93 protein-coding genes (2 of these 93 only partly in view) are annotated in these 115,343 nt (G+C 68.5%); 34 read left to right on the top strand and 59 right to left on the bottom strand.

Features of this window, described 5'->3' with window-relative positions:
• The 3 genes from IEY60_RS20555 to IEY60_RS20545 form a co-directional block, all read right to left on the bottom strand.
• On the bottom strand, positions 1–931 hold the 5' portion of the coding sequence (locus tag IEY60_RS20555; RefSeq protein ID WP_189030690.1) for an alpha/beta fold hydrolase. It extends 143 nt beyond the left edge of the window; the window shows 931 of its 1,074 coding nt (coding positions 1–931); it begins with the start codon at positions 929–931; the stop codon falls past the left edge of the window.
• Positions 928–2,064 carry an alanine racemase gene (gene alr, locus IEY60_RS20550; protein WP_373291743.1) on the bottom strand — a complete coding sequence of 379 codons (1,137 nt, stop codon included), beginning with the start codon at positions 2,062–2,064 and terminating at the stop codon, positions 928–930. Before alr ends, IEY60_RS20555 begins: the two co-directional genes overlap by 4 nt.
• Positions 2,065–2,140: 76 nt before the next feature.
• Positions 2,141–3,580: an NAD(P)H-hydrate dehydratase gene (locus tag IEY60_RS20545; protein ID WP_189030688.1), complete on the bottom strand. Its 1,440-nt coding sequence runs from the start codon at positions 3,578–3,580 to the stop codon at positions 2,141–2,143.
• Positions 3,581–3,648: 68 nt separating this feature from the next.
• Here IEY60_RS20545 and IEY60_RS20540 point away from each other — a divergent pair, with 68 nt between their 5' ends.
• Entirely contained in the window at positions 3,649–4,074 is a 426-nt protein-coding gene (locus IEY60_RS20540) for a cupredoxin domain-containing protein (RefSeq protein WP_189030686.1), read from the top strand.
• A 37-nt stretch (positions 4,075–4,111) separates the two neighbouring features.
• Here IEY60_RS20540 and glmS read toward each other — a convergent pair whose 3' ends face one another.
• Entirely contained in the window at positions 4,112–5,992 is a 1,881-nt protein-coding gene (glmS, locus tag IEY60_RS20535; RefSeq protein WP_189030684.1) for a glutamine--fructose-6-phosphate transaminase (isomerizing), read from the bottom strand.
• A gap of 36 nt (positions 5,993–6,028) precedes the next feature.
• On the opposite strand from glmS, the gene IEY60_RS20530 reads away from it, so the two are divergent.
• The 9 genes from IEY60_RS20530 to IEY60_RS20490 all read left to right on the top strand — a co-directional run bounded on the left by IEY60_RS20530 (position 6,029) and on the right by IEY60_RS20490 (position 14,263).
• Positions 6,029–6,886 (top strand): alpha/beta hydrolase, encoded by an 858-nt coding sequence (locus IEY60_RS20530; protein WP_189030682.1) that lies wholly within the window; start codon positions 6,029–6,031, stop codon positions 6,884–6,886.
• 169 nt (positions 6,887–7,055) lie between these two features.
• Positions 7,056–8,537, top strand: a complete 1,482-nt coding sequence (locus tag IEY60_RS20525; RefSeq protein ID WP_189030680.1) for a serine/threonine-protein kinase — start codon at positions 7,056–7,058, stop codon at positions 8,535–8,537.
• Positions 8,538–8,722: 185 nt separating this feature from the next.
• Entirely contained in the window at positions 8,723–9,040 is a 318-nt protein-coding gene (locus IEY60_RS20520) for a type VII secretion target (protein ID WP_189030678.1), read from the top strand.
• On the top strand, positions 9,037–10,623 hold the full coding sequence (locus IEY60_RS20515; RefSeq protein WP_189030676.1) for a WXG100 family type VII secretion target: 1,587 nt from the start codon (positions 9,037–9,039) through the stop codon (positions 10,621–10,623). Before IEY60_RS20520 ends, IEY60_RS20515 begins: the two co-directional genes overlap by 4 nt.
• The gene (locus tag IEY60_RS20510) at positions 10,620–11,144 is read left to right on the top strand and encodes a hypothetical protein (protein WP_189030674.1); all 525 of its coding nucleotides are present in this window, start codon (positions 10,620–10,622) and stop codon (positions 11,142–11,144) included. The genes IEY60_RS20515 and IEY60_RS20510 overlap by 4 nt, the downstream gene beginning before the upstream one ends.
• A 117-nt stretch (positions 11,145–11,261) precedes the next feature.
• Positions 11,262–11,822 carry a DUF3558 domain-containing protein gene (locus IEY60_RS20505; protein ID WP_189030672.1) on the top strand — a complete coding sequence of 187 codons (561 nt, stop codon included), beginning with the start codon at positions 11,262–11,264 and terminating at the stop codon, positions 11,820–11,822.
• Between the two features lie 26 nt (positions 11,823–11,848).
• A complete protein-coding gene (locus IEY60_RS20500; protein ID WP_189030670.1) occupies positions 11,849–12,310 on the top strand; it encodes a hypothetical protein in 462 nt (153 codons plus the stop codon).
• Positions 12,310–13,503 carry a WXG100 family type VII secretion target gene (locus IEY60_RS20495; RefSeq protein WP_189030668.1) on the top strand — a complete coding sequence of 398 codons (1,194 nt, stop codon included), beginning with the start codon at positions 12,310–12,312 and terminating at the stop codon, positions 13,501–13,503. The genes IEY60_RS20500 and IEY60_RS20495 overlap by 1 nt, the downstream gene beginning before the upstream one ends.
• The gene (locus IEY60_RS20490) at positions 13,496–14,263 is read left to right on the top strand and encodes an ESX secretion-associated protein EspG (protein WP_189030665.1); all 768 of its coding nucleotides are present in this window, start codon (positions 13,496–13,498) and stop codon (positions 14,261–14,263) included. The genes IEY60_RS20495 and IEY60_RS20490 overlap by 8 nt, the downstream gene beginning before the upstream one ends.
• 54 nt (positions 14,264–14,317) lie before the next feature.
• Here IEY60_RS20490 and IEY60_RS20485 read toward each other — a convergent pair whose 3' ends face one another.
• From IEY60_RS20485 to IEY60_RS20465, 5 genes are all read right to left on the bottom strand, one after another.
• Positions 14,318–14,764, bottom strand: coding sequence for a hypothetical protein (locus IEY60_RS20485; RefSeq protein WP_189030663.1), 447 nt, complete (start codon positions 14,762–14,764; stop codon positions 14,318–14,320).
• 50 nt (positions 14,765–14,814) lie between these two features.
• Positions 14,815–16,548 (bottom strand): hypothetical protein, encoded by a 1,734-nt coding sequence (locus tag IEY60_RS20480; RefSeq protein WP_189030661.1) that lies wholly within the window; start codon positions 16,546–16,548, stop codon positions 14,815–14,817.
• A gap of 28 nt (positions 16,549–16,576) precedes the next feature.
• On the bottom strand, positions 16,577–16,918 hold the full coding sequence (locus tag IEY60_RS20475; RefSeq protein WP_189030659.1) for a hypothetical protein: 342 nt from the start codon (positions 16,916–16,918) through the stop codon (positions 16,577–16,579).
• 91 nt (positions 16,919–17,009) lie between these two features.
• On the bottom strand, positions 17,010–17,318 hold the full coding sequence (locus IEY60_RS20470; RefSeq protein ID WP_189030657.1) for a DUF6802 family protein: 309 nt from the start codon (positions 17,316–17,318) through the stop codon (positions 17,010–17,012).
• A 94-nt stretch (positions 17,319–17,412) separates the two neighbouring features.
• Complete coding sequence (locus tag IEY60_RS20465) at positions 17,413–17,604, bottom strand: PspC domain-containing protein (protein WP_019045152.1); 192 nt, start codon at positions 17,602–17,604, stop codon at positions 17,413–17,415.
• A gap of 145 nt (positions 17,605–17,749) precedes the next feature.
• Between IEY60_RS20465 and IEY60_RS20460 the strand changes: the two genes are divergently transcribed.
• Both IEY60_RS20460 and IEY60_RS20455 read left to right on the top strand, forming a co-directional pair.
• The gene (locus tag IEY60_RS20460; protein ID WP_189030655.1) at positions 17,750–19,390 is read left to right on the top strand and encodes an ABC-F family ATP-binding cassette domain-containing protein; all 1,641 of its coding nucleotides are present in this window, start codon (positions 17,750–17,752) and stop codon (positions 19,388–19,390) included.
• An 8-nt stretch (positions 19,391–19,398) separates the two neighbouring features.
• Positions 19,399–19,830, top strand: a complete 432-nt coding sequence (locus IEY60_RS20455; RefSeq protein ID WP_189030653.1) for a hypothetical protein — start codon at positions 19,399–19,401, stop codon at positions 19,828–19,830.
• Position 19,831: 1 nt separating this feature from the next.
• On the opposite strand, the gene IEY60_RS20450 is transcribed toward IEY60_RS20455, so the two are convergent.
• The 6 genes from IEY60_RS20450 to IEY60_RS20425 form a co-directional block, all read right to left on the bottom strand.
• A complete protein-coding gene (locus IEY60_RS20450) occupies positions 19,832–20,254 on the bottom strand; it encodes a hypothetical protein (protein WP_189030651.1) in 423 nt (140 codons plus the stop codon).
• A gap of 75 nt (positions 20,255–20,329) precedes the next feature.
• Positions 20,330–21,667, bottom strand: a complete 1,338-nt coding sequence (gene glmM / locus IEY60_RS20445) for a phosphoglucosamine mutase (RefSeq protein WP_189030649.1) — start codon at positions 21,665–21,667, stop codon at positions 20,330–20,332.
• Positions 21,668–21,831: 164 nt separating this feature from the next.
• Positions 21,832–22,347 carry a 30S ribosomal protein S9 gene (gene rpsI, locus IEY60_RS20440; RefSeq protein WP_229739989.1) on the bottom strand — a complete coding sequence of 172 codons (516 nt, stop codon included), beginning with the start codon at positions 22,345–22,347 and terminating at the stop codon, positions 21,832–21,834.
• Entirely contained in the window at positions 22,344–22,787 is a 444-nt protein-coding gene (rplM, locus tag IEY60_RS20435; RefSeq protein WP_022567307.1) for a 50S ribosomal protein L13, read from the bottom strand. Before rplM ends, rpsI begins: the two co-directional genes overlap by 4 nt.
• Positions 22,788–22,963: 176 nt before the next feature.
• Positions 22,964–24,298, bottom strand: a complete 1,335-nt coding sequence (locus tag IEY60_RS20430; protein ID WP_229739988.1) for a hypothetical protein — start codon at positions 24,296–24,298, stop codon at positions 22,964–22,966.
• Between the two features lie 148 nt (positions 24,299–24,446).
• Positions 24,447–26,966, bottom strand: coding sequence for an FHA domain-containing protein (locus IEY60_RS20425; RefSeq protein ID WP_189030647.1), 2,520 nt, complete (start codon positions 26,964–26,966; stop codon positions 24,447–24,449).
• A 99-nt stretch (positions 26,967–27,065) separates the two neighbouring features.
• Here IEY60_RS20425 and IEY60_RS20420 point away from each other — a divergent pair, with 99 nt between their 5' ends.
• On the top strand, positions 27,066–28,508 hold the full coding sequence (locus tag IEY60_RS20420; protein ID WP_189030639.1) for a neutral zinc metallopeptidase: 1,443 nt from the start codon (positions 27,066–27,068) through the stop codon (positions 28,506–28,508).
• A gap of 21 nt (positions 28,509–28,529) precedes the next feature.
• Here IEY60_RS20420 and IEY60_RS20415 read toward each other — a convergent pair whose 3' ends face one another.
• The gene (locus IEY60_RS20415) at positions 28,530–29,849 is read right to left on the bottom strand and encodes an FHA domain-containing protein (protein WP_229739987.1); all 1,320 of its coding nucleotides are present in this window, start codon (positions 29,847–29,849) and stop codon (positions 28,530–28,532) included.
• A 168-nt stretch (positions 29,850–30,017) separates the two neighbouring features.
• Here IEY60_RS20415 and IEY60_RS20410 point away from each other — a divergent pair, with 168 nt between their 5' ends.
• The 10 genes from IEY60_RS20410 (at position 30,018) to IEY60_RS20365 (ending at position 43,264) form a co-directional block, all read left to right on the top strand.
• The gene (locus tag IEY60_RS20410; RefSeq protein WP_189030635.1) at positions 30,018–31,223 is read left to right on the top strand and encodes a DUF7373 family lipoprotein; all 1,206 of its coding nucleotides are present in this window, start codon (positions 30,018–30,020) and stop codon (positions 31,221–31,223) included.
• A 161-nt stretch (positions 31,224–31,384) separates the two neighbouring features.
• Positions 31,385–32,491, top strand: coding sequence for a DUF7373 family lipoprotein (locus tag IEY60_RS20405; protein WP_229739986.1), 1,107 nt, complete (start codon positions 31,385–31,387; stop codon positions 32,489–32,491).
• Positions 32,488–33,732 carry a DUF7373 family lipoprotein gene (locus tag IEY60_RS20400; protein WP_189030633.1) on the top strand — a complete coding sequence of 415 codons (1,245 nt, stop codon included), beginning with the start codon at positions 32,488–32,490 and terminating at the stop codon, positions 33,730–33,732. Before IEY60_RS20405 ends, IEY60_RS20400 begins: the two co-directional genes overlap by 4 nt.
• A gap of 33 nt (positions 33,733–33,765) precedes the next feature.
• Positions 33,766–35,304: a serine/threonine-protein kinase gene (locus IEY60_RS20395; protein WP_189030631.1), complete on the top strand. Its 1,539-nt coding sequence runs from the start codon at positions 33,766–33,768 to the stop codon at positions 35,302–35,304.
• Between the two features lie 248 nt (positions 35,305–35,552).
• A complete protein-coding gene (locus IEY60_RS20390; RefSeq protein ID WP_189030629.1) occupies positions 35,553–36,725 on the top strand; it encodes a DUF7373 family lipoprotein in 1,173 nt (390 codons plus the stop codon).
• Positions 36,726–36,736: 11 nt separating this feature from the next.
• Positions 36,737–37,960, top strand: coding sequence for a DUF7373 family lipoprotein (locus IEY60_RS20385; RefSeq protein WP_189030627.1), 1,224 nt, complete (start codon positions 36,737–36,739; stop codon positions 37,958–37,960).
• Positions 37,961–37,993: 33 nt separating this feature from the next.
• Complete coding sequence (locus tag IEY60_RS20380; protein WP_189030625.1) at positions 37,994–39,178, top strand: DUF7373 family lipoprotein; 1,185 nt, start codon at positions 37,994–37,996, stop codon at positions 39,176–39,178.
• Between the two features lie 92 nt (positions 39,179–39,270).
• Positions 39,271–40,857 carry a serine/threonine protein kinase gene (locus IEY60_RS20375; protein WP_189030623.1) on the top strand — a complete coding sequence of 529 codons (1,587 nt, stop codon included), beginning with the start codon at positions 39,271–39,273 and terminating at the stop codon, positions 40,855–40,857.
• Positions 40,854–42,080 (top strand): DUF7373 family lipoprotein, encoded by a 1,227-nt coding sequence (locus IEY60_RS20370; protein ID WP_189030621.1) that lies wholly within the window; start codon positions 40,854–40,856, stop codon positions 42,078–42,080. The genes IEY60_RS20375 and IEY60_RS20370 overlap by 4 nt, the downstream gene beginning before the upstream one ends.
• Positions 42,080–43,264, top strand: coding sequence for a DUF7373 family lipoprotein (locus tag IEY60_RS20365; protein WP_444543803.1), 1,185 nt, complete (start codon positions 42,080–42,082; stop codon positions 43,262–43,264). Before IEY60_RS20370 ends, IEY60_RS20365 begins: the two co-directional genes overlap by 1 nt.
• Positions 43,265–43,664: 400 nt before the next feature.
• Here IEY60_RS20365 and IEY60_RS20360 read toward each other — a convergent pair whose 3' ends face one another.
• From IEY60_RS20360 to eccCa (IEY60_RS20345), 4 genes are all read right to left on the bottom strand, one after another.
• The gene (locus IEY60_RS20360) at positions 43,665–43,967 is read right to left on the bottom strand and encodes a WXG100 family type VII secretion target (RefSeq protein WP_189030618.1); all 303 of its coding nucleotides are present in this window, start codon (positions 43,965–43,967) and stop codon (positions 43,665–43,667) included.
• Positions 43,968–44,002: 35 nt separating this feature from the next.
• Positions 44,003–44,341, bottom strand: a complete 339-nt coding sequence (locus IEY60_RS20355; RefSeq protein WP_189030616.1) for a WXG100 family type VII secretion target — start codon at positions 44,339–44,341, stop codon at positions 44,003–44,005.
• Between the two features lie 124 nt (positions 44,342–44,465).
• Complete coding sequence (locus IEY60_RS20350) at positions 44,466–45,935, bottom strand: type VII secretion-associated protein (protein ID WP_189030607.1); 1,470 nt, start codon at positions 45,933–45,935, stop codon at positions 44,466–44,468.
• A complete protein-coding gene (eccCa, locus tag IEY60_RS20345; protein WP_189030605.1) occupies positions 45,932–49,966 on the bottom strand; it encodes a type VII secretion protein EccCa in 4,035 nt (1,344 codons plus the stop codon). The genes IEY60_RS20350 and eccCa (IEY60_RS20345) overlap by 4 nt, the downstream gene beginning before the upstream one ends.
• 185 nt (positions 49,967–50,151) lie before the next feature.
• On the opposite strand from eccCa (IEY60_RS20345), the gene eccD (IEY60_RS20340) reads away from it, so the two are divergent.
• The 3 genes from eccD (IEY60_RS20340) to IEY60_RS20330 are packed head-to-tail and all read left to right on the top strand — an operon-like array spanning position 50,152 to position 53,827.
• Complete coding sequence (eccD, locus tag IEY60_RS20340; protein WP_189030603.1) at positions 50,152–51,618, top strand: type VII secretion integral membrane protein EccD; 1,467 nt, start codon at positions 50,152–50,154, stop codon at positions 51,616–51,618.
• Positions 51,615–53,015, top strand: coding sequence for a type VII secretion-associated serine protease mycosin (mycP, locus tag IEY60_RS20335; protein ID WP_229739985.1), 1,401 nt, complete (start codon positions 51,615–51,617; stop codon positions 53,013–53,015). Before eccD (IEY60_RS20340) ends, mycP (IEY60_RS20335) begins: the two co-directional genes overlap by 4 nt.
• A gap of 53 nt (positions 53,016–53,068) precedes the next feature.
• A complete protein-coding gene (locus IEY60_RS20330; RefSeq protein ID WP_189030601.1) occupies positions 53,069–53,827 on the top strand; it encodes a potassium channel family protein in 759 nt (252 codons plus the stop codon).
• On the opposite strand, the gene eccB (IEY60_RS20325) is transcribed toward IEY60_RS20330, so the two are convergent.
• Complete coding sequence (gene eccB, locus IEY60_RS20325; RefSeq protein WP_189030599.1) at positions 53,824–55,314, bottom strand: type VII secretion protein EccB; 1,491 nt, start codon at positions 55,312–55,314, stop codon at positions 53,824–53,826. The genes IEY60_RS20330 and eccB (IEY60_RS20325) overlap by 4 nt on opposite strands.
• Positions 55,315–55,397: 83 nt before the next feature.
• Between eccB (IEY60_RS20325) and eccE (IEY60_RS20320) the strand changes: the two genes are divergently transcribed.
• Complete coding sequence (gene eccE, locus IEY60_RS20320; RefSeq protein ID WP_189030597.1) at positions 55,398–57,041, top strand: type VII secretion protein EccE; 1,644 nt, start codon at positions 55,398–55,400, stop codon at positions 57,039–57,041.
• Between the two features lie 4 nt (positions 57,042–57,045).
• Here the strand turns inward: eccE (IEY60_RS20320) and IEY60_RS20315 are convergent, their stop codons facing one another.
• A complete protein-coding gene (locus tag IEY60_RS20315; protein ID WP_189030595.1) occupies positions 57,046–57,606 on the bottom strand; it encodes an NADPH-dependent FMN reductase in 561 nt (186 codons plus the stop codon).
• 87 nt (positions 57,607–57,693) lie between these two features.
• Here IEY60_RS20315 and IEY60_RS20310 point away from each other — a divergent pair, with 87 nt between their 5' ends.
• Positions 57,694–58,677, top strand: coding sequence for a GAF domain-containing protein (locus IEY60_RS20310; protein WP_189030593.1), 984 nt, complete (start codon positions 57,694–57,696; stop codon positions 58,675–58,677).
• On the opposite strand, the gene IEY60_RS20305 is transcribed toward IEY60_RS20310, so the two are convergent.
• Complete coding sequence (locus IEY60_RS20305) at positions 58,678–59,487, bottom strand: S-methyl-5'-thioadenosine phosphorylase (protein WP_189030591.1); 810 nt, start codon at positions 59,485–59,487, stop codon at positions 58,678–58,680.
• 144 nt (positions 59,488–59,631) lie between these two features.
• Here IEY60_RS20305 and IEY60_RS20300 point away from each other — a divergent pair, with 144 nt between their 5' ends.
• A complete protein-coding gene (locus IEY60_RS20300) occupies positions 59,632–59,970 on the top strand; it encodes a metal-sensitive transcriptional regulator (RefSeq protein ID WP_189030589.1) in 339 nt (112 codons plus the stop codon).
• Positions 59,971–60,021: 51 nt separating this feature from the next.
• Here the strand turns inward: IEY60_RS20300 and IEY60_RS20295 are convergent, their stop codons facing one another.
• The 13 genes from IEY60_RS20295 to infA form a co-directional block, all read right to left on the bottom strand.
• Positions 60,022–60,960: a nitrilase-related carbon-nitrogen hydrolase gene (locus IEY60_RS20295; protein WP_268241483.1), complete on the bottom strand. Its 939-nt coding sequence runs from the start codon at positions 60,958–60,960 to the stop codon at positions 60,022–60,024.
• A gap of 299 nt (positions 60,961–61,259) precedes the next feature.
• Positions 61,260–62,255, bottom strand: coding sequence for an AraC-like ligand-binding domain-containing protein (locus tag IEY60_RS20290; protein ID WP_189030586.1), 996 nt, complete (start codon positions 62,253–62,255; stop codon positions 61,260–61,262).
• A gap of 61 nt (positions 62,256–62,316) precedes the next feature.
• Positions 62,317–63,321 carry an AraC-like ligand-binding domain-containing protein gene (locus IEY60_RS20285; protein ID WP_189030584.1) on the bottom strand — a complete coding sequence of 335 codons (1,005 nt, stop codon included), beginning with the start codon at positions 63,319–63,321 and terminating at the stop codon, positions 62,317–62,319.
• A gap of 251 nt (positions 63,322–63,572) precedes the next feature.
• The gene (locus IEY60_RS20280; RefSeq protein WP_189030582.1) at positions 63,573–64,550 is read right to left on the bottom strand and encodes a helix-turn-helix domain-containing protein; all 978 of its coding nucleotides are present in this window, start codon (positions 64,548–64,550) and stop codon (positions 63,573–63,575) included.
• 215 nt (positions 64,551–64,765) lie between these two features.
• A complete protein-coding gene (locus tag IEY60_RS20275; RefSeq protein ID WP_189030580.1) occupies positions 64,766–65,992 on the bottom strand; it encodes a hypothetical protein in 1,227 nt (408 codons plus the stop codon).
• 78 nt (positions 65,993–66,070) lie between these two features.
• Complete coding sequence (gene truA / locus IEY60_RS20270; RefSeq protein ID WP_189031320.1) at positions 66,071–66,880, bottom strand: tRNA pseudouridine(38-40) synthase TruA; 810 nt, start codon at positions 66,878–66,880, stop codon at positions 66,071–66,073.
• A 114-nt stretch (positions 66,881–66,994) separates the two neighbouring features.
• The gene (rplQ, locus tag IEY60_RS20265; protein WP_189030578.1) at positions 66,995–67,495 is read right to left on the bottom strand and encodes a 50S ribosomal protein L17; all 501 of its coding nucleotides are present in this window, start codon (positions 67,493–67,495) and stop codon (positions 66,995–66,997) included.
• A gap of 44 nt (positions 67,496–67,539) precedes the next feature.
• Positions 67,540–68,598 carry a DNA-directed RNA polymerase subunit alpha gene (locus IEY60_RS20260; protein WP_022567324.1) on the bottom strand — a complete coding sequence of 353 codons (1,059 nt, stop codon included), beginning with the start codon at positions 68,596–68,598 and terminating at the stop codon, positions 67,540–67,542.
• 135 nt (positions 68,599–68,733) lie between these two features.
• Positions 68,734–69,339 (bottom strand): 30S ribosomal protein S4, encoded by a 606-nt coding sequence (gene rpsD, locus IEY60_RS20255; protein ID WP_189030576.1) that lies wholly within the window; start codon positions 69,337–69,339, stop codon positions 68,734–68,736.
• A gap of 22 nt (positions 69,340–69,361) precedes the next feature.
• The gene (rpsK, locus tag IEY60_RS20250; RefSeq protein ID WP_019045110.1) at positions 69,362–69,775 is read right to left on the bottom strand and encodes a 30S ribosomal protein S11; all 414 of its coding nucleotides are present in this window, start codon (positions 69,773–69,775) and stop codon (positions 69,362–69,364) included.
• A 9-nt stretch (positions 69,776–69,784) separates the two neighbouring features.
• The gene (rpsM, locus tag IEY60_RS20245; RefSeq protein ID WP_189030566.1) at positions 69,785–70,156 is read right to left on the bottom strand and encodes a 30S ribosomal protein S13; all 372 of its coding nucleotides are present in this window, start codon (positions 70,154–70,156) and stop codon (positions 69,785–69,787) included.
• Positions 70,157–70,334: 178 nt separating this feature from the next.
• The gene (gene rpmJ / locus IEY60_RS20240; RefSeq protein ID WP_011207363.1) at positions 70,335–70,448 is read right to left on the bottom strand and encodes a 50S ribosomal protein L36; all 114 of its coding nucleotides are present in this window, start codon (positions 70,446–70,448) and stop codon (positions 70,335–70,337) included.
• Positions 70,449–70,596: 148 nt separating this feature from the next.
• A complete protein-coding gene (gene infA, locus IEY60_RS20235; RefSeq protein WP_003418601.1) occupies positions 70,597–70,818 on the bottom strand; it encodes a translation initiation factor IF-1 in 222 nt (73 codons plus the stop codon).
• Positions 70,819–71,115: 297 nt separating this feature from the next.
• On the opposite strand from infA, the gene IEY60_RS36570 reads away from it, so the two are divergent.
• Positions 71,116–74,667, top strand: coding sequence for a MinD/ParA family ATP-binding protein (locus IEY60_RS36570; RefSeq protein WP_373291738.1), 3,552 nt, complete (start codon positions 71,116–71,118; stop codon positions 74,665–74,667).
• Between the two features lie 12 nt (positions 74,668–74,679).
• On the opposite strand, the gene IEY60_RS20225 is transcribed toward IEY60_RS36570, so the two are convergent.
• The gene (locus IEY60_RS20225; RefSeq protein WP_189030564.1) at positions 74,680–75,072 is read right to left on the bottom strand and encodes a DUF4254 domain-containing protein; all 393 of its coding nucleotides are present in this window, start codon (positions 75,070–75,072) and stop codon (positions 74,680–74,682) included.
• Positions 75,073–75,353: 281 nt separating this feature from the next.
• On the opposite strand from IEY60_RS20225, the gene IEY60_RS20220 reads away from it, so the two are divergent.
• Both IEY60_RS20220 and IEY60_RS20215 read left to right on the top strand, forming a co-directional pair.
• Positions 75,354–76,163, top strand: a complete 810-nt coding sequence (locus tag IEY60_RS20220; protein ID WP_229739983.1) for a GntR family transcriptional regulator — start codon at positions 75,354–75,356, stop codon at positions 76,161–76,163.
• Positions 76,160–76,747, top strand: coding sequence for a GNAT family N-acetyltransferase (locus tag IEY60_RS20215; protein ID WP_189030560.1), 588 nt, complete (start codon positions 76,160–76,162; stop codon positions 76,745–76,747). The genes IEY60_RS20220 and IEY60_RS20215 overlap by 4 nt, the downstream gene beginning before the upstream one ends.
• A gap of 1 nt (position 76,748) precedes the next feature.
• Here the strand turns inward: IEY60_RS20215 and eccCa (IEY60_RS20210) are convergent, their stop codons facing one another.
• Genes eccCa (IEY60_RS20210) through eccD (IEY60_RS20200) form a run of 3 tightly spaced genes read right to left on the bottom strand, consistent with a single transcriptional unit; the run spans position 76,749 to position 83,683 of the window.
• Complete coding sequence (eccCa, locus tag IEY60_RS20210) at positions 76,749–80,807, bottom strand: type VII secretion protein EccCa (RefSeq protein WP_189030558.1); 4,059 nt, start codon at positions 80,805–80,807, stop codon at positions 76,749–76,751.
• A gap of 9 nt (positions 80,808–80,816) precedes the next feature.
• A complete protein-coding gene (gene mycP / locus IEY60_RS20205; protein WP_189030556.1) occupies positions 80,817–82,226 on the bottom strand; it encodes a type VII secretion-associated serine protease mycosin in 1,410 nt (469 codons plus the stop codon).
• Positions 82,223–83,683: a type VII secretion integral membrane protein EccD gene (eccD, locus tag IEY60_RS20200; RefSeq protein ID WP_268241482.1), complete on the bottom strand. Its 1,461-nt coding sequence runs from the start codon at positions 83,681–83,683 to the stop codon at positions 82,223–82,225. The genes mycP (IEY60_RS20205) and eccD (IEY60_RS20200) overlap by 4 nt, the downstream gene beginning before the upstream one ends.
• A 158-nt stretch (positions 83,684–83,841) precedes the next feature.
• Between eccD (IEY60_RS20200) and eccA the strand changes: the two genes are divergently transcribed.
• A complete protein-coding gene (eccA, locus tag IEY60_RS20195) occupies positions 83,842–85,677 on the top strand; it encodes a type VII secretion AAA-ATPase EccA (protein ID WP_189030554.1) in 1,836 nt (611 codons plus the stop codon).
• A 44-nt stretch (positions 85,678–85,721) separates the two neighbouring features.
• On the opposite strand, the gene eccB (IEY60_RS20190) is transcribed toward eccA, so the two are convergent.
• On the bottom strand, positions 85,722–87,221 hold the full coding sequence (gene eccB, locus IEY60_RS20190) for a type VII secretion protein EccB (protein ID WP_189030552.1): 1,500 nt from the start codon (positions 87,219–87,221) through the stop codon (positions 85,722–85,724).
• Between the two features lie 117 nt (positions 87,222–87,338).
• On the opposite strand from eccB (IEY60_RS20190), the gene eccE (IEY60_RS20185) reads away from it, so the two are divergent.
• Positions 87,339–89,075 (top strand): type VII secretion protein EccE, encoded by a 1,737-nt coding sequence (gene eccE / locus IEY60_RS20185; RefSeq protein WP_189030550.1) that lies wholly within the window; start codon positions 87,339–87,341, stop codon positions 89,073–89,075.
• 57 nt (positions 89,076–89,132) lie between these two features.
• Here the strand turns inward: eccE (IEY60_RS20185) and IEY60_RS20180 are convergent, their stop codons facing one another.
• From IEY60_RS20180 to IEY60_RS20095, 18 genes are all read right to left on the bottom strand, one after another.
• Complete coding sequence (locus tag IEY60_RS20180; protein ID WP_229739981.1) at positions 89,133–89,435, bottom strand: WXG100 family type VII secretion target; 303 nt, start codon at positions 89,433–89,435, stop codon at positions 89,133–89,135.
• Positions 89,436–89,466: 31 nt separating this feature from the next.
• Positions 89,467–89,796: a WXG100 family type VII secretion target gene (locus tag IEY60_RS20175; protein WP_189030548.1), complete on the bottom strand. Its 330-nt coding sequence runs from the start codon at positions 89,794–89,796 to the stop codon at positions 89,467–89,469.
• 43 nt (positions 89,797–89,839) lie between these two features.
• Positions 89,840–90,628: an ESX secretion-associated protein EspG gene (locus IEY60_RS20170; protein ID WP_189030546.1), complete on the bottom strand. Its 789-nt coding sequence runs from the start codon at positions 90,626–90,628 to the stop codon at positions 89,840–89,842.
• Positions 90,625–91,608, bottom strand: a complete 984-nt coding sequence (locus IEY60_RS20165) for a PPE domain-containing protein (protein ID WP_189030544.1) — start codon at positions 91,606–91,608, stop codon at positions 90,625–90,627. The genes IEY60_RS20170 and IEY60_RS20165 overlap by 4 nt, the downstream gene beginning before the upstream one ends.
• Complete coding sequence (locus IEY60_RS20160) at positions 91,608–91,910, bottom strand: PE family protein (protein WP_189030535.1); 303 nt, start codon at positions 91,908–91,910, stop codon at positions 91,608–91,610. Before IEY60_RS20160 ends, IEY60_RS20165 begins: the two co-directional genes overlap by 1 nt.
• 28 nt (positions 91,911–91,938) lie before the next feature.
• Positions 91,939–93,261, bottom strand: coding sequence for a hypothetical protein (locus IEY60_RS20155; protein ID WP_189030533.1), 1,323 nt, complete (start codon positions 93,259–93,261; stop codon positions 91,939–91,941).
• Between the two features lie 2 nt (positions 93,262–93,263).
• Positions 93,264–93,575 (bottom strand): type VII secretion target, encoded by a 312-nt coding sequence (locus tag IEY60_RS20150; protein WP_189030531.1) that lies wholly within the window; start codon positions 93,573–93,575, stop codon positions 93,264–93,266.
• A gap of 100 nt (positions 93,576–93,675) precedes the next feature.
• Positions 93,676–93,972 (bottom strand): YbaB/EbfC family nucleoid-associated protein, encoded by a 297-nt coding sequence (locus IEY60_RS20145; protein WP_189030529.1) that lies wholly within the window; start codon positions 93,970–93,972, stop codon positions 93,676–93,678.
• Between the two features lie 24 nt (positions 93,973–93,996).
• Complete coding sequence (locus IEY60_RS20140; protein WP_189030527.1) at positions 93,997–94,329, bottom strand: hypothetical protein; 333 nt, start codon at positions 94,327–94,329, stop codon at positions 93,997–93,999.
• A gap of 9 nt (positions 94,330–94,338) precedes the next feature.
• Entirely contained in the window at positions 94,339–95,118 is a 780-nt protein-coding gene (locus tag IEY60_RS20135; RefSeq protein WP_189030525.1) for an ESX secretion-associated protein EspG, read from the bottom strand.
• Entirely contained in the window at positions 95,115–96,911 is a 1,797-nt protein-coding gene (locus IEY60_RS20130; RefSeq protein WP_189030523.1) for a hypothetical protein, read from the bottom strand. The genes IEY60_RS20135 and IEY60_RS20130 overlap by 4 nt, the downstream gene beginning before the upstream one ends.
• Before the next feature lie 167 nt (positions 96,912–97,078).
• Positions 97,079–97,846: a toxin-antitoxin system YwqK family antitoxin gene (locus IEY60_RS35885; RefSeq protein WP_229739980.1), complete on the bottom strand. Its 768-nt coding sequence runs from the start codon at positions 97,844–97,846 to the stop codon at positions 97,079–97,081.
• A complete protein-coding gene (locus IEY60_RS20120) occupies positions 97,843–99,033 on the bottom strand; it encodes a hypothetical protein (RefSeq protein WP_189030521.1) in 1,191 nt (396 codons plus the stop codon). The genes IEY60_RS35885 and IEY60_RS20120 overlap by 4 nt, the downstream gene beginning before the upstream one ends.
• Positions 99,026–100,600: an antitoxin YezG family protein gene (locus IEY60_RS20115; protein WP_229739979.1), complete on the bottom strand. Its 1,575-nt coding sequence runs from the start codon at positions 100,598–100,600 to the stop codon at positions 99,026–99,028. The genes IEY60_RS20120 and IEY60_RS20115 overlap by 8 nt, the downstream gene beginning before the upstream one ends.
• A gap of 22 nt (positions 100,601–100,622) precedes the next feature.
• Positions 100,623–101,063, bottom strand: coding sequence for a TY-Chap domain-containing protein (locus IEY60_RS20110; RefSeq protein WP_189030519.1), 441 nt, complete (start codon positions 101,061–101,063; stop codon positions 100,623–100,625).
• Positions 101,060–101,554 carry a DUF6301 family protein gene (locus IEY60_RS20105; RefSeq protein WP_189030517.1) on the bottom strand — a complete coding sequence of 165 codons (495 nt, stop codon included), beginning with the start codon at positions 101,552–101,554 and terminating at the stop codon, positions 101,060–101,062. The genes IEY60_RS20110 and IEY60_RS20105 overlap by 4 nt, the downstream gene beginning before the upstream one ends.
• Positions 101,551–101,832, bottom strand: a complete 282-nt coding sequence (locus IEY60_RS20100; protein WP_189030515.1) for a hypothetical protein — start codon at positions 101,830–101,832, stop codon at positions 101,551–101,553. Before IEY60_RS20100 ends, IEY60_RS20105 begins: the two co-directional genes overlap by 4 nt.
• 42 nt (positions 101,833–101,874) lie before the next feature.
• On the bottom strand, positions 101,875–115,343 hold the 3' portion of the coding sequence (locus tag IEY60_RS20095; RefSeq protein WP_189030513.1) for a WXG100-like domain-containing protein. It continues 7,528 nt past the right edge of the window; 13,469 of the gene's 20,997 nt are visible here — the last part of the coding sequence; its start codon lies beyond the right edge, outside the window; its stop codon occupies positions 101,875–101,877.

Below are 115,343 nucleotides of genomic sequence, written 5' to 3'. Positions count from 1 at the left end.
GCGCTTCGGCCAGCACGTGCGAGTTGCGGAACGGGATCACCAGGTCGTGCGCGCCGGACAGGACCAGCACCGGCACGTTGGCCAGCACCGGCAGCGCGGCCGACTCGTCGTGCAGCTCAATCGCTTTCAGGAATTTCTCGATGGTGCCGACCGGCGTGCGATCGATCATCATGGTGGTGAACCGCGACAGCGTCGGGCTGACATGTCCGTGGAACGAGCTGACGTGCAGGATCGGCGCGACCAGTTGCTTGCTCGCGGTCCGGCTCACCTGGACCAGCGCGGGCGCGGTCCGCACCGCCATCCGGAATCCGCCGATCGCGGGATGGCGCAGCAGCTGCGGCAATCCGGTCGCGGTCACCTCGGCGGCCGCGGTGCTGAACAGACCGACCGCGACCACCCGCGACGCGATCAGCTCCGGGAACTGCGCCGCCGCCGCGAGCACGGCCATCCCGCCGAGCGAATGTCCGACCAGCACCACCGGTCCGGCGGGCGCGCACTCGCGCATCACGGCGGCGACATCGTGGCCGAGCTGTGCCACCGTGCAGCTCTGCGTGCTCGGAGTCCCGGAGCGGCCGTGTCCGCGCTGGTCGAAGAAGACCATCCGGACCCGATCGCCCCACTGCCTGGCCAGATCACGGCGCTGGAAGTGGAACGACTCCATGCTGTTGCAGAAGCCGTGCACGAAGATGATCGTCAGCTCGGCGGAGTCGTCGCCGTAGGTGCGGGTGGCCAGCGGCACACCGTCGTCGGCGATCACGACGCCGGGTTCGTCCTCATCGATCAGGGCGAAGTTCTCGTCGCGGTACTCGTCGCGTTCGGCGGGCCACCGCACTCGCGCACCGATCCGGCGCAGGGTGTGCGCGACGGCGAGCGCGCCGAGCAGGCCCGCGGTCGCCAGCCCGCCGCGCAGGATCACGGTGCCGCGGCTCATCGGCCGGTCCCCACATACCGGCGGACGGCTCTGCCGCGCGGTGAGCACACGATCTCGTAGTCGATCGTGTCGAGCAGTCTGGCCCAGTCGAGCGCATGCGGGTGGCCGGCGCCGCCGCCGAACAGCACCGCCCGATCGCCTGCCCGCACGCCGCCCGCGTTGTCGCCGAGGTCGACCATGAACTGGTCCATGCACACCCGCCCGACATTACGGTGCCGGGAGCCGCCGAGCCACACCTCGAAACGTCCACTCAGCGAGCGGAATACACCGTCGGCATATCCGGCGGGCACCAGCGCCACCGTTGTATCGCGTGGCGCGGTCCAGCGATGCCCGTACGACACGCCCTCCCCCGCGGCCACCCGCTTCACCAGGGTGACCTCGGCCTGCAGCGTCATCGCCGGGCGCAGTCCGAAGTCGCCGAGCTCCGGGATCGGGGACAGTCCGTAGACCGCGATGCCGGGGCGAACGAGGTCGAAGTGCAGGTCGGGCCTGGTCAGCGTCGCCGCGGAGTTCGCCAGATGGACCTGCTCGGGTTCTAGCCCCTGCTCCTTGGCCTCGGCGATCGCCTCCACGAAACGCTCCCGCTGGCGGTCCAGCATGGGATGCTCCGGCTCGTCGGCGTGCGCGAGATGGGAGAAGATCGCGCGGAACCGGACGACCTGCTCGTCGACGAGCGCGCGCAGAGCCTGCAGGACCTGCGGATACTCGGCGACCGACACCCCGTTGCGATTGAGGCCGGTATCGACCTTGAGCGAAACCGTCGCGGTGCGACCGGTCGCCCTGGCAGCCTGCTCGACGGCCCGCAACTGCGTGAGCGAGGACACCCCGATCTCGATATCGAAGGCGATCGCGGCAGCGTAGTCGGCGTCGATGGTGTTCAGCCAGCACAGGATCGGCGCGGTGATCCCCGCGGCACGCAATGTCAGCGCCTCGGCGACGGTGGTAACCCCCAGCTCGGCGGCCCCCGCCCCCAATGCCGCCCGCGCCACCTCGACTGCGCCGTGGTTGTAACCGTCAGCCTTGACCACCACCATCACCGCGGCGCCCTGCGCGAACTCACGCAGCACACGCACGTTGTGGGCAATGGCATCCAGGTCGATGACAGTTTCCACTTGCGCATTCACAGCCCCGATCCTGCCAGGACCCGCAGGATTCGCAGCACCGGGGGCGGCACCCGTCCTGGGAATCCGCACCGGGGACACCTCCTGCTCAGACGCCGGCGAGTTCGCGCAATACCCGAATCGCCGGGCGTATGTGATGCAGCAGCGGCGAGGCCGAGATCGGCGCGGCAGCCGGTTGGTCGTCATACGCGGCGAGGTTGGCCGCCAGCGCGTGCACGCGCGCGGCCGCGGCAGCCGACCAGCCCGGCGCCCTACCTGCCGCGAGCAACGCCCCGAGAATGCCGGACAGCACGTCTCCCGACCCCGCGGTCGCCGCCCACGAACCGCCCGCATCGTTGACCAGCGTCGCCTCCCCCGGCGAGGCGATGATCGTCGCCCGCCCCTTGAGCAACACCGTCACCTGCCACTCGTCGGCGAGCGCACGAACCGCAGCCACCCGGTCCGGCCCGAGCTCCGCACCCGTGAGCCGGGCAAACTCACCCGCGTGGGGTGTCAGCACCGTCGGTGCTGACCGACCACGGACCAGCTCAGGTTCGGCGGCCAGCAAGGTAAGCCCGTCAGCGTCGACGATGACCGGCAGATCAGTCGCCAGCACCTCCGCGAGCCGATCCCTGGCCCCCGCATCGGTACCCGCACCGGGACCGAAGACCCAGGCCTGCACCCGCCCCGTCTCCGAAATCGTCCCACTGGCAACCACTTCGGGAAAATTCTCCAGCACCTCGGTGTCGTCACCGGCATAACGCACCATCCCCGACGTCGCCGCCACCGCCGCACCGGTACTCAGCACCCCCGCCCCGGGGTACGTCGAACTACCCGCACATACCCCCGTCACACCCTGCGTGTACTTGTCGTCCGTCGCCCGCGGCACCGGCCACTCCGCCCCGATCGCGGCCGGATCAAGCTGCGCGAGCCCCGGTTCCGGCAGCCGTAAACCGATCGGCACCAGCACGATTCGCCCACAATGCGACGTCGCGAGCGCATGCACCGGCTTGTACGCACCGAACGCCACCGTCACCGCCGCACGCACCGCGGGCCCGTCGATCGCCCCCGTATCCGGATCCACCCCACTGGGCAGATCGGTGGCGACGATCGGAACATCCAGTGCCGCAACCATCTCCGCGGCGGCAGGCCGCAACGGCCCACGACCGGAGATCCCCACGATCCCGTCGATCACCAGATCCACCGCACCGAGCCGATCCACCCGCCGCCCACCGGCCGCCCGCAGCGCCGCGAGCCCTTCCCGGTGCGCGCGTTCCGGATTCAGCAGCACCGCAGTCACCGCCACCCCACGCCGCGCCAGCATGGACCCCGCCCACAGCGCGTCCCCACCGTTGTCGCCCGACCCGACCAGCAACCCCACCGCCCGGCCGACCACACCACCGGTCTCGGAACGCAATTCGTCGGCAACCACCGTCGCCAGCCCATAGGCGGCCCGCCGCATCGGCATCCCCGCAGGCACACGCGTGAACAGCTCCGCCTCGGCCGCCCGCACCTCGTCGGCGGTGAAGTAGCCACGCCGATCCGACATCGTCGCCTCCCGGTCCCGGCGCGGGCCACGGCCGGTCCGCGATCGTTCGCAGACTACGCTCCACACCCATGTCGATGGTTCGTCACCGCGCCGCATCCGCCCGGGTTGTCGCCGGATTCGCCGTGGCCGCCACCCTGTTGTCCGCCGGTTGTTCCGGCGACGGCGAGAACGCCGCCTCCACCACCACCCGCAAGCCGCGCCCGGTCACCACCACGACCACGCAGACCGAGCACAAGCCGACCGACCTGACGATCGACGTCAGCGGCATGAAGTACTCCCCCGCCGACGTCACCATCAAGGTCGGCGAGACCGTCACCTGGAAGTTCTCCGACAAGGCCCCGCACAACGTCCAGGGCATCGGCGACAAGGCGATGGGCATCAACAGCCCCATCATCGACAAGGGCGAATGGTCCTACACCTTCACCCAGCCCGGCACCTACCGCTACCTGTGCAGCCTGCACCCGGACATGCGCGGCTCGATCACGGTCGAGTGATCGCGGCGGCCGGCCCCGAAGGCCGGCCGCTCACGTCCTATTCGACGGTGACCGACTTGGCCAGGTTGCGCGGCTTGTCGACGTCGTAGCCGCGAGCCTGCGCCACCTCGGCGGCGAAGATCTGCAGCGGAATGGTCGACAGCAGCGGCTGGTACAACGTCGGCGCGGCCGGGATCTCGATCAGGTCGTCCGCGAACGGCCGCACCGTGTCATCGCCCTCCTCGGCGATCACGATGGTCCGCGCGCCCCGCGCCTGGATCTCGCGGATATTGCTCAGCAGCTTCGAGTGCAGCACCGGACGGCCCTTCGGCGACGGCATCACCACGATCACCGGCAGACCGTCTTCGATCAGCGCGATCGGCCCGTGCTTGAGCTCACCGGCGGCGAAGCCCTCGGCGTGCATGTACGCGAGCTCCTTGAGCTTGAGCGCACCCTCCAGCGCCACCGGGTAGCCGACGTGGCGACCGAGGAACAGCACCGTCGGCACGTGCGCCAGCTCGCGCGCGATGGCCCGCACCTGCGAACCGGTCTCCAGCACCCGCGCGATCTGCTTCGGCATGGCCTCGAGCTCGGCGAACTCACGGGCGACCTCGTCGGGGTACTTGACCCCGCGTGCCTGCGCCAGCGCCAGGCCGACCAGATAGTTGGCCGCCACCTGCGCGAGGAACGCCTTGGTCGAGGCGACACCGATCTCGGGCCCGGTCCTGGTGTAGATGACCGCGTCGGACTCACGCGGAATCTGCGCGCCGTTGGTGTTGCAGATCGCGAGCACGCGTGCCTTCTGCTCCTTGGCGTGGCGCACCGCTTCGAGCGTGTCGGCGGTCTCGCCGGACTGCGAGATCGCCACCACCAGCGTCGACCGGTCCAGCACCGGGTCGCGGTAGCGGAACTCGCTGGCGAGCTCGACCTCCACCGGCACCCGGGTCCAGTGCTCGATCGCGTACTTGGCCAGCAGGCCTGCGTGGTAGGAGCTGCCACACGCGACGACGAACACCTTGTCGAACTCGCGCAGTTCCTGATCGGCGAGACGCTGCTCATCCAGGACGATCCGGCCGCCGTTCTCGTCGACGACGAAATGCCCCATCAGGGTGTCGGCGACCGCGGTCGGCTGCTCCTCGATCTCCTTGAGCATGAAGTAGTCGTGGCCGCCCTTCTCGGCGGCGGCCAGATCCCAGTCGATGGTGAACGGCCTGGTGACCACGCCCTCGGCGTTCCCGGCGAAGTCGGTGACGGTGTAGCCGTCGGCGGTGATCACCACGGCCTGGTTCTGCCCGAGCTCGACCGCCTCGCGGGTGTGCTCGATGAACGCGGTGACATCGGAGGCGATGAACATCTCACCCTGTCCGACGCCGACGACCAGCGGCGTCGACTGCCGGGCCGCGACGATCGTGCCGGGATGATCGGCATGGGTGAAGACCAGCGTGAACGCGCCCTCGAGACGCTGCAGCACGGCCAGCGCGCTCGCGGTGAAGTCGCCGGCGGTGGGGCCCTCCGCGTAGGCGCGCGCGACCAGATGCACCGCGACCTCGGTGTCGGTGTCGCTGAGCAGCTCGACCCCGGCGTTCTCGAGCTCGCGGCGCAGCGGCGCGAAGTTCTCGATGATCCCGTTGTGGACGACGGCCAGCTTGCCGGAGTCATCGCGATGCGGGTGCGCGTTGCGGTCGGTCGGGGCGCCATGGGTCGCCCATCGGGTGTGCCCCATGCCGCTGGTGCCCGCGAACTGCGCCGCACCCGCGGCCTCCAGCTCGGCCTCCAGATTGGCCAGCTTGCCAGCTTTGCGTTCGACCGCGATCGACCCGTTTCCGTCGAGGATCGCGACCCCCGCCGAGTCGTATCCGCGATACTCCATGCGTCGCAACGCGTCGACGACAACGCCGAGCGCGTCCCGGTACCCGACGTAGCCCACGATTCCGCACATGGTTCTCCACCCTACTGATCGGCTAACCTTCTCGCCGTGTCGGTCTCTGTGAAATCGCTCCTGAGCACCCTGTCCGCGCGCGGCCCTCACCGGGTGCTGCGCGGCAATCTGGGGATCGCGGGCCAGCCGGGTGTGGTGTACACGCCCGAGTCCGGGCTGAACCTGCCCGCTGTCGCGTTCGCGCACGGCTGGCTGACCAGCTCCGACAACTACAAGAGCCTGCTCGAGCACGTCGCGTCGTGGGGCTTCGTCGTCGCCGCGCCCGACACCGAACGCGGCCCGATCCCGTCACATCTGGACCTGGGCACCGACCTGCTCACCACGCTCGACATCGTCAGCAAGGTCCGCCTCGGCGACGGCACCATCAGCGTGCACCCCGATCGCCTCGCCCTGGCAGGCCACGGCATGGGCGCCGGCGCCGCTGTCATCGCCGCAGCTCAGCGCCGCGTCGCCGCCGTCGCCGCCCTGTTCCCCGCCCCCACCTCCCCCACCGCGGAGAACATCGCCCCCGAACTCGACACGCCCGGCCTGATCCTGGCAGGCGCGCTGGACCTCGACTCCGTCAGCTCCAACGCCCGCGCCCTCGCCACCGCCTGGTCCGGCCCCTCGATCCTGCGCACCGTCGACGGCGCCTCCCACAACGGCATCGTCGAAGGCCGCCGCCTCTTCGCCGCCCTCGGCGCGGGCCGCTACGAACACAAAACCGAGAAGACCACCCGAGCCCTCCTCACCGGCTACCTCCTCAACACCCTCCTCGGCGACAAGACCTACGCCCCCTTCGCCGACCCCGAAGCTGCCATCCCCCACACTCACGTGGTCGACCCTCACGCCCCGGTCGAAGAGGAAACCCCGAAGCTGTCCATCGGCACGGTCGCCAAACTGATCCGGGGTTAGTCCCGACTCTGCGTGAATTCGCGCTGCACGCCGCGCACGGCACCCAAATCGTCGCCGAATTCCGGGTCCGGCGACGGCGCTGACAGGAGCAGCCGATCGGATCGGCCGATCCGATCGGCGAGTTCCGACGTCACCGAACATCGCGTTAGCATGTGGCTCACTCAGGTACATGAGTGGTCGAACGGGGGGTCAGGTGTCCAGTCTTCGTGCCGGTGAGGCATTTGCCGGATATCAGGTCGAGGGAGTTCTCGGCCACGGCGGCATGGGCACTGTGTATCTGGCCCGGCATCCGCGACTGCCCCGGCTGACCGCCCTCAAGGTATTGAATCCGGAGATGTTCGCGGACAGCGAGATCCGCTCTCGATTCGAACGAGAGGCCGAGGTCGCCGCACAGCTCGAGCATCCGAACATCGTCTCGGTCTACGACCGCGGCGTCGAGGGCACCGTTCCGTGGATCGCGATGCGGTATGTCGCGGGTGCCGATGCTGCGGCTCTGGGAATCGTCGATCCTGATCGAGCGATGCGGATCATCACCGATGTCGCCTCGGCACTCGACCACGCCCATCGGCGCGGGGTGCTGCACCGCGACGTGAAGCCGGCCAACATCCTCCTGGCCGCGCCCGAAGCCGACGAGCCCGAGCGAGTCCTACTGACAGACTTCGGCATTGCCAGATCACACGACATGCGTGGACTGACGCGTACCGGAACCTTCACCGCAACCCTCGCCTATGCCGCACCGGAACAGCTGGCAGCGCTGCCACTGGATCATCGCTGCGATCAATACTCACTGGCATGCACGTTGTTCATGCTGCTGACCGGCGATTCTCCGTTCGCGGCAACCAATCCGGTCGCACTGATCGATGCCCAGATGCGCCAACCACCGCCACCGCTGAGTAGTCGCCGTCCGGATCTGCCGCGCAGCCTCGACGCGGTGATCGGGCGGGCGCTGGCAAAACGCGCTGAGGATCGGTACTCGAGCTGCAGCGAATTCGCTTGGGCTGCGGCCGAAGCGCTGCGTGCACGCGAGGTGGACACCGTGCTGGCCACGCCGTTCATGTCGAGGCAGCCGGCGCCGATGGCGCCTCGACCTGTCCCTGGCGCGCAGCACACGCCATCACCGTATCTACCCCCTATCGCGAACCACTCACCGGCTCGTCGAGCAGGTCCTCGCCGAAAGTGGCCGGTGGTCGTCGGCGTCATTGTACTGGGCATCGTCGGTACCGCGGGAACCTTCGCCGGGTTGGAGATCCGCGACCGGATCAACTACGGGCCGACGGCAATCGAGGCAGCGATGCCGAGCAAACTGCGGAACGCAGCCACCTGCACCGCGCCCGAGTCCGGGGGTCTCACCTGCACGATCCCGGGCACCGATGCCCTTCTCATCGGCGGCACACGCAACGGTGAGGTCCGGTTTCACGCAACTATCCAACGTATGCCTGACCAACACGTCGAGAACATCCGCATCGGGAGGGGCGCATACATCGGCGACCTGATCGACCAAGGCGAAACCGTCGCGCGAATCCCGTCGAACGGCAACGATACCGGGCTGTATTGGTCGAACGCGGCGACCGGCCTGGCGATTTCGGCCGGCGGGTTCAAGGACGTCTTGTCGGCGCAGACCTTCTTGAAGCGTTCGGGTCTCACGAACTGAACTGACGCATGCGTGGCTACGGGTGGTGTACACCAAATTCCACGCGTTACGGCGTACCAGCCCCGGTGGAAGAGGGGGAGACCCTGTCGCTATCCAGCAGCACGAACCACGGGTGCGATCGATCGCCGCCCCGACCTAATATGTAGCCGACGCTGTGCGACGAGGAAGACAGAGGGAGGGGTCCGATGGGCGGTCACGTGACGGTCGATCCGGAGCAGCTACGCAAGCTCGGGGGAAAATTGACCGGTTCGGGGGGCACGATCAAGACACTCAACAAGGACATCAGTGGGTGGTCGTTCACCGCCGCCCAGGCGGGGCGAGCCTATGGGGACGAGGGCGCCAAGTTCGGTGCTGAGATTGTGAATATCGGCGCCTGGCTGACGCACTGGGAGACAGCGGTGACCAAGTCGGGCAATGCGTACACCACCAGCGCGAATACGTATTCGGCCACCGACGACGCCAACGTAACCAAGATCACGGCCGCTGGGGTGAATCTCGGATGAGTTGGACAGCGGACGAATCCGGTGTAGTCAAGGACGGCAAAATAAACTCCGACTGGGAGCACTCCGTCTCCAGTTCGGCCGGAAATGCCGACAAGATTCTCAGCGATGGCGCCGAGGGGCTGGAGTACTTCAAGTACTACCTCCCGCTGTACAAGCAATGCCTCGAGAAACACGGACTCGGAAACGCAGATATCGCTGGACGCGATTACTACACCCTGTGCGGACTATACGATGCCGAGCAGGGCATGGACATCGAGGCGATCGAGCGAATGGCGAGCACGCTCGCGAACGCGCTTCCCAACCTGTACGCGGAGTTGCAGACCCAGCAGACTCAGCGTAATGCGATCCAGAGCATCTGGAAGGGCGATGCCGGCGATGCTGCGTTCACCATGCTGAATGAACAAGTTCGGCGGGCCGACGAGGATTACAACCACACCCGAACCGCCTCCCAGGAGTTGGGCGAGCTGGCGAAGGCTCTTCGCAATATAGTCACCGAGAAGGCCACGGACGTAAAGGGGTATTGGCGCCCCGCGGGTACTCCAGATTTCAAACTGGAAGGCCGAAACGAGGATTTCCTCATCGGAACAATCGAAAACTGCATCAAGACCGCCGATTCCGTTGAATATCAAATGACATTCCTGCGAGACGTATTCGTTCCGCAGGTCGAGGCGACGGTCCTGCATTACGAAGAAATATGCAGAGAGACTTCCAGGATCGTCCGCGAGGTGTTCAAACAGGCCACAACCGCACTGGCCGCAGTAGAAGCCGCCCCCTATCCGATGCCGTCAGACGCGGCACCAGATACCCCCCAGAAGGGGAACCCCACCACGAACAACCCCTCTGGCGACGGAACTTCGAATGGCGGCGGAGGTAGCTCGACCGGGGATACCACCCCCGCTACCACAACAGAAGACGACACGAAAACCGACACCACGGGAACCAAGAATCCGACAACAACCGACGATACCGATGACGATGACGATGACGATGACGACGACTCGTCCACCGATCTGAGCAGCTTGTTGTCGACGGTCTCGAGCGGACTGTCGACACTGAGCTCGGTGGTCAGCGAACTGTCGAGCCTCACCTCGGGATCGTCCGGTTCGGCCGAGAGCATCGCCGAATCGATCGGCACCGGCCTCAGTTCGCTCGGAACATCGATCACCAGTGGCATCGAGCAGCTGAGCACCTTGTTCAGCGGGAACGGGTCCACCGAAGTCAACATCGCCGGAACAACTCTCAGCTTGGCGACCGGAGACGACGGGCAACTCAAACTCACCACCACAGACACTGCGGGCACGACCCACGCATACGGACTCACACTGAACGAGAACGGCGTCCCGGTGATCACCGACGCAGCAGCATCGACAGCGCCGACTCCGAGCACGACCGCTGCGCCCAACGAGTCCACCACCGAGGGAGCTACCACCGACGGCGCCGTTGCCGGGAGCATGGCCGTTCAACCAGGAATATCCGCCTCCAACAACAGCCAGGTCACCGACACCGAACACTGGTCCACCATTCCCGAACCGGAACCGCCGGCTGACACCGGCGCACAACTGGCGGAGGCAGGTCCCCTGTGAGTTACTCCCCGATCCAGGACCTGGTTGCCGAGCATCTCCGCAGAGCCCGCATGCTTCGAGCCGAGTTCGAGGACGAACGAGCCCGCTTGCAGGCCAAAGGCGACAACCTGTTGGCCGAAGCGCGAGCCGCCGAGGAACGAGCTGCTGAGCAGCAGGCCGCCGAACAGCAGGAACCGATCACCGAGCCTCAGCCTGTCATCGATTTCGACGCCATCCGCCGCGAAGAACAACTGCGTGACGTGATGGCACGCGCTGCGGTGGAGCAATCCCATGTCGCAGCCTCGGACAACGAGGCGAGTACCGGGAGGCACCGGAGTGCCGTCGCCGAGCAATACACACCCGCGAGTTGGTCACCCGCGGGCAGCCCGGCCTCGCTCGACGAAGAGCAACTGCGCGAGGCACGCGAGGCGATAGCCCGCTCGGCCGCTGCGCGCCGAGCGGCCGAGCGCGTCGAGCCGGTCGACTACGACGGCTATGACCAGGAGAGCGAGTACTTCCGCGGCAAGAATTGGTTCGGTTAGGCGTTGGGCAGCACGCACTTACGGCTCGACTGTGAGGTGGCCGCCCGCCCCACTGGGTGTAAATTCCCTGTTGGGGCGGGAGCGTACCGGCCTGTGACCGGAACGAGGAGTTGATCGATGGATCGCGGGGCAGTCGTACGGATACTGGTCGTCGGCGGGGCGATCTCAACGTTCCTCGGCGGGTGCAGCTCGGGGAGCGAAGGCGATGCGCAGCCGAGTCCCCCGGCAGCGACTACGACCCAGGAATCGGTGTTGCCCACCGGATTCGACGGATGCAGTCTGCCGCAGTCGGTGATCGACGCGGAGGAGTTGCGGAATCCGAAGAAGGACGATCGGTGGACGACCGGGCGCAACAAGTGGTTGGGATGCGGATGGATCCAGCGGGGAGGATACAACGCGTCCATCACGGTGAGCACCATCACGATGCAGCAGATCAAGGCGAATCCCGAGGTAGTAATCCGCGAGGAATCGCAAATCGCTGGTCGTCCCACGATCATTCACTACAAACCAGCCCAGGACGGCTTGTCGTGTGAGATCAACGTCGAGATGAAGAACGGCAGCATGGAAATCTCTATCGGCAATCGGCCGAACAGAGAAAAATCCGGTCACCGCCATCCTTGTGATATCGCGAAAGATCTTGCAAATATGCTGGCTCCGACCATCCAAGCTGGAAGCTAGACACGTCGTCAGCAAAGGGAGGGAACATGGCGACACCGCTCGAAAACTTGATTCAAGAAGCGAAAAATGGCGGATTGAGCGTTTCATTCAGTACCGACGTGCGCGTTAACGCAGACGAGTTCGTGTATATGGAGCGAGACTGCGAAGCGTTTCTGGATGAAATTAACAACCTACAGAGACAAGCCCGCGGTATCGCCAATCGCGAAAAATGGGGATTGGGCGAAACCACCGAGGGCCTGACATCGGCATCGACAGTGGTGGGCTGGTTCCGAGGTAAGGCCGGAAAGGTCGGCGCTTCCACCGATTCCGACAACAATCTCGAGGATATCCTCCAGCAGCACTACGATATTGTTGCCGATATCCGGGACTTACACCGCGAGATCGCAAAACGCTACATGGCAACAGATGAAGAGTTCGCCGCCCGCTACAACGAACTCTCCGCGAATGTTCCGCCATCGGCGATCGGATCCACGGAAGGGCTTGCCTGATGGCCGGAAATGAGAAGGCCCGAATCGGCGAACCGGAGAAGCCGAACACCTGGGAGCACTGGGCGATCTACCGAGCATTCAATCCGCTCGACACAACCGAGGCAGACAACGCGAAATCCGAATACCAGAAACTCGCCTCGGATTGGTCTGCTGCCGTCGAGACATTCGCCGCAAGGATCCGTCGGTCGAGCACATCAGCCTGGGAAGGCGCGGCGGCGACGGCCTCTCAGAATGCCATCGCCGACTATGCGACGCGGGCACTGGAGCTGACTCCGGCATTGAACGCATTGGCGCAGCAGGTCACCACCACAGTAAACGGCGTGAACAACACCCGGACAAACGTCGACGAGCCGCAGAACATGCCCGACAGCGTATGGAATCTGGATGGCCATGATTTCTGGTTCGCCGAGCCGGGAAACCGCTCGATGACCGCGATCAACAAAGCCCGCGATGAAGCCCGCGAGGCGATGCAGAACCACTACGTCACCGATTTTGTTGCCGCCGATGGGCAGATTCCCGTCCTGCCGCAGCCCGAGAGCCCGACCTCACCGCTGACCTCATGGAAGCCGACCGGCGGCGATCCAGGCGCCAACGGCGGAGGCAACGGCGACACCTCGAACCCGGGCGGCGCGAACAGCGGAAACCCGCAAGACGAGACCGCGCCGACCACCGAAGACCCCGCCGTTACCGAGACACCCACCGACACAGACGATTCCAGCGACGACGACACCACCGACGACACCAATCCGTCGACGACCCAGGAAGCGGAATCGCCGGACTCGACATCACCTGCGTCCACCCCGGAGACGACTCCGGCGGGGGTCAATCCGGCAGGGACGCCGGGTGCTGGCTCGCCCGGCACCGGTTCACCCGGCGGCGGCAGTCCGGGCGGCGGTAGCCCGGGCAGCGGCAACCCAAGCGCCCCCGCGCCGGGCGGCGTCACAGCTGGATCACCGACCGCTGCGAGAGTTCCGACCGGCGCAACCGCCGCGGCGGGCGGAAGTGGCACCGGCCGTGCGGGTGCACCAGGGATGGGCGGTATGGGCGGCGGCCGAGGCGGCGGCAAGTCCGAAGACGACGAGACCCATCAGATCCCGGACTGGCTGAAGAACATGGAGAACACCGAGGAACTACTCGGTGAGATGCCGCGCACGATTCAGGGTGGCGTAATCGGCGGGAACGTAGATGAGTGAATGGACTTGGGAGCCTGATGATTTCGCCGCTCTCTGGCTGAACGATGCGCACGATCGGTTTCCGGGTCCACTCGGCTACACCAGCCGGATCCCCACTGTCACCGAGGAACGGGCACACCGAGCAGCGGTTCACGCAAGGTATGACCGCGAGGAGACCGAGCTGATCCAGCTCGCCTTCCATACCTTGAGCAACTGCGACTTGCAGATCAGGATTGTCGGCGAGTCGACCCGCCTCGGCGGTGGCCGACGACGAATGTACCGACTGCTCGGCGCGCAGACCGCCCATCATGCGGTCCTGCTGTCCCAGACCGTCACCGATGACGTCGAAGAGCGCATTCGGTGCAGGCTCTTCCGGCCGGACAACCTACCGGGTCGGATCGCCAAACTGCTGCCCGAGTTCGCGGCGGGGCGCTCATCGAGTCGAACGTTCCACATCGACGACATCGCCGCAGCAAGACGAGGCGGCACCGACGGCTATCGCGACTCGCCCAGCAAGCAGTTCGAACGCCTTGTCAGCCAGCCACGCGACGGCGGTGGAATCGCCGAACTACTGCCCGGCCCACTCGACGCCCGGACCGACTCCTGGTACAGCGCGCAGTGGTTCGACCTCACCGAAGACGGCCGCTACCTGCTGCGACGCGACCGTGACCAGGTTCAGGTCCGCCCGGCTGCCGCCGACGACCTGCGCGCGCTCTTCGCCAACTGGATCGACCGAACCCTCAGCAGACTGCGCGAGCGGGAGAACGAACCCGCCTGGTGACGAAGGCCGGTGCGGGCACCGCCACACCCCAAACGGCGGCCAGCCCCGGCCACTTCAGTCCAGCCAAGTCGACCGACGGTAGTACTCGGACTCGGAGTCGTAGTCACCATCCGACGGTGCCACCGTCGACCTGGCCTCTCGTGCCGCCCTCGCCCGCGCGACGGCCGCGCGGATCTCGGCCTGCCGCTGTTGCTCAGGAGTCATGTTCGGATCCGGCACGAAAGCGACGGGCCGTGACGGCGGCGACTGCGCCGCCGTCACGGGTGCGACCTCATGTGCAGGATCTTCCCTACCCTGACCCTGGTGCGGCTCAACAGTTTCCGCTTCGTCGTCCGCGGCTTCCTGCTCGGCCAGCTCGCGCAGACGCCGGGCAGCCTCGACAGCGAACTGTTCCGCACGGAGCGTGGTCTGTCTGTTGATCTCGTCGATCTCGTCCATCAGCATGGCCGAACGACGATGCGCCTCCGCCGCGATCTGCTCGATCTCTGCCGCGTAGTCCACGGACGATCATTCTCCCGTTGTCGAGTGGGATCCGCCGAGGATGAGCGTCATCACAGCGGGCCCGCCTCGGCGAGGACGGCGCCGGTATCGCCCGGGTTGCTCGCCGGGTGATCCTCGACAGTCGGGGTGTGTTCGCCGTCTGTTTCCTGCCGGGTCGGCCGCGGTCCGGCGGGCACCCCGCCTGTTCCCGAACCGGAAGAGGGCTCCCCGCTGCCGATTTCGCTGGTCACCGGAGGATTGGTCGGGTCGGGAGTTTCCGGTGTGGTCGGTGTCGGCACGACGCCTGCACCCGCTCCCGCGTCCGCCGGACCAGCTGCACCGTCACCACCCCCGGATTCCGGTACGCCCGAACCCGATGCGCCGTCGTCCTCGGTGCCGGGCGATGCATTCCCCTCCTCGGTGGTACTCGAATCCTGTTCGATGACCGGGATTCCGTTCTCGTCCAGCGTCAGTCGGTACTGCGTTGTCGTGCCGTCAGCATTTGTCGTCGTCAGCGACAGCCCGTTCTCGCCGGCCTCGATGCTCACCTTGGTGTCGCCGAGCTGGAACGATGCCTCGTGCTCACCGGAGAGCAGGTTGCTCGCCTGCTCTGTCATCTGCTCGATGCCGTCGCTGATCGCCGTTCCCGCCGACTCGATCGCCGAAGTGAGCGAATCCCCTAGGTCACCGGTGAGCGCGCTGGAGACAGTGCTGCCGAGTTCGCTGAGCGAGGATGCGATGGCGCTCAGTGCGCTGCTGGTGTCGGAATCGTCATCGTCATCATCGTCATCGTCGTCATCGTCGTCGGCGGCGGCGGCGGAGTCGTCGGTGGTCTGCGCCTTTGTCTTCACCGGCGATCCGGTGGACGTGTCACCGTTCTGTGTGCCAGCGGTCGCGGTCTGACCGTCGTTCGTAGGCGCCTGGTTGCCGTTGGTTCCGGGATTGCCGTTCGTCGGATCGCCGTTGGCCGCCTTGTCATCAGGCGCGGCCGTAGTCACCCCGGCCACCGAGGGATACGCCCGCTCCTCAATCGCATCAGCGGCGGTTTGGATGGCGTTGTACTGCCCCTGCACAGCGATCAGCGTGGTCGTGCACTGAGCACTGAATACACCGAGCTTGTCGTTGTAATCCTTCTTGAAGACCGTATCCAGCCAGTCGACACAGATCTCCTTGACCGCCTGCTTCCACGGGTCCGAATTGCGCTCGAGGTCTTTCGCGCGATCTTCGATGTCGGGCACTTCGGTCAGCCGCTGCAGCAGCGAGCTCAGGATGTCGCCCGACTTGCTGCTGCGAATGATCTGCTGAATGTCGACCACCGTCATCTCACCGACGGTGATGAGCGTCCGCTGGCTGCCGACCTCGACACGATTCCCGTCGGCGAGCTTCTTGACGGTGGCAGCCTTGTCTTCGACGATCTTCTGCAACGCGGGCGTCGCAGCGGACATCGCGGTCGCCAACGCCTGAACCTTGCCGCGGTCCCCTTCCGCGAGTCCGACGATCTCGCGGAGCCGCCCGATTCCGGCGTCGGCCGCCGCGCCCTGCCAGCTGGATCCCAACGCGTTGGCCGCCGACTGCTGATTGCCGCGCTGGGTGTCGGCCACGGTGATCATCTTCTGCAGCGCGTCAGCGGAGGTCACCAGTTTGGCGAGGTTCATCCCTCGCTCCTGGTCGTACGCTGCCTGGATCTTCAGCTTCGGCCAGCCCGCATCGTTGCCGAAAGCTTCCTCGTACAGCGGCAGCAGTTGCTCGAAATAGAGCAGACCTTTCGAACCGTCGTTGAGGATGTCGTCTACGGACTGCGTCATCGCCTGACCTCCGGTCGAGTGTCAGTGCTCATTTCGCACCGGTCCGGTCGAGGGCTCGTGCGGTGTTCTTGTCGACTTCGGTGAACTCGACCGTCGCGTTGCCGATCGCCTCTGCGGTGGCCTCGGTCGACGTCGTCCACACCTTCAGCCAGGTGACCGTTCGCTCGATGCCCTCTGCGATCCGCACCCCGTAGTCCACGTAGGCGCGGCCAGCTTCGGATTCCGCGCCGTTGCGGCCCGCACCCCAGCTGTTGTCCTCGACGTTCTTCGCCGCCGTACGTAGCTCGGACACAGTGGTTTTCAAGCTGTTGACCGAAGTGGTCATCGCGCTCTGGTTGACGACAACTCCGCCGGAAACTTGCGTGCCCATCCCCCACCTCCACAGTTTGCGGAGCGCCCCGACGACGCCCTACCTACTTGGACGCGGGAACCCGCCCGCAGGTTCCACCCGCGGAGCAGAATTACTCCCCCAGATTCCCCTGGTCCGTCCGCCGCCACTCCGAGGTCCCATCGGGAAACCGGTGGTACTCCCACGCCGCATAGTCCCCGTCCGCCTCGACCACCGTCACGTGATCGGCGATCCCGTCATGGTCGAAGTCCGACCAGACGCTGGTGTCGTGGGGTGTGGCGTCGGTGAGGGAGTCGGCGACTCCGTCACCGTCGAGGTCCTGGGACGGAGAGTGGAGTTCGACGGGGCCGAGGCCGCCGAGGGACGAATGGGCGTCGATGTCGGGTAGGCCGAGGCCGGGGATGTCGCCCGAGGTGACCATGGGACTCCTCCTCAAACGGAAAACTCGCGGATGACGGCGCGGCGGAAACGCCACTATCTTGTCATCCGCGAGCGGTTCAGGGGGCGGTCGGGCCTTACTTCTTGGGCATGATCAGCCACAGGACCAGGTAGAGCAGGAACTGGGGGCCGGGCAGGAGGCAGGAGACGACGAAGACCAGGCGGACGATATTGGCGTTCCAGCCGAAGTACTCGGCGATGCCACCGCAGACGCCGGCGATCCATTTGTCGCTGGTCGAACGGGTGAAGCGGCGGGCCGGGGCAGTCATTGTGTGTTGCCTTCCTGTCGAGCTGGTGATAACTCCACTGTGCCGATCACGACCCCTCCCCCGCATCGGTCGACAGACCCATCCGCACCCTGATTTCTGCCGGGCCCGATCTCAGGGTCCTGCCCTAGGCGGGCAGACTTAAGAGGTGAGCACGACATTGCAAGCCACCGGTCTGTCCGCGGGCCACGCCGAGCGGACCCTCTTCGCCGACCTCGACTTCACCCTCGCCCCCGGCGACGTGATCGGGCTGGTGGGAGTGAACGGCGCAGGCAAGTCGACGCTGCTGCGGATGCTGGCCGAGCGCATGCCGGGCGACGGCGTCATCACCTTGAGCCCGCCGGACGCGACGGTGGGCTACCTGGCGCAGGAGCCGGAGCGGATCGACGGCGAGACGGTGCTCGAATTCCTCTCTCGCCGGACCGGCGTCGCCGTCGCCCAGCAGGTGATGGACGCGGCGGCGGAGCGTCTGGGCGAGGGTGGGGAAGACGACTACTCGCCCGCGCTCGAGCACTGGCTCGCTCTCGGTGGCGCCGATCTGGATCAGCGCGCCGAGGAGGTGGCCGCCGATCTCGGCCTCACCGACGGGCTGGCGAGCGGCCTGGACACCCCGATGACGGGTCTGTCCGGCGGACAGGCGGCGCGGGCTGGTCTGGCCTCGGTGTTGCTGTCGCGCTTCGACATTCTGCTGCTGGACGAGCCCACCAACGATCTCGACCTGGACGGCCTGGACCGGCTGGAACGCTTCGTCAAAGGCATCCGGGTGCCGCTGATGGTGATCAGCCACGATCGGGAGTTCCTGGCGCGCACCGTGAATCGGGTGCTGGAACTGGATCTGGCGCAGCAGCAGGTCGGTCTCTACGACGGCGGGTACGAGGCGTATCTGGCCGAACGCGAGATCGCCCGCAAGCACGCCCGTGAGGCCTATGACGAATTCGCCGACACCAAGGCGGGTTTGGAGGCGCGGGCGCAGATGCAGCGCAACTGGCTCGAGCACGGCGTACGCAACGCGCGGCGCAAGGGCAAGAACGACTCGGACAAGATGGGCCGCAAGACCCGGGCCGAGTCGACCGAGAAGCAGGCGGCCAAGGCCCGCCAGACCCAGCGCCGGATCGAACGCCTCGACGTGGTCGACGAGCCGCGCAAGGAGTGGGAGCTGCGGATGGAGATCGCGGCCGCGCCCCGCAGCGGTGCGGTGGTGGCGACCGCGAACAATGCCGTCGTGCGCCGCGGCGAGTTCACCCTCGGCCCGATCACCACCCAGATCGACTGGGCCGACCGGATCGTGCTCACCGGCGCCAACGGTTCCGGCAAGTCCACCCTGCTCGGCCTGTTGCTCGGCAAGATCGCCCCCGATTCCGGTTCGGCCGCACTGGGTTCCGGCGTCGAGATCGGCGAGGTCGACCAGGCGCGCGGGCTGTTCCGCGGATCGGAGCGGCTGGCCGACACCTTCAGCGCGGCGATGCCCGACTGGCCCGACGCCGATGTCCGCACGCTGCTGGCGAAGTTCGGCCTGCGCGGCCCGCACGTGACCCGCGCCTGCGACACCCTCTCCCCCGGCGAACGCACCCGCGCCGCGCTGGCCCTGCTGCAGGCGCGCGGGGTGAACTTGCTGGTCCTGGACGAGCCGACCAACCACCTCGACCTGCCCGCCATCGAACAGCTCGAGCAGGCCGTCGAATCCTTCACCGGCACACTGATTCTGGTGACGCACGATCGCCGGATGCTGGATTCTGTTCGGGCGACCCGCCGTTGGCACATGGCCGGTGGAGTGCTCACCGAGGATTAGGACGCACCATGGAACTCACACTTGGCATCGATACCCGCGTCACGCTGCTCGTCACCGGCCTGATCTTCCTGAGCGCGCTGCTGCTCGGGGTGTGGAAGTACCACGGCATCCGCACCTCGGCCGAGGGCGCGGCGCACATCTACGTCGACATCGCGCACCGCGCCGCCCTGCTGTACTCCTTCGCCGGGATCCTGCTCGCGGTGTTCACCGAGCTCAGCGCCTGGCCGACGATCGTCAACCTGACGGCGGATCTGGTGATCCTCGCGTTCTTCGTTGGCGCGATCGCCAGCTACGTGCTGCCCGGGATGCGGCGCGACACCACCAACCAATTCGAAGGCCAGATTCCCGCCGCGCTGCGGTTGTCGATGTACGGGCTGATGGCGGGCGAGATCCTCGGGTTCCTGGTGCTGTTCAGCGGTTTCCTCGTCGGCCAGTTCTAGCTCAGAACGACCGCACCACAGCCGTTTCCGCGGCGCCGAACAGGTCGATGCCGGATCCGAACATCGCGCCGACCAGCCCGGCGGCACCGGTCGCGAACAGGATCGCCACGACGACGATGAACGATCGCGACCGCGGCACCCGCGGCACGGGGAAAGAGTATCCGCGCGGCGGTTCGGCGATCTGCTCGTAGTGCTCGACCGGCTGGCCGTAACCCTCGTCCCGGATCGGGACGGTGTGCGAATACCCTTGCGGCACTTCACGGCATCCCGGCCTGCCACACGCCCCACCACAGCGGTGATACGGATCGTAGTCGACCGGGTACCGGTCCTCGTCGCGGTAGTTCCGGGCAGGCAGCGGCGGCACCAGGAATCGCCCCCTTCGAATCGTGTTGCGCGCCAAACTGTCCGGTGCATCAAGCAGCACACTCGCCACCAGCACACAGGTCAATACGGCGTAAGCCGATAGTAGATGGACCCGGCGCGCCCCGCCAGAGGAGAACTAGACCGCCGCGACCTGCTTGGCCAGATCGTCGGCGAGCTGGCGCGCCTGCGCCGGGTCGGTGGCCTCGACCATCACCCGTACCAGCTGCTCGGTTCCGCTGGGACGCAACAGCACCCGGCCGGACTCACCGAGCACGCGCTCGGCCTCGGCGACCGCTTCGCGCACCTCGGGGTCGGCGGCGACGGCGGCCTTGTCGCTGACCGGCACGTTCACCAGTACCTGCGGCACGGTGCTCATCACCGCGGCCAGCTCACCCAGCGGCCGCCCGGTCTGCGCCATCCGCGCCATCAGCCGCAGCCCGGTGAGCACACCGTCACCGGTGGTGCCGTAGCGCGGGAACACCACGTGACCCGACTGCTCGCCGCCCAGGCTGTAGCCGCCGCGGCGCAGTTCCTCGAGCACATAGCGGTCGCCGACGGCGGCGGTGAGCACGGTGATCCCGGCGGCGCGCATGGCGATGTGCAGACCGAGGTTGCTCATCACGGTCGCGACCAGGGTGTTGTCGACGAGCTCGCCCTCGTCGCGCATCGCCAGCGCCAGCACGGCCATGATCGCGTCACCGTCGACGATCTCGCCGGCGGCGTCCACCGCGAGGCACCGGTCCGCGTCGCCGTCGAGGGCGATGCCGAGGTCGGCGCCGTGCTCGAGGACGGCGGCGCGCACGGCCTCGAGGTGGGTCGACCCGCAGCCGTCGTTGATGTTGAGGCCGTTGGGCTCGGCGTTGATCGCGATCACCGTCGCGCCCGCCTCGCGGTACACCTGCGGGGCCACCTCGGCGGCCGCGCCGTGCGCGCAGTCGACGACGACGGTCAGCCCGGACAGGTCCTGGCCGGTGGATTCGAGCAGATGCTCGACATAGCGTTCGTGGGTGCCCTCGACGGTGTAGTCGCCGCGCACGCGGCCGATGCCCGCGCCGGTCGGGCGCACGGTGACGCCTTCGGCGATCAGGGCTTCGATCCGCTGCTCCACGGCGTCGTCGAGCTTGTGCCCGCCCGCCGCGAAGATCTTGATCCCGTTGTCGGGCATGGGATTGTGCGAGGCGGAGATCATCACGCCGAAGCACGCGTCGTAGAGGCCGGTCAGGTACGCCACGGCCGGGGTGGGCAGCACGCCCACCGAGAGGACATCGACACCCACCGAGGTCAGGCCCGCGGTCACCGCCGCCTCGAGCATCTCGCCGCTGGCCCGCGGATCACGGCCGAGGACCGCCACCGCGCGCTTCTTGCCGCGCGAGAGCACCTGCGCTGCGGCCCCGGCGACGCGCATCGCCAGTTCCGGACTCAGCGAGTCGTTGGCGAGTCCTCGAACACCGTCAGTGCCGAACAGCCGTCCCATAAAACCCTCTACTTGTAGTAGGTCCCCGAATACAGCACGAGAGCAGGCGACCAGCCGTGCTGGAAGCCTGCTCTCGCACACGTGCTCCGCCGACCGGGCTCATCCCCACTCTCGCGGGGAGCATACCTAGCGGATGCGAGAGACGGCGGTCGACAGTGCGTAAATCAGCGCTTCGAGTACTGAGGCGCCTTACGGGCCTTCTTCAGACCGTACTTCTTACGCTCGGTGGCACGCGGGTCACGGGTCAGGAAGCCGGCACGCTTGAGCGCGGGACGATCCTCCGGGGTGACCTCGATCAGCGCACGGGCGATGGCCAGACGCAGCGCGCCTGCCTGACCCGAGGGGCCGCCACCGACCAGGCGAGCGTAGATGTCGAAGCTCTCGACACGCTCGACGGTGACCAGCGGGGACTTCACGAGCTGCTGGTGCACCTTGTTCGGGAAGTAGTCCTCGATGGTGCGGCCGTTGAGCTCGAAGTTGCCCGAGCCCGGAACCAGGCGCACGCGAACGACGGCTTCCTTACGGCGGCCGACGGTCTGCACCGGGCGATCGATCACGATCGGGGCGTAGGTGGCTTCTTCGGCGTACTCGGCTTCGTAGCCTTCGCCGTCTTCGACAACCTCGACCACGGTCTCGTCGACCGCGTCGAACTCTTCGTTGAACTCTTCAGGAGCGGTCACTGGGCCACCTGCTTGATCTCGAACGGAACCGGCTGCTGCGCGGCGTGGGGGTGGTTCGGGCCTGCGTAGACCTTCAGCTTGCCCGCGATCGCGTTACCCAGCTTGTTCTTCGGGATCATGCCCTTGACGGCCTTCTCCACGAGACGATCGGGACGGGTCGCCAACACCTCGCCGACAGTGCGCGACTTGAGGCCGCCCGGGTGTCCGCTGTGGTGGTGGATCAGCTTGTCCTGCTTCTTGTTGCCGGAGATGGCAACCTTGTCCGCGTTGATGATGATGACGAAGTCGCCACCATCGACGTGCGGTGCGTAGGTCGGCTTGCCCTTGCCGCGCAGCAGGCCAGCGGCCTGCACGGCGAGACGGCCGAGGACTACGTCAGTGGCATCGATGACGTACCACTTGCGGGTGACGTCACCTGCCTTGGGGCTGTACGTAGGCACAGTCGTTCCCTGTCTGTCGTCGGTGTTGCCGGCCACGGGTGTGGTCGAGAGCGTCCCGGCGGCCGGTGGAGACCCGGGACATCGAGGAGACGCCGATCCGCGAACGGTTCGACGTTCCACACGCCAGCGAGCAACGATACCAGCTGCGCATGACGCCACCACAATCGGGCGCTGAGCTAGATCACCACCGGCGGGCCGGGATCGGTCGCGCCGGCGGGACCGGGGATGAGGTAGCGCAGCGTGTCGATGCCGGGGGTGACGCAGGCGTTGTCCTCGATCAGGCCGCCGCCGCGCGCGCTCGCGATGCCCTCGGGCGGGACCGTGTTCGCGTACGGGGTGAACGCGCAGCTCACGAGCTCGCTGTCGGCCGCGGTCGCGGGACCGGTGGCGCCCGCGTGCCAGGCGGTCGCGGCGAGCGCGACCGCGCCGACCACGGCCGGTGCGCCGAAGAAGCCCTTCTTCATCTTGCCGAGCAGCTTGCCCCTGCGCTCGTCGTCGTCGGGTTCGTCGAGCGCGTGCCGTCCGCCGGTCTGCGCGGGCGGACCGGCGACGAAACCGGCCGGACTCGGCGGCTGACCGGTGGCCGGCGCCGTGGGCGGGGCTCCCCAGCCGACCTGCGCGGCATAGCCCTGACCCGGGTGCTGGGACTCGGGATAGTCGTCCTCGTCGAGTTCCGGCTCGGTGACCAGCAGGTGCGCCGCGCCGAGCACCAGCGCGTGCATCGGATGATCGGCCACGTGCAGGCGCTGGCCGAGATGGTTCTGGAAGGCCAGCCGCAGCGCGTCGTTGAAGCAGACATTGCCCGCCAGCAGCACCGTCGAGGTGTCGGCGCCGATCGAGCGAGCCGCGGCCATCGCCTCGATCACCACATTGTCGGCCGAGCGGGCGTCGCGCAGCGCCTCGGCGCTCACGGCGACCTCGACCGATTCGGTGGGTTGTTCGTCGTCGCCGTGCACCGCGACGACCAGCAGGGTGCGGCCGTCGGAGTACACGCCGGTGGCGCCGATGCCGTTGCGGTGCCGCTCGCTCGGCGGTGAGACCAGGCCGAGCGCGCGCACGTACCCCGACAGCGCGACGCTCTCCGGCAGCGGCTCGACGACCACGTCGAGCTGCTCGACCAGCGCGGCGTAGGTCTCGACCTTCTCCTCCGGCCAGGTGTCCGGGTACGGCAGCGCGACCAGCTGCGGCTTGCCCCGCAGGTACTTGCCGACCGCGGCCAGCGGGTTGTACAGCCTGGCCCGGAACACCAGCTCCGCGGGCCAGGTGGCGCCGGCGATCACGATCTGCGGGTGCCCGAGGATGTCGCGCACGTCGGCGATCGCCATGCCGAGGTCCGGCCGCTGCCGGTCGACGCCTGCGGTGTGCAACCTGCCCGCCGCGTCGGCGAGGAGGTAGGCGGGTGGGGTATAGGTGCCCTCCACCTGAACCGGGCGGATCGGAGTATCACCGCCGCCCGCGGCAACGGACACCACATCCCACCCCAGATGCAGGGCCCCAACTCGAACGGTCACAGGCTCAAGTGTGCCCGGTCGGCGAGCGACACGCGCATCATGCCCGCCGATATGGCCCTGACGTGGCGATCCCTCATGCAGTGTCCTCTGAGGCATGCTCGGGCGCCCTCCGTGGTTACGCGAGCTGCCGCCTCCGGGCGCTGACCGCTCATGCCTGGGACTTCTTCAGGCGCAGGCGACTCCAGGTGATGGCCGCCAGGATCGAGGTGATCACGATGAGCAGCACGATGTCGAGGATCCAGATGCCCGGCTTGTGCTCCCACAGCGCGTCCTCCTGCGCGCCGATGACCAGCTCGCGCAGATCCACCGTCGACGCGCCCGCGGCATAACCCCAGCGCGACGGGAACAGGTACGACACCTGCTCGAGCCCGGCCCGGTCGGTCACCGGGATCAGACCGCCCGCCATCACCAGCTGCACCATGATCATCACCACGAGCATCGGCATGACCTGCTCGTTCGACTTGGCCAGGCTCGACATCAGCAGACCGAACACCACACAGCAGACCGCGGTCATCGCGATGACCAGGTACAGCTCGACGCTGCCGTTCGGGATCAGCGCGCCCTCCGGCGGCGCCTTCTTACCGATCAGCGTGATGCCGACCAGCACCGCCGACTGCAGGAACGCGGTCACGCTGAACACCACGATCTTGGCCATCAGATACGCCGAGGGCAGCAGGCCCACCGCGCGCTCACGGTGGAAGATCGACCGCTCGCCGACCAGGTCACGCACGGTGAGCGTGGCGCCCATGAAGCACGCGCCGAGGATGAGCACCACGAGCAGCTGCTGTGCCTCGCCGCCACTCGAGCGCGCGAACGAACCGTCCGGCTGCGCGATCAGCGGGCCCTCGGTGAAACCGTCGCTACCCGGCACCACCAGTGACAGCGCGCCGAGGATGAACGGCAGCACCACGAGGAACGCCAGGTAACCGCGGTCGGCGAAGATCAACCGCAACTGCCTGCGCGCGAGAGTGCTGAACTGGCGCATCCCGCTCGATTGCGGTGGCGCGCCCGCGTTGCCGCGTTGCAGCGGCTGGGGTGGCGGCGGTGGCGGCACATAGGCCTGCCTGGATCGGTAGGCCGCGAAGGCCTGGTCCGGGTTGGCCGCGACCTTGGCGAAGATCTCCGCCCAGTCCGACGTGCCGAGCGCGGCGCCGACGCCGCCGGGATGACCGGCGAAGGCGGTCTTGCCGCCCGGCGCGAGCAGCACCACCTGGTCGCACATGTCCAGGCAGGCCACCGAGTGGGTGACAACGATGACCACGCGACCGGCGTCGGCCAGTTCGCGCAGCATCTGCATGACCTGCCGGTCCAGCGCCGGGTCGAGGCCCGAGGTCGGCTCGTCCAGGATCAGCAGCGACGGACCGGTGAGCAGCTCCATCGCCACCGAGGCGCGCTTGCGCTGACCACCGGAGAGCCGATCGACACGGGTATCGGCGTGCTGGGTGAGCGAAAGCTCCTTCAGCACACCGTCGATCACCTGCTGCCGGTCGGCCTTGGTGGTATCCGGCGGCAGCCGCAGTTCGGCGGCGAAGCCGAGCGCCTGGCGGACGGTGAGCTGGCGGTGCAGCACGTCGTCCTGCGGGACCATGCCGATGCGGGAGCGCAGCGCCTCGTACTCGGCGTGCAGGTTGCGGCCCTCGAAGGTGACCACACCGCCGGAGGGCTGGGTGCTACCCGCGATCAGCTTCGACAGCGTCGACTTGCCCGCGCCCGACGGGCCGATCAGCGCGGTCAGCGTGCCACGTCCGGCCTGCATGTTGACGTCGACGAGCAGCTGCTTGTTGCCCTCGACGGTGAACCCGACTCCATGCACCGTCAGGCCCAGCTCGGCGACCGGCTTCTGCCGATGCGCCAGCGCGCCCTGGGTGACGACGAAGTCGATATTGCCGATCGTGACGATGTCGCGCTCACGCAGCACGGTGCGCTGCTGACGATGACCGTTGACGAAGGTGCCGTTGGCCGACCCCAGGTCCTCGATGACCAGCCCCTCGGCCGAGGACACCAGCCGCGCGTGCTGGCGCGAGGCCAGCGGATCGTTCACCACGATCTGGTTGTCGGAGGTACGGCCGATGCTCAGGCCGCCGGGCGGGATGCGATCACCGCGCGCCACCGGCTCGGTCGAGGCCGCCTTGCGCACCGGCGGCAGCATCGACGAGTCGGCGCGGCGGGTCATGTTGATGTTGTCCTGCGGCGCCATCGGCTGCGACGGCAACTGCGAGGTGGGTGTGAACTGCGGCTGCTGGTGCGGGGTCGGTCTGGACTGCGGCGGGAAGGGCTGCTGCGGACGCTGCGGGGGGCGATGCTGCTGCGGCTGCGACGGCGGTGCCATCATCGTGGCGGCGTGCCGCGAGGCGGGCGCGGCGGGCACCAGGTGCAGCAGCGGGCCGCTGATCGCGTCGCCGAGACGCACCTGGGTCGGCCGGTCGATCGACACGGGCTGACTCAGCTTGCGCGCGTCGACGAAAACGCCGTTGGTACTGCCGTTGTCGGCGAGTACCCAGGCTCCGTTCTGAAAGCGCAGAGTGGCGTGCACGCGCGAGACCAGCGGACTGTCCACGAACAGGGTGACCTCGGGCGCACGGCCCATGGTGATCTGCTGGCTCGCTTCGAAGACTCGTTCGGTTCCATCATGGCGCACGGTGATGGTCTGCGCCCCCGGTGAAGACATGGAGCGGATACTATGCCATCGCCCGGACATCGGCGGTGCCCCCGAGACGGCTTGCTGTCCCGATCCGGCGACCTGTATCCGGCCGACCAGGGGGGATCGATGAAAGGCCAAGCGCTCGTTGCGATCATCGCCGTGCTATGCGCGCTGCTGAGCGTGGGGTGCACGCGGGCGATCGATGGGCACGGTGTCTCGATCTACGACGACCCGTTCCAGGTGGCGGGATTGCCGACGACCGGCGGGCCGAACGGGCCGCGGCCGGGGGTCCCCGATTCGACGCTGACCGCGTCCAACGGCGACGGCGGTGAGGTCGACGCGCTGGCGCTCAACGCGATCGACGACATCCAGGCCTACTGGCAGTCCGTGTTCGGCACCGAGTTCCGCGGCGAGACCTTCGAGCCGGTGGAGAAGCTGATCTCCTGGAACGCCCGCGCCTCCCGCAATCAGGCGATCGAGTTCTGCAAGGAGACCACCTACCACCTGGTCAACGCGGCCTACTGCCGCAGCGACAACTCCATCGGCTGGGACCGCGCGATGCTGCTGCCCACCATGACCGAGACCTTCGGGAAGATGTCGGTGGTCATGGTGCTTGCCCACGAGTACGGCCACGCCATCCAGACCATGGCCAAGCTCGTCACCAAGAAGACGCCGGTGCTGGTCAAGGAACAGCAGGCCGACTGCTTCGCGGGCGCGTTCATGCGTCATGTCGCCGAGGGCAAATCGAAGCACTTCACGATCAACACCTCCGACGGCCTGAATTCCGTTCTGGCCGCGACCGTTTCCATCCGCGATTCCGACCCCGACGATCCCGAGAGTGTGCACGGCTCGGCGTTCGAGCGGGTCACCGCCGTGCAGATCGGCTTCACCGACGGCCCGCGCGGCTGCAAGGGCATCGACGACGAGGAGATCGACCAGCGCCGCGGCAACCTGCCGCAGAGCTTCTCCGGTGATCAGGGCCGCGGGGAGTTCCCTGTCTCGCAGACCACCCTGGTCGAACTGAGCAAGGCGCTGCAGGCCATCCTGCCGGTGCAGAATGCTCCGTCCTACGACTACTCCGGCGCCAGGATCGACTGCAAGGACGGCGCGGTCACCGAACCGGTCACCTACTGCCCCGCCAAGAACGTCATCGCCACCGACGTGCCCGCCCTCGCCGAACGCGGCTCGGTCGACACCGACGACGACGGCCCGCTCCCGGTGAAGGTCAGCGGCGACTACAACGGCTATATCGTGTTCATCTCGCGCTACACCCTCGCCGTCCAGCGCGGCCAAGGCCAGCAGCTGACCGGCGCGAAGACCGGCCTGCGCGCGGCCTGCCTGTCCGGTGTCGTCACCGGCAAGCTCGCCCAGCCCGGCCGCCCGGCCAGCCAGGGCGACATCCAGCTCTCCGCGGGCGACCTCGACGAAGCGGTGTCCGGCCTGCTCACGGATGGCCTGGCCGCCAGCGATGCCGAGGGGAAGACCGTTCCGAGCGGGTTCTCGCGGGTCGATGCGTTCCGGGCGGGGGTTCTCAATGGTGAAACGACGTGCCTGTCGCGGTATAGCTGAGCCCGGTGAAATCGTGCGAGCTCAACCGAACGGCGGCGGCGCCGCGGGCTCGTACCGCAGCACCCGGTTGCCGATCATCACCTCGGTGCCCGGGATCAGCACCATCGGCTGGTTCGGCGTGAGCCGGACCCAGTCGCGGTAGCCGGGCAGGCGGGAGCGGGTGCCGTTGGTCGACCCGCGATCGATGAGCTGGACATCCCAATTCACCAGGTGCACTTCGGCATGCGCCCGTGACATGCCGCCGGAGGTGTCGTCCACGCGCAGCGGGATGAGACCGCGTTGGGCGGCCTCGGAGTTCTCCGGATCGCGCCCGATCACCGCGTCGGCGGCCAGCAGGTAGGTCATGCCGTCGTCGAGGACGAGCATGCCGAGCGGCGGCCGCACCACTTCGGCGAGCGCCTGGGTCTGGTCGACCGGCATGCCGCACACCGTGCAGAACGCCGAACGCGGATCGCTGGGATGCGCACGCGCGCACTTGAATCCCATCACCTTGACGGTGAGCACCGTCGCCCGCGCGGTCGCCTCCAGGCGTCGCTGCAGGTCCGGGTCGGGTTCGGGCGCGGGGTTGGTGCCCGCGAGCCGGGTCTCGGCATTGTGTGGATCGGCGGGCGGCGCAACCGAATACGGGTCGACCGCCGCATGCGCCGGTCCGGTCGCGCCGGTCGCCGCGTCCATCATCGACGTCGCGGGCTGCATGCCGGTGACGGGCGGTTCGGCCGGACGCGAATCCGCTTGCGCGGGACGCGGTTCCCGATCGATCCGGGCGGTCGGCGGTGGCGGCCTGCGCGTCTCACCCGCGGGCTCGGCCGTGCGGACCCGCGACCGCACACCGTTGGACCACACGACAGCGCCACCGGCCTGCGCGATCCCCTCGACGAGCCACCCCACGCCGCGTTCCGGCGGCAGATCGGGGATGCGGCCTTTGGCGTCGTCGACGAACAGCGCGACCGCCCTGGCCGGCTCGGACGCTACCCGGTCGACGGTGAACGCGGCATCGCTGCCCCGGTAGTACTCGGTGGTGCCGTCGCCGGCGAGCACTGCGGTGACGGCGCCGTGCAGGAAGATCGCCACCCCGCCGTTGGCGGCGGCCGAGAGCACCCCGAAATCGATCGGCGTGCCCGGCGAGATCTGTTCGGCGTACTTCATGAGCCAGCGGGTCGCCTCCCGCGCGACCACTGCTCCGGGACCGGCCGGTTCGTCTTCGGCGGCGGCACGTACCAGCTCGGCCAGCGATTCCAGTGCGACCGCCGCGGTGTCGTCGGGGGTGAGCCTGCCGTGCCCGCGATGGGCCACTACGATCACCGCGCCGGCGACGCGCGCGACCGCATGACTTCCGAGCACAACTTCGACCTGCCGATCCCTCACAGGTATCGGCCTCCACCGGAACCGCGCAGCAGGGTCGTCGCCATGTACTCCAGACTATGGCAAACCCGCCCACTTAGGTCCCCCTGGGCGGCGTTCCTCCGGTAACTTCACAGGTACTGCGGGAGGAACATCAAGGGGCAACTGATGATCTATTCGACCAAGATCCGGATCGCGTCCGCACTCTGTTGCGCCACGATGGCCGCCGCGCTCACCGGTTGTGCGGTCAGCGGCACACCGGTCGCCGCCGAACCCGATGTGCGCGGCCTGGAAACGGGCACCTACGCCACCGACCGGCACAGCTACGACGACACCGCGGGCAGCGAGGGCGCGCTCGTCGAGGGCACCCGGATGTCGGCGGCGGTGGTCCCCGCCGTGCGGATCGACCCGTCGTTGTCCTACGGCCGCGGCGGCACCGTCGTCCCGGACGTGGAGCGAGCGCTCGACTTCGTCGCCAATGTCTCCAAACCCGTGCTGGAGAACCGTAAATTCGTCACCGGCTACGCCGCGCTCGGCTCCGACAAAGCCGATCCGGACGGTCAGAAGCGTCCCGCGTCCGACGCGACCGCCGTCACCACCGCGGTCTTCCGGTTCCCCGATGCCGCGTCGGCCACGCTCGCCGCCCGGGAACTCGAGGACGTCGACCTGGCGGTCTCCCCCGACAACCGCAAGCTCGCCTCCACGAAATATCCGGAGGCCTACGTGCATTGGCGCCCGAACGTCCCGACGATCGGTGCGTTCCTGGCACACAAGGAGTTCGTGATCTCGCTGTTCATCCAGCGACCACGCGCCGATGCCGCCGACCTCACCTCCTGGGTCGACAAGACCCTCGGCGCCGCCCTGACCCAGCTCGGCACATTCACCCCCACCCCCTTCGACAAGCTCGAAGATCTCCCGATCGACCCCGAACGCCTGCTGGCCAGAGCCGTCGTCAAGGACCGCGCCGGCCTGGACCCCGACCAGCATTCGTTCGCCGTCTACAGCCCGGCCCACCTGGTGAACAACGCCGACGACCAGGCCGCACGCCAGCGCCTCGTCGATTCCACCGGCGCCGAGCACATCGCCCTCGTCGACGGCGGCTCCATCACCCGCGTCCGCGACTTCGCCGCCGCCCAGGCCCTGATGAACGGCCTCATCGACACCGCGGGCCACTACGACACCCTCCCCGCCCCCGCCGATATCCCCGGCGCCAAATGCCTGCAACTCAACAATGAGGGCGACGCCGAACAGGAATACAAATACCGCTGCTACGTGCCGTACAAGCGCTACCTGGGCATCGTGAGTTCCGACCAGGAACCCGATGTGCGCCAGAAGATCTCCGCCCAGTTCGCGCTGCTGGCCAATAGTTTGTAAAGATCGGGCACTCCCTTCCCGGATCAGGTGTCGTAGGATTCCGCCGACCATCGTTTCGGGGAGGGATGATCGCGTTGCGAATCACCAGACCAGCCTGTGCCGTGCTTGCGGCCGCACTGCTGACGACCGTCGTCGCGTGCGGGTCCGGCGAGGGGTCACCGGTGACCACCGATGTTCCGGTGGATCTCGCCACCCTCGATGTGGGCGGCTATCCGACGCAACCGCGTCAGGTCGGGGTGGTCGCGAACATGGATCAGGCGCGGTTCGTCGAAGCCGAGCGGCTCGGTGATTTCGTCCCGGCTCCCGCCGATATCGATCCGCGATTCGTCCACACCAGTCCGTTCATGGCCTCCGTGTTCATCGATCCCGAAGCGTCACTGGGCAAGATCATGGCAGTGGACCGGTTCGCCGAGATCGCGCCCGATTTCATCGGTGGATTCGTGAGCTCCGCCGAGACAGAGCGCGAACACAAGGGCATCGACATGGTCAATGCCGTCATGATCTTCCCCGACGCGCAGAAGGCCACCGCCGCCGCGACCGCACTCGAACAGCTCGACTTCGGCTACGCGCCGAACAATCAGCCGATCGAAATCCCCGGTTATCCTGCGGCGAAAGCACATTGGCAGCCCGACCAGCAGTCGATCGGCTCCTGGTTCGCCACCGGTCATCTCGTCATCTACACCTGGTTCTTCGACTATCTGAAGATCTGGCTGGAGAAGGTCGACAAGCAGGCCCTGCTCGACCTGACCCGAAAGAGCCTCGACACCATCGTTCCCGCGGTCGCGAAGTTCACGCCGACGCCCGCCGACCAGCTGATGACGCTGCAGCGTGATCGCGAGGGCATGCTCGGGCGAACCGCACCCCGCCCCCGCGAGGATTCGTGGACCAACCCGCCCGGTGTGTACGCGGGCCGCACCTCCGTCCACTTCTCCTCCGACCCGGTGAGCAGGGCGAAGATGATCGACGACAACGGCGTCGACCTCTATGCCAACGACGGCGCCGAGGTGTACCGCGCGCGCGACATCGCGGGTGCGCAGGCGGTGCGCGACCACCTCGGCGGCCTGACCCGCAAGTTCACCGCCGTGGAGTCTCCGAAGAACCTGCCGGGCGCGCAATGCAAGGAGTACATCGGCAGAGAACGACTGGCGGTCCGCTTCTACTGCGCGGTGTCGCACGACCGCTACGCGGCGTATGTCTGGTCGAACCAGCTCCTCGATGTCCAACAGCGCATCGCCGCCCAATACGCATTGCTGGTGAACGCACGATGACCCTGTCCAAGCGCACCGCGACCATCCTGATCACGGCCATACTGACAACAGCCCTGACTGCCTGCGGTTCCACTGTGTCCGGCACGGGCGTGCCCGGCGAGATCGATGTCCGAACCCTCGACGTGGGCTCCTACCCCACCGAGCCGGTCAATGCCCACGACGACGATCCCGTGCCCGCGTTCTACGAGATGGACACGGTGGCGTCGATGCGGATCGCCGACCACACGATCCACGCCTATGACATCGACCCGCAGATGATCTACGGCAACCGAGCCGACGCCAACTACGCCCGTTTCCTGCCTGCCGAACTCGGCGACAGTCCCGCGATGCAGGCCATCGCCGAGAAGCACAAGATGCTCTACGGCTTCCATTCCAGCGGCGCGTCGAAGGACACTTCCCCCAACGTCAGCGGCAGCGACTGGCCGTCCAAGAAGGACGACAACCGGCTCACCGCCACGACGATGGTCTTCCAGTTCCCCGATGCCGAACGCGCCACCGCGGCGGCCAGGGAATTCCACGACGCCGACTTCGCCACCAAGGAGGGCCGCAACCAGCCGGTGTCGCTACCGAAATATACTGCGGCCCATTCACATTGGCGCCCCGATTCGCCCTTCCTGCGCACCGTGCTCCCGCACGGCCCCTATGTGATCGCCTTCCTGCTGTCGGTGGCCACCCCCGACCTGTCCGCGCTCACCACCCTCGCCGAGAGCGCCTACACCAAGCAGATCGAGGCGCTGGCCGAGACCACCCCGCTGACCGACGAGCAGATCATGGCCCTGCCCTGGGACCCCGAGCACCTGCTGATGCGCACCCTCAACCCGGACGAGCTGACCAAGCCCGATTCCACGTACTTCTTCGTCGGCGGCAAGCAAGGCGCCGTGCACCATTCCGGCGGTCCCCTCCCCGACGACCGCCAGTACATCGACCAGCAGCTCACGAGGATGAACCCCCAGCAGGTCGCCGTGTCCTGGGGCTCGATCGGCATCCGCACCCCCGACGCCGGAACGGCGCGCCGAGCGGTCACCGACAAGCTCTTCCCCTGGCGGACCGAAACCAACGTGGCGCCCCCGCCCAACCTCCCCGATTCCGCCTGCGTGGAGAACAAGAGATTCGCCGCGAAGAAGCGATTCAGCTGCATCGTCGCCTACCACCAGTACGTCGGGATAGTCAGCAGCGAACAGCTTCTCGACGTCCAGCAACGCGCGGCGGCGCAGTACGCCCTCTTCGCCAACAGCCGTTGACGTGATGCGCAGCAACGAAGGAGACCGTAAGAGATGGCGATGAGCCCGGGCACCATCGTCGGTGGCTACCGCATCATCCGCAAGATCGGTGCAGGCGGAATGGGTTCGGTCTTTCTGGCCGATCACCCGAGCCTGCCGCGCACCGACGCGCTCAAGATCCTCAGCGCCGAGCTCAGCCGTGACCCCGAGTTCCGTGCCAGGTTCGAGCGCGAAGCCAACCTGGCCGCCGGGCTTGACCACCCCAATATCGTCTCGGTCTACAACCGCGGCGAAGAGCACGGCCAGCTCTGGATCGCGATGCAGTACGTCGAAGGTACCGACGCCGCAGCCGAACTCGCGCGCGACCCGAACGCGATGACTCCGCTGCGCGCGCTGCGCATCACCACCGAGGTCGGCAAGGGCCTCGACTTCGCCCATCACCGCGGCCTGCTGCACCGCGACGTCAAACCGGCGAACTTCCTGCTGTCGGAAACCTACGGCGACGACGAGCGCGTGCTGCTCACCGATTTCGGCGTCGCGAAGTCGACCGACGACGCCTCCGAGCTCACCCAGACCGGCAGCTTCCTCGCGACCATCGCCTACGCGCCCCCGGAGCAGCTCGCCGGCGGTCACCTCGACCACCGCGCCGACATCTACAGCCTGGCCTGCGCGTTCTACAAGCTCCTGACCAACCAGAACCCTTACCCCGCAACACAACCGGCCATGGTGATGATGGGGCACCTGCACGAGCCCCCACCGCGCCCGACCAGCGTGCGCCCCGGCTTGCCGCCCGCCATCGACTACGTCATCGCTCGCGCGATGGCGAAGAATCCGAACGAGCGTTTCGCCACCTGCCGGGAATTCACCGACGCCGTCGCCGCCGCACTCGTCCCCGGATCCCATCCCACCGGCAACCACACGTCACCGACCTATCCGATCCAGACACCGGCGCAGTGGTCGAGTTCGGCCCGCACAGAAGCGTTCACCGCCCCAGCGAACTCCGGTAGCGCGCCGAAGAATTCGAAGCGCAAGCTCACGCTGTCATTCGGCGCGCTGGCCGCCGTCGTGGCCGTCGCCGCCGGTATCGGAATCTGGGCATCCGGCGGTGGCTCTCCCGCCTCAGCTCCGGCCCCGACCACGTCCACCCAAGCGACCGGGAGCCCGATCGAACAGGCCCGAGCAGCCAACCCCGCCTTCGCGGGCAAAACGGTCCTGATGGTCGACGTGGACGCCGACAACAAGGTCGCTACCTACCTCGGCGGCACCCTGCCGACCAAGTTCCTCGAAGACCTCGGTCTCATCTACAACTTCAACTACACCAAGACCGGCGAAGAACCATCCCCCCGCCCGGTCACCACGTCCTCCGAACGCCTCGATGCCGCAGAAGACACCTACATCCTCGCCGTCCGCAGCGACGCGAAAGCCGGCGGCGGCGGCCTCCTCGGCCTCCCCTTCCAGATCACCGGATCCCGCGCGACGGTGATCCCCATCGACGACCCGATCACCGTCACCGCGATCCGCACCTGGACATCGAGCTCCGAACAAACCCTGCTGTCCAGGCTGGTCCCAATCCTGCAGAGCCGCATCAAATAGGAGTCGAGCGGGCGCACGGCTGGTATGCCGCGGCGCCAGCGGGGGATTTCACCGGTCGTCTGACATGGTTGCGCCGCCGAAGGGTGCGCTACTATGCCCGCGAACCAGATCACCGGGGACGGGGTGGGCTGCGACTGTAGGTAAGTCGCCCCACGATGGGATCAGTTGGACAGTTGGAGGGGGAGAGCGTGCTGCTCAACCGTGGTGCATCGATAACGCGCGTAGCGGTTCAGGCGGCAGTCGCCGTCGTGGTTTCCGCCGCCGTGGTCGGGTGCGGCTCGCAGGTGTCGGGGAGCGCGACGCGCCCCGAACCGGACACGTCGAATCTGGATTTCGGCAACTACCAGACCCAACCGCGCACGGTGGGAAACGCCAAGAGCCTGAACCAGGGTCGCGCCTGGGAGGCCCAGCGTCTCGCGGACTATGTGGCCATGCCGTTCGAGATCGACCCGGCCTACGTCTACGACAATCGCAAGGAAACGCTGGTCCACCCCACCCAGATCGTGCTGAATCGCAAGGGTCTGGGCAAGCTCATCATCAACGACACCTTCGACGAGGTCGCCGAAGATCTGGTCGCCGGCTGGCTGAATTCCTGGGCGACCGAGCCGAGCGGGGGTAGTCCCCGGCGCAGCCTCAATCTCTCGGTCCTGATCTTCCCCGATGCCAAAACCGCCGAGACGGTCGCACCGATCCTCGAGCACGACGACTTCACCTACAACACCGACAACGAGAAGGTGTCGATCACCAAGTACCCGAAGACCTACGCGCACTGGCGGCCGTCGGTCTCCTCCATCGGTTCTTGGACGGTCCACGACCGCTACGTGATCTTCATGAAGCTCGACGACGAGACCCGCGCACCGGACCTGCCCTCGTTGCAGGCACAGGTCGAGCGAGCACTCGAAGTGCAGATTCCGCTGCTGGACAAGTTCGTGCCGACCCCGTCGGACCAGCTCGAACGGGTACCGCTCGACCCGACCGGGCTACTCGGCCGAACCCTGCCGTCGGATCCGTCGGCACCGGCCAGGGCCCAGCCGGACGGATACTTCACCGGGCGCGGCGCGCTGAGCTTGTTCGTCGATCCCGATGCCGAGTTGCTGAGCACCTTCACCAAGCACGGCATCGACTTGATCTCTTTCGGCGACACGGTCGTCTTCCGGTCCACCACCGCCGCGGGTGCGAAAGACCTGTTCACCGAGTGGAAAGCGCCGGACGAAGACGCCATCGAGGCGCCCGCTCCCCAGGAGCTGGGCGACGCCGTCGCCTGCCGAGCCAACACTTATGAGTCACAGGGCGAGGTGAAGACCGCCGACCACATCTGCTATCTGCAGGTCGACCGTTACGCCGTGCAGATTCGCGACAAGAACTTGCAGGATCTCCACCAGCAGGTTGCCGCGCAATACGTTCTGCTCACCCGCCGATGAGGATGCCCGACATGAAGAACACCCTGCGGCTGGCTGGGCTGCTCACGATCGTGATCGTCGGGTCCGGTTGTGCGGCACCGATTTCCGGCGAGGCCAAGCCCGGACTGACACCGGTCGACCTGGCAGCGCTCAAAACCGGCGCGACCGTCACCGAGCCGACCACGTTCGAGTTGAAGTACTCCGACACGGCGAAAACGGTCAGATTGATCGAGGGACGCCGCCTGCTCAACGTCCTCATCCAGCCGATCGACGTCGACCCCGACCTGACGATGCGGGTCACCACCAGGGTGTTCGCCGACGGTACGGACATGTCGAAAGACGACGGCCTCCCTGACATGTTCAAGGCCGCGGTGTCCGACAACAACTTCATCGCCGGTGTCACCGCATCGCGAACGAACGGCAGCGTGCGAAACAGCAAGGGCCTGCACCTGAGCGTGCTGCACTTCGCGACCGCGCAGGACAGCAAGAACGCGGCCGCTGCGATGTATCAGGTGAGCACGACAGGCGAAAACCCCCGGCAGCCGGTGACGATTCCGGGATACTCCGAGGCCAACGGGTCGAGCAAGGATGGCACCGCGGTCAGCGCCTTCCAGGCGCACGGCCCCTTTGTGATCGCGGTCAGCATGTCGCAGGAGACACCCGACTCCGCCGGGTTGGCCACCAAGATCAAGAAGACGCTCGATCTGCAGCTTCCCGCGCTCGACAAGTACCGGATCATCGCCCCCGACGATCTGCTCGACCTGCCGCTCGATCCCGACGGGATCATGCGCCGGGCGACGGGCAAGTCCCCGGCCGGCGACCCGTACGGCATGAGCTACCACGAAGAGGACTTCGGCACCTTCGAGCCGTCGGGGATCCTGCACTTCGAACGCAATCCCGCCGAAGCCCGCACAGCCTTCGAGGAGGCCGGTGTCGACCTGGTCGGCCGTCGCTTCAGCACGGTGTACCGGACTCGCGATGTCGAGTCCGCGTTCAAGTTGCAGACCGTCCTCGCCAAGCGAGGCAAGAGCGACACCGAGCTCGCCCCGCCGCCCGGTATCGCCGACGCCCAATGCCTGCGGCTGGAGGAAGCGGACCCCAACCGTGGCTACAACGGGATCTGTGTCCTCGTGTACGACCGCTACGTCGCCGTCGTCATGTCGCTGGCGACCGTGTCGCGTGCGGCGCTGCAGGTCGACGCGACATTGCAGGAACGAACCGCCGCGCAGTACGCGATTCTGAAGAAGAGCGAGTAAACGATCATGCGAAAACTCCGCGTAAGCAGCGCAGTGGTAACGCTGGGAATCGCTTTGAGCGCCTGCGGTGGCGGTTCCGAGGCCGCGGCGCCCGCACCGGCTGTCGATGTCGCGAAAGTGGACTCCGGTAACTACCCGACGACTGCGGTCGACCTGTCGTCCTCGCGGGTGCCGACCTCGGGCGCCTTGCGCGAGGCGATCCGCATCGGCGCAGCGACTCCGGTTGCCTTCCAGGTCGATTCGCGATTCGTCTTCGCGAACGGGTACGCCGGCGGTCGGCACATCACCCAAGCCGATTCACCGTACTTCGGCGGCGCGGGCATCGAAACCAAAGACTTCAATGCCACGATCCCGGGCGTCGTCGCGGGATGGGAAACCTCGGCACAGCGACGGAAGGAACTCAACGCGGGGCGCGACGTCTCGACGATCACGCTCCGGTTCGAAACCGCCGACCAGGCGAAATTCGCTGCCACCGAACTGTCGAACCGAACTCCCGGAACGGCCCACCAGGTTCCCGGCTATTCCGATGCGCTGGTGAAACTGGAAGCCAAGAAGGAACCGCTGCCGGTCCAGAACGTGCGGGCTTGGCTGGTCCGCGGCGATATGTTGCTGTTCGTCCAGGTCGCCGACTGGATCGGTCTGCCCTACGACCCCACCGCCGACGCCGTTGTCGCACAACGCTTCTTCGACAAGCAGATAGAGATGCTCCGGTCGTATACGCCGACGCCGCTGCGCGATATCGAGAAACTGCCGCTCGACACCGAGAATCTGCTGAGCCGCACACTGCCGACCGAGGCGTCGAAGCGCCCGAGCAAGGGAACCAGTAGCTCCGCGGTCTACCCGACCCAGGCTGTCCTGCATCTCGAAGAGTTTCCCGCGGTGATCAATGCCGCCTATGCCGACGCCGGGATCGATTATGTGTCGTTCGACAGTGGATCGGTATATCGCACCCGCGACGAGGCGGCCGCGAACAGGTTCCGCGCAGCGCTCGACAACGAAACGATCGGCGACGTGGACTACATGAAAGTCGACGGGCCGCCGAATCTTCCGGTTGTCCACTGTTTCAATGCGAAACCCGAAGTGAAATACGCTTCCGATGCACCACCGACGTGTCACGGCGTGATCGGTCGATATGTGTTCGGTGTATCCGGCACGAACTTGCAGGACGTGTACCAACGAGCCGCCGCGCAGTACAAGCTGCTAGTGGGATTCAACTGACGCTCGCGTGCACGGTGGGCTGCGCGAGCACCTGCTAGATTGCCCTGGTTGGCACGTGCACCGCGGGGCGCGCGAAGGATGAGGAGACGCGAATGGCCTTGCGGCCCGGCGCAATTGTTGGTGGCTACCGAGTGATCAAGGTTCTCGGCGCCGGTGGTATGGGCACCGTATACCTCGCGCAGAACCCCAGCCTCCCCCGCCGCGACGCCCTCAAGGTGCTCAGCGGCGACCTGTCGACCGACCCCGAGTTCCGCGGACGTTTCGAACGCGAAGCCAACCTCGCCGCCGGCCTCGACCATCCCAATATCGTCGCCGTGTACAACCGCGGCGACGAGGACGGTCAGCTGTGGATCGCGATGCAGTACGTCGACGGCACCGACGCCTCCGCCGAGGTGGCGAAGGGCCCGGCGGCCATGCCACCGCAGCGAGCCCTGCGCATCATCGGTGAAGTCGGCAAGGGCCTCGACTACGCCCACCGCCGCGGCCTCCTCCACCGCGACATCAAGCCGGCAAACTTCATGATCGCCGCGGCCGAGGACGACGACGAGGAACGCGTCCTGCTCACCGACTTCGGCGTCGCCAAGTCCGCCGACGACGGCCAAGACCTCACCGCCACCGGCAATTTCATGGCCACCGTCGCCTACGCTCCCCCCGAGCAGCTGATGGGCAGCAAGCTCGACCACCGCGCCGACATCTACAGCCTCGGCTGCTCGCTGTACAAACTCCTCACCGGCCAGAACCCCTACCCCGCCACCGTGCCGGCCATGGTCATGATGGGCCACCTCCACGAACCCCCACCCCGGGTCACCGCGGTCCGCCCAGACCTCCCGCCCGCGATCGATCACGTGATCGCCAAAGTGATGGCGAAAGATCCGGCCCACCGCTACAACACCTGCCGCGAATTCATCCAGGACGCCCACAACGCCCTGTTCGGCGCACCGATGCAGGCACCGGCAGCACAGGGCTTCCACACCTCCCCCAGCACCCCGATCGCCAACCCGATCACCGCGGCCACGGATGTGGTCCCACAATGGGGCACCGATCCCAGCCGCGCCGTCGTCGGCTACCCACCGCACGGCGGCGGGGTTTCCGAGCAGGACATCCTCACCGCCCGAAACCCGAAGCCATACCGCCCGAAGCGCAGCCGAAAAATGCTACTTACCAGCATGATCGCCCTCGTTGTGGCGGCCTTGGTCGGAACCGGTGTCTTCGTCTTGACAAGGCCCGACGGAGGATCGACCGGTGGTGGTGACCCAATGGCACAGGCCCGTTCTCAGCATCCCGAATTCAGCGGAAAGTCCATCACCGCGTACAACTTCGGCAATTCCACTCTCTCCGTGGTCCTCAACCCCAGTGACCAGTGGAAGTTCCTGCGCGACTTGGACTTCGACTACAACTCCGAATTCAAGGCCGTAGGCGACGAGAAGTCGCCTCGCGCATTGTCTGTCGGCGACTACAGCATCAAGAACAACACCGACATCGTCGTCGTGCTCCGCACGGACAGCCAGGCGGGCAACGGCGGGTTCCGTGGACTGCCGTATGCATTGACAAGCGGAAAAGGCAAGGTCGTCGTCATCGACGATCCATCGACCGTCCAGGCGTTTCAGGTCTGGAGCAATCAATCGCAACAGATCCTCATCGACAAGATGCTGCCGCAAATCGCAAAGGCCATGCAGTGACCTCAGTTACTCACAAGCTTAGGACCGCAGCACTATTGGCGGCCATAGCGCTCGTGCCGGGCTGCGGTGTAACCATCTCCGGATCTCCACTGCCTGGTGCAACGCCTGTCGATCTCGACTATCTGCGCCCAGGGCCATTCAAGAACGAACCAACACCGTTCGGAATTGAGTGGGGCATGGAAATGCCGAAGAAGATTCGCCTCATAGAAACCCGCAGGATGCTCAACTATTTGGTGCACCCTTTCGACGTAGACCCCGACCTTCACACCCCTGGGGGCACACGGATCTTCGCCGATACTGATGCCATGTCATCAGGAAATGGACTGAGTGAAGCATACTTAGACCCGGTCCGACTCAACGTCAAATTCATCGGCGGGGTATCGACTTCCCAATCCAATGGAAGTGTTCGCACGCCCAAGGATCTGGCAATCGCCATCCTGCAATTTTCAACCGATGTCGAGGCTATCAGGATTGCCGACGAATTCCATCGCATTACTCTCGACTCGAGCCCCAGGCAGACAGTTGAGATATCAGGTCGCCCGAACGCCCGGGCGTCAGCCGAATCTGAAAGAATCCTGGATTCTTGGGAGCCTCGCGGCAAATATATAATTTGGACGAGAGTCAAACTTCCGCATCCGAATCTCGATGCAGCAATTGAGGCAGCAAAGAAGTCGGTCGAGATGCAGGTAGAATCGCTCGATCGCTTCAAGCCAATTCCGCTAGACGATGTCCTCGACACTCCGCTCGACCCCGAGAATATTATGCGGCGAGCAGCCGTACGATCTGATCGCGATAGCGTAGGAATCAGCAATTATGAAGAGGACTTTGGACCATTCCAACCCTCGGGCATTCTTCACTTCGAGCGACATCCAGTAGAAGCTCGCAAGAAATTTGAAGAGTCAGGTGTTGACCTGATCGGCCGCCGAGCGAGCACAGTCTACAGAACTCGTGACCTTGCATCCGCCTTTCGACTGCAGACTTTCCTTGCAGCCCCAGGCAAGAATGACTTCATTTTGAAATCACCGCACGGCATGGCGGACGCGCAATGCATAAAGCTTGACACCGCGGACCAAAGTCGGGAGTACGACGCCTTATGCGCAATTGTATACGATAGATACGTCGCCGTAGTTACCGCGGAAGCAATAAGCGGCGGCGAGGTCGAAAGTGGACTAATGGAGCGGGCAGCTGCGCAGTACGCCATACTGAAGAAGTGCGACAAGTAATGCGGAAGGCAGGGTTCGCACCGGCGCTTGCAATGTGCATACTCTTGGCCGGCGCGTGCAGCGGCCAGGATTCACGACCTACGATAGAGATCGACAAACTCGATACCGGAAACTTCGCAACGAGTCCACTCGACGTCGAATCCTTGAGGACTCCGCTGTCTGGTGTCGTCCGTGAAGCAATTAGAATCGGCAATGCAACTCCGCTAGCCATGGAGTACGACGAGCGCTTCGGCTTTGCGCCGCTTCATCCCGCCCGCAGCAACCGGGTAACATCTGAAGAACCGCCATATTTCAATGGAACTAGAATTGAGAGCAAGCAGTTCGCAACCGAAGTACCGGGCCTGATTGCCGGTTGGCGCATGTCCGCAAACCGGCGTGACGAACTCGGCAAAGGTCGGTCGATCGAGACGTTCACCCTTCGATTCAAAGATTCGAGCCATGCCCGCAACGCTGCGGACATTCTAATGGAACGCAGTGAAGGCGAATCCTTCGATGGATTCGCCAACTATCCGGGCGTGCAGTCAAAAATCACCCAAACTGATTCACTGGGGGTAACGACGCTTCGCGCCTACCATGCAGTAGGCGACATGCTGATCTCAATTCAGATATATGACCCAGTCAGCCGACCGTTCGACCCGGTCGACAACACAAACATTGTAAGTAAATACCTCGACCAACAGCTAGCCTTACTTAAGCAATACACCGCAACATCGATCACAGAGCTGGATAACCTCCCACTCGATACCGAGGGGCTGCTCAGCAAAACCCTTCCCAGGGACAAGCCACACTCTGGAGCCGCCGTTTACCCGGCGCACGCTGCGCTAGCACTCACAGAACGACCCGCCGCATTGTCATCCGCATTCGCCGATACAGGCGTCGACTACGTCGCGATAAACGGGGCAACCGTCTATCGCGCTCGCGATAACGCAGCCGCGACACGCCTCGTAGCAGCGCTGAGGAACGGTGCATTCAACTTAGCTGGGCTAGTTGACGCCGAAGCACCAGCGCACCTCCCGGTGGCGCATTGCTATGATCTGGACCCAAACCTCACCATGACTGGAGTCAACAACCCCCGATGCATTGCGCCAGTCGGCCGATACGTCATTTCTGTTGCAGGGACAAACCTACAAGAAGTGCGTCAACGGGCTGCTGCACAGTACAAGCTACTCGCGACGACAGGCTAGCCTCGATCTTTCTTGACGCTGCCGTGTCGGCGTAGCCGGGGTGGTTATCGTCGATTTCGTGTCCGGGCGTCGCGCATCGCCGACCGTCCGTCTGCGCGGCAGGGTTCCACTGGCCTGGTAAATTGCTCCTTCCTGGATCGGAAGAGCCGGTTTTTGCACAGGTCAGGTGGCTTCGAGTCGAGCCGACGCGGTCGGTAGCAGCGACTTCCAAGGCCCGCGCTTGGCCAGGTATAGCCGGATTCAGCGGGCGCTCCCGTCACACGAACTGGCCCGTCACGACCCGCGCCGAACACCCAATACGTCGGCGACATCACCCACGTAAGACTACTAATACAGCAGTTCAAGCATAAGAAAGTGGTGGGCCCGGAAAAACTCCGAGCCCACCACTTGTAGCGTACGACTAGCCAAGAAGCCTGTTGGCCATCGCGATGTCGGTTGCCCGCATGTTGTCTGCGCCGGAGAGGGTGGTGGCGCCGATCTTCTGCAGCTTCGTATTCAAATCGACCGACTGGCTCTGCCACTTTGCCTGCAGGGCGACGAAGGCTGCAGAACCTTCACCATCAGACCAGTTTTCTTCGATGAAGCGCTGGAAGTCATTTTCGTAGTCTTGCAGCGCAGTCGTGATCTGCTGAGCCTCTGCCTGAAGACCCACACCGGCGTCGTTGATGGCGCCGAAGTCATACCTAATAGCTCCGATGTCCATTTTCTGATCCCTTCAGTAAATCCGAGTCGTGGAATTTAGGTGGTCTTGAGGTTCAACTGCGGGACACTGTCCGCCGGTTCCCCGCTGGCGAGGATCTGCTGGGCGTTGTCAATCTCAGAATCCGAGATCGAGCTTGCAACAGACGCAACATTGTCGGAGGAGGTGTACAGCGCCTCGTTCAGAGCTCGTGCTGCTGCGAGGTAGTCAGTCATCGAGGCCTGGAAGGCCCGACCAGCCGCGCCTTGGAAGGAAGGGTTGTTTACGTCGGTGGCATGTCCCTCCGACTTGCGGATCATCCCATCGATCGCGTCATGCTTATCCTTCATACGCGTCGAGAACGCCTGGATCTCGGCGGGCGAAGCGGAAAATCCCATCTTCTGGCTCCTTCGTGGTCAACGGTGGACCAGACCCCCCTGCTGGCGATCTGAGCCCTTCATCTTGGTTGGACGCACCGACGGTGCGTTCGGTTCCATCATCTTCGGAGAAATTTCCGAAAACCTACTGCGAGATCGACACTGATCGCATCACTTCCTCGCACGCAGTACTGACAGTCCCCCATCCTCCCGAGCCGTGCTGGCAGCCGACGTTCGCCTGGACGCCATGGTCGAGTAGGACGTACCACCTGACGACGGATCCGTCGCCAGGAAGCTCTTGGTAGCCGATCCCCCGGCGCCCAGCGAACACCACGTCGCGTTCGGGTGTACCGAACCGGCCTGGCTCGGCGCGAGCGATCCGCGCTGTGATGTCCCTTAGCACTTCATCATATCCAGCCTGTTCTGCAACAGTGTTGTACGTCACAGTAATTCGGCCGGGGGTGGCTGTCTGCGGAACGAGGGCAGCTCGCTCCGGGTTCTCGCCGGCGGAGGGCCGCCAGCCCGCCGGAATGTCGAAAGCTACGCGGCCCATAGTGTGGCGGCGTGGCGCGTCGGCGGGCTGGGTCGTCGATGGTTGCGCCGGAGTAGATGTCGCGGGGGTCCGGGTCGCGGGTGCGCTCGGGTCGGCGGGTGCGGTGGAACCTGCCGCTGTGGCCGCATCTGCACCGCTGCCCCTCGTAGCCGCCACTGCGACGACACCCGCCGTGATCACCGTGAGCGCAACGGCCACTGCCGCAACGATTTTGGCCGTTGCGACGCGGGGTGACGGGGCTGTGGCGGCAGCGCGCTCGCGCAGGGTGCCGACCCATTCGGCGTTCTGTGCCGGGATCGGGCGCGTCCGCTGGTCGGTAAGACTGAATTGCGGCAGCAGCAGGGCGGTCAGGGCAAGCGGCTGTACCAGCGGCGTGGGCTGCGTGGTCCACGTCTGTGCGGCGAAATCACGCAGGCGCTCCAGCAATGGCTCGTCGTGCGGTCCGACGACGAGCACCGATGTCGGCCGGGAGCCCTCGACAACCTGTCCGATCATCGCGGTCAGGCGTTCGACGGCAGCGTCGTTCCATTCGCCTGCGCCCAAGGTTGGTTCGTGCTCGCAGGCAGCGACCACGATCTGGTCTCGGGATCGGTCGACGGCACTGACCGTGACATCCAGCGGCTCGATCTCGACGACGACAACGAGTTCCGAAGTCGCCAGAGACTGCCGCAGTCTGGCGACACGGACGGCGATCGACTCGAGGAGAACAGAGCTGGAGTACCTGCCGAAAGAATTGTCAAGGGTCGACCGCCGCACCGCCGACCATGAACTGGGATGTGCGACGCCGATAGTCGCGCCCGGTGCGGTCGGGGCCAAGCCCCCGAGCACCTCGTCGACCACCGCATCCATCGCCGCGGCACCCGGCATCGGATTCGGTTCGAACCCGATCCACGCCGAGTCGGCCAGCGCCAGTGCCGACACCGACGGCTGCGTTGGTCCGACCGGCGCGCCGACCACGATCCCGCCCGGAACGGGCATCACCGTGGGGACGACATCCACGTGCCGGGCAGCGGTGCGCGCCAAGATGCGCGCATCGCTGACCACGACGTCGATGTCGGTCACAAAGCCGGCGACCATGCCAACTGCACCAGATCGATGGCGTTCCTCGTGACCAAGGTGCCTCGGCCGGGCGGCATCGCGCTGGCGCGCACGGTGCCGAACAGCTGACCTTCGTCCCGGCTACCGCTCATCACCAGACCGATGCACCCGACATCGCGCATCCTGGACACGACCGGCTCGTACAGAGCCCGGGACGCACCGCCGGAACGGCGAGCGATGATCAGGTGGAAGCCGATGTCCTTGGCGTGCGGGATGAACTCGACCAGCGGCGAGAGCGGGTTGCCCGACGTGGTGACCACCAAGTCGTAGTCGTCGATGATCAGATACAGCTCCGGGCCCGTCCACCAGGAACGAGAACGCAGTTCCTGCTGGGTGATGTTGGCTCCTGGCATCCGGGACTTCAGAATCCCGACGACCTGCTGGATGAACGGTGTGAGCACCTCCGACGAGGGCGCGTAGCCGGCGAGGTGATTGGTTTCGATGGTGCCCAACAGAGTTCGCCGGTAGTCGCCGAGGATGATCTTGGCCTGCGCCGGGGTATTCGACTCGACGATGCCCTGCGCGATTCCCCTGAGCAGTGCCGTCTTACCGCACTCGCTGTCACCGAAGACCAGAAAGTGCGGGGTATCGGCCAGATTGAGCATGACGGGTGCCAGCTCCGCCTCGTTGACGCCGATCGGCACCTGCATGTTCGGCCGCGACCGGTCCACCTCGGCGGGCCAGTTGCGCATCGCGCGCAGCAGCTCCGCACGGTCGAGCTGATCCGGCAGGGTCCGGGTACCGGGGGCGGGGCGGCCAGGAGTGCGCTGTGCGATCAGCTCGACCGCGTGTGCGACACCGACACTGAGATCCAGCGGATCGGAGCTGCCGTCGACACGGGGCAATGCCATCAGCATGTGCAGCGCATCCGGCGTGATGCCGCGACCCGGACGACCCTGTGGCACAAGGGAGGCGAACTTGCGGCCGATGTCGGAGTCCATGGGATCACCGAGACGGAGTTCGATGCGCGTGGCGATCTGGTCCTTCAGGGCGGGACGCGCTTCCATCCAGCGGGACAGTGCGATGACGACGTGGACGCCGTAGGAAAGTCCTTGCAGGGCAAGGTTGGTGATCTGCTGTTCGAGTGCCTCGTAGTCCTGGCGGATCGTGCCGAAGCCGTCGATGACGAGGAAGGCGTCGCCGTAGGGGTCGGCGTGGGCGCCTGCCGCGGCGGGGCTGCTGTTGGGGTCCATCGCGCGCAGGCGGCGGTACTCCACCATGGACTCGATGCCCAGCTGGTGGAAGCGCTGTTCGCGCTGGCGGACCAGGGTGCTCATCTCGGCGACCGTGCGGCGGACCTTGTCCGGGTCCAACCGGTTGGCGACCGAGCCGACGTGCGGCAGTCCTTCCAGGCTGGACAGGGTGCCACCACCGAAGTCGAGGCAGTAGAACTGCACCTGCTCGGCCGTGTGGGTCATCGACATGGCCATCACCAGTGAACGCAAGGCCGTCGACTTGCCCGACTGCGGGCCACCGACGATCGCGACGTGACCACGCGAACCCGAGAGGTCCAGCATCATCGGGTCGCGGCGCTGGTCATAGGGACGGTCGACGATGCCGATCGGTGCTCGCAGGGTGGCGGCGGCGGAGTACTCGCCCGTGATGATCGAGCGCGGGATCAGCTGGTCCAGGGTCGGGGCCTCGTCGAGGGGCGGCAGCCAGATCTCATGGGCGGGGCGGCCGTGGCCGGTGATGCGGGATACCAGCATGTTCAGGTTCGACATCTGTTCGCCGTCGTCGCTGGGTGACTCGGGCTCGTAGGTCGATTCGACCGGGACCGGGACTCGGTCGGAGGTGCGGAAGCCGACGTGGTTGGCGCTGAACGGGCGGGCGTTGACGTCGATTTCGCCGCCGACGATGCCTGCGCTGGTGACCTCGCGCTGCGGGCCGCCGCCGACGTAGGGGCCGGAGACGTAGGAGGCCTGGAAGCGCTGGATCTCGCCGGAGTCTGCCTTGAGGTAGCCGCCGCCGGGAGAGTTCGGGAGGTTGTAGGCGTCGGGGACGCCGAGGACCTGGCGGGACTCGTTGGCGGAGAAGGTCTTCAGGCCGATGCGGTAGGACAGGTGGGATTCCAGGCCCTTGAGCTTGCCCTCTTCCAGGCGCTGCGAGGCGAGCAGAAGGTGGACGTGCAGCGAGCGGCCGAGGCGGCCGATCATCACGAACAGTTCGGCGAAATCGGGGTGCTGGGTGAGGAGTTCGGAGAACTCGTCGAGCACGACGAACAGCGCGGGCAGCGGGTCGAGGTCGGCTCCTGCGGCGCGGGCCTTCTCGTATTCGGAGACGTTGGCGAAGTTGCCTGCCTGGCGCAGGACTTCCTGGCGGCGGTTCATCTCGCCTGCCAGCGCGTCTTTCATACGGTCGACGAGGTCGGCTTCGTCTTCGAGGTTGGTGATGACGGCCGCGACGTGCGGGACGCCGTCGAGGCCGAGGAAGGTCGCGCCACCCTTGAAGTCGACCAGGACCAGGTTGAGCTGGTCGGGCGAGTGGGTGGCGAGCAGGCTGAGCACGAGGGTGCGCAGGAACTCGGACTTACCGGAACCGGTTGCGCCGATGCACAGCCCGTGCGGGCCCATGCCGTTCTCGGCGGCTTCCTTGATGTCGAGTTCGACCGGGTTGCCGTCGGCGCCGACACCGAAGGGGACGCGCAGCCGTTCGCGGCCGTAGCGGGGGCGCCAGGCGCTGGCGGGGTTGAAGTTGCCGATGTCGCCCAGGCTCATCAGCTGCGACCAGGTGGAGATGGTCTCGTTGTCGTCGGTTTCGACATCGCTGCTGCGCTGGGTGGCGGCGCGGTAGGGGGCGAGGCGGCGGGCGGCCTGCTGGGCCTGCTCGGCGCTGACACGGTCGATGGTGGCGAAGCGTTCCTGGTTGCCGGTGGCGCCGCGGCCGAGGCATTCGCCGTCCTCGACGACCATCTTGATGCCACGCGAAACGGCAAGGCGCGGTGCGTAATTGCACAGGTCGATGATGGTGACGCCTTCGAAGCCGGACTCGCGCAGCTGGTCGTCCTCGGCCTCGAGCAGGCCGCCGTCGACGACGATCACCACGTGCACCAGGTTCGGGTTGTTGGGCTGGTTACGCGAGTAGCGCACGCGGTTGCCCAGCAGCGGGTGCAGGCTGCTCAGTGCTTCGCGGATGGAGCCGTAGAACATGCGCTGGGTGCCGATGCCGTCGGAGACCTCGGGGTGCTGGGTGTGCGGGAGCCACTTGGTCCACTCCCACTCGCGCGCGGTGTCGGGGCCGCAGACCACCGCGACGAGCACCTGGTCGGGCGCCTGGAACATGCACAGCTGCAACAGCATCGCGCGGGTCATGTCGCGTGCCTGGGCGCGGTCGCCGTCGAGGGCGATGGTGCCGAAACCCTTGACCGCGATCGCGGTGGGCAGGTCGGGGACGGTGGAGTGGGCGCGGACGAAGCGGCGCAGGGAGACCGCGGCGATCGGTTCCAGTTCCTCGACCGGGCCGGTCTCGGGGGCGACCAGGCGGGTGGCCAGGCGCTGACCGCCGAGGCCGATGCGGGCGTGGCAGAAGTCCTTGTCACCGGAGCGGCGCTCCCACATGCGGCTGGTGCCCGCGAGCATCCAGATCAGGCCGGGCTCGGGGTGGCTCCACTCGACGGCGGCGCGTTGCTGTTTGGCGGTCTCGTCGACGTCCTTGCGGACCTGGTCGAGGTAGCGCAGGTAGTCCTTGCGGTCCTCGTTGGCCTCGGCGGCCTTGGCGCCCTTGCCACTTCCCTGGCCGAACATGGTGACCATCGACATGATCATCATCAGCGGGAACATCATCGACATCGGGTTGCGGAGCATGTCGCCACCCTGCGTGAACATCAGCGCCATCATGCCGACCATGCCGACCACCATGACGACGGGCATCAGCTTCATCAGCAGGTTTCCCGGTGTGATCCGGGGGATCTCGGGCGGCGGCTGCAGGGTGACCTCGCCACCGGGCGTGCGCGGCATCTCGCGCCGGGCACGGCGCTGGAACCTGACTGTGCTCATGGTCGAAGACTCCCCCTGCTTGACTACTCGCTGTCTGTCCTCGCGACGGGCTCAGTGTAGAGGTCGCGGCCGACATGTCGTATGGTTCGTCAGGCATTCTGCTGTCCGAACGGTGAGTTCCGCAAACTGTCGATCGTCTGAGCGATCGAGCGGAAACACGAGGTAGAGACGGAGTTGGGGGAGTTTTGACGCACGCGCGACTCGATCATCTTGAGGAGGATTCCGCGCGCGGCATCGTTCGCGCACCGGACCTGGCCAGGGTGACGATTCTGGCCAAGCACACGCAGGTCGACATGGCGATTCCGGTCGATGTGCCGGTCGCGCTCGTCATTCCGAGCGTGGTCGACATGGTCGCCCAGCACAGCCGGTCCAACGATTTCGACAACGACGGCGAGCGCTACGAGCCTGCCGAATGGGTGCTCGCCCGGATCGGTCATCCCCCCTTCTCGAACTCGCTCAGCCTCGGTGAGCACGGCGTGCGCGACGGCGAACTCCTCATGCTGGAGAGCGCCTCGCACACCGCGCCGACGCCGCTGTTCGACGACATCATGTACAACGTCGCGATCGCCGACGCCGAGCACTACCGGAGCTGGACGCCGAAGACGGCCCGCATCACCGGTTCGGTGCTCGCCGCGATCACGATGCTGGTCGGCTGCTTCGGCCTGCTCGCCGCGCCGGATGCGTTGCCGTTCTGGGTGACCGGTTCGCTCGCGCTGTTCGTCGCCATCCTGTGTGTCGTCGCTGGCACCGTGCTCAGCCGCATGTACGGCGACACCTCCGCCGCGCTGGTCCTCGGCGGCTGCGCGCTGCCGACCGCCTTCACCGGCGGCATGCTGCTCGTCCCCGACCATTACGGCTGGGCCCATCTGCTGCTCGGTTCGACGCTGTTCGGCGCGACCGCGGTGCTGGCCTGGCGCGTCACCGGTGTCGGTCTCGCCCTGTTCATCGGCGCGGCAACGGCATCGGTGTTCGTCATTCCCGCGGCGATCGTCGGGCTGCTCACCGATCAGCCGATCAAGGCCATCGGCGCGGCCGTCGCCGCGATCGCGCTGGCCGGGCTGTCGCTGTCGCCGCGCGTGTCCATGCTGCTGGCGAAGCTGCCGCTGCCGCCGGTCCCCTCCCCCGGCACCCCGATCGACCCGACCGAGGACGACCCGGACGACCACCGCGCCCTGCCGACCCTCGACGCGCTGCGCGCCAGGTCGGAGCGGGCCCGCAACTACCTCGCCGGCCTGGTCACCGCGACCACGCTGGTCACCGTCGTCGGCGCGCTGCTCGCGGTCGACGCGGGCGCCGACGACGCCTACTGGCCCGGCATCGCGCTCGCGCTGGTCTGCGCGGTCGTGCTGATGTTCCGCAGCCGTACCTACGCCGGCGCCGAGCAGGCCATCGTGCTGATCGCGGGCGGCGCGGCGATCGTGCTGCTCATGCTGATCGGTGTCTCGCTCGAAATGCGCCAGCCGCTGGTGGTTTTCGGTGCCGCGCTGGCCATCCTGATCGCCGCGCTGGTGATCGGCCTGATCGTGCCGAACCAGTCGGCCACACCGCCGATGCGCCGGGCTGTCGAACTGCTCGAGTACGCGTTCGTCGCCGCGGTGCTGCCGCTGGTGTTCTGGGTCGCCGAGCTCTACTCCCTCGTCCGCGGGCTGTGAACGCGAGCCTGCGCGTCGCGGCGGCGGCCGTGGCGCTCGGTGTCGGCGCGTCGTTCGGGCTCGGGGCCGCACCGGCTTCGGCCGAGCGCCCGCCCGCGGCCGATCCGGCGAACCTGCCCGCCGGTGATCCGGCCGCGCCGCCGGAGAAGACCGAAGTCGGGTCGAACGCGGTGTGCACCACCGTGGCGACCGGTGGCGACGGCGCCGCTGTCCCGGAGGCGCAGCGATCGCTCGATCTGGCCCGTGCCTGGGAATTCTCCCGCGGCGCAGGCCAACTGATCGCGGTGATCGACACCGGAGTGAGCAGGCACGACCGGTTGCCCGACATGATCGCCGGCGGTGACTTCGTCGCCAATTCCGGTGACGGCGCGGAGGATTGCGATGCGCACGGCACGTTCGTGGCCGGGTTGATCGCGGCGACCCAGATTCCAGGACAGGGTTTCGCCGGCGTCGCGCCCGAGGCACGCATCCTCACCATCCGGCAGACCAGCAAGATGTATCAGAAGGAGGGGGCCAATCGGAACAAGGCTCCCGAGGACCTGCCCGACGGATACGGCAACCTGAACACCATGGCCTCGGCCATCCGGCGCGCCGCCGATATGGGCGCGAGCGTCATCAATGTCTCCGAGGTGTGGTGCGGCACCAACAAGAACGTCAACGACAGTGCCGTCGGCGCGGCGCTGCAGTACGCGGTCGAAGTCAAGAACGCGGTTCCTGTTGTCGCCGCGGGTAATTCGGATACCTGCAAGACCGCGAACACGGTGATCGACCCGCTCGAACCCAACGCCGACCCGTGGACCAAGACCTCGATGATGGTCAGCCCGGCCCGCTGGGACGACTACGCGCTCGCCGTCGGCTCGATCGACGCGAACGGCGCACCGTCGAAGTTCACGGTCGCCGGACCGTGGCTCAGTGTCGCGGCGCCCGGCGAGAACATGACCTCGCTGAGCCCGCGCGGCGCCGGAACCGCGACCGGGACGGTCAATCAGCAGGGCGCGACCGCCGCGATCAGCGGAACGAGTTTCGCGACGCCGCTGGTGTCCGGGGTGGTCGCGCTGGTCCGTGCGCGCTTCCCCGAGCTCAGCGCCAAAGAGGTGATGAAGCGGGTCCAGGCGACAGCGCACGCGCCCGCCGAGGGCTGGAATCAGTACATCGGCTACGGCAGCGTCGATCCGATCGCCGCGCTCACCGCCGAGGTCACCGGCTCGCTGCCGCCCAAGCGGCCGTCACCGGCCAAGCAGATGCAGCTCGCGGTGCCCGCGCCGACGCCGGCGCCGGACAACACCGCCCGGAACGTGGGGTTGATCGGCGCGGGCACTGTCGGCCTGCTGTTCGTGCTCGGCATGCTCGCCTCGTACCCGATCCGTCGCCGTTTCGGAGTACGCGAAGACACCTGAGTTCGCGGGGCGGTACCGTCCTCGGGTACCGACCCGCCGAACCAGGTAGCCGCATGGATCCGTTGACCACTGACCGCCCGCCGACCCGCAGGCAGCGGTGGGAACGCGCGACCAACCTTCCGCTGATGGTGCTGGCCGTGCTGTTCCTGCTGCTGTACTCCTGGCGGGTGCTCGACACCGACGCCTCGCCGACGCTGGATTCCGGTCTGCTGTGGGCCGATATCGGCATCTGGGCGGTCTTCGCGGTGGACTTCGCGGTCCGGCTGCGCTTGTCCACCGATCGCGTGCGGTTCGTCCGCAAGCATCCGCTGGACCTGCTCGTCGTGCTGGTGCCGCCGTTTCGCCCGCTGCGCCTGGTGCGCGCCGCGCTGCTGCTGCTCGACACCCTCAACCGGGCGACGAAACCACGCACCCGGCTGGTCACCTTCGTCGCCAGCAGCTCGCTGCTGATCCTGCTGCTGTCGAGCCTGGCCTTCTTCGACGCCGAGTACGGCGCACCCGAGAGCAAGATCAAGACCTTCGGCGACGCCCTGTGGTGGTCGGCTGTCTCGGTGACGACCGTCGGCTACGGCGACGTCTACCCGGTGACCACCGAGGGCAGGCTGGTGTCGCTGGTCCTGATGACCCTCGGCATCGGCCTGATCTCGTTCGCCATCGGCACGATGACCAGTTGGGTCGTCGAACAGCTCAAGACGGTCGACGACGCGACCGACCGCGCCGAGCGGACCCTCGCCGAACTGGTCGACGAGGTCCGTTCGCTGCGCTCCGAGGTGGCCGAACTCCGCGAGCGGTCGCAGGCTCCGCCCGGCTAGTTGGCGGCGGGGTTGACGGTCGCGACAGGCTGCTTGGCCGGCGACGGGTCGGGAGCGATGCCGTCGTGCGCGACCATCGCGTCCTCGCGGCCGAGGCTCGGTCCGCCCGCGAGCAGGCCGACGATCGGCCACGGCGCGGGTTCGGCCTTCACCTTCTCCAGCCCGAGGGCCTTGACCGCGTCGGCGTTCTTGATGCCGAAACGAACACCGGTGTCGGCGATGTAGAACAGGCTGTCCTTGCGGCGGCTGTCGGGTTCGATGCCGGTGGTCTGGACGTAGGCACCGGAGGCGGGCGGGATGTAGACGGAGTCGGCGTTGGCCTTGGACCCGTCGGCCTGGGCCAGGTTTACCAGCTTGGCATTGTCCGGGATGGGCAGCGCTATACCGGTGAGCACGGAGAGCTCGGCCCTGGCGGTGCCGTCGGCATTGTCGGTGGCGCCGGCGATCGGCTTCCAGGTCAGGCAGCTGACGGGCTGATCCTTGGCCGTGACCAGGGTCGGTCGGTCCTTCGGGTACGACCCCACCTTCAACGCGCTGGAGACGTTGGCGAAGGTGTGCTCGGTCGACTGGATGGTCGTTCCGGTCATGTTGGTGTTGTAGGAGTTCCGGATGATCTGGGCGGTCAGCGCGGTGACCGGCTGGAGCCCGTCCTGCAACACCACGTAGTCCTGGTTCGCCGCGTTGAACACCTGGACGACGTCACCGATCTTGTGCCCGCTGACGCTGTAGGACGGGGTGCCGCCCGGGTTGTCGATGGTCGGCGAGATGATCGGCAGCACCTCGGGGATCGCGTTGAGCAGGCCCTCACCGATGGGTCGCGGTGTCTCGCCGACGATTCCGAGCGCCTTGGTGACGGCGGGATCGGTCAGGTTCACCCTGGCTCGTTTGCCCTCGTAGACAAGGTATGCAGAGTCCTTGCCCTGCACCAGCAGGGCCTTGCTCGCGTCCAGTACCGAAGCCTTCGAGCCGAGATCGGGCGAGCCGGCCAGGACCGAGGTGGTCAGGTCCTTGCTGCCGTCGGCCTTGAGCTGGTCGCACACCGACCACTGCCTGCCCTTGCCGTCCTTGTCGTACATGATCGACGACGGCGCACCGGGGATGCCGATCAGCTGACCGCGCGGCTTCTTGCCGAGCTCGGATTCCTTGACGATCACCGCTTTCGACGCCTCACCGGCAGCCAGGCGGGCCGAGGCCAGGTTCAGCGCGGGGTGCACGACATTCTCGATGACGACGTAGACGCCACCGGACTCCTTGCCGATCAGGATCTTGTTGTCGCCGATCTTGTCCTGCGGACGCAGCAACGCGAGGATGCCGCAACCCGCCAGGACGACCAGGCCGAGCACCAAACCGACGGCGTACGCACGGGTCTGGGCGCGCATCGGATCGTGCAGCATGCGCACGTCCCGGCGCACCAGGGCGTGCTCCATCCGCCGCACCAGGAAGCGGTAACCGCTGACCTGCCAGCGTGTAGTGGGTTTTGAAGGCATGGTTCCTCCCCCGAACAGTGCTCTCGTCCGGGCAACACAGTACAGTTCCCGGCAGCACTTGTTCACATTCGGGGGAGGAACCAATGGCCGAGTTCACTGGTGCGGGTCCGCGTCCACTGTTCGGTCGCATCACGTTGCCGCACCTGCTGATCGCGCAGGTTCTCGGCTTGACCGCAGCGCTCTTCACGCTGGTGTGCGGCCTCGGTCCCTTCCCCGCGCTCGGCATCGCCGTCGTCGTCGCGCTGGTGCCGCTGATCCCGGTCGGCAAGCGGACCGTCCTCGACTGGCTGAGCACGATCCGCCGCTACGCGAGCAAGCGCGACTACACCCTCGGCGACACCGTCGACTTCCGTGACACCGACGGCCGTTCGCTCGGCCTGTACTGGGACGGCAGCCGGGTGGTCACCGTCGTCGAGGTGCTGCCGCCCAAGGGCGGGCTGACCAGAATCGCCCGCAACGCCGTGCACGCCTCCCACCTGCTCCCCCTGCCCGAGCTGGCCGCCTGCCTCAACCAGCACGACATCCTGCTCAGCGGCATCGACATCATCAGCCACGGCCACCGCAGCCGCTCCGGCACGCCCGCGGGCGCGATCTACGAATCGCTGCTCGGCCCGCTGCCCGCCACCGCGCATCGCACGGTCTGGCTCGCGATCAGCTTCGACGCGGTGGCCTGCCCCGACGCGACGGCCCGGCGCGGCGGCGGCACCGACGGCGCCTCGCGCGCGGTCACTATCGCGACCCAGCGGATCATGCGCACGCTCGAGGACGCCGACTGCAGCGCCCGTATTCTCACCGCACCCGAGATCCGTAAAGCCGTGCAGCAGATCACCGCGGGCCTCGACCCGCGCACGCTCACCCAGCGATGGAAGTACGCCGAGATCGGCAACACGGTCAATATCGGCAGCGCGGTCGATCCCAAGCAGCTCGGTTCGGATCTGCTCGCGCAGCTGTGGGTCGCACCCTCGCGCGGCACGACGGTGGCCGTGCGGCTGCGTCCCGGTAGCGATGCCGAATCCGTGAGTGTCGGCGCCGCATGGCGTTTGACCGCCCGTGAGCTGCCGGAGCAGTCGCCGACCAAGGGCATGGTGTCGATGAACGGCAGGCACCGGGACGCACTGCTCGCGCATCTGCCGATCGCGGTGCCCGGCGTAGACGACACGGTCCCGACCACCGAATACCCGATCGATGTCATCGGGGCGCTGCACCTTCCGTCGGCGGGCTGCGGTCAGCTGCTCGGTTCCGACGACGAGGGCAACGGCGTCGCCGCCAGGATCATCGGTGCCGGTATCTCCTCGGTGTATGTGGCGGGCGAGCTGTATCTGGCCCAGCAGTTGGTGTTCCGCGCGCTCGCGGTCGGCGAGCGGGTGCTCGTGCGGACCGACCGGGCGCAGGCCTGGGAGCAGCTGGTGAGCACCGTCGGTAACCCGGAGCGGCTGACCATCGCGGTCGAAACACACCAGTCCGACGCGGGTTTCACCGCCACCGTGGTGGACGGTGTGCTGGCGCCCGCTCCGCACGCCGGTGTCACCACGATCTACCTGACCGGCGATCCGAACGGCTGGCCCGCTTCGCGTCCCGATCTGGAGATCTACCAGCCGGGCGCGATCGGCAACCGGGTGGTGCTGCGGACCGGAACGACCAGGGTCAATCTCACCCTGGTGTCGATCCCGCGTGAGGCGACCTACATCGGCCAGCCGCGCGGTCAGCGCTCGATGGCCGACGCCTGACGGGTCAGCCCGGGTAGGGGTCGACGGCGCGGGCGGATCGCAGAGTCCGCCCCCACCAGGCCAATTGGCCGAGCATGCGGGTGCTCGCGTCGATCGCGGCATGGTCGTCGGTCGCGCCCTGTGCGTCGAATCGGCGCTTGGCCTGGGCGAAGCTCACCGATTCGCGCACCGAGACCATGTGCAGTTCCGCGACCACCTGCCGCAGCTGCTCGACCGCGCGCAAGCCGCCCGAGAGCCCGCCGTAGGAGACGAAACCGATCGGCTTGGCCCGCCATTCGTGTTTGGCGCTGTCCAGGGCCGTTTTCAGGGACGCCGGGTAGCCGTGGTTGTACTCGGAGGTGACGACCGCGAACGCGTCGGCGGCGGCCAGCCTGGCCCGGAACGCGTCGACCTCGGGTGTCTCGGTGAGGTCGACGGGTAACGCGATGTCACGCAGGTCGAGCACACCGACCTCGAATTCCGGCCGCTCGGCGACCATCCCGAGGAACCAGTCGGCCACCACCGGCGCGAACCGCTCGGGGCGGGTACTGGCGACGACGACCTCCAACCGCAGCGGTGTGTCCATCCCCCGAGCTTATCGATGCCGGACCCCACACCCGCGGCGCACGGCGGATCGGGCACGATGGCACGGTCGCACGGAAGGGGGCAGGACGTGATCATCGGACGGTGGCAGCTGGTGGAGACGCTCGGCGCGCCGGATACGTGGTCGATGTTGACCACGGGCACCACCCCGCGGGACTGGGCGGCGTATCAGCGGGCGATTCCTGCCGCACTGCAACCCCTGGTCGTCGCCGCCCACGACTCCGGCGCACCGGTCGAGCGGGTGCTGCCGAAATCCCGGAATCCGTGGTCGGAGATGCGATTGCGGGCCGAACCGGTGGTGTGGCCGGGGGCGCGCACGCACGCGGTGAAGGTGTGGGTGGGTGACCAGGCGCCTGCCGAGGAACTCCGGGTCGCACCGTTCCAGATCGACGCGCGCGCCAGGATCGTGTGGTCCCGTCCCGCCGGTCTCGGCCCGCATTTCGGTTCGGAGCCGGTCGAATACCGCGGCGCCGAGCCGTTCCAGCGGATCGAGCGCTTCGATCGCGCGCTGGATATCGTCGCCGCACTGACCCGCTCCGCGCCGGGCAGCCGGTGGTCCGAGGTGGCGACCGTGCATTCGGCGGCGGGACCGCGGTCGCTGCTGATGGCCGCGCGCAACGGAACGGAGGCGCAGCGGTTTTCCTGGCGTGGCCTCTCGGTGGACGTCACCGACAGCATTGCCCCGCAACGCAAGTCGTTCGAGGCGGCGACTCTCGAGTTGCTCAGGAACACCCAGCCCGGCCTGTATCTGTGCATCCTCGATACCGCGCAGGTCCGCCAGGTCCGGTGGGTCACCGAGCCGGTGCCCGGGCTGCGCTGGCGCGGGATCGACGAACGGCTGATCCCGCATCCCGACGACCGGGCCAGGATCGGCGCCGCTCGCGCGCGGATCTTGGCCGGTGCCGCCAGTGCCGCGCTGACCGGGGTGCGGCTGGCCGCCGAGCCGGACGGGTGGCTCGTCGCCGATATCGAGGTGTCGCCGTTACCCGCCGGCGACGGCGCGGAGCCTGTCTTCGTGCTTGCTCAGCTGCAGGTCACCGCGCCGCCCGTGTGATCAGGGCAGTTCGAAGGGCAGCGATACCCCGGCGTGCACGAGGCAGCGCTCGCAGGTGTCCTCGCTGTCGACCGCGGCGACCGCGCGGCGCATGAGCTCCTTGAACGGGCCGAGGTTCTTCTTGAACTCGGCGAACACGTTCACCGCGTGCACGCCGTCGCCCTCCCCGAGACCCGCGTCCAGGTCGGTGACGAGAGCGACCGCGGCGTAGCACATCTCGAGTTCGCGGGCGAGCACCGCTTCGGGGTGACCGGTCATGTTGACCAGGTCCCAGCCCTGGCCGGCGAACCAGCGGCTCTCGGCCCTGGTGGAGAAGCGCGGACCCTGCACGACGACCATCGTGCCGGAGTCCTCCATACGCAGGTCGTGACCGGCGGACTTCACCGCGGCCGTGCGCAGCTCGTTGCAGTAGGGGTCGGCGAAGGAGACGTGGACGCCGCCGCCGTCGAAGAAGGTCTGCGGGCGGCCCGAGGTCCGGTCGACGAGCTGGTCGGGCACGGCCACCGTGCCCGGACCCCAGTCGGCGCGCAGGCTGCCGACGGCACACGGCGCGAAGATCCGGCGCACGCCGAGCGAGCGCAGCGCCCACATGTTGGCCTGGTACGGCAGGGTGTGCGGCGCGAACTCGTGCTGCTTGCCGTGGCGCGGCAGGAACGCGACGGCACGACCGTCGACCTCGCCGACCGCGACGGGCGCGCTCGGCGCGCCGTACGGTGTGTCGACCTCGACGTGGGTGGCGTCGTTGTCGAAGAAGTCATAGAAACCGCTGCCGCCGATGACGGCGAGGGCGGGCCGGGGAAGCGAACTCATACCGGTGATTCTCCCGTCCGGGCAGGTCGCGCGCATCACCGGGATCGCGCAGACGGCCCTATCTGACAATTCCGGCCGGAAACTGTACCCTAGGGGGGTATCAGCTCGCGCAGGCGAGCATCCCGGCCGGCGAGGAGACCTTCGGTGACTGCACCCACCCCCGACACCGCTACCGGCGGCGAGCACGCGGGCCACGGCCACGGCCACGGCTACATCACCGCCAAGGACGACTACCTCAAGCGACTGCGCCGCATCGAGGGCCAGGCCCGCGGCCTGCAGCGGATGGTCGAGGAGGAGAAGTACTGCATCGACATCCTGACGCAGGTCTCCGCGATGACCAAGGCATTGCAGGCGGTCGCGATGGGCCTGCTCGAGGACCACATCTCGCACTGCGTCGTCGACGCGGCGGTGGCCGGTGGGCCCGAGGCCGAAGCCAAGATCAAAGAGGCGACCGACGCGATCGCGCGGCTGGTCCGCTCCTGACCCTGCGGCAGTCCGTGCCGCAGGCGAGCGCACGCGTGGCGACCCGGCTCCTCAGGCCCCCGCGAGTTCGGCTCGCACCGGTTCCCGCCGCGCGACCCGGCCGCTCGGTACCCGGAAGTTCTCCGTGCACTCGCTGTGCGCGAGCGGGCGCACAGCACGGGTGATGTCCAGATCGGCGAACAACAGGCCTTCCTCCCCCTCGGCCAGCGGCGGGGCCAGCTCGAGGCCGCCCGGACCGAAGATCCGGGAGACGCCACCGCCGCCACGCAACAGCCGGCGACCCGGCAGGCGCGCGTCGACGACTTCCCAGCCGGCGACCGGCACCACGGCGACCGGCGCGAGCACGTAGGCCGACCCGTCCATCGCGTAGCGCACGCTGGCCGCGGTGTTGAGTTCCGGCCCCCACTCCTTGCCCTCGCCGTAGTACACGGTGAAGCCCGACCACGCGGCGATGTGGATCTGCTCGCGCTCGTCGTGCATCCGGGAGCGCACCGCGGGGCGCATGTGGTCGGCCCCGCCGAGGACGCCGATCCGGCCGAGTTCGGTGTCGCGGACCAGCAGCTTGCTGTCGGCGTTGCTGAAGACGGTGCGCTCCAGCCCGGTCGGCTCCGCCTTGCGGGCGATCGCGATCTCGCCTTTCACGTCGACGAGCGCCTGGGACATGAACACCTCATTGCCCGCGCGCTCGGCGAAACCGATCGAGACGTGAATGCCTTTGCGGCGCGCTGCGTAGGCGATCGCCCGCAGTTCCGGCCCTTCGGCGGTCAGCGCGTTGGCCAGGTAACGCGCGATGAACTCCTCGCCCCAGTCGACCGAATTGAGCCACATCCACCACGGGAACCCGGGCAGGAATGTCTCGGGAAACGCGACCAGCTGCGCGCCACCATCGGCGGCCTCGTCGATCAGCTCGATTGCCTGCTCGACTCCGGCGGACAAGTTCAACCACTTCGGCTCGGCTTGCACCGCAGCCACGCGTACCCGACCAAACATCGTGACCCCTTGTCGCTCAATCCTTGAAAGGTGTTCGATTCACTCTCTCGCAGATGGCGGCGACATAAACTGTCATAGCGTGCCACTCGACTGACCGTCCGTGCCAATCCGGCGAATCCCCCCGGAAGTCCGGCTCGTTGCCCGTCCTAAGGCCCGGTAGAACGGATTTTCCGCGACCTGATTGCGCAGGCACATGGCCGCCAACATCGGGTCGTGTCCCGTACTGAGCATTCCACACGCACGCCGAACTGCGCACCGCTGACAGCGGTCGGAAAAGGGATCTCTTCGATTCCGTGCCGTTACAGGCCGGAACAAAGTCGGTACCCGGCGCGGTATTCACCGGGAGCCATGCCGAATTCCGCATGGAATACGCGATAGAAGTGCCGTTCCGCGGCGAATCCGGCGGCCGCGGCGATCCCCTCGATCGAGCGCATCCGCCCGTCGCACAACAGTTCGCAGGCATGTTCGAGCCGCATCCGAAGCAGGCGGCGGGCCGGGCTCTCTTCACCTTCGAACAGGCGGTAGAGGGTGCGGCGCGAAATGGCGAAGCGGCGCGCGACCGTGTCGACGGTGAGGTCGGCATCGGCGAAGCGGCGCCGCATGAACGCGATGACCCTGGCCTTGGTGAGGTCGGCGGCCGACGGCCCGCGCGGTATCGAACCGGCGGCGAGCGACAGCGCCGACGCCATCATCCCGACACCGTGCCCGGCCAGTTCGGCGACCACCTCGGGATCGTTGTGCTGCACCCGCGCCAGGCCACGGAAGTACGCGCCGACCGCCGATGCCGGATGGTCGGGGCCGAGCGCGATCGCCGAGGGGACCGTGCCGAGCGGGGCGCCGACGGTGTCGAGCGCGGAGACCGGCACCTGCACGACGACCTTGTCGAACTCCTCGTCGATCTCCCAGCGGTAGGGCCGGGCGCTGTCGTAGAACACCATGCTGCCCGCCTCGATGTGCGCGGTCCTGCCGTCCTGCTGCATGACGCCGCGCCCGCCCAGGTAGATGCTGGCCAGGATGTACCGATCCTCGGCAGCGCTGATCAGCCGCGGCGTCCGCCGCACCGTCTTCGCGCCGGCCTGGACCGAGGTAACCAGCAGCCCGTCGAACTCGGTGGCGACGATCCGGCCGCCGAACCGCTCGGTCGCGAGGGGCGTCACCGCGAGCGGGATGTAGGTCTCGCTCATCAACTGTTCCCAGCGTTCGACCACGCGTTGGGCAGGCTGATCGGGTCCGGTGCGAACGCTGACCGTCGTCCGTCGATTCAGCACCACCCCGCGCCCTCCCTCGATCGCCATGCCGCCCGCGTGCGGACAGTATGCCACGCCAATTCGGACATATCGCCCATGTGGTGTCGGGTCACGCGGTGTGGCGGCCGGCTTCGCCGCGAGCGGAATCGGCTGCCGTGACCAGCCGGTATTCGCCGGGGGTCATCCCGGTCTCCACCCGGAAAGCGCGGAAGAAATGGCGTTCGGAGGCGAACCCGGAGGCCTGTGCGATCGACGCCGTCGACCGGCTGGCATCGCGGATCAACAGGACCTGCGCGCACTCCACCCGCATCCGTCGCAGCACGGTGCTCAACCCGTCGCCGGTCTCGTCGAAGAGCCGGTACAGGCTGCGCCGCGACACCAGGCACGCGCGGGCGATCTCGTCGACGGTCAGCCCCGCGTCGGTACACCGCGCGCGCATGAACGACAGCACCTGTTTCCGCGACAACGCCTGCGCCGACGCCCCCGACGGAACAGAGCCACCGGCGAGTGTGATCGCCGAGGCCAGCAGTTTCACCCCGTTCGCGGCCAGCACGGTGGCCTGCTCGGGCGCGTTCTCCTGGATCCGGGCCAGGTCGCGGAAGAAACCGGCCACGACACCGCCGGGACTGTCGGCCTGCACGGTCACGGCAGTGGGCAGCGCGCTGCGATCGGTGGGCACGTGTTCGCCGAGCAAGGCCAACGGGACCCTGGCCACGACCTGTGACCACGAGCCGTCCAGGTCCCAGTGATAGGGCCGGGTGGTGTCGTAGAAGACCATGTCACCCGGTCGCACCACCGCGATGCGCCCGTCCTGGTGCATCCTGCCGAAACCCGCGGTGATAATGCTGACGAACAGGAACTCGCCGTCGGTGTGGGCGATACCGCTCTTGGTACGCCGGATGCGCTGGCCACTGGCGCCCACCGTGGACAATTCGAAGCCGGGCATACTGCCGCGCACGATCCACCCGTGGAATGCCTGATCACGTTCGGGGTCGACCGCCAGTGGCACGTAGCTTTCCGACAGCGATGCCTCCCACTGCGCGAAGGCCTCGCCGGCCCGCAATTCCGGACCGTCGTTCAGCCGCAGCTCGACGAGAGGCTCCGACGACTCCACGCCACCCACCCCGCTCTCTTGCCAACCGGCCAGCAAACCGCGGGCGTCACAACGAATCACCCGTCGCCTGATGTCAGAGCCTGCCAGATTCACGGATGCCTCGCCACCGTACGATTCAGAATGGAATATTCGGCGTTCATCAAATATTCAACCGACCCCGACCTTTGCAGGAGATACGGGCCGGACCATTCGGTCGTGCACGGCCGGTTTGTGATGCTTATCACGCATGCCCGATCCGCGTCGTGTCGCGCTCAGCGGGCCACCGGCCGGCGCCGGGCAACCATCCGGTATTCCCCCGGCGTCATGCCCGTCGCCTCCCGGAACGAGCGATAGAACTGACGTTCGGACGCGAATCCGGACGCGGTGGCGACCCTCGCGATCGAGCCGATATCGGCGGACTCCAGCAACTTTCGCGCCCGCTCCACGCGCAGGCCGCGCAACATCGCCCCGAGTCCGCCCTCGAACTCCTCGGCAAGGCGATACAGCGTGCGGCGCGAGACCCGGCAGGCCTGCGCGATCCGGTCGACGGTGAGGCCCGGGTCGGTGAAGTTGGCGCGCAGATAGTCCAGGACCTGCTGACCACTCAGGGCCAGCGCCTGCGACTCCCCTGGCCGCACACCGGCGGCGATCACGGCGGCGGCGCCGACCAGATCAATTCCGCTGCCCGCGAGCACGGCGGCCGCCTGCGGATCGGTGCGGTGCAATTCAGCGACCCGCCGGAAGAACCTGGCCAGGGTGAATCCGACGCCACCCTCGCCGATAACCATTCCCGCGGGCAACGCGTCGGCGCGAATGCCGAGGTAGTCGACGACACGCTGCCGCGGCACCCGGATCGTCAGGTCCTCGATCATGGCATTCGACCGCCACAGGATCGGGCGGGCGGTGTCGTAGAAGATCATCGAGCCCGGCGTCAGCACGACCCGGTTGCCCGCGTGCTCCACCTCGGCGCCGCCACCCAGCACGACACTGCCGAGGACGTGCAGTTCGCCGGCCCTGGCGATGTGGCGCCGGGTGCGGCGCAGTTCGTGCCCCTGCACCCGCACGGTGCCGACTGCGACCTCGCCGAAGTCGGCCGACCTGATCTGACCCTCGAACGGGCCGTCGACCGTCGGCGCGATCGACACCTCCGTGATCGCCCCGCCGACCAGTTCCTCCCAGTACTCGAACGCTTCCGGTGACGAGGTCTGCTCCGTCGAGCAGACCTCGGGGAAGCCCTCGAACGCCGTCATCGCCCGATCGTTGCACCAGGCCCGGCATCATGTCAGCAAATACAACGAACATCACTGTTCGCACTTCTAATTACCTTGTCTAGCTTGGGAATTCGCCGGGCTTCACCCGGTCGACGCGCGAAAGACCCGATAAGACCGCCGTTCGGAAGCGAACCCCGACAGTGCCGCCACCCCTGGTGAGCGAGCAGGACCGATCCGCCAGCTATCTGAACGAATCAGCGATCCGGCGACAACACCCGTCGTGGCCCGGCAACGATCTCCAGCGCGAGCAATGCCACGCCCGCGACCACCGCGATCAGCACCGCCACCCGCGCGGTCGGGTAGGCCCAGAACACGAGCACCGTCGCGGCGGCGATCAGCACCGCGTACCGCAGCCAGCCGATATTCGCCGCGACGAAGCCGGATACCGGGCCGCGCTCGCCTCGGCGGAGCCGGTCGAGCACCCGGTCGGCGGTCGTGCGCACCCAGGCGGCCGGCGCCGACGGACCGGCCAGGAAGGCCCCGAGTGCGGCCAACGCACCCAGCACCGCGACCACCCGCATGCTCACCCGCAACGGAAGCAACAGCGTGTCGAAGACGGTGCGTGCGACCTCCGCCGAGATGACGTGCGCCGCACCATGATCCAGGTACACATCGCGCGCGATCAGCAGCACCACTGCGAGCACGACCATGGCCATCAGCACGCTCGCGGCGACACCGAGGACCGCGCGCCGCTGAAAACCGTTGCCCGCCAACAGAACCGCGCCGATCGCGCAGGCCAGCGCGGCGACCTCGAGCACGATCGCCGTTCGATCGAGCAGACGCACGGCACGCTGCGCCATGGCCAGCTCGTCGGATTCGATGATCACGAATTCGGACCGCAGGTCGACGACCCGGTCCGCCAGGGCGAATCCGCGACTGTCCAGCTCGTCGCCGACCTCGTCCAGCATCTGGTCAAGGGAGATCGAGATGACGCCGTCCGCTATCCGGACGACGCCGGTGTCCACGCCCGTCACCGCCGCGACCAGGCCGCGATGCGCCTGCCGGTTGGCCGCGTCCCACAGCCGTGGAAAGGCGTCGCTGCGCACGACGACGGTCGCCGCGTCCCTGACCAGTTCCTCGGATCGGGCCACCAGCATCGAGGGCAGGCTACGCACCAGCGCCGCGACGAGCGGGCCGCGGTTCTCGGCGTCGTCGACGGACTCGACCAGACCGGACGCCTCGCTCCCGACATCGAGGCGGGCCATGACGGTCCTGGTCAACGCGTCGGCGACGGCGTTCTGGACCACCGGATCGTCGGCCAGTGGCGCCATCGTGTCGACATAGTGGTCGGTGTCGAGGACCTCGGCGCGCAGATAACCGGCGACGACGGCGGTCAGCGTGAACAGCCCGGTGGCGACCACCAGCAAGACGACGGCTATCCGCCGGACGAGGCGAACCCGGCCCCCAGAATCACCTGTCATCTGCCCGGCTTTCTCGCTGACGTCGAGTCGGGCCATCGTATCCCCGCCGATGCGGCGGAGACGGCAACCACACAGCGACTAATCGCCGCAGCAGCCACCCGCGGTGGGCAGGGTCCTGGTCTCCCTGGTCTGGGCATTGCGCGCGGCGAGGTCGGCGTCGGCCGGGTAGTCGACGGCGACCAGGCTCAGACCGTGGGCGGGCGCGACCGTCACCGAGCTCGAGCGCTCGGTCTCGGTCAGCAGGCTCGCGACCCACTCGGGTGTCCGGCGGCCCTCGCCGACGGCGAGAATCGCACCGACCAGACTGCGCACCATCGACCAGCAGAAGGCATCGGCGCTGACGTAGGCGTTCAGCAGCTCGCCGTCACGCTCCCAATCGAATCGTTGCAGCTCACGCACGGTCGTCGCGCCTTCGCGGCGACGGCAGAAGGCGGCGAAATCGTGCAGGCCGAGCAGGGTCGCGGAGGCGGCGCGCATCGCGTCGAGGTCGAGTCCTGGCTTGGCGGCGACGACGCTGCGGGCGTGCAGCGGCTCGGCACCGTAGCGCGCGGTGGTCAGCCGGTAGACGTAGTGGCGGCGGATCGCGGAGAAGCGGGCATCGAAATCCGCGGGCGCTGGGCCGACTTCGGTGATGCGCACGTCCTTGGGCAGGAAACGCGCCATCCGGTACAGCAGTTTGTCGGCGTCGAGTTCGCCGGTGGTGTCGAAGTGGGCGACCTGCCCTTCGGCGTGCACCCCGGCATCGGTGCGTCCGGCGACGGTGAGCTGGATCGGCTCACGGAACACCTTCGACAGCGACTCCTCCAGCGTGCCCTGCACCGTGCGCAAGCCGGGCTGACGCGCCCAGCCGGTGAAATCGGTGCCGTCGTAGCTGATCCCGAGCCGCACCCGGGTCAGCTCGGATTCGGAGCCGGTCTCGTCCATCGCATCCTCCGTATCACTGACAAAAGAACCGAGCCCGTCACCCACGAAGGGTGACGGGCTCGGCCGGACTCCTGAGAATCAGGCGTCCTTCTTGTCCTCGGCGGCCTCGTCGGCGGCCGGAGCCTCGGTGACAACCTCTTCGGTGGTCTCCTCGGCAGCGGGCGCCTCGGCCTTCTGCGAAGCGGCGACGCGACGGGCCCGGTCGGCCTCGTTGGTCACGGTCTTCTCGCGGACGAGCTCGATGACGGCCATCGGCGCGTTGTCACCCTTGCGCGGCAGCGCCTTGGTGATGCGGGTGTAGCCACCCTCGCGACCCTCGAAGGAGGGGCCGATCTCCGCGAACAGCGCGTGCACGATGTCCTTGTTGCGGATGACCTTCATGACCTCGCGACGGTCGGCGAGCGTGCCGCCCTTCGCCTTGGTGATGAGCTTCTCGGCGTAGGGGCGAACCGCCTTGGCCTTCGACTCGGTGGTCGTGATACGACCGTGCTCGAAAAGCGCCGTGGCCAGGTTGGCGAAGATCGCCTTCTGGTGCGACGCCGACCCGCCGAAGCGGGCACCCTTCTTGGGCTTAGGCATTGGATTCTCCTTGGGAAAGATCGTCCGGGGTGCCCCCCGAAGATCTAGAGCTGTTCGGTCTCGGCGTAGTCCTGCTCGCCGCCGTCGGTGTCACTGAAGGTGCCGGAATCGCTCCAGGTGCCGGTGCTCGCGTCGTAACCCACCACGGAGGAAGGGTCGAACGAAGCGGGCGAGTCCTTCAGCGAGAGGCCGAGCGCGTGCAGCTTGACCTTGACCTCGTCGATGGACTTCTGGCCGAAGTTGCGGATGTCGAGCAGGTCCGACTCGGTACGGGCGACAAGCTCGCCCACCGTGTGCACACCCTCGCGCTTGAGGCAGTTGTAGGACCGGACGGTGAGGTCCAGGTCCTCGATCGGCAGACCGAAGGAGGCGATGTGATCCGCCTCGGCCGGGCTGGGGCCGATCTCGATGCCCTCGGCTTCGACGTTGAGCTCACGGGCCAGGCCGAAGAGCTCGACCAGGGTCTTACCCGCCGAAGCGAGCGCGTCCCGGGCCGTGATGGAGTTCTTGGTCTCCACGTCGAGGATGAGACGGTCGAAGTCGGTGCGCTGCTCGACACGGGTGGCCTCGACCTTGTAGGTCACCTTGAGCACCGGGGAGTAGATCGAATCCACCGGGATCCGGCCGATTTCCGCACCGGTCGCCTTGTTCTGCACAGCGGGCACGTAACCGCGGCCCCGCTCGACGACGAGCTCGATCTCGAGCTTGCCCTTGTCGTTCAGGGTGGCGATGTGCATGTCCGGGTTGTGCACGACGACGCCGGCGGGCGGAACGATGTCACCAGCGGTGACGGTGCCGGGGCCCTGCTTACGCACGTACATGGTGACCGGCTCGTCCTCTTCGGAGGACACGACCAGACCCTTGAGGTTCAGGATGATGTCGGTGACATCTTCCTTCACGCCGGGAACGGTGGTGAACTCGTGCAGGACACCGTCGATGCGGATGCTCGTGACCGCGGCCCCCGGGATGGAGGACAGCAGGGTACGACGCAGCGAGTTGCCAAGGGTGTAACCGAAGCCCGGCTCGAGGGGTTCGATGGTGAACTTCGAGCGGTTCTCCGCCACAACCTCTTCGGTCAGTGTCGGACGCTGGGAAATCAGCATGAGGATCTACTTCCTGTTCAGGGCGTCCGCTATTTGACGCCTAATCAGTGATTGCGGGGGCCGCCATGTGAGCGACCCCCACCCTGCGGGTAAACCGCCCAATGTTTAACGAGGACGGCCCACCCACCTATACGACTACTTCGAGTAGTACTCGACGATGAGCTGTTCCTGCAGCGGCACATCGATCTGGGCACGCTCGGGGAGCTGGTGCACCAGGATCCGCAGGCGGCCGGGGACGACCTGCAGCCAGCCGGGAACCGGACGCTCGCCCACGGTCTCGCGCGCGACCTGGAACGGCAGGGTCGGCAGCGACTTCTCCTTGACATCGATGATGTCGTACTGGGAGACCTGGTAGCTGGGCACGTTCACCTTGACACCGTTGACGGTGAAGTGACCGTGGCTGACCAGCTGACGAGCCTGGCGACGGGTACGCGCCAGACCGGCGCGGTACACGACGTTGTCCAGACGCGACTCGAGCAGACGGAGCAGGTTGTCGCCGGTCTTACCCTTGAGGCGGTTGGCCTCTTCGTAGTAGCGACGGAACTGCTTCTCCATGACGCCGTAGGAGAAGCGAGCCTTCTGCTTCTCCTGCAGCTGCATCAGGTACTCGGATTCCTTGATCCGCGCGCGGCCGTGCTGGCCGGGCGGGTAAGGACGACGCTCGAACGCCTGGTCGCCTCCGACGAGGTCGACGCGCAGACGACGCGACTTGCGGGTGATGGGGCCTGTATAACGAGCCATTTTTTAGCTGTTTCCTTTCCCGCTAGACGCGACGGCGCTTGGGCGGCCGGCAGCCGTTGTGCGGCTGAGGAGTGACATCGGAGATCGAGCCGACCTCGAGGCCAGCGGCCTGAAGCGAACGGATCGCGGTCTCGCGGCCCGAACCCGGGCCCTTCACGAACACGTCGACCTTCTTGACGCCGTTCTCCTGCGCCTTGCGGGCAGCGTTCTCGGCGGCGAGCTGCGCGGCGAACGGGGTGCTCTTACGCGAACCCTTGAAGCCGACGTGACCCGACGACGCCCACGAGATGACATTGCCCTCGGGGTCGGTGATCGAGACGATCGTGTTGTTGAACGTGCTCTTGATGTGCGCGTGGCCGTGCGGGATGTTCTTCTTATCCCGGCGACGCGACTTCTGAGTCTTCTTCGGGCCAGCGGCCCGGCTCTTCGGAGGCATACGCTATCCCTACTTCTTCTTGCCGGCGACGGTCTTCTTCGGACCCTTGCGCGTACGCGCATTGGTCTTGGTGCGCTGACCACGAACGGGCAGGCCACGACGGTGGCGGATGCCCTGGTAGCAGCCGATCTCGATCTTGCGGCGAATATCGGCCTGAACCTCGCGGCGCAGGTCACCTTCGACCTTGAACTCCGACGCCTCGATGTAGTCGCGGAGCTTGGTCAGGTCGTCGTCGCTGAGATCCTTCGAGCGCAGGTCCGGGCTGACGCCGGTCTGAGCCAGGATCTCGGAGGCGCGGGTGCGCCCGATTCCGAAAATGTAGGTCAGCGCGATCTCCATGCGCTTTTCGCGCGGGAGATCGACGCCCATCAGACGTGCCATGTGGCAGGTTCCTTAATGGTTGCGGAGGTCTGCTCCCTGTCCGTCCCCCCGTCTTCGCAGTGGGGGCACCGGCCTCCGTACCGGTGGTTGGCGCGCACACGTGCGTGCGTGCTGGAGCTGGGAGTTCTTCTTTTCGGTCAGTCCGATCAGACGATCGGTGCCCGGCGGTGTTGCTGGATCAGCCCTGGCGCTGCTTGTGGCGCAGGTTGTCGCAGATCACCATGACCCGGCCGTGACGGCGGATCACCTTGCACTTCTCGCAGATCTTCTTGACGCTCGGCTGAACCTTCACGTCCGTCCAATCTTTTCTTGGTCCACAAGGGTCTGTGAACACAGTTTTTCCCCAGCCGACGACTGGGGAAGTCTTGTAGCGCGCTCCGGCCTGGGCCGGAACACCATGCGACGCCGCGTGCCGTCAGGCTCGCGGCGTCGGGCAGGCATCACTTGTAGCGGTAGACAATCCGGCCGCGTGAGAGGTCGTACGGCGACAGCTCGACGACGACGCGGTCTTCCGGAAGGATGCGAATGTAGTGCTGCCGCATCTTTCCGCTGATGTGCGCGAGAACCTTGTGACCGTTCTCGAGCTCGATCCGGAACATCGCATTGGGCAGCGGCTCGACAACTCGACCCTCGACCTCGATGGCCCCGTCTTTCTTCGCCATATCCTCCGCGATCCCGGTTATGCTTCTAACCTGAGTTTGGATTGCCTCGTAGCTGCTCGCTGGCATGCGAACAGTCGGCGCATAGGTGCACCGCCGCTCAAGCTTACCGGGCCGGGTGTCCAGAGGCAAAAATGCCCCGAACCGCACACCCGGAACCGGCGTACCGCCCGCCCAGACCGCCCGCCATGACTCCCGGGTTGTCGCGTAAACTCACCGGCGTCCAGATGTGGGTCGAGCAGATCGGGGGACCCTGGTGAGCGAGGCGCGCCGGTGAGCCGCAACAACGACAGTCTCCCCATGTTGCCACCGTGGCTGTCGGAGAGCGAAGTCACACAGGTCGGTTACGAAGCACCTGTCGAGAACCTGCCCCAGGACGATCTGATCGACGAGGCACCCAAACGCCGCCGCTTCATGGGCCGCGGCGGCAACGACGATGCCAAGAAGGACAAGCGCGGCCTCGGCCGCCGCCGCAGGGGCGAGGACCAGCAGCCCGAGCAGCGGGCACCGCAGCGCCAGCCCGAACCCACCGCCGAGCTCACGAACCAGCGCCCACCCGCCGAGCAGCAGCAGTCCGGCTGGGGCGTTGATCCGCTGAACCCTCACGAGCAGCCGAACACCGGGTGGCAGGGCGGCCAGAACACGTCCGCTGGTCCCGGCACCACACCGCCTTGGCCCCAGGAGCAAGGCAGGCCGCCTTATAACGAGGGCGGTCCGGCGGTTCCGCTGCCGCCCGCGCCTGGTCCGTCCACCCCTGCGCCGACCCACACGGGCCCGACCGGCGCTCCTTTCACGCACACCGCGCCACCTCAGCACGGCGGCCCGAGCAGCGCATCGCCGCATATCGGCCACACCGTCCCACCCGAAGGCGCCTACGCCGACCCGACCGCCGCTCCGTCTTCGCACGGTGGCCCGAGCAGCGCATCGCCGTATGTCGGCCACACCGAAGGCCCCACCGCCTACGCCGACCCGACCACCGCGGAAGGTGACGACCGCTCGGGCCCGGCCCTGCCGACCCGCACGCCCGCGCCGCCGTCGACCGGATTCACCCCGCTCGGCCCCGGCCAGCGCCAGCTCCCCGACCTCCCGCCTCCCCCACCGCTGCCGGACCCACCCGCCCGTCCCCGGCCGACCGAAGCCCCACCGCGTCTGACGGCACCGGCCGAGTCGCCGACATCGTCGACCGGTGCGAGTGCGTCGATCGGCGGCCCGGACCCGCTGCTCGGCCCGCTGCCGCCCTCTCCTGTCGAGCCGTCGACCGGCGACGGTCCGACGCCCGCGGGCGCAGACCTGTCGACCGGCACGAATACGCCGGCGACTGGCGCCGAAGCCCGCCCGTCCGAAGGCCGCGCCACCCGGCGGTTGCCGGACCCGGCCGACAGCGCCGCCGCGTCTTCCGCCTCGGCTACCGAGACACCAGCGCCGCGGGAAGCCGATCCGTCGGAGCCGCGCGAACAAGCGGGCGCCGGCGGCCGCCACAGCCTCGATCAGCCCGAATCCGCAGCACCTGCGGCGACCGGCCCCGCGTCTATCGGCGACGCGGATCCGCGTCCGGCCACACCGGACGCCACGCGGACTCCCCCGCGCCTTCCGGAACCGCCTGCGCGCCTGAGCAACCCGGCCACGTCCGGCACCGCCGCCCCGTCGAGCACGGCGACGGGCATCCCGTCGCTTGCCGACAGCGGCGTGCCCACGAGTGGACCGTCCGCGGACGTGCCGTCACCTGACGGCTCCGCGCCCACGAGTACGCAGGCTCCGTCGACCGACGGCATCACGCCGCCTGCGTACTCAGCTGCCGGCCCCAGCACTCCCTCCGCGCACATCCCATCGCCTGCCGACGATGTTGCGCCCACGAACGTGCCTGTCCCACAAACGCCGTCCGACAGTGCTGCCTCCACGGGCGCCTACGTCCCGTCAGCTGACGATTCCTCGCCCACCGCCCAGGCGCCGGCCGAGGCGACCACACGGATGGCTCTGCCGGCGGATCTCACCGGCGGTACCCGTCCGGATGCCGCGAACGTGCCCGACGCGCCTTCGCCGACGTCTACCGATTCCGGATCCGCCTACACCGCAGGGGGATCCACCGGCGCGGGCTCGCCCTACCGGTCCGGCGAGCCGGTCGCGTCGCCGCAGCACGCACCGGGGACCGACCACTCGCCGTACGTTCCACAGACGCCGACGTACGATGCGGCGCAATACAACTCGGTTCCGGGCGATCCCTCCCCCGGCGCCCAGTTCGCCCCGGACGCGCAGACCGAGATGTTCCGGCCCGACGACCCGCGCGTGCAGGCCGCACGAAATCAGGCCCCCGGCAACGATTCCGCGCAGCCGACCTGGCAGGGCACGTCCGAGCAGCAGCTGTACACACAGCAATCCGGTTACCGCTCGGGCGAATTCGCACAGCCGGGCATTCCGGTTCCGCCGTACCAGCAGGCGACTACCCAGTTCCAGCCGGGCGACCCCGCGCGGCAGTTCCACCAGCAGCCCGACAGCTCCGCGACTCCCCCGTACCCCCGCCCGGACGGCACACCGCCACAGCATTATTCGCAGCCCGACGGCTCACCCACGCCGCCGCACCAGAGCCCCGACAGCGCGGCCACACGGCACTACCAGCAGTCCGACGGCACTCCCGCCCAGTCGTACCGACCGGACGGCGCGGCACCGCAACAGTTCCAGCCCGACGGCTCCCCGCAGTACCAACCGGACGGTTCCCCGGCGCCGCAGTTCCTGCCCGACGGCACACCCGCGCCGCAGTACCAGCGCCCCGACGCCGCCCAGCCGTACCAGCAGCCGGGTGCCGTTGCGCCCCAGCAGTTCCAGGGCGGCCCCGCCGTGCAGCCGTACCAGCAGCAGGCCCCGGGCCGGTACCAGCAGCCCGGCCAGTACCAGCAGCCCGGCTGGGGCGCCAACCCCCAGCAGGGCTACCAGCCACCGTCGCTCGACAACGTGCCCGTCAAGCGCGTCAAGAAGGCCCCGGGCAGTGGCTGGCGTAAAGCGGTGCACCATGTTTCGGGTGGCGCGATCAACCCGGGCATGTCCGCGGAGGAGCGGCGCCTGCAGGAGCTGGTGGCGCGTATCCGCCAGCCGGTGCGCGGTGACTACCGGATCGCGGTGCTCTCGCTCAAGGGCGGTGTCGGCAAGACGACGACCACCACCGGCCTCGGGTCGATCTTCGCCTCGATCCGCGGTGACCGGGTGATCGCGGTCGACGCCAACCCGGACTTCGGCACCCTGTCCCAGCGGGTGGCGTTGCAGACCCGGTCGACCGTGCGCGACCTGCTGCTGGATCCGTCGATCGAGCGCTACTCCGATGTCCGCAGGCACACCTCGCAGAGTTCGAGCAGGCTGGAAGTGCTTGCCAGCGAACGCGATCCGGCCGCGTCGGAGTCGTTCAACGACGAGGAGTACCGGGCGGTGGCCCGGATCCTGCAGCGGTTCTACAACATCATCCTCACCGACTGCGGCACCGGCCTGATGCACTCGGCGATGAGCGGCGTGCTCGACCTGGCGCACTCGCTGGTGCTGATCTCCTCGGCCGCGATCGACGGCGCGCGCAGTGCGGCGGCGACGCTGGACTGGCTCTCGCTGCACGGACATGACCACCTGGTCCGCAACGCCGTCGTGGTGATCAACCTGCCGCGTGAGGGTTCCCCGAATGTCGGTGTGCAGCAACTGCGTGAGTACTTCCTCTCACGCTGCCGCGCCGTACACATCATCCCGTTCGACGAGCACCTGTCCGAGGGCGCCGAGATCGACCTGCACCGCCTGCACAAGACGACCAAGCGGGCGTATGTGGAGCTGGCGGCGACGGTGGCCGACGAGTTCGGGGTCGATCACCACCGCTTCGGCTGAACTGCGCCGGAGTCACCACTCCGGCAGCCTGCGGCGACCTGCGATCACATCGCGGACCAGGTCGTCGTAGGCGTCGGCCAGCTCGGCGAGGTGGTGCCACGCGCAGTGCAGCATCTCGTCGTTCGCGGGCATGGTCATCAGGGCATGGTGCGCGCGCACCGAGGACTCGGCCAGCCGGTCGATCACCGCGCCGATCGTCTCGGTATGCAGGGTGGCGCCGAGGCGGTGCTGCGGGACGCCGCGGTGCACCCAGTCGTCGATGGCGAGCACCAGTTCGGCTCGGCGGCAATCGATCTCACGCATCACTACCGGATCGGTGTCGACGAATCCGCCGCGCCCGACGATCCGCTTCTCGTGCAGCACCGCGAGATCACGCGCGAACCACAGCAGGGGTCCTCCCACCACCCGATGTCCGCGACACGCCCGGACGAGAAGGTCGGAGAAGGGCAGTAGACCGGCAGTCGCCGGCGGCCCGGCGGTATCGACACACCGCAATGTGTCGGGGAAAGCCATTACAACGGTAGAACTCTCCGAACCAGCCACGTTGCCTCGCCGTCGTCGCCGCACAGCACCGGATCAGGACGTTCATTACAATAAACCTCGCAAGCTTCCTGTCAAGCATTACTCGGCCGTAGGTAACGCTTACGAGTACACTTCGTTACCTGCACGACCTACCGAGGAGCATGATGGCGGACGGTCCGACCTACCTCCGGATCGCAGACCTCCTCCGCGAGGAGATCCGCGCGGGCACGTGGAAACCGGGCGACCGGCTGCCCAGCCATTCCGAACTGGCCGAGCAGATGCAGGTCTCGATCACCACCTCGCGCAACGCGATCCAGGTGCTCGTCGCCGAAAACCTCGTCTACACAGCTACTTCCCGCGGCACGATCGTCCGAAACCAGGAAGTGCTGGAATCCGTGGTCACCGACCATATTCGCCGTGATCGCCCGCGGTCGGCGCACGACATCTTCGAGGAGATCGCGCGCGCGGCAAATCGCGAGCCGGCCAAGGAGTTCAGCGCCAGGATGGAGCCGGCCGACGATCAGGTCGCGCACTGGCTCGGCGTCCCGGTCGACTCCTGGGTGCTGGCCCGCACCGTGGTGCAGTACCTGGACAACGAACCGTGGTCGTGGGAGGTGAGTTTCTACCCACGCGATCTCGCCGAAGCGGCGAGTATCGACTCACCCCATGACATTCCCGAAGGCACGACCCGTCGCCTGGCCGATCACGGCTACGGCGAGACCGCCCATCGAGACACCTTGACAGCGCGACCGGCCAGCGCCGAGGAGGCGGCCGTGCTCGGCGTCGCCACCGGCACCGTCCTGCTCGACCACCTGCGCATCGGCGCCAACCACGAACGGATCACCCGGGCGACCCGGCATCGTTGTCTGGCAGGCCGCAACCGGCTGGCCTACCAACTCGGCGACGCGGCGGGCACCGCCGTCATCGCCCGTACCCTCGGCATCGCACCCGGACCTGCCGTCGCATTACCATGACCGTGCGGATGCGCCCGGCCGTCCTGGGCGATCTACCGCTGATCTGCCGCCTGCGAGTGCAGCGCACCGCCTGGCTGACCGCGCGCGGCTCCGACCAGTGGACCGTGGCGGGCCGCGGCCGTCCCATCGAGATCTTCGCCGGTGCCGTCGGCCGGGCTTTGGACGCGGGCGAGACCTGGATCGCCGAGGTCGACGGTGAACCGGCGGGCACCATCACCGTCAACCACCGTGCCGATCCGGGCCTGTGGTCGCCGTGGGAGCTGGCCGAGGCCGTCATCGTGCATTTCATGATCGTCGACCTGCGTTTCGCGGGCAGGCAGGTCGGCCACCACATGCTCGCCCACGCCACCGAACTGGCTCTGCACCAGCACCGGCCGTGGGTCCGCCTCGACGCCTGGACCACCAACACCGAGCTGCACGACTACTACCGCAGGGCCGGTTTCACCATGACCCGCATCGCGGGCCCGGCCGCCACCGGCCCTTCCCGCGCGCTGTTCGAGCGGCCCGCGAGCCGGTGCCCGACGCACCAGGGCCGGGTCGCCACCGTCACGCGTCCGTTCTCGGCGGCCTCGATGCTGGATTGACCTACAACTGCGGCAGATCGGCGATCTGGACCATCTCGATGCCCTGGCGGGACACCAGGGTGCCGCGGCCGGGTGGCATCTTGCTCGGGCGGACCTCGCCGATGAGCTTGCCCTCATCGCGCGAGCCGCTCATGATCAACGCCTGCACCGAGAGGTTCTTCATCGCACCGAGGATCGGGTCGTAGAGCGCGCGGGAGACGCCACCCATGCGCCGGGTGACCACCAGGTGCAGGCCGATGTCGCGGGCCTGCGGCAGGTACTCCAGCAGCGGGGCGAACGGGTTGATCGAGCCGGTGGCGACCATGTCGTAGTCGTCGACGACGACATAGATCTCGGGCCCGGACCACCAACTGCGGTCCCGCAACTGCTGCTGGGTGATGTCGCTGCCCGGGATCCGCTTGGACAGGTAGGTGGCGACCTCGGAGATCATCCCGCCGCAGGTCTGCGAGGACGTCGAGTACCCGGCCAGCTGGTCACCCTCCAGCACACCCAGCATGGTGCGCCGGTAGTCGATCATGATCACCCTGGCCTGCTCGGCGTTCGACTGCTCGGCGATGCCCATGACGATGTTGCGCAGCAGCGTCGTCTTGCCGCATTCCACGTCGGCGAAGGCCATGAAGTGCGGCTCGACCCCGAAATCCAGGACCAGCGGCTGCAATTCGGACTCGCCGAGGCCGACGACGATGCGGGTGGGGGTGAGCTCGACGCCCTGCTCGCGGGCGGTGGCCATCAGCTGTTCGCGCGGGAAGCTCAGCGGCAGCATCCGCACCTCGGGGGCGCGGCGGCCCGGGTACAGCGCGGTGAGTCCCTCGCGTGCCCGGGTGACACCGTCGGCGACCGTGCTCGGATCCGAATCGGAGTCAAGGCGCGGCAACGCGATCAGCATGTGCAGGTGCTCGGCGGTGATACCGCGGCCAGGTCGGCCGAGCGGAACCTGGTGGGCGATCCGGCGGCCCATCTCCGAATCGCTGGGGTCGCCGAGCCGCAGCTCGATCCTGGTGCCGATCTGGTCCTTGACCACCGGCCTGATCTCGGCCCAGCGCGAGGCGCCGATCATCAGGTGGATACCGAACGAGAGACCCTGGCCGGCAATCGCGTTGATCTGTCCTTCGAGCAGATCGAATTCCTCGCGGATGGCGGCCCAGCCGTCGATCACCAGGAAGACGTCGCCGAACAGGTCGGCGGCCAGCGGATCGTCGGGTGCCGCGGTGGTGCCGTTGATCTGCCGGGCCTCCAGCGCGGAGAACTTGCGCCTGCGGAACTCGGCCATCGATTCGATGCCGAGTTCGGCGAAGCGCTCCTCGCGCTGGCGCATCAGGGTGGTCAGCTCGGCGATGGTGCGCCGCACCCGGTCGCCGTCGAGGCGGCCGGCCACCGAGCCCACGTGCGGGACGCCGACGAGACCGGCCATGCTGCCGCCACCGAAGTCGAGGCAGTAGAACTGCACCTGTTCGGGGGTGTGGGTCGCGGCGGCGGCCATGATGATGGTGCGCAGCGTCGTCGACTTGCCCGACTGCGGACCACCGACGACGGCCACATTGCCTTGCGCGCCGGCCAGATTGATGGTGAGCACGTCGCGCCGCTGCTCGTACGGCTTGTCGATGACACCGATCGGCATCCACAGCTGACCGTGCCGGTTCACCGGCGAGCGCCAGTCCGGGTCGGGCAGCAGCATGTCGGCGGTCGGCGATTCGTCCAGCGGCGGCAGCCACACCTCGTGCGCCGGCCTGCCGTGGCCGTTGAGCCGCTTGACCACCACGTCGAGCAGCGAGTCCGGAATGCCCTCCTCCGCACCATGTCCCGACGGGGGCGGAGGCGGCAGCTCGGGGAGGCCGCGCAGCGGGGAGTCCTCGCTCTCGACCGCTTCCGGGTCGGCGATCTCGACCGCTGCCGCGGTGAACACGACCGGACGCTGGCCCGCCACCGGCGCGCCGTCGTCACCGGTGGCAGTGCCCGCGGGCGCGACATAGGGGCCCGAGACATAGCTGGCGTTGAAGCGCAGCGGTTCGGACGCGTCGCTCTTCAGGTAGCCCGCGCCGGGGACGCTGGGCAGGTGGTAGGCATCGGTGATGCCGAGTACGGCGCGGGATTCGTTGGCGGAGAAGGTCCGCAGGCCGATCCGGTAGGACAGGTGCGACTCCAGGCCGCGCAGCTTGTTCTCCTCCAGTCGCTGCGAGGCGAGCAGCAGGTGCACGTGCAGCGAGCGGCCGAGACGGCCGATCATCACGAACAGCTCGGCGAAATCGGGCTTCTGCGAGAGCAACTCGGAGAACTCGTCGACCACCACGAACAGCGCGGGCAGCGGATCGAGTGGAACGCCTGCGGCCCTGGCCTTCTCGTAGTCGGTGACATTGGCGTAGTTGCCTGCCGAACGCAGCAGTTCCTGGCGGCGGTTCATCTCGCCCGCCAGCGCGTCCTTCATACGGTCGACGAGCGACAGCTCCTCTTCCAGGTTGGTGATCACCGCCGCGACGTGCGGCAGCGAGTCGAGGCCGAGGAAGGTCGCGCCACCCTTGAAGTCGACGAGCACCAGGTTCAGCGCATCGGGTGAATGGGTCGTCACCATCGAAAGCACCAGCGTGCGAAGGAATTCCGACTTGCCGGAACCGGTGGCGCCGATGCACAGACCGTGCGGGCCCATGCCGTTCTCGGCCGATTCCTTGATGTCGATCTCGACGGGGGTGCCGTCGGGGGTGATGCCGATCGGCACGCGCAGCCGTTCGCGGGCGGTGCGCGGCCGCCACACCCTGGCCGGGTCGATCTGGGCGGCGTCGGGGATGCGCAGCAGGGCCATCAGGCCGGGGTCGGCGGTGGTGCCCTCCCCCAGGCTGACGATCTGGGCCGCGGTCGCGAGCCGGTATCTGGCCAGGTTGCGGGCGAAGGATTCGGCCTCGGCGACGCTGACCACGTCGGCGGTGGCGAACCGCTCCACCCCGGCCGCGCTGCGCGCCGAGACCGCGCCGTCGCCGACGACCAGTTGCAGTCCGCGCCGGGCGGCCAGGCCGTTCTCGGGCGCGGTGAGGTCGAGGACGGTCACCGAGTCGAGACCGGACTCGCTGATGATGCGTTCGTTGCCGCTGATGTAGCCGTCGTCGATGACGACGACCAGGTGCAGCCTGCCCTGGGTCGGCTGCGGGTTGCGCATGAAGCGGCCGCGCTCGAGCAGCTCGGCCTGCAGGGCCGATTCGAGCTCGCCGAGCGAGGTGTACATCATCCGGGCCGAGCCGAGTCCGTCGCGCTGGGTCGGATGCTGCACGTGCGGCAGCCATTTCGCCCACGCCCAGTTGACGTCGGGGTCGGCGCAGACGATGGCGATCGCGAGATGGTCGGGGCCGTGGAAGGTGGTGAGCTCCATCAGCATGCCGCGAACCAGTTCGCGGGATTCGTCGTCGGGTCCGCCGATGTTGATCGCGGGGAACGCGCGCAACGACACCGCGGTCGGCAGTTCGTGCACGACCGAATGGGTGCGCACGAACCGGCGCAGCGCGACCGTGGACACCGGCTCCAGGTCCTCGAGCGGACCGGTCTCCGGCCTGGCCAGTTTGGTCGCGAGCCGGTGACTGCCGACGCCGACCCGCACATGCCCGAAGTCGGGGTCGCTGGGACGGCGCTCCCACATCCGCCTGCTGCCGATGAGCGAGGCCAGGTCGGCGGGTTCCGGATGGCTCCAGCCGAGCGTCTCCAGCTGCTTGGAGCCGGTGTTGCGCACGTCCTTGCGCACCTGGTCCAGGTAGCGGAAGTAGTCCTTGCGTTCCTCGTTGAGCTCCACCGCGCGCTTGGGCCCGCCGCCGCGCATGCCCGCCATCATGCCGACCATCGACATGAGCATCATCATCGGGAACATCATCGACATCGGGTTCGACAGCAGGCTGCGGCCCATCGACGCCATCATCGCGATCATGCCGACGACCGCGACCACCATGATGACCGGCATCAGCTTCATCATCAGCGGCGCGGGGATCGCGCGCTGGATCTCCGGCGGCGGGGTGAGCGCGACTTCGCCACCGGGCGCGCGCGGCGGCGCGATCCTGGGGCGTCGGACGAAACCTTCGGTAGCCATTGTTGCCCTCTACTCGAATTCCGAATTCAGGTCGGGTCGCCGCGTGCGGAACGGGAAGGCCAGTGCCGCACCGACACCGAGCACGGTGAGCAGTGCCAGCGAACCCCCGATCGCGACCAGGCGCGGGCGCGGATCCGGCGGTTGCGGTGTGACCGGTGCCGCGACCGCGTGTCCGCGGTCGGCGCCCGCGCTCACCGGTTCGGTGGGCAGCGGCGCGGTCAGCGCGGCCAGTGGGTCGATGAGCCCGGCGCCGATCGCGTCGTCGCGGCCGCGCCCCGGCGCGTGCGCGGTGCGGGTGATCCGCTCGATCACCTGCTGCGCGGTCAGGTCGGGGAACTTGGCCCGCACCAGGGCGGCCAGGCCGGCGACATACGGTGCGGCGAAACTGGTCCCGTCGACGGGCTGCACACCCTGCGCGGTCTGCACGCCGTCGACCAGGCCGGTGCCGCCCGGCTTGCTGTCGAGCGAGACGATATTGCGCCCGATCGCGGCGGCGCCCACCCACGGCCCGCGCAGCGACAGCGCCGAGGGCGCGCCGTCGGCATCCACCGAGGCCACCGACAGCACGTAGGGGGTGAACCACGCCGGGGTCGGAATGGTCGTCACCGCACTCCAGCCCGAACCCTGGTTCTGGTTCTCGCAGGCGCCGCCGGTCTCCACGTTGCCCGCCGCGGCGACCACGACGACATTGCGGTCGTAGGCGTATTTCACCGCGGCGCCGAGCGAGCTGTCGGCGGTGTCGGAACCGGCTGAGGTGCAGGCGACTTCGGAGATGTTGATGACGGTGGCGCCCATGTCGACCGCGCGGACGACGGCCGCGGCCAGGCTCAGCACGCTGCCGTAGCCGTCGCTGCGCAGCTCGCCGGGCGGCTTGGCCACGCCCTTCCGGTCCTTGGGTTCGTAGGCGAGGCTGAGCTGGCGGATCGTGAGGATCTCCGCGTCCGGCGCGACGCCGACGAAGGCGTCGTCGGGCGACGGGCGCGCGGCGATGATGCCGGCGACCAGGGTTCCGTGCCCGTCGCAGTCGACGGTGCCGTCGGTGTCGCTGACGTAGTCACCGCCCGCCTGCAGGGCAGGCAGCCGCGGATGCCGGTTGACGCCGGTATCGATGACGGCGACCTTCTGGCCTGCACCGCGGCTGAACTGCCAGGCGGATGGCAGGTCGAGCACCTGCTGGGAGGTCGGCGGCTCGCTCGGCGGCGAACCGCGCAGCACCGGTTCGGCGCACAGCTCACGCTGTTCGGTCGGTTCCAGAGGTGCGGGCCTGCCGCTGAGGATCACCGCGGCGTCGAGCGCGCCGGGATCGATCGTGGGTGGCGCGATCGCGGTGGCGGGCGCGGGCACGCCCGCCACCGCGGCGACGATCGCCGCAGCACAGCTCACGCGGACCGCCGCGCGCCACCGGGGTGTCCGGGTCATATGTTGCGCGCGGTCGAGTACACGTCCATGACCCACAGGGCCAGTGGGATCAGCGCGATGATGAGCAGGTATTCGAAGATCTCGATCATCCGCCGTGTCACCGGTGTCACCTCGCTATGCGGCCCGATCACCCCGAAGCCGACCACGCCGAGCGCGGTGACCAACAGGATTGCCACCGCGCCGAATTCGAGGGAGTCGTGGCCGAGACCGAGGCCGCTCACCACGGTGAGCAGGGTCAGCGCGCCGCCCACGATCAGGGTCGCCGCCTGGCCGAGATCGGCGTAGGAGCGCCCGCGCAGGCACAGGATGATCGCGGAGATCACCGCCAGCGCGACCCCGCCCGAGTGCACCGGCCCGAACGGATCGGCGGCACCGAAGGCGCCGATGCCCGCCGTCACCGCGCAGGCGACGACCAGGCCGGTCTGGATCTGATTGGCCACCCGCGCCCGCTCGCCGAGACCTGCGGCCGACGGCAGCGCGATCGCGCCGATGGCGCCGACGCCCTCGATGGTCGGGCGCTGTTCGTGGTCGGCGGGGTCGATCGCGCCGCCCGCGGTCGGTACCGGCGGAATGGGCAGACGGGCGGCCACCGCGGCCAGCCGCGGCACCGAGGACAGCAGCACGATGGCGGCGATCAGCACGCCGGCGAACAGTTTCGGCAGGCCGGGATGCCAGATCAGGTACACCGTGGCCGAGACGGCCGCGATCACGCTCATCGTGATCGCGGCGGCGAACAGGCCGGCGCCGGTGCCGGTCACCCGGTATCCGGCGACCGCGGCCACCAGCATCACGATGCTGCCGAGCAGCACGTGCGGCGCGCCGAGCCCGCCGGGTACCAGCAGCGCGCCACCGCCGAACAGCAACAGCAACGCGTCGAGGGACAGCCAGTTGCCGGTCACCGGGTCGAGGTATTTCCTGGCCGCGATGCCCGCGGCGGCGGAGGCCACGATGCCCGTGCCGAGCAGCGCGAAGGCCGGGGCCAGCGGATCGCTGTCGGCCCGGGTGTCCACCAGCAGCGCGAGCGCGGCGAGGATGGCGACGGTGGCCAGCACCAGGCCGGTCCAGCGCGCGGCCGCACCCGACCAGCTGCGGAATTCGCCTGCGGTGAGCCGGGATACGGCGTCGATCACGTCGTCGAACAGCGCCGGCGATTCCTTGCGCGTCACCGGGCTGAGCACCAGCAGCTCACCGTCGTAGACCTCGGCCTCGGTGAGGGTTCGGCTGGGCGCCAGCGGGTCCTGCCCGAGCCGGGCGAGGGTCCAGTGCTGGGCGCGCACCGGCGCCGTGTCCTCATCGCCCTCCGGCACGCGCGGATCCCGGGAACGGATCAGGGCCACCAGGTCGCCGATGAATCCCGCGATCGGCACCGTGGCAGGCAGTCCGATGTCGAGCTGCGTGTCACCCCCGATCACCGAAACCCGGCATAGTTCGGGCTCATTGCCTAACAACGTCGACACCAGTGATGAACTCTCAGTCGTAGCTGACTACTTCCGTTGCGACCACCCGGCAGCGTTACCTAATCTAACGGACAGGGCAAGTCGGCGCGATCGCAGCTTCGGTCGCCGGGTTGAACGTAATGCATACACCAGACGAAGATTTCGGGGTCCGACACCACATGCCAGACATTCGCCAAGCCCAGCGTGCCTTCGACGCAGGTGTACTGTCGCTCGGCCTGTCCATCGATGGTCAGGAGTCCGCGCGCGACAACGAATACGCCAAACTGGCCTTCCAGCGCGCGACCGAATGGGATCCCTCCATGTGTGACGCCTGGCTCGGCCGCGCCGCGGCGGGCGAGGTAACCAAGGAGGTGCTGTTCAACCTGCACCGCACCAGCCTGGACTCGCTCGGCCGTGAACAGCGCAGGCTCGGCCTGGCGCCGCGCGCGATGGCCGGCCGGTTCCTGCCTGGCCTCTACATCGACTACCCGCTGGCCGCGCTCACCGAGATCTGGCTGGCCTGGGCCGCCCAGCTGATCGCCGACCAGGACTACGACCAGGCCGAGAAGATCCTCGACGAGCTGGCCGAATTGCGGCGCGGTCGCCCCGACGACCCGGACAAGCAGATCGACGACCGCATCTGCACGTATGTACGCGGTGTCCTGCACTACAACACGCAGCGCTGGTCGGACGTGATGACCGTGCTCGCCGGGTCGGCCGAGTGGAAAGACCCCTATCTGGCCACCGGCGCGCACGTGATGGTGGGCACCGCCTGCGCGCAGCTCGGATTGTTCGGCGAGGCGATCCGCCGGATGGAAGCTGCCGAGGCGGGCCCGATTCCGTCCGCGCGCTTCACCGCGATGTACAACCGCGGCCTGTGCCTGCGCGAAGCGGGCAACGAGACCGAGGCACAGGCGCTGTTCGAGCAGGTGTACTCACAGCTGCCCGACTTCGCCGCCAACACCACGGCGATGCGCGACCGCACCTTCCGGATCGTGGTCACCAGCCGCGAATCCATCGACGCCAGAACGAACAAGTGGGATCCGGCCTCCGCGCCGACGCTGGCGCAGATGAACCAGGCCGACGCCGAGGACCGCGCCAAGAGCGTGCTCGCCGCCGCTCGCGCCGAACTCGACAAGCAGGTCGGCCTGGCCTCGGTGAAGACACAGGTCGCCAAGCTGCAGTCCTCCGCGCAGCTGGCCAAGATCCGGGCCGAGAAGGGCCTGTCGAGCCAATCCCGCGGCCAGCACCTGGCTTTCACCGGTCCGCCCGGAACCGGTAAGACCACCATCGCGCGCGTGGTCGCCAAGATCTACTGCGGTGTCGGCCTGCTCAAGACCGACAAGGTGGTCGAGGCCAAGCGTGTCGACTTCGTCAGCCAGAACCTCGGTGGCACCGCGATCAAGACCGAGAAGCTGATCGACAGCGCCATGGACGGCGTGCTGTTCATCGACGAGGCCTACACCCTGATCCAGACCGGCTTGTCCGGCGGCGACGCGTTCGGTCGCGAGGCCGTCGACACCCTGCTGGCCAGGATGGAGAACGACCGCGACCGGCTGGTCGTCATCATCGCGGGCTACGACGGCGAGATCGACCGGCTGCTCACCGCCAACGACGGTCTGGCGTCCCGCTTCTCGAAGCGACTGCAGTTCCCGTCCTACACCCCCGCGGAGCTCGGCCGGATCGGCGAGATCATTGCGGGCAGCCGCGATTCCCAGCTGTCCGAGGCGGCCCTGGCGGCACTCGTCGAATCGTGCACGTTCCTCTACGAATTGGAGAGCACCGATCAGAGCGGGCAGCCGCGGCGCGGCGTCGACCTCGCGGGCAACGGCCGCTTCATCCGCAATGTCATCGAGGCGGCCGAGGAGGAGCGCGAGTTCCGGCTGGCCAACGACACCGAGGTCGATCTGTCCGAGGTCGACGACGATGTTCTGATGCGGATCGAGGAATCCGATATGCGGACCGCGCTGACCGGCATCATCGCCACCCTGAACGTCGGGCGTCAGCCCAGCTGACCGGTCGCGGTGGGCGGTCCGTCCGGATCGCCCACCGCCGGTGGTTATTTCGCGGGCGGCAGCGAATCGAAGCTGGTGAGCGCGTCCTTGGCCGACAGCGTCGGGCCCGGCACCAGCTGACCCACGATCGACCAGGGCGCCAGCCGGGGCTTGTCACCCAGGCCGAGAACGGCCGCGGTGGCGACGTCCGGCACACCGTAGCGAACACCGTTGTCGCCCACGTAGAACAGCGACTCGCGGCGCGGGCTGCCGGGCTCGATGCCCGTGACCTGCACGTACTCACCGGAACTCGGCGGCAGGTACACCGCGTCCACCCGGTCGCCGGTGCCGTCGGCGGTCGAGAGCACAACCGGTTCGGCCGAATCGGCCAGCGGCAGCTCGGTGCCGGTCAGCAGCGAGACAACGGCCCGCTCCCCCGGGCCGTCCATCGACTTGCCCGGCGCCGGCGCGGCACCCGGATTCTTCGACCAGCTGATGCAGGCCACCGGCGCGTCCTCGGCGGCGAGCACGCGCGGCTTGCGCTCGGGGAAGTCGTCGACCGGCAGGCTGTGCACCACGGGCACCCGGTCGAGCGCGTCCGGCGCGACGACGGCGATCTCGCGCATACCGTGCGAGTCGGCGTTGCGCAGCAGCTGCGCGGTGAACTCGGACACCGGCTGCACGCCCTCGGCAAGCACCACGTACAGCGACTCCTCGCGATCCGGCCCCGGCACCGAGATGATGCCGCCCACCGGCACATTCGACAGCTTGGCCGGGCCCGGCGAACCGGCCTGCTGAATCGCGGGTACCGCCAGCGGATGGCCCTCGGTGGTGGCGCCGAGGAAACCGGTGCCCATCGGGCGCGGCTTCTGGCCGGTCAGGCCGAGCGTGCGGGTCACCACCGAATCGGTGAGGTCCACTTCGGCCCGGCTGCCCTGATACACCAGGTAGGCCTTGTCCCCGCGGCGGACCAGCAGCGCGTCGTCGGGGGCGGCCGTGCCGATCCGGTCGCCGAGGGCGGGCTTGCCGACGATCGCGGTGGTGAGGCCACCGGTGGTGCCGGACGCGCCGCCGGTGGCCGAGAGCTGGGTGGTCTCGCACAGCGTCCAGTTCGAGCTCGCGCCCTGGTCCGAGCCGGGCAGCGCGGCGGGTGCGCCGGGAATACCGAGCAGCGGGCCGCGCGGCAGCGAACCCAGCTTGTCGTCCTTGACCGCGTTCGGCGATTCGGCCGCGCCTGCGATCAGCCGGGCCGAGGCCAGGTTGAGCACGGGGTGCAGCGTTTTCGCGCCGTCCTTGCTCTGTACAACGACATACATCGCGCCGCTCTGTTTCCCGGTGACGATCAGCGAATCACCGATCGCGCCCTGCGGCTTCAGAAATCCCAGGATCGCGGCGCCCGCGACGATGATCAGCCCGAGGACCGCGCCCACCATCAGCGACCGGCTCTGTGAGCGCATGGGATCGTGCAGCATCCGCACGTCCCGCCGGATCAGCGCGTGGTCGAGTCTGCGAAGCAGAAACCGATAACCGTTGACCTGGGCCTTGGTTGTCAGCTGTGCCGGCACACGCTCTCCATTGCTGCGATGATCACGTTCTCGTTCGACACGGTACCGTAATTCCGGAAATCGACTTCACCATGTTTCGACGTATGCCAGCCAGGGACAACGATTTTGAACAATGGGATGAACGCCCGGGAAACCGGTGGCGACAACGTTTACGACACCTTGCGTGATCCGGAATTCTGGCTGTTCCGCATCTTTCCGCTGCGGGCCTGCGTGCCCGTCGCGGTCCTCGCCGCGATCGTGGCCTGGGTGGTGCTGGCCACCACGAATTCGGTGCCCGGTGCGTACGGTGGCGCGGCGGCGGTGCTGCTGATCGGGCTGATGCCGATCCGCAGGCGCACGCCCGCCGTCCGGTTCGGCGGCTGGCTCGCGCGCAGGCTGCGCGGCCGCGCCGACACCCTCGACCGGGCGCCCGCCTTCGACGTGCCGCTGGCCGAGGGCGGCGGCTGCGGCGTGCGCTGGGACGGCGATCTGCTGCTGACCATGCTGCGGATCGACCCGCCGCCGGATACCCTCACCCTGCTGCGCCGCGGCTCGCTGAGTGCCGACCAGTTGCTTCCGCTCACCGAGATCGCCCGCTGCCTGGACCAATTCGATGTCCAGCTGGTCGGCATCGACGTGATCGCCACCGGGGCGCGCACCGCGGGCACGGGCGCCGCCGCGCAGCTGTACGACCGCATCCTCGGTCCGCTGCCCGCGATCGCGCACCGCACCTGCTGGCTGGTGCTGCGGCTGGATCCGGTCGCCAACGCCACCGCCGTCGACAAGCGTGGCGGCGGCGCCGAGGGCGCGCTGCGCACGATGATCATCGCGACCCGCCGGGTCGCCAACCGGCTGGCCACGCACGGCATCGACGCCGCCGTGCTCACCGCCACCGAGCTGAACGCGGCGGTCCGCCAGCTCACCCACGGCTTCGACCCGCTGGAGCTCACCGAGACCGCCTACGGTCTGTCGACCGAGCACCGCCATCTCACCCACTACCAGCTGACCGCGCCGATGATCGGCACCAACGGTCTGGCCGACATCTGGGCGACACCGAGCCTGTCGACCACGGTGACGATGCGTCTGCACCCCGGCGCCCGGCGCACCGCCCGCCGCGACGACAAGGTGGGCACGGTCGTGCTCAACGCCGTCGTCCGGTTCGACACCGCGGTGCCGCTCGACGAGGTGCCGCTGCCCGGGTTGCGCGAACTTCCCGGCAGCCAGCGGCGCATCCTGCTCGACACCCTGCCGATCGGTGCCGCCGACGATCTCGGCGGCCGCGACGGCTACCGCGGAACCCTCACCGCGCTCACCGACATCGCCGTCCCGACCACCGGCTGCGGCCAGCTGATCGGCGCCGACGAACAGGGTCAGGGCATCGCGGTTCCGCTGATCGGCGCCGGCACCCGCCACGTGGACGTGATCGGCAATCTCGATCTGGCCCAGCAGGTGGTGCTGCGGGCCACCGCGCTCGGCGCGCACGCGGTCGTGCACACCACGCGGCCGCAGGCCTGGCAATCGATGGTGGCGAATCTGGCTACCCCGCAGCTGCTCTCGATCGCGCCGCGCGCGGCGGGCGCGACACCGCAGCCGCAGCCGGGACCGCCGCCGGTACCCGCCGCGCCGTACCCGACCACCACCGTGCTGGTCTACGACGGCATCGCGCCGACGGCACACCTCGGTGGCGCGACGATCGTCGAGGTCCGCACCGCCGAACGCGAGGCCGACGCGGTGGAACCCGATGTCACGCTGGTGCAGGACCCGTACGCGCCCAACCGGATCACCGTGCGTACCAGCACCGGCAGCGCGACCGTGACGATGGTGACCACGCCCGACGAGATGCACTACATCGGCGAATCACTCGCCGCTCGCTGAGGATCGAACGCGAACCGGCCCGTGTGGAGAGTCCATACGGGCCGGTGTCGCTGATTCTTAAAAGTCGGCGAAGCCGTCGCCGACCTTGCCATCGGCCTCGAGGGCGCGATTGAGGGCCGACTCCACCTGGGCCGCCAGTTCGTCGAGCCGCTGGAGGGTGTCTTCCAGACCACCATCCTTGATCAGCAGCTTGTCGTAGGTGTCCTGGAAGCCGGCCTGGGCCTTGTCACCCTGCAGGTTGGCTTTGAAGTCCTGCGCGGCGCCCTCCAGTGCGGAGATCTCGCCCTTCATCTTGCCGCCGAAGGTCTGCAGGTCGTTGAACAGCTCGTTCATCGCCGCGGGATCGTAAAGAATGGTCATGCGCTGAATCCTTTGGTGTGCGTCAGTTTGTCTAGAGCGAGGTGAGCGGACCGGAGGACGCGGGTGCGCCGCCTCCGGAGAGCCCCTGGCCGTCCACGCTCACGATGGTGGACTTACCGATGCCGACGGCTTCGGTGAACCGGTCGAACCGCTGGTTGAGGTCCTGGGCTTCGTCGTGCCATGCCTTGGCGACCTTGACGAACTCGTCGGAGGCGCTACCCTTCCAGCCGCGCAGCACTGCCTGAGCAGCATCGTCGATCTCCCGGACCGAATTGCGCAGGTTGCTGATCGTTCCCTCCAGATTGGAGACGACCTTGTCGATACCGCCGGCTTCTACACCTACTGGTCCCTGAGGGGGCATTGTCGAACCTTTCCTTCTTGATGGGTGACACGGAAGATGGCTGTTACGGCTGCCACCTCCCACCGGGAAGCCCCTCGAGGAGCGCACCGATCGCCTGGGTGAGGCGGTGGTCGGTGCCCGGCGTGATGGTGGACCACACCTGCCCGTCGGGCGCCGTCATCGGCGCGACGACGATCCGGCCGCGCGCGGTGTCGTACACCGCGACCGCGCCAGGGGCTCGGGTGGTCAGCCCGTCGTGGTGGACGGAGGCGGTGATCTCGGTGAAGCCGTGGCAGGAGCCGAAGGCCGCACCGAGCACCGTCGCTTCGTGCGCGTCGATCCCGAGCGCATACATCGCGTCCACGTAGTCGCTGGTTGTCGTCGCGCCGTCGAGCCGGCGGGCGAGGTCGTCGGCCGCGACGCTGACCGTGCCGATCTCCGCCTGCGGACAGGCGGGCAGGGCGGTGAGCAGCAGCCGGGTCAGTTCCCGGTCGGAGCCGTCGATACCGGGGGTGGCGAGCTCGAAGGTGGCGCCGGACCTGGTCGCGACGGCGTGCTGAGTGCCGCGGCGCGCCAGACAGATCCGGACCTGCTCGTCGGCGCGGTAGCTCCGCGCGGCCAGTTCCGCCTCGGGCATGGTGAGGGTGAACAGCGCGTCGGCCAGTCCTGGCTCGACATCGCCGTACCCGTCGAAGACGCCGCGGGCCGTGAGCTCGGCCACGGCGTCGTCGCGCGCGGCCTGCCAGGCCTCGAAGGTGTCCTGTTGCGGGCCGACGCCGAGCACCAGCGGCAGGGTCTGCACACCGAGCCGCTCGGCGACCGCGAGCAGGGAGTCGTTGGTCAGTGTCGTCACGCGGCACCACCACCCGTCTGGGTCGTGCTCTGCTGCGGTGCCGGACGTTCGGCGACGCCGAGAACCGCCGGCGCGGCCTGGATCTCGCCTTCGGCCACCAGCTGATCGGATTCCTCGAAGGCCAGGCCCGCGCGCGGGAAGCGGGCCGCGTCCTGCGCGCCCGCCGTCGGCGCCATCGCGCCGGGCACGACGGGGGCCGCGTGACCGGTGGTGGCCGCGGCGACCGGAGCGGGCTGCGCGGTCGGCGCGACCGCGGTACCGGACTGGACGAACACCGGTGCGCGATAAGCGGTCTGCACCGGGGCGGGCAGCACCGGCATCCCGGCGAACCCGCCCATCATGCCCATGCCGGGCACGACGGGTGCGCCGGACACCGAGGTGGACTTGGTTCCGGACTCCTCCGCCAGCAGCGCCGCCTCGGGCACGATCGGCGGGGGCGGCACGTGCAACCACGGGTTCGCCAGCGGCTCGGTGGCGGCCTCGTAACTGCGCATCACCCGGGACGCGACGGCCTTGGCGACATCGGCCTCGGCATCGGTCTCGGCCGCGATGGCCTTGATCGGCGCACCGAGCATGGCGCCCACCTGTTCCAGCGCCTTCTGCGCGGCGGTGATCGCCGCGATATCACCCGAATTGGGCATGGCACGGGCGGCGACCTCGTAGGCCAGCACCTGCGCCTGCATCCTGGCGGCGTTGGCCGTGGCGGCGGCCGCCGTCTCGAACAGCCAGTCGCGCAGGGTCGAGATACGTTCCCACACTTCGTCACTGCGGCCGGACCGCCAGGACCCACGCAGTGTCTGCAGCACCTGCTCGTAGTCGAGCACGGCCGCGCCGAAGGCCGCGGCGAGCCGCGTCCAGGCGGCGGCCGCGTCGGCCATCGGCATCGGTCCGGGGCCGGTGGTGAGTTCGGTGGCCAGCCGTTCCGGCTCGCGCGCCTCCCACACCACACCGGTGAACCCGGGCTGCGGCGGTTCGATCATCAGGCGGAGAAACCGCTCGTGTTGTCGGTCTCCATCCGATCGAACTCGGTGACCTGCGCGCGCAGGGTCGCGGCGAGCTTGCTCATCTCGCGCGCGCCCGACTCGGCACCGGTCAGGTAGTCGTCGGCGACGCCGTTCGCCGTGCTCGCCGCCCTGGCCGACACCTCGTCGGTGCCCGCGGGCGCGACGTGCAGCGCGGGCGCGACGGCGGTCAGCTCGGTGGAGAGCCGATCGACGATGGCGTCCAGCGCCGAGGCGGCCTTGGCCGCTGCGGCCGAATCGAATTCGAAGGTGTTGCTCATTGCCACTCCTGTCGTGGTCGTACCCGCGTCACAGTGTGAGTTCCTTGTCGGGCGGTGCCTCGGTGGTCACCGGCTCGGCGCCGCCGACGACCGGCATCGACACCCCGTCGATCTGGCCGACGACCTCGTCGCCGTGGTGGCCGGTGACCAGTTGGGTGTGCACCGCCTCGTTGCCGCCACCGTCGACGGCCCTGGCCATCGGCGCGCCCGCGCCGCCGGCGCCCATCGGCATGTAGCCGGGTGCGGTCGAACTCGTCGCGGTGCTCGCCGTGCTCCCGGTCGCCGGTGCGGCGCTTGCCATTCCGCCGAGCCCGACGGTGGACATGCCGCTGCCGCGGCCGCCCTGCCAGGGGCTCAGCGGCGTCGCCGCGGCGGCGACAGCACCGACCCCGCCGATCGCGCCCATCCCACCGCCGCCACCGAGGCCCGCGCCGGCCGCCGCGTCCTCCGCCGAGATGGCCTCGCCGGTGGTCGCGGTGTCGGTGGTCGTCGTGCCGGTGGTGTTCGTCGTGGACAGCGACGTCACCTGCTCGGCCAGTGAACCGAGCGAGGAGGCCGCCGTGGTGGCGGTGCTGATCAGCGGCGTGATCATGCTCATCAGCTGGGACAGCGACTCCGACGACGAGTCGACGCCGGTCGGGGCGTTGGTCACCTGGACCTTCTCGCCCGCGGTCGTCATCTCCGCGCTGCGGCCGACCAGCTCGATCTTGGTCTCGGCGGTGATGGCCAGCGCCTCGGTCATCGCCTCGATCGTCGCCGCGACCAGCACACCCTGGCCGACCGGGGTCATCGCGTAGAGCGGGGCGAGCGCGACCGTGGCCGAATAACGGGCGATGACCGCGCCCAGCTTGGCCGCGCCCACCGCGACATTGCCCGCCGCGCCGGCCAGCACCGCCTTCTCCTGGGTGCTCTGCGCCGCCAGCTTGGCGCCGTCGGCCTGGGCCGCCGTCGCCTTCGTCGCCGCCTCGGAGGCCGCGGCGCTCTGCCACAGCGACATCACCGTCTGCAGCGCCGTGGAGCCCAGCGACATCATGGTGCTCAGCACCGAGCTGACGTTGGACAGCATCTCGGTCGGGTCGGCGCCGGTGCCGCCGAGCTGGCCGGTGCCGAATGCGGACGCGAGCTGGGTGAGCGGCTGCATCAGCGCGGTCAGATCGATCGTGGGCAGCGGCGGCATCTCGGGCAGCTGCACGAACTGTGGCAGCTGTGGCAGCTGCGGCAGGCCCATCGAGCTCAGCGCCTGGCTCACCGGCTGGTCGAGCAGGGGCGCCATGGCGCTGCCGCGCAGCAGTTCCAGCACGGTCGGATCCAGCGCTACGCCACCGGACGGCGCTCCCCCGGGAAACGTCATGGCTACTTGATCACCGAGGCGATGCCGAGCTTGCCCGCCGTGTCGGCGCCCTCATAGGTCGTCGCCGCCTGCGTCGCGGTGAGCGCGGTGCCCGCGTGGACGGCAGCCAGCTCCGCCACCGAGGTCAGGTGGTTGGCCTGGGCGTAGGCGAACGACAGCAGGAATTCCTGCCCGATCAGGCCGAACACCGGCACCACAGCGGCGACAGTCGCGGCCTGGTCGACGGCACCGGCCTGCGCCACCCCGGCCGCCATCGTGGCCGAAGCACCCGCGTACGCACGAACTGCATCGGGAACTACCGCAACGTGATTCATGACCATCGTCCAATCTCGAAACAGCCCTTGGTGTTTCGTTACTTTATCTACCCGTTCCGGATCGGCGCTATGCGTCGCACCGGTGAAGATCAGTTGAATCTCACGTGCCCGCTTCGTTGAAGGCGGTGATCAGCCCGGCGCGTTCGCCGTAGGCGCGGTAGGCGGCGGCCCGCGCGGTATCGACCAGCACGCGCTCGAAACTCTCCGGCGTCAGCTTGCCGACGGCGGGCGAGAACTCCAGCCCCACCATGGCGCCGGTGCCGTCGACGGTCACCGTCACGGCACCGTCAGGCGAGGTCTCCTGTGCCCGGATGTGCTGCGTCGCCTCGCTCAGATCCTGCAGCCGGTACAGCTGCCCCTGCACGCGGGCGATGAGTTCGTCCATGGTCTCGACCATGTCCTGACCTCCTCCCTGGCCGGCTCATACAGAACGCAGCCAGCTCTCCGGTTCGGTGTCGTATTCCTGTTCCTCGACGATCTCCGCCGCCGCGACCTCGGCCTCGGTCGGCAGCCCGGTCGCCGCGAGCAGCCCCGGATCGAATCCCGCCTCGGCCAGCTGATTTCGCCGCGCCAGCCCGGCCCGGTTGGCCGACTTCTGGCACAGCCGCAGCACCTCGGCCGCCAGCGCACCCGGATCCCCGCGCAGCTGATCGGCGGCGATGGTGATACCCACCGGCAAGCCCCGCTCGGTGGTACGCACCTCGATCGCGCCCGTCAGCGACGCGGCGGTGAACTCGGTGGGAAACTCGTCCATCTGCCCTCCCTACGCACGATCATCCTTGATGGCTCTGACAATTTCGGCGATGTTCATATTGATCAGCGAAACCATCCTGCGACGGTCGGCGGGGACCACCCTGGCCGGTGTGCCGGGGACGATCACGTACCGGCCGTCGTCGACCACATCACGCCAGACCAGGTACAGGCGCAGAATGCCGCGCGGCCCGAACCGCGACGACCCCTGCTCGAACTCGATCGTGCCGGTCAGATCCTCGGGCTGCTGGAGGAAGTCGGCGCCGTCCGCGGCGGGGTCGTCACCGGTGTCGTGCACGAGCGAACGGCCGAACGAGAAGTCGATGTCCTGCGCCATCCGGTCGACGAGCTCGAAGTCGCGGCGCCTGCCCGCGTCGGCCGAGGGAAAGGCCGCGGCCACCGCGTCGCCGAGCGCGAGCGCGTCGTGCCTGGTGACCGTGAAGCCCGCCGAGTCGAGCATGGTCTCCCCCGGCTCCTGGCGCACCAGGAACGCGTCGTCGCCCTTGCGCACCCCGAGGATCCGCAGCGACCGCTTCGGATTCGCCGGGTCGAGCCCGTCGACGCCGCGGGCGATCACCCGGATGTCGGGCCGGGTGAGCGCCTCGACGAGCTGGGTCAGCTCGGCGCCACCGCGGCGGCGCAGGGCCTGCCAGGCCTCCCGCTTGATCCGGACGCTCTCGGAATAGGTCTGCGGCACACCGCGATAGCTCAGCGGCTGCGGCAGACCGTCCTCCTTGAGTTCCTCGTACAGCGCGGCGAACTCGACCGGGGTGAACTCCAGCACGGCTGTCACTGCTCGATGACCGGTCTCGCCACGATCGGCGCCGCGCCGATCGCCTCCTCGAGGTGCTCGACCGAGTCGAGGTAGTCGGCCCGCTTGTGTTCCTTCTGCTGACCGCCCGCACCGGCGCCCGCGCCGCCCATCGGGGCCATCGGCATGCCGCCCATCGGCGACCCGGCGCCACCCGCGATGCCCGCGCGGCTCGCCATCCCTTCCAGCCCGGTCGCGGTGACCGCGGCCCTGGGGAACAGGCTCGACGCGTTCTGCAGGTTCTGGGCGGGCAGGCCGCCGCCCGCACCGCCGCCCGCGCCACCACCGCCACCGCCGCTCTTGGCGGCCGAGGTCATCTTCTTGGCCTGTTCCTCGAGCGCGGAGTTGAGCCCGGCCAGGCCGGGCACCGAGGACAGGGCGCTCTGCTCGGCGGCGGAGCTGGCCTGATCCAGCGCCGACTGCGCGGCCGAACTCGCCTGCTCCATACCGGAGGTGAGCGCCGAGGCGGCCTGCTCCAGTCCCGAGGACGCCGCCGACTGCGCCTGCTTCGCCGCGTCCTCGGCCGCCTTGGCTGCCTGCTCGGCCGCGGTGCGGGCAGCCGCCTTGGCGGCATCGCTGGCGGCCTGCTGGGCGGCGGTCTGCGCGGCGCTGGTCAGCGCCGACATGCCGTTCTGGAAGCCGGACGACAGCCCCGAGGCGCCGGCACCGGAGCCCGACCCGGAGCCGCTGCCGGACCCTGTCCCGGTACCGGTACCGGTACCGTTCCCGGTGGGTTGACTGCCGGTCGTCGGCGGGATCGGATCGGGCAGCAGCGCGATCACGTCCGCGGTGTGGTCCACTCCCAGCACGTAGGTGTTCTTCATCGCGTTGGCGTAGCCCTGCTGGTGCGTGAGCTCTTTGCGGGTCTCCCAGGCGCGCACCGACTCCGGCACCATGAGCGGCACCTCGGTGGCACTCACCGCCTGCAACGACGTCCGGGTCGCGTACACCCAGTCCGAGACGTACTGCAGCGCCGTACCGAGAGCCTTCATGCCGTCGACGAGGTCCTTGTTGCCCGTTCCGTAGGCGGTGATCGCCTGCCGGGCGCGATCGGCGCCACCGGCGTTGCCCGGGCTGCGCCAGCTGCTCTCGGTGGCGATCATCGCGTTCGACAGCTCGTCGAACTTCTCCTTCAGCCTGCCCGCCAGCCAGGTCCAGTCGGTGGCGGCCTGGGCGACGGTGACCGACATGTCCGGGCTGGCCATCGACGCGATGATCGTCTGGTATTGCGCGTAGGTGAACTGCGTCGGGTCCTCGGCGTTGACGATCATCGGGTCGAACTTCAAGCCCTTGGGCATGAGCAGGCTGTCGGGGACGCCGCCGCCGTCCTTCTTCAGGACGGTGATGTCCATACAGCGACCGAAGGCCTGGGGGCGCTGGCCGAGACTCTCGGTCTTGCCCTTGTCGGCGTTGATCCGGCCGCGCAGCGCCGTGAAATCGGCCTTGCCGCCGGTGTCGCTGTCGCTGTAGGCCTTGCCCGCCGCGAGGAAGGTGTCGCCCATGTCGTCGAGGATCTTGGTGTGGTCATCGAGGATGCTCTTCAGGTCGCGGCCCTTGGCCGAGAAACGGTCGGCCAGCGCCGCCGCCGACGGGACCACCGCGGCGAACGCCTTGAGGTTGTCCACCTTGGCCAGCTCGGCCTTCACCGAGTTCACCCGGATCCGGACTTCGATCGCCTCGTTGACCAGACCTTCGATGACCTTCGGCTGCAGTTCCAGTGCACCGCTGAGCGACTCGCTGCGCAGCCCACTCCACGGATTGGGTGTCTCACCCATACGCGACCGTCCTCCTCATCACCACACGGGCGCCCCTGCGACGAGAGAGCCAGCCAGCGCGATCGATTCTTTCGTCGTAGCAACGATTCTAATGTCGCGGAAATGAATCGCGCATGTACAGTGCCGATCTCGCTGGTGGCTGCGGGTCGACAATCGGTTGGCGGAGGTCAGCGGAACCGGTCGACCGCCACGTGGAAGTTCGGGTCGGCCTGATCGAATCGAGCTGGGCGGTAACCGTTCTCGCGCAGGTGGTCGAGGAATTCGGTGGGCAGGGTGAGCGGGTGGCCCGCGTAGTACTCGATGAAGTCGGCACGCCAGATCCACTCGCCGTCCGAGTGCAGGGAGGCGCCGCCGGGAATCCAGCCTTCGCCGGCGAGCAGGTCGGGGACGGCGGACATGATGTCGAACACCCGTGGCGCCGCGCGCAGATACGCGAGCACCCGTGCGTGCTCGGCGGGCGGTTCGGACGCCAGCGCGGCAGTGAAGGAGGGCAGCTCGTCGCGCTCGCCGTCGTACATCTCGCGGTACATGCCGAGCGGCTTCAGCTCGACGACGTCGCCGGGCGCGCCTGCCACCAGCCGGTTTTCGATCAGGGCGCCGTGCTCGTCCCAGCGTTTGCGCAGGCGCAGATAGCCGGGCCTGGCGTAGACGTCGAGGGTGGCCAGGGTGCCGTCGCGGCGCCATTCCCGCCACTCGCCGACGGCGAGGCCGCGCTGCATCAACCCCTCCGAGGCGAGCACGCCGTTGTCGTACCAGGCCTGGCTGAGCCCGTCGTCGTAGCCGTCGACGAACGACCACCGGCCGACGACGATGCCGTCGGGGCCGGTCTCGATCGCCTGACCGGTGTAGGGGGTGCCGCGGTAGGTGGTGCGGTCGTCGTCGGAGCCCAGGTGGAATTCCGGATCGTCGACGTCGAGCGCCGTGCTGTCGGTCATCTGGTGGTGTCCCTTCCGGTCGCGCCCGCGACGGTGAGCTCGAAGAACGCGCCGTCGATGTCGAAACTTCCGTCGTCGCCGAACAATTCGGTGAGCGCGGCGCTGGTGACCGCGCCCGCCTCGGCCGCGGTCACCAGCGCCGTCACGGCGGCGAGCCGGTCGCCGGTCGCGCCGACGAGATCGGCGATCACGCCGGCCACCGTGTCGGTGGTCCAGATGCCGGGCACCGCGGGGGCCAGTTCGGCGGAGGTGGGCGAATCGCCGCGATACCAGGCGCCGCCGTCCCACCAGTAGCAGAACGACAGCAGGCCGTCGGCGCAGCGGCTGTTGAGCGTCGGCTCGGCCACCCACGACGGCGCGCCCCGATACAGCTCGGGCATGGCGGCGCCGTCCTGGTAGGTCTCGCGCAACCGGGGCGCGTCCCACACCCCGCCGGAGAGCACGGCGCGCTCGCCGGGCAACCGGACCAGGGTCGATCCGCTGCGCTGGGTGCCCTCGAACACGCACACGCCCGGTGCGATCCGGGGTCCGAGCGGCGAGCCGACCGCGACGAACGCCGCGGCCAGCACCGCCCAGCGCCGGGCGATCAGCGGATACGGCGGGAACTCCTGATCGGGCTCGGAGCGGACCGGTTCCCGGCCGCGGACACGATCGCGCAGCTCCTGTTCGGCCGCCTGCCGCGGGGTGCGAAGCTGGCGGTCGCCGTGGCCGACATAGGCCGCCAGCCACACCGGCAGCGAAGCACGCGGATAGATCTCCAGGTCGCTGCGATAGGCCGCGGGCGCGAAGAGCTGGCCTGGCGGGAACGGTTCGGCGCCGTAGTCGTAGTCGATCTCCATCTGCCCGTCGCCGGTGAGGTCGAGCAGATAGCGCCACCACGCCTGGTCGTCACGCTGGGCCGAGAGATGCCGGTGCTCGCGGACGAGAGCGAGCACGTCCTCGGCCGGGAAAACCCGCACCGCGCGGCCCTGTTCGTCGGTGAACATCACCACCGCCGCTTCGGCGGTCACCGTCATCGCGAACGACGCGGTGAGCCGCCACCAGCCCTGCGGGCCGAGTTCGGCGAGCTCGAGACCGATCCGGTAGCTGAGTGCCGACATCCGCTCGGCGACGTCCGCGGTCGGCGGCTCGGCGGTGCCGACCGCGGCGCCCGCGTCCGGCCGGTTGTCCGTGTGCTGCTCAGCCATGCCTCTCCCGATACCGACGCTCGAAATCGTCGATGAATATCGATGGCGCCACCGCCGACGACGACCGTTCCAGCACACCGTCGTCGGCGACGTAGTAGATCGCCCTGCCGATCGCGATCTCCCCCGGTTCGACCGGGACGTAGACCATCCAGCCCATCGACAACCGGTCGGCGCGCAGCTGCGCGACCGGGAAGGCGGCGGGGTCGACGGCGTGCTCGGCCAGATACTTGCCGACCAGGGCGATGGCCTCCCGGCGCGGCATCGGCCACGCCGACTCGGTGGTCACCACGCCGGCGACGACCAGCTGGAACAGCCCGCCGTCTAGGTCGAAAAAGCCTTCGTCACCGAATAATTCGACCAGCGTGCCGCGCGTGACGACACCCGCTTCGGCGGCGGCGACCAGGGTCTCGGCGGCGGCGCGCAGCAGCGCGGGTGGCTGATCGTCGATCATCCGGGCGACGGTGTCCGCGGTGGACTCCGCCGAGAACACCGGCGGCACCGCGGGGGCGATCGCCTCGGACGCGGGCGACTCGCCCTGATACCAGGCGCCGTCGTCCCACCAGTAGCAGAAGGTGAGCAGCCCGCCCGCCGCGCGGCGATCGAGGGTCGGGGTGGCCACCCAGTCGGGGGCGCCCGCGAACAACCGTGGCAGTGCGGCACCGGTGTTGTAGGCCGCGCGCAGGCCGGGCTCGTTCCAGACACCGCCGGACAGCACCGCGCGATCGCCGGGCAGGAGATACAGCGAGCTGCCGTGCCGCTCCCCGGTGTCGAAGCGGGCGATCGACGGCAGGAACCGCGGGCCCCACTCGTCCTCGACCGCCACCGCGCCCGCGGCCAGCACCGCCCAGCGCGCCACGAGCAGCGGCAGCGGCGGCAGTCCGGGCACCGCGACCGGCTGCGTTCCCGCCGCGGCGTCGGCACGGGCCGCGGCCGCTGCCGCCACGGGTGCGCGCAGCTGGCGGTCGTCGTGCGCGAGATAGGCGGCCAGCCAGAACGGCAGCGCCCCTCGGGGAAAGGCCTCGAGATCGGCCTGGTAGGCGCCCGGCGGGAACAGGTGGTCGGCCGGGAAGGGCTCGTCGCCGTAGTCGTAGTCGACCTGGATGCGGCCCTCCGGTGTGAGTCCGAGCATCAGCCGCCACCAGGGTCCGTCGCCGAGTTCGGCCGACAGCTGCCGATGCTCCCGGATCAGCTCGAGCACCTCGGCCGACGGGCGCAGCCGGGTCACCCGCTGTTCGTCGTCGGAGTACACCGCGAGCACGATCTCGGCGGTCACGGTCATCGTGAAGACCGCGTCCAGCCTGCGCCAGCCGGCCGGGCCCTGGGCGGCGAGCGCGCGGGCGGCGCCGTGCACCAGTTTCCTGGCCTCCTCGGCCACATCGCGGACCACCGGTTCCGGCGCGAGGGTGAAACTGACGTCGACCTCGTCCTCGGCCGGTTCGGGGGCCGTGCTGTCGGCGGAGTCGGGTGTGCGCGCCGGCTCGTCGACGGAGTCGGGTGTGCGCGCCGGCTCGTCGGGCTCGTCGGGCCGTGGCGCTGCCGGGGCCGGTTTGTCGGTGGGGCTGGTCACGTCGGGCAATCTCCTGGCGAGGTCAGGCTCGCGGTAGGCGGAGCAGGGGTAGGTCCAACGGGCGATTGCCGGACGACTCGTCCCAGGCGCGATAGGTCAGCGCGTCGGGCGTGGCGATGCCGAAGCCGTCGCGCAGACCGGTCACCACCATCGCGGCGACGGTCCGGTACCGCGCGGGCGTGGCGGGCCACGGCGTGTCGATCCACCAGTTGCCGGGCAGGCCGTCCTCGGGTGGCTGCCAGCCGGCGTCGGTGATCATCCGGATTCCCGTCGGGCCCGCGCGCAGCGACTCGTCGAGCGCCGGCTCGCCCGCCAGCTCGGCCGACAGCATCGTGTCGAGCTGCCGGAACTGCGCGTATCGCGGGGATTCCGTGCGGGATTCGTGGATGATCAGCACCGAACCGGCGCTCAGCACGGCGAGCTGTCCGGCCAGCGCGGCGGCGAAGGCAGACCAGTCCGTCACGACAGGCCGCCTTGTCGCTCGGCCTCGATATTGCGGTCGTCGGCCGCCAGCCGGGCATCGGTCACCAGCGACAGCACCACCGACACCGGCGACTGCGCCAGCACCAGGGTCGTCCCTGTGCCCGCCCAGCGAATCTGGGGCCACCGACCGGGAATTCGTCCGGTCGGTTCGCCCAGCGTCGCGGTGAGGACCGCGGCCAGTTCGGCGAACGCGGTGCGGATCCGTTCGGCGCCCGCCGCGTCCTCCTCGACGAAATCGGTGAGCCGGGTGTCGATCCGCACGGCCTTGCCGCTCGCGCCGTGCACCTTGCCGCTGCCGGCGCCGAGGCCGGTGTCGAGCAGGACCCAGTTCGGCCGGGCCAGCACCACCCGCCAGCCGAATCCGGCCGCGAGCTCGGCGACGTCGGCCAGGTTCCAGGACCAGTCCAGGTCGCGCAGCCGGGTCACCAGGTCGGTCAGGTCACCGGCCGAGGGTGTGCGCCATTCGGTCACTGCGCGGCCTTCCCGTCGAGTTCGTCGCTGAGGCGGGCCAGCGCTTCCCGGCGGGCCCGCCGGTGCGAGCCGTCGAGCTGGGCGGCGAACTCGGCGCGTGCCGCGGTCACCAGCTCCGCGGGAACCTGCGGATGGGCGCGTGCGATCGCCCAGAGTGCCTGGGTGGTCTCGTTGTCCAGCCCGGTGTCGGTGCGGAGTCCGCCGCCTACGCACACGGAAGCGAGCATCTCGTCGAAATTGGCGCGGATCTCGTCCTCGGTGGGATGGTCCGTGCGCATGCTGCCTCCTCGTTGGTTGGTCCCGGGCGCGGCCCGATGTGGTCAGTTGGCGAAGATCGCGGCGCGCTGGGCCGGGTCGGCCAGCACTGCCCGGACGTGCGCGCCCAGGTCCATGTCCCGTGGCAGCGACCGGTAGAACAGCTCGCACAGCAACGTGCCGTTCGCGGTGACCGCGAACCGCGTGTGCCGGGGATCGATCGGACCGTGTTCCACGCTGACCGGACCGTCGAGGTCGATCATACGATCGCCGACCCGCAGCGCGAGTCCGGAGCGATCGCGGTAGAAGACCACCGGGACACCAGCGACGTCACCGTAGACACCGCCAAGTCCGGCCGCCCCCGGCGGCGCCGCCCGCAGCGCACCGCTGACCGGATCGAACTCGGCCCGGACACCGTACCCGGCGAACGGCCGCACGCTGATGTCTCTGTTCGCACCGTGCTGCGGCGGGGTGTACCCGTTGCCGTTGCCCACCGCACGCCGTGACTGTTCCTGCCCACCCTGCCCCGCCGGTGCCATGGGCGCCATGGGCGCCATCGGCGAATAGGGCATGGACGCACCGCTGTCGGCGGACGAGCCGTTCGCCACCATCGGCACACCCGGCGGCATCACCGGCTCGGCGACCGGCGGCTGCGAGGGCAACGTCCGCGGCGCCGGTGGCTCCGCCCCCTGCCCGGCACCGGACCCCCACGGCGGCGGAGGTGGCAACTCCCGCCGCGGCGCCGACTGCTCGGCGGGCCCGTCCGCCGACGATCCGGGCGGTATCGCTCCGGGCGATGCCGCCGGGCCGGACGACCATGGCGTCGTCTCCGAGGGATTCGCCGCGGGCCAGGAGGGAGTTACCCCCGCCTGGTTCGGCGCAGACCACGGAGCCCGCGAGTCCGAGGAGTTCGGCCCTGGCCACGAAGGCGCCGGCCACGGCTGTGCCGACGGATCTGCCTGCACCGACGAAGTCGGCGGTTGCCCTGGCCACTGCCGCGCGGTAGGGGGCTCGGTCTGCCACGGCGGTTCCGTCGGGTTCTGCACCGGCCACGGCTGCGAAGGTGTCGTGCCCGACGGCCACGAAGGCGACGTCGGCGGGACCGGACCTGTCGGCAGCTGCCCAGGCGGTAGCGGCCACGGCTGTGCGGTCGGCGGCTCGGTCGGAGCCGGCATCGGCCACGGCTCGGACGGAGTCGGGATCGACGGCCATGGAGCACCCGGCGACGTCGGCGGAACCGGCAGTGTCGGCGGCAGATTCGGCGGCTCCGGCAGCGTGGGCGGCACGGGGTAGGGCGGCGACGGCACGCTCGGCGGCACCGGCAGATTCGGCGGCGCTGGAAACGTCGGCAACTCCGGCGTCGTCGGCGCCTCCGGCAACGTCGGCGGAACCTGTGGCCACGGCACGCTCGGCGGCTCCGGCAATGTCGGCGGCCACGGCAGATTCGGCGGCTCCGGCAGGCTCGGCGGCGTCGGCGGATCGGGCGGTGTCGGCGGGCTCGGCGGCATCGGCGGGCTCGGCGGCCTCGGCGGGCTCGGCGGCGTCGGTGGGCTCGGCGGCGTCGGCGGCATCGGCGGGCTCGGCGGCGTCGGTGGCGTCGGTGGGCTCGGCGGCATCGGCGGGTTCGGATCGTCGGGGGTCAGGTCCAGGTCCGGCCAGGGGGTCGGGGTGTAGTCGAACAGCGCGGGGAATTCCGGATCGTATTCCCTTGGGGGGTGCGGGATGTGGGAGCGGAAGGTCGGCGTCGACGGTCGGCGGGTGCCGGCGTCTCCATCATCGGAACCTGTTTCCGGAGGCGGGGTGGTGCTGTCGTCGTCGGACGAGGAGGGCCGGTCGGGGTCGCCCTCGCCGGTACCGGTTTCCGGCGGCACAGTTTCGTCATCGCCATCCGGCGACTTCGAGCGATCGGAGCCACCCTTATCGGTACCGGCTTCCGGCGGCGCCGTATCGCCGTCCCGGTCGGGCGTCGGGTGGCCAGGGTCTGCGTCGCCGGTCGGCGGCACGGTGCGGGTCGGCGTGTCGGTGCCGGAATCGTCTGTATCTAGGTCGTTTTCGACGCCGGGCTTGGGGTCGCGGCCGGGCGTCGGGGTGGTGCGGTCGGCACCGCGCGACGGAGGGACCGGCTGGGTGGGTGTCTGCTGGGCGTCGGGCTCTTCGGCTGGTGGTGTGGTGTTTTCGCGATTGTTGCCGTCGAACGCGTCCAGCGCTTCCTCGCGCGCCTGCTCCAGATCCCGCACCGCACGCACATAGTCGGTGTGCGCGTCGATATCACCCTCGATCTGATCCAGATCATCGGTGACGCGTTCGTGCTCGGCCGCCGACTTCTCGTCGGCTCGGGTGAATGCCTCGTCCACGGCCGCAGACTCCCGTTCCAGCGCGCCATCGATCCGTGCCGACGGGTCGGACCCGTCGGCCGGAACGGTCGAGTTCGCGGTGCGGCCTGGGCCGGTCGGTCGCAGGGTGGACTGACCGGGTGTGGTGGGCGGTGTGACCGGGGGTTGTTGCTGCTCGGTGGGCTGCGCTTCGTCGAACGCGTCCAGCGCTTCCTCGCGCGCCTGCTCCAGATCCCGCACCGCACGCACATAGTCGGTGTGCGCGTCGATATCGCCCTCGATCTGATCGAGGTCATCGGCGACCCGCTCGTGCTCGGCCGCCGACCTCTCGTCGGCCCTGGCGAACGCCTCGTCCACCGCCGCCGACTCCCGCTCCAGCGCAGCATCGATTCGCGCCGCCGGATCCTGCTCCCCCGGCTTCCGGCCGGTCGCCGCGCCGCTGTCAGCGCTGTTCCCAGGCCCATCCTTCTCGCCAGGCCCGCCCGACTCACCGGGGGCACGACCGGGACCCGAATCCGGTTGCGGCGGGGTGGGATCGGGCCGGCCAGGTAGTGGGCTGGGGTCGTCGGTGGGGAGTTGTTCGGCGCGGACGGCCGCGTCGAACTCGGCGAGCAGGCGTTCCACTGCGTCGATCTGCTCGGCGCGCAGGCGGATCTCGCCGCGCAGGGCCGCGAGCTCGGCGACCAGCTGGGCGGGGCTGAGTCCCTCGTGGCGTTCGATCCGGCCGTCCCGGTAGGCCTCGTACACCTTGGCGAAGGTGGCGTCGTCGGCGTCGGTGATGTCGACACCGACGATCCTGGCCCAGTCCCGGCTGGCGGACGGGCGGCGCGACGGATCGCTCGGGATCGGCCCGCTGTCGGGTCGCGCCGCGGCTTCGGCCACCGCCCGCGCGAAATCGGTACCCTCCCGGCCGCGCATGGCCGCGGCGACCACATCACGCAGGCTGTAGACGGCCTGCGGATCGTGCATCGGCATCCGGCCGTCGACGACACGCGGATCGGCGGACACATCGCCGCGCGGTACCTCCGAGTACACGTCGACCCGGTGCAGCGCGTTCGCGTATTCGGTGAGCGCTTCGCGCAGCAGGTCCTGCTGTCCGTCACGCTGCAGCATCCGGAACAGCTTGCGTAGCCTCTTGGCCGACAGTCCACTCTTGCTCACCGCGTAGACGCGCTTGCCGTCCGGCCCGTCGACATAGCCCGGTGGCAGCAGCGCCATGATCCGCGGGTCCAGCTCCACGCGCGCGATGAAGCGTTTCGGCACCATCCTGCGCGCGGTGTCCTCGGACACGAGCCGCAGGGCCAGCTGATCGCGGGCGGCGTCGACGGCGGCGGAATCGATCTCACGCAACTGCTTGACGTAGGCGACGAGATCGACGAGCTGCTGCATGCGCAGTGCCTTGGGCGTCGAGGGGTCGGTGAGCGCGTCGACCAGCGTGGCCGGGGTCAGCTCGGCCTGGCTGAGGCCGAGTCGGGTGGCGAGGTGACTGCGGGCGTCGCCGATGTCGTGGAACGTCTGGATGTCGTTGGCGGAGCGGGTGAAATCGCTCAGTGCCTCGATCTGGGTGGCGCGCACCGCATTGTCGAGCCGCAGGTCCGGGATCAGCTCGGCGAGCGCATCGGGAGTCCGGCCGAGCGGGTCGAGGCCGAGGTCGCGCACCGTTTGCACGAGGTCGGTGAGCACCGCGGCGGGCGACCGCGGCGGGGCGTCCGGATCGGTGGGTGCGGTCGGCGCGACCTCGTCGGCGTTGACCACCGGCCGCCAGGGCCCGTCACCGTCGCGCAGCAGGGTGACGGCCAGCTCCCGGCCGTCGACGACCTCGCGCCGGAAACGCACCTCGGGCGTATCGACCGGCTGGATGCGCACCTGCCCCGACCAGTCGGTCTGTGCCACACCGTAGTTGAGCACCAGCTCACCGCGTTCGAGCCGAGCGGCCAGCTCGGGATCGGCCGCGAGCAGCCCGGCGAGCACGTGGTCGCGCGAGGACAGCCCGTCGACGATGACCAGCCGCTCAGGCCCGTTCGCGAACGGCACCCGCACCGCCTGATCACCGAGCCTGGTGCCGACCGGCGCGCTCTCGTCGGCGTCCGGATAGAACAGCCGCTCGGCGGTCGCCACGAATTCGGCGACCCGCGCCATCCTGGCCATGCTCTCGGCGCGCAGCCGTTCCAGCAGCGCGTCGGCGGCTTCCCGGGTGGACACCTCGTCGATGCCGACATCGCGGCTGGCGGCCCAGGTGGCCAGCTCGTCGCGGAGCTGGTCGCGGCGCAGCGCGTGCTGGAAGAATTTGCGCAGGCCGTCGTCGCGGCCGAGTTCGTCGGCGTCGCCCCATTCCGGCAGTGGTTCGGCGCCGTTGCCGATCGGGACGGTGTTGAGCAGACCCGGATCGTGGCCGAAGGCACGCAGGAATTCGTCGCGGAGCCGGCCGAGCGGGTTCTGGTCGATGAAGCTGACGGCGCCGCCGATCGGGACCGGACGCCCCGCCGGATCGGGGTCGGCGTAGCGGCTCGGCTTGCGTTGCGGCGCTTGGTCGTAGTCGTCGTCGAACTCGTCGTCGTAACGATCGTCGTCGTCGGGCCTGCCGGGTTCCTCGATGGACGCGGGCTCCGGGCGCCCCGGCAGGCCGGCCGACTCGGGGCGTTCCCCGGTCAGGTCGCTCCTGCTGTACGGCATCGTCTGCTCTTCGATGAAGCGCTGCGCCGCGGCGGCGAGCCCTTCGATCGCGCCGACCATGCGCATGGCGCGGTACTGCTGCTCGTCGATGACCCGCTGCACGGTGGCCAGGGACTCGTCGGTGAGCTCGATGCCGAGCAGCCGCTGGGCGGCTTCGGTGAGGGTCTCGCTCTCCGGCCTCGGTCCGATCGATTCGGGCAGCTGCGGCGTCGCGGGCGGTTCGTCGGCGAGCCGGTCCGCTTCGTCGGGCGAGATCAGCTCGTGCTCGAGCAGGGCGTCGATGATCCTGGACCGTTGTCCCGCATCGGCATCGGCGAAGGCGAGCAGCAGGCCTTCCCGCGCCTCCTCGGGCGTGACGCGGTGGACCTCGAGGTCACCGGTGAGCTGGGTCCGGACATCGTCGGGGTCCACATCGGAGTACCAGGGCTGGTATTCCTGCCCGTCCGGCAGGCGCATCGGCAGGTGTTCGCCCGCCGAATCGCGCATCCGGGCCGACAGCCTGCCGAGCAGCGGGATCTTCTCGCGGTTGGCGATCCAGATCGGCAGCTGCTGGCCGATGCGCAGGAAGGTGGGGTCGGGCCCGCCGGCGTCCGGCGGCGCCTGGATGACGGGATGATCCGGCGTCGGCGGCGTCGGATTGGCAGGCGGGGCCGGCGGCATCCCGCTGGACTCCACGAGATCGGCGATACCGCTGATGCCGTCGGCGATGGCGGCCTGGCCCTTGCTGTCACCGACGGGCGAACCGGACGGGTACTTGATCTGCTCGACGTGCTGCGGCCACGACTCGCGGACGAATTGCCATTCCCGGCGCAACCGCGAGGTCGGCGCGGCATCGGCCAGCGGCGCGTTCTCGTCGACGACCTCCCAGCGGTCGTCGCCGTCGGGCCGCACGTTCAGCGCGACCTCGTCGCCGTCGACCTCGATGCGCACCTGCGGCGGATGGCCGACGGTGGTCGGCTCGACGGGCACCCCGCCCCGGTCCTGGTCGCCGGACTCTTCCGGCGTGGCCTGCGACGGATCGGCGGGCTGCTTCTTCGCCCCGTCGCCCGCGTCGGGATCGTCGCCGAGGCGATCGAACGGCACGTCGGCGTCGTCGCGGCGCACGACGGGCGTCTGCGCCCGGCCGTCGTCGTCGGTCAGGTCGCGGTCGCGCGCGCCGGGGCCGGACTCGTTCGCAGCACGCGACGGGTCGCCGGAGAGATCCATGAGCAGGTCGTAGAGGACGCGAACGGGTTTGCTGACGCTGTCGCGGCCCAGCATCGCCACCTGGGCGAACGCTTCGGCGACCGCTTCGCCGGGCTCGAGCATTCCGTCGTCGATGCTGTAACCGCTGAGCTGATCCAGCCAGTCGCCGTAGGTCTCGCTGGGGTCGGACTTGCTCTCGGTGAGCAGGTGTCCTTCGGCGTTGGTATAGGCATCGAACCCACCGGTGGCGGCCAGCACGTGACCGAATTCGTGCAGTGCCAGGTAGTACACCGCCCTGGTCCGCGCCACCGGATAGAAGTGTCCGTTGTCGGCGGCTTCGCGCACCCGCTGGTGAATCCCCTCGGCGCTGGTCGCGTGGTCGTGGTTGAGGACGATGGTGTTGTGGTATCCGCCGTCCGCCCGCAGCCGGCTCTGGGTCTGCGCCAACGTGGACCACGGCAGCGCGCCGATCGTGACACCATCCAGGTCGGCATGGGGGTGGCGGTTCGCCATATCGACAACGCCCCTGGCGAATTCCTGCACGACCTGCCAGTTGAGGCCGGGCAGATCGAACCCGGTCGTCGTCAGGTCGGGCTGGTCGAGGATCCGGGCGAGCTCGTCGCGCAACCGCGCGCCGACCTGGTCCGGGCTCAGCCCGGACCATTCGTCGGGGCCGGGGACGCCGAGCAGCCGCTCGTTCTGCATGTCGAAGGAGTTGATGTCCTCGTCCGGCGGACGCAGCTGGAACCCGTCGCCCATCCGGTCGAAACCCGGTTCGCCGGAATCGGGTTCGATCGCCGCCCGGTGGACGACGGGCGGAAAGTCCGCGCCCGACCCGAAGGGCAGCCGATCGATGAAACGCCCGAAGCGACCGCGCGGGCGGCTGTGGTCGTTCAGGTCGGCCGCCGGGTCGTCGAGCATCCGCACGATCCGGTCGACCAATTGCGTGGGGTCGCTGTCGGTCATGCCCTGGAAGCGGGCGGCCAGCACGTCCGACATCGAGGCGTCACCGCGCGGCGCGGGCACCCGCCACCGGCCGTGTCCGTCGGGCTCGAGGTAGGCGTCGACGCGGAACTGGTCGAGGGTGAACGATTCCCGGCGGAAGTGCGCCGGGTAGCGCCCGGCGGGGGGCAGCAGCGGGATGCTGCGGGTCGCCACCCGGTGGGCCACGTCGGCCGGATGCGGCGGTGCGGGCGGCGGACCGTCGTGGGCCAGCACATCCCGGATGGCCTGATGGCTCAGGCCGCCCGAGAAACGCACGACGCCGTCGCGGTATTCGGGGAGCTCGCCTCGGCGCCGGCGCTCGGTGTCCGCCACGGAGTCGAAGTAGCCGGGGCCGAGTTGCTCGACCCAGTCACCGAATCCGAGATCCGTCAGCCCCTCGGCGCGATAGCGCAGATAGTGGTCGAGCAGCAGCGCGGCGGATTCGTCCGAGTTGGGGCGGCGCAGCGGGCCGAGTGCCTGGTCCTCGGAGATGTAGCGCAGCACCGGATCGCCGCCCGGTCCCGGCTCCGGCACCGCGAACTGGAGGCCGTGGGCGTTGCTGTCCCACACCACCGTCGCGTAGTCGGGGTTGGTCGCCGCCAGCTCGTGCAGGGCGGCCAGATGCCCGCCGGGCTCGGCGACGACGTGCAGACTCCGCCAGCTGAACAGCGACTGCTGGCGGAAGTCGGCGATCTGCGGGGTGAGCCGCACACTGTCGGGATCCGAGCCGATCGCACTGGTCAGCGCGCGTTCGGCGGCATCGCTCGGCAGCGTCCGGTCGCCGCGGGCTGGGATGTCGGGCCGGTCGACGGCCTGCGGCCTGCCCCAGGCCGGATTCGCGCCGTCCTCGGCGGCCCTGGCGACGTCGAGCACGATTTCGGCGGTCTCGGGTCCCACCCGGTTCAGGTAGCGCCGCAACGCGTCCCGGCCCGCCTCGGCGGCGACCCGCTCGGGCGGCGGCGCGTCGGCATTGCGTTGCTGCGCGCGCTCGGCCTTGGCGTATGCCTTGTCGTAGGCGTTGGTGTAGGCCTGCTCGGCGGGACCGACCGGGATGTAGTCGCCCCGGTCCCGCATCGCCCGCAGCGTTTCGATCTCCATCGCCAGGTAGGGTGCGCGCGCGTCCTTGCGCGCGGCGGGCGCCGGGCCGTCGGCGCGGCCGGTGTCGGCGCCGGGGGGCGGCGGGGTGATGCCGTGGGCGCGATCCCAGTCGGCGCCGAAGTGATCCGGATAGGTGCGGGCATCGAGGCGCGGACCGCCGCCGCCGGCCAGCACGCCACGCACGGCACGCACACCTGCCCGGTGCGCGGCGGCGTGGAACAGCTCGTCGGTGGTGACAGACCCGAGTTTCGCGTAAGCCTTTGTCGCGGTGCGCAGTCCGTTCTCGTAGGCCTCGGCGTAGGCGCGGCGCACCGGCGTCTCGTCCACGGACTCGGCGTGCCTGCGGTACACCGTGTCGAACTGGAACGACAGTGCGAGGGCGTCGGCGACGCGGTCGCTCATCCGGTCGATGTATTCGTCCCGGCCGAGCGTGAAACGCTCGGGCAGTCCGTCGGCGGCGGCGAGCAGGTCGGCCATCCGAGCCGCGAAGACCAGCTGGACGGCCTGCTGCAGGTTGTCCGCGTCGCGGTCGAGCACCAGGGTGTTGGTGGCCGGGTCGTAGGCGGGTGCGGTCCCCGGGTCGGTCGCCGACCCCTGCCGGAACCGGAACTCGGGTTCGATGCTGTAGCGCACCGAAACCCCGCGCTCGGCCAGTTGCTGGGCCGCCCACCGGCCCGGCCGCTCCCAGGACACTCCGCGGGACGGCTCGAGCATTCCGAGCGGTTCCAGATACAGCCGGTCGACCCGGTCGACCAGCGCCGCGTGCGCCACCCCGGCCTGGGCCAGCGCTTCCCTGGTCTGGGCGGGATCCGCCAGCCACGAGGCGGGTACGAGTTCGTTCGCGGCGTGGTTCGACTCGGCGTCCCCGACTACATACAGCACCCCGGTTTCGTCGCCGTGCACCCGGACCCGGTTCGCGTCGGTGGGCACGTCGGCGCGTCCGGCGAGGTCGGCGCGGACCAGGTCGGTGATCTCGTCGACGAGGCGCGCGCGGTCGACCGAGGCCCTGGTGTGCTGGGCGGTCAGGTCGGTGAGCAGCATCGCGTTGTCCATGCCGTGCCAGATGCCGACGTCGCTCGCGCGCACCAACAGCATGTCGGCGATCCCACGACGGGTGCTGGGAAGTTCGTCGACGGGCAGGTTGAATCCGCGCACGAGCCGGTCACAGACTCGATCCCAGTCGGCCTCGACGCGCATCACCGTGCGCGTGGCGGCGGCCTGCTCGCGCATCAGGCGTTCGAGTTCGCGCGCGGTGTCGCGGTCCGACGGCACGTATTCCGCGAGCCCGGGCCGCCGCTCCGTGGTGCGGTGCGCGTCCCATTCCGCAGCGGCCTCGTCGCGGCGGCCGAAACCGTCCGGGGTGTCGAACAATTCGTGCTCGAGCAGCCGCGCGACGCCGGCTTCCCGGCCGAGATCGCGCAACTGCTCGGGGGTCGGCGCCGGTTCCCGTCCCGCGGCGGCCGCGACCGCGTCGTCATAGGCCGCGAGATAGGCCGCGTCCAGGGTCCGGCGGACGGCGGTGTCCACCGGATCGCGGCCGGTTCCGCTGAGCGGATCATGGCCTGCCGCATCGACTTCCCGGTGGAACTCGGCCTGCCTGCCGAACGCCTCCGCCTCGGCCCGCACCCGCGCGGCGATGTGCTCGGCGCGGTCGAGCGCCCGGATCTGCGACGGTGTCGTCTCCAGCCTGCCGCCGAGCACCGCGTCGGCGAGTGCGCCCGCCCGCACGACCGCGTCGGCCTGCGTGATCCGGTCGGGAGCGTCGGCGCCGACGAAAACCTCCATCGCGCGGCCGTCGAACGTGGTCGGTGCCGGATCGTCGAGCGCGCCGAAACGCACTCGCGCGTCGACGGAATCGAGCACCGCCAGCGCCTCGGCACCAGCCTCGGTGCGGCCGAGCAGATCGCGGACCTCGGCGGTCGTGGGATCCGGCGGGGTGAGCAGCCACCCGTACGGTTGGCCGTCCCTCGGCAGCGGCACCTCGTCCCCGTGGTCGCCGAGCCGGTGGATCACCTCGTCGTCGGCACCCATGGTGTCGAGCTCGGCGATCGGCAGCGGCACGTCGGCAAGGACGTTCACGCCGTCGCGTTCGAGCAGCAGCTCGGTGACGGTGACCTCACCGCGCGCCGACGCGTGCACCAGGTGGTACTCCACCCGCAGGGTCCCGTCCGCCTGAGCCGCGCGCAGCTCGCGCACCGCGTCGATCAGCGCGCGCCCGGCCGGGCTGTCGGGGTCGACGCCGCGCGCGGCCAGCTGCGCCGGGGTCTCGTTCAGGATGACCGCGAGATTGCGGTCCATGGCCAGGGTCCGGCGCAGGTATTCCGGCGAACCCTGTTCCGCCCTGGCGATCTTCGAACCGCCCAGCGTCGAGCCGACGCCCTTGGCCTCGACGACGACCAGCGTCGGCGGCTCGTCGCCGATTCCGGGCACCAGCGAGGCGATGTCGACGGTGCCCGCGCCGTCGAAGGCGCCGTCGTACGGTGAGAGCAGCACCGCGTCCGGGCGCAGCTGCCGATCCAGCGCGAACGCCAGACCGGCCAGCTCACCGAGCTGTTTCGAGGCCTCCACCAGCTCCGGCCCGAGGTCGTTGTACTTGGTGGCCAGCTCTTCCAGATCGGCGAGTTTGCCGAGCTTGTCGATCAGGTCGGCTTCGCTGAGCGAGGCGTCCGCCTCGACCTTGGCCGTCTGTCGCTGGATCTCGCCACCGAGTCGTTCGGTCGACAGATCGGCGATCCGCTCGATGTCGAATTCGGCCATCAGCAGCTTGATCTGCGCGCCGATCGGGTCGCGTTCCGCCTGCAGCCGCAGCCGCAGCGTCGAGACGTCGCGCAGTTCCTGCGCGAGGCGCGGATCGGTGACGTCGTAGCTGTGCGAGTCGCCCTTCATCGCCAGGTAGTCGTATTCGGCCGCGGCGAGATGGTCGTCGATGAACCAGTGCGTGCGGGCGTCGTGGTAGCCGAAGTTCTTGTCGCGGTAGGTGTTCGGCTCGTCGTCGACGTGGTGCAGCCTGCCGTCGGGGTCACGGTAGGAGTCGTCGCGGTCGCCGGGCCGGTGCAGGCGCCCGTCCTCACCGCGGTACATGCCGTCGGGCACGGGGCCTTGATCGGCGGTCCGCGCGGGGGTGGGATCCGCGCCGTCGTCCGGGTCACCGTCGCCCATGCGGTCGAACTCGCCCGGTGCGTACGGATCCGGCCTGGCCTGTCCCGGCGCGGCGGGGGGCCGCGACGGCGGGTCGCCGGCGGGCACGCCGCCCGCGGCCTCCGGGCCGTTCTCCTCGGGCCCGTCTTCCTCGCGACGGCCCGGCTCGATCTCCGGCGTCGGGCGGCCCGGGACGCTCGGCAACGGTGGCTCGTACGGCACCCCCGCGCGCGGTCCGGTGAGCGGGGCACGGTTGTCGTCCCAGTGGTCGCCGGGCAGCCGGTTGACCTGGTTCTGGATTTCCTCCCAGGTGAGGATGGCGAACCGGCGCTGGTTGGCGGTCGGGTCGTCGCCATCCGAACGCGCCAGCCAGTCCTGGAATTCGTCCCAGCCGCGGGTGAAGTCGTTGGCGTCGTAACTGGCGCGCGCCCGCTGCACCCACTCCCAGGCGTCGCGGATCAGCGCCAGATCGCCGGATTGCAGCTCGCCCAGCTCCGCGAGATCGCGGCCGGCCAGGCGGTTCCACGCCTCGGCGACCTCGGGCAGCCGATCCAGCCTGCGCCAGCGCCGTTCCCCGGAATCCGGGTCGTTCATCAGCAGCGAATCGCTCATGAGCAGGCGCTTGATCTGGTGGACCTGCTCCGGCGTGAGCTCGAGAATCCGGGTGGAGAACTGGTGGGCGATCGAGTCGGCGATGACGTCCGGGTGCACCCCGGCGTCGATCCAGTCGAGCACCTGCCGCACCTGGTCGCGACGCTGGTCCGCGTCGGTGTCGTGGCGGGTGAACCGGACGTCCGGATCACCGACCAGCGCGGTGATGTTGTCGATCAGCACGCGCCGCCGGTGCGCGGGGTCGTCCCCGGGCAGGCGGGTTTCGGCTTCGTCCAGCAGGGTCCGGATCCGGTCGACCATGTCGCGCGCCTGCGCGCGCTGCGCGTCGGCGTGCTGGCTGCGCAGGGTTTCCGCGATGGCGGTGACGTCGCTGTCGTCGCGCAGGAACGCGTCGTATTGCTGGTCGGCCCAGCGCTGCACCTGCGACCAGGCGGCCCGCCGCTGTTCCCGCGCGGCCGCGGTCCGGATGGCCTCGGTCGGATCGGTGCGGCCGAACGTGGTTTCGCGCTGCGGCGGGGTGATGAAGGGCTGTTGTTCCGACCGGAATCGGCGGAACAGGCGTTTGCGCCTGAAGCCCGGCTTGATCCGGGTCGGGTCGTTCGGATCCTGGAACCACGACCAGCCGGCGAACTTCATCGTTTCCAGAATCATCCGCATCAGGTTCGACGCGGCGTCGGGAACGTCGTTGGAGTGGCTTTCCAGGCCGGGGTTCGCCGGCGACAACCCACCGGGCAGCTTCGGGATGAACGCGTCGTTGACACCGGGGCCGGACGAGCCCGCGACCGCGTCGACGATGGCCGCCTGGGTCGGCGTCACGCCGACGCTGCTCGTCCCCTCCGGCAACATGCGGCCTTCGAACACGTCCGGCGTCGCGTCGGAGCCGCGGCCCTGCGTCTGCCGGGTGCGCTCGGGATCGACGTCGTGCCAGGTGCCGTCCGCGGATCGCCATCGGGCGACCTCGATCCGGACGTTCCCGCCCCTGACGTCGGAGATCGTGTAGTCGATCGTCCGGCGCTGCAACTGCGGTGTGTCGTCCGGCATCGGATCGACGCGCGCGTTGCCCTCGCGGTCGGCGGTGATCCTGCGGTACTCGATCGTCGCGTGGTCGCGCACGAACGCCCGCACCACGTCGTCGACGGTGCTCAGCGCCCGCCGCAGCGTCAGTTCGTGATCGGTGAGGCCGTCCTGGCGCGGCTGGTAGCCCAGCTGATCGCGCGGTCCGTAGACGACAAGGCGCGGCGGGTCGCCGTCGACGAGACCGATGTCCCTGGTCAGCATCCGGCCGCCCGCGCCCTCGATATCGGCCCTGGCCGCGCCCGCGACCAGCGCCATCTCGTCCTGCAGCCTGCCGATCCGGTTGTGCGCCTCGTTCACATCGCGCGCCGCCTCGGCGAGCGCGTCGATCTCGCCGGTGCGGTCGCCCGAATCGGCTTCGCGCAGAGCGTCGATCGTGCCGGCGAGATTCTCCGGCGACAGCAGGGATTCGTCGAGCACACCGTCGGCGTCGACCA

Origin of the sequence: Nocardia rhizosphaerihabitans, assembly GCF_014646295.1 — a bacterium.
Taxonomy (GTDB): Bacteria; Actinomycetota; Actinomycetes; order Mycobacteriales; family Mycobacteriaceae; genus Nocardia; species Nocardia rhizosphaerihabitans.
This window is presented reverse-complemented; position numbering and strand designations above follow the sequence as displayed.

Bases quoted from the DNA above. Each gene is read 5' to 3' on its own strand.
- rpsM (WP_189030566.1), bottom strand. From the start codon at position 70,156: ATGGCACGTCTGATGGGCGTCGATCTCCCGCGCGAAAAGCGCATGGAG.
- IEY60_RS20365 (WP_444543803.1), top strand. From the start codon at position 42,080: ATGCGGAAGGCAGGGTTCGCACCGGCGCTTGCAATGTGCATACTCTTG.
- IEY60_RS20220 (WP_229739983.1), top strand. From the start codon at position 75,354: ATGGCGGACGGTCCGACCTACCTCCGGATCGCAGACCTCCTCCGCGAG.
- IEY60_RS20395 (WP_189030631.1), top strand. From the start codon at position 33,766: ATGGCGATGAGCCCGGGCACCATCGTCGGTGGCTACCGCATCATCCGC.
- IEY60_RS20120 (WP_189030521.1), bottom strand. From the start codon at position 99,033: ATGGCTGAGCAGCACACGGACAACCGGCCGGACGCGGGCGCCGCGGTC.
- IEY60_RS20330 (WP_189030601.1), top strand. From the start codon at position 53,069: ATGGATCCGTTGACCACTGACCGCCCGCCGACCCGCAGGCAGCGGTGG.
- rplQ (WP_189030578.1), bottom strand. From the start codon at position 67,495: ATGCCTAAGCCCAAGAAGGGTGCCCGCTTCGGCGGGTCGGCGTCGCAC.
- IEY60_RS20160 (WP_189030535.1), bottom strand. From the start codon at position 91,910: ATGAGCAACACCTTCGAATTCGATTCGGCCGCAGCGGCCAAGGCCGCC.
- eccB (WP_189030599.1), bottom strand. From the start codon at position 55,314: ATGCCTTCAAAACCCACTACACGCTGGCAGGTCAGCGGTTACCGCTTC.
- IEY60_RS20180 (WP_229739981.1), bottom strand. From the start codon at position 89,435: ATGACCATTCTTTACGATCCCGCGGCGATGAACGAGCTGTTCAACGAC.
- IEY60_RS20295 (WP_268241483.1), bottom strand. From the start codon at position 60,960: ATGTTTGGTCGGGTACGCGTGGCTGCGGTGCAAGCCGAGCCGAAGTGG.
- glmS (WP_189030684.1), bottom strand. From the start codon at position 5,992: ATGTGCGGAATCGTGGGCTACGTCGGGTACCGGGACGCGCTCGGCGTT.
- glmM (WP_189030649.1), bottom strand. From the start codon at position 21,667: ATGGGACGGCTGTTCGGCACTGACGGTGTTCGAGGACTCGCCAACGAC.
- IEY60_RS20425 (WP_189030647.1), bottom strand. From the start codon at position 26,966: ATGTCTTCACCGGGGGCGCAGACCATCACCGTGCGCCATGATGGAACC.
- IEY60_RS20140 (WP_189030527.1), bottom strand. From the start codon at position 94,329: ATGGACGAGTTTCCCACCGAGTTCACCGCCGCGTCGCTGACGGGCGCG.
- IEY60_RS20465 (WP_019045152.1), bottom strand. From the start codon at position 17,604: ATGACTGCCCCGGCCCGCCGCTTCACCCGTTCGACCAGCGACAAATGG.
- IEY60_RS20150 (WP_189030531.1), bottom strand. From the start codon at position 93,575: ATGAATCACGTTGCGGTAGTTCCCGATGCAGTTCGTGCGTACGCGGGT.
- IEY60_RS20520 (WP_189030678.1), top strand. From the start codon at position 8,723: ATGGGCGGTCACGTGACGGTCGATCCGGAGCAGCTACGCAAGCTCGGG.
- IEY60_RS20215 (WP_189030560.1), top strand. From the start codon at position 76,160: ATGACCGTGCGGATGCGCCCGGCCGTCCTGGGCGATCTACCGCTGATC.
- IEY60_RS20475 (WP_189030659.1), bottom strand. From the start codon at position 16,918: ATGGGCACGCAAGTTTCCGGCGGAGTTGTCGTCAACCAGAGCGCGATG.
- IEY60_RS20505 (WP_189030672.1), top strand. From the start codon at position 11,262: ATGGATCGCGGGGCAGTCGTACGGATACTGGTCGTCGGCGGGGCGATC.
- eccE (WP_189030597.1), top strand. From the start codon at position 55,398: ATGGCCGAGTTCACTGGTGCGGGTCCGCGTCCACTGTTCGGTCGCATC.
- IEY60_RS20525 (WP_189030680.1), top strand. From the start codon at position 7,056: ATGAGTGGTCGAACGGGGGGTCAGGTGTCCAGTCTTCGTGCCGGTGAG.
- eccA (WP_189030554.1), top strand. From the start codon at position 83,842: ATGCCAGACATTCGCCAAGCCCAGCGTGCCTTCGACGCAGGTGTACTG.
- IEY60_RS35885 (WP_229739980.1), bottom strand. From the start codon at position 97,846: ATGACCGACAGCACGGCGCTCGACGTCGACGATCCGGAATTCCACCTG.
- IEY60_RS20455 (WP_189030653.1), top strand. From the start codon at position 19,399: ATGGAACTCACACTTGGCATCGATACCCGCGTCACGCTGCTCGTCACC.
- IEY60_RS20275 (WP_189030580.1), bottom strand. From the start codon at position 65,992: ATGACAGGTGATTCTGGGGGCCGGGTTCGCCTCGTCCGGCGGATAGCC.
- IEY60_RS20315 (WP_189030595.1), bottom strand. From the start codon at position 57,606: ATGGACACACCGCTGCGGTTGGAGGTCGTCGTCGCCAGTACCCGCCCC.
- IEY60_RS20385 (WP_189030627.1), top strand. From the start codon at position 36,737: ATGAAGAACACCCTGCGGCTGGCTGGGCTGCTCACGATCGTGATCGTC.
- IEY60_RS20495 (WP_189030668.1), top strand. From the start codon at position 12,310: ATGGCCGGAAATGAGAAGGCCCGAATCGGCGAACCGGAGAAGCCGAAC.
- IEY60_RS20280 (WP_189030582.1), bottom strand. From the start codon at position 64,550: ATGACGGCGTTCGAGGGCTTCCCCGAGGTCTGCTCGACGGAGCAGACC.
- IEY60_RS20305 (WP_189030591.1), bottom strand. From the start codon at position 59,487: ATGAGTTCGCTTCCCCGGCCCGCCCTCGCCGTCATCGGCGGCAGCGGT.
- IEY60_RS20355 (WP_189030616.1), bottom strand. From the start codon at position 44,341: ATGGGATTTTCCGCTTCGCCCGCCGAGATCCAGGCGTTCTCGACGCGT.
- eccCa (WP_189030605.1), bottom strand. From the start codon at position 49,966: ATGAGCACAGTCAGGTTCCAGCGCCGTGCCCGGCGCGAGATGCCGCGC.
- eccCa (WP_189030558.1), bottom strand. From the start codon at position 80,807: ATGGCTACCGAAGGTTTCGTCCGACGCCCCAGGATCGCGCCGCCGCGC.
- rpsD (WP_189030576.1), bottom strand. From the start codon at position 69,339: ATGGCTCGTTATACAGGCCCCATCACCCGCAAGTCGCGTCGTCTGCGC.
- IEY60_RS20145 (WP_189030529.1), bottom strand. From the start codon at position 93,972: ATGGTCGAGACCATGGACGAACTCATCGCCCGCGTGCAGGGGCAGCTG.
- IEY60_RS20470 (WP_189030657.1), bottom strand. From the start codon at position 17,318: ATGGTCACCTCGGGCGACATCCCCGGCCTCGGCCTACCCGACATCGAC.
- IEY60_RS20165 (WP_189030544.1), bottom strand. From the start codon at position 91,608: ATGATCGAACCGCCGCAGCCCGGGTTCACCGGTGTGGTGTGGGAGGCG.
- IEY60_RS20500 (WP_189030670.1), top strand. From the start codon at position 11,849: ATGGCGACACCGCTCGAAAACTTGATTCAAGAAGCGAAAAATGGCGGA.
- eccE (WP_189030550.1), top strand. From the start codon at position 87,339: ATGAACGCCCGGGAAACCGGTGGCGACAACGTTTACGACACCTTGCGT.
- IEY60_RS20290 (WP_189030586.1), bottom strand. From the start codon at position 62,255: ATGGCGATCGAGGGAGGGCGCGGGGTGGTGCTGAATCGACGGACGACG.
- IEY60_RS20100 (WP_189030515.1), bottom strand. From the start codon at position 101,832: ATGCGCACGGACCATCCCACCGAGGACGAGATCCGCGCCAATTTCGAC.
- IEY60_RS36570 (WP_373291738.1), top strand. From the start codon at position 71,116: ATGTTGCCACCGTGGCTGTCGGAGAGCGAAGTCACACAGGTCGGTTAC.
- infA (WP_003418601.1), bottom strand. From the start codon at position 70,818: ATGGCGAAGAAAGACGGGGCCATCGAGGTCGAGGGTCGAGTTGTCGAG.
- IEY60_RS20545 (WP_189030688.1), bottom strand. From the start codon at position 3,580: ATGTCGGATCGGCGTGGCTACTTCACCGCCGACGAGGTGCGGGCGGCC.
- IEY60_RS20515 (WP_189030676.1), top strand. From the start codon at position 9,037: ATGAGTTGGACAGCGGACGAATCCGGTGTAGTCAAGGACGGCAAAATA.
- IEY60_RS20175 (WP_189030548.1), bottom strand. From the start codon at position 89,796: ATGCCCCCTCAGGGACCAGTAGGTGTAGAAGCCGGCGGTATCGACAAG.
- rpsK (WP_019045110.1), bottom strand. From the start codon at position 69,775: ATGCCTCCGAAGAGCCGGGCCGCTGGCCCGAAGAAGACTCAGAAGTCG.
- IEY60_RS20540 (WP_189030686.1), top strand. From the start codon at position 3,649: ATGTCGATGGTTCGTCACCGCGCCGCATCCGCCCGGGTTGTCGCCGGA.
- IEY60_RS20360 (WP_189030618.1), bottom strand. From the start codon at position 43,967: ATGGACATCGGAGCTATTAGGTATGACTTCGGCGCCATCAACGACGCC.
- IEY60_RS20400 (WP_189030633.1), top strand. From the start codon at position 32,488: ATGACCCTGTCCAAGCGCACCGCGACCATCCTGATCACGGCCATACTG.
- IEY60_RS20490 (WP_189030665.1), top strand. From the start codon at position 13,496: ATGAGTGAATGGACTTGGGAGCCTGATGATTTCGCCGCTCTCTGGCTG.
- IEY60_RS20155 (WP_189030533.1), bottom strand. From the start codon at position 93,261: ATGACGTTTCCCGGGGGAGCGCCGTCCGGTGGCGTAGCGCTGGATCCG.
- IEY60_RS20410 (WP_189030635.1), top strand. From the start codon at position 30,018: ATGATCTATTCGACCAAGATCCGGATCGCGTCCGCACTCTGTTGCGCC.
- mycP (WP_189030556.1), bottom strand. From the start codon at position 82,226: ATGACCCGGACACCCCGGTGGCGCGCGGCGGTCCGCGTGAGCTGTGCT.
- IEY60_RS20260 (WP_022567324.1), bottom strand. From the start codon at position 68,598: ATGCTGATTTCCCAGCGTCCGACACTGACCGAAGAGGTTGTGGCGGAG.
- IEY60_RS20420 (WP_189030639.1), top strand. From the start codon at position 27,066: ATGAAAGGCCAAGCGCTCGTTGCGATCATCGCCGTGCTATGCGCGCTG.
- IEY60_RS20130 (WP_189030523.1), bottom strand. From the start codon at position 96,911: ATGGGTGAGACACCCAATCCGTGGAGTGGGCTGCGCAGCGAGTCGCTC.
- IEY60_RS20375 (WP_189030623.1), top strand. From the start codon at position 39,271: ATGGCCTTGCGGCCCGGCGCAATTGTTGGTGGCTACCGAGTGATCAAG.
- IEY60_RS20480 (WP_189030661.1), bottom strand. From the start codon at position 16,548: ATGACGCAGTCCGTAGACGACATCCTCAACGACGGTTCGAAAGGTCTG.